The 109,915-nt window shown below is 42.5% G+C and carries 99 protein-coding genes and 3 tRNA genes; 51 read left to right on the forward strand and 51 right to left on the reverse strand.

From position 1 onward, the window contains the following. Positions 1–130: 130 nt before the first annotated feature. The 12 genes from arsB to VMW78_02635 all read left to right on the forward strand — a co-directional run bounded on the left by arsB (position 131) and on the right by VMW78_02635 (position 11,700). Positions 131–1,216, forward strand: a complete 1,086-nt coding sequence (arsB, locus tag VMW78_02580; protein ID HUV49896.1) for an ACR3 family arsenite efflux transporter — start codon at positions 131–133, stop codon at positions 1,214–1,216. Between the two features lie 30 nt (positions 1,217–1,246). Next, positions 1,247–1,852, forward strand: a complete 606-nt coding sequence (arsM, locus tag VMW78_02585) for an arsenite methyltransferase (GenBank protein ID HUV49897.1) — start codon at positions 1,247–1,249, stop codon at positions 1,850–1,852. A 27-nt stretch (positions 1,853–1,879) separates the two neighbouring features. After that, positions 1,880–2,026 (forward strand): hypothetical protein, encoded by a 147-nt coding sequence (locus tag VMW78_02590; GenBank protein ID HUV49898.1) that lies wholly within the window; start codon positions 1,880–1,882, stop codon positions 2,024–2,026. 65 nt (positions 2,027–2,091) lie between these two features. Continuing rightward, complete coding sequence (locus VMW78_02595; protein HUV49899.1) at positions 2,092–2,388, forward strand: NfeD family protein; 297 nt, start codon at positions 2,092–2,094, stop codon at positions 2,386–2,388. 280 nt (positions 2,389–2,668) lie between these two features. Next, a complete protein-coding gene (locus VMW78_02600) occupies positions 2,669–3,538 on the forward strand; it encodes a BRO family protein (protein HUV49900.1) in 870 nt (289 codons plus the stop codon). Between the two features lie 277 nt (positions 3,539–3,815). After that, entirely contained in the window at positions 3,816–4,661 is an 846-nt protein-coding gene (locus VMW78_02605) for a Bro-N domain-containing protein (protein ID HUV49901.1), read from the forward strand. 560 nt (positions 4,662–5,221) lie between these two features. Beyond that, positions 5,222–5,719: a rhodanese-like domain-containing protein gene (locus tag VMW78_02610; GenBank protein HUV49902.1), complete on the forward strand. Its 498-nt coding sequence runs from the start codon at positions 5,222–5,224 to the stop codon at positions 5,717–5,719. Positions 5,720–5,724: 5 nt separating this feature from the next. After that, entirely contained in the window at positions 5,725–6,180 is a 456-nt protein-coding gene (locus VMW78_02615; protein ID HUV49903.1) for a MauE/DoxX family redox-associated membrane protein, read from the forward strand. A 204-nt stretch (positions 6,181–6,384) separates the two neighbouring features. Further along, positions 6,385–7,107, forward strand: a complete 723-nt coding sequence (locus VMW78_02620; protein HUV49904.1) for a DUF1573 domain-containing protein — start codon at positions 6,385–6,387, stop codon at positions 7,105–7,107. A gap of 249 nt (positions 7,108–7,356) precedes the next feature. Next, positions 7,357–8,247, forward strand: coding sequence for a LysR family transcriptional regulator (locus VMW78_02625; GenBank protein ID HUV49905.1), 891 nt, complete (start codon positions 7,357–7,359; stop codon positions 8,245–8,247). Between the two features lie 383 nt (positions 8,248–8,630). Next, the gene (locus VMW78_02630; GenBank protein HUV49906.1) at positions 8,631–10,988 is read left to right on the forward strand and encodes a molybdopterin-dependent oxidoreductase; all 2,358 of its coding nucleotides are present in this window, start codon (positions 8,631–8,633) and stop codon (positions 10,986–10,988) included. 16 nt (positions 10,989–11,004) lie between these two features. Further along, positions 11,005–11,700 carry a 4Fe-4S dicluster domain-containing protein gene (locus VMW78_02635; GenBank protein HUV49907.1) on the forward strand — a complete coding sequence of 232 codons (696 nt, stop codon included), beginning with the start codon at positions 11,005–11,007 and terminating at the stop codon, positions 11,698–11,700. 247 nt (positions 11,701–11,947) lie between these two features. Here the strand turns inward: VMW78_02635 and VMW78_02640 are convergent, their stop codons facing one another. The 4 genes from VMW78_02640 to hisF form a co-directional block, all read right to left on the reverse strand. Beyond that, entirely contained in the window at positions 11,948–12,301 is a 354-nt protein-coding gene (locus VMW78_02640) for a hypothetical protein (GenBank protein HUV49908.1), read from the reverse strand. A gap of 108 nt (positions 12,302–12,409) precedes the next feature. Beyond that, positions 12,410–13,567: an alanine racemase gene (alr, locus tag VMW78_02645; protein ID HUV49909.1), complete on the reverse strand. Its 1,158-nt coding sequence runs from the start codon at positions 13,565–13,567 to the stop codon at positions 12,410–12,412. A gap of 36 nt (positions 13,568–13,603) precedes the next feature. Then, on the reverse strand, positions 13,604–14,344 hold the full coding sequence (gene truA, locus VMW78_02650) for a tRNA pseudouridine(38-40) synthase TruA (GenBank protein ID HUV49910.1): 741 nt from the start codon (positions 14,342–14,344) through the stop codon (positions 13,604–13,606). A 2-nt stretch (positions 14,345–14,346) separates the two neighbouring features. Continuing rightward, positions 14,347–15,114, reverse strand: a complete 768-nt coding sequence (hisF, locus tag VMW78_02655; GenBank protein HUV49911.1) for an imidazole glycerol phosphate synthase subunit HisF — start codon at positions 15,112–15,114, stop codon at positions 14,347–14,349. A gap of 306 nt (positions 15,115–15,420) precedes the next feature. On the opposite strand from hisF, the gene VMW78_02660 reads away from it, so the two are divergent. Together VMW78_02660 and VMW78_02665 are read left to right on the forward strand one after the other, a co-directional pair. Next, positions 15,421–15,508: transfer RNA gene (locus VMW78_02660), tRNA-Ser, on the forward strand. Between the two features lie 130 nt (positions 15,509–15,638). Next, a tRNA-Ser gene (locus VMW78_02665) sits at positions 15,639–15,731 on the forward strand. 154 nt (positions 15,732–15,885) lie between these two features. Here VMW78_02665 and sat read toward each other — a convergent pair. The 6 genes from sat to aprB all read right to left on the reverse strand — a co-directional run bounded on the left by sat (position 15,886) and on the right by aprB (position 24,841). Next, entirely contained in the window at positions 15,886–17,169 is a 1,284-nt protein-coding gene (sat, locus tag VMW78_02670) for a sulfate adenylyltransferase (GenBank protein HUV49912.1), read from the reverse strand. Positions 17,170–17,254: 85 nt separating this feature from the next. Further along, positions 17,255–18,385: a quinone-interacting membrane-bound oxidoreductase complex subunit QmoC gene (qmoC, locus tag VMW78_02675; protein ID HUV49913.1), complete on the reverse strand. Its 1,131-nt coding sequence runs from the start codon at positions 18,383–18,385 to the stop codon at positions 17,255–17,257. A 91-nt stretch (positions 18,386–18,476) separates the two neighbouring features. After that, on the reverse strand, positions 18,477–20,816 hold the full coding sequence (locus VMW78_02680) for an FAD-dependent oxidoreductase (GenBank protein HUV49914.1): 2,340 nt from the start codon (positions 20,814–20,816) through the stop codon (positions 18,477–18,479). 10 nt (positions 20,817–20,826) lie between these two features. Next, complete coding sequence (locus VMW78_02685) at positions 20,827–22,104, reverse strand: CoB--CoM heterodisulfide reductase iron-sulfur subunit A family protein (protein HUV49915.1); 1,278 nt, start codon at positions 22,102–22,104, stop codon at positions 20,827–20,829. Between the two features lie 248 nt (positions 22,105–22,352). After that, entirely contained in the window at positions 22,353–24,332 is a 1,980-nt protein-coding gene (gene aprA, locus VMW78_02690; protein ID HUV49916.1) for an adenylyl-sulfate reductase subunit alpha, read from the reverse strand. 77 nt (positions 24,333–24,409) lie between these two features. Then, positions 24,410–24,841, reverse strand: coding sequence for an adenylyl-sulfate reductase subunit beta (gene aprB / locus VMW78_02695; protein HUV49917.1), 432 nt, complete (start codon positions 24,839–24,841; stop codon positions 24,410–24,412). 466 nt (positions 24,842–25,307) lie between these two features. Between aprB and VMW78_02700 the strand changes: the two genes are divergently transcribed. Continuing rightward, complete coding sequence (locus VMW78_02700; protein ID HUV49918.1) at positions 25,308–26,054, forward strand: YkgJ family cysteine cluster protein; 747 nt, start codon at positions 25,308–25,310, stop codon at positions 26,052–26,054. Between the two features lie 96 nt (positions 26,055–26,150). Then, the gene (locus tag VMW78_02705) at positions 26,151–26,966 is read left to right on the forward strand and encodes an SDR family oxidoreductase (GenBank protein ID HUV49919.1); all 816 of its coding nucleotides are present in this window, start codon (positions 26,151–26,153) and stop codon (positions 26,964–26,966) included. Positions 26,967–26,989: 23 nt separating this feature from the next. Here VMW78_02705 and VMW78_02710 read toward each other — a convergent pair whose 3' ends face one another. The 8 genes from VMW78_02710 to VMW78_02745 form a co-directional block, all read right to left on the reverse strand. Beyond that, positions 26,990–27,772: a YkgJ family cysteine cluster protein gene (locus tag VMW78_02710; protein ID HUV49920.1), complete on the reverse strand. Its 783-nt coding sequence runs from the start codon at positions 27,770–27,772 to the stop codon at positions 26,990–26,992. A 283-nt stretch (positions 27,773–28,055) separates the two neighbouring features. After that, positions 28,056–28,568 (reverse strand): hypothetical protein, encoded by a 513-nt coding sequence (locus VMW78_02715; GenBank protein ID HUV49921.1) that lies wholly within the window; start codon positions 28,566–28,568, stop codon positions 28,056–28,058. Positions 28,569–28,701: 133 nt separating this feature from the next. Then, a complete protein-coding gene (locus tag VMW78_02720) occupies positions 28,702–29,757 on the reverse strand; it encodes a deoxyguanosinetriphosphate triphosphohydrolase (protein HUV49922.1) in 1,056 nt (351 codons plus the stop codon). 487 nt (positions 29,758–30,244) lie between these two features. Then, positions 30,245–31,240 (reverse strand): radical SAM protein, encoded by a 996-nt coding sequence (locus VMW78_02725; GenBank protein ID HUV49923.1) that lies wholly within the window; start codon positions 31,238–31,240, stop codon positions 30,245–30,247. A gap of 419 nt (positions 31,241–31,659) precedes the next feature. After that, positions 31,660–31,734, reverse strand: a tRNA-Glu gene (locus VMW78_02730). A 90-nt stretch (positions 31,735–31,824) separates the two neighbouring features. Continuing rightward, positions 31,825–32,037: a PLDc N-terminal domain-containing protein gene (locus VMW78_02735; protein HUV49924.1), complete on the reverse strand. Its 213-nt coding sequence runs from the start codon at positions 32,035–32,037 to the stop codon at positions 31,825–31,827. Positions 32,038–32,045: 8 nt separating this feature from the next. Next, entirely contained in the window at positions 32,046–32,936 is an 891-nt protein-coding gene (locus VMW78_02740; GenBank protein HUV49925.1) for a lytic murein transglycosylase, read from the reverse strand. Between the two features lie 69 nt (positions 32,937–33,005). Next, on the reverse strand, positions 33,006–33,818 hold the full coding sequence (locus VMW78_02745; GenBank protein ID HUV49926.1) for a histidinol-phosphatase: 813 nt from the start codon (positions 33,816–33,818) through the stop codon (positions 33,006–33,008). A gap of 232 nt (positions 33,819–34,050) precedes the next feature. On the opposite strand from VMW78_02745, the gene radA reads away from it, so the two are divergent. The 3 genes from radA to VMW78_02760 are packed head-to-tail and all read left to right on the forward strand — an operon-like array spanning position 34,051 to position 36,812. Continuing rightward, on the forward strand, positions 34,051–35,418 hold the full coding sequence (radA, locus tag VMW78_02750) for a DNA repair protein RadA (protein ID HUV49927.1): 1,368 nt from the start codon (positions 34,051–34,053) through the stop codon (positions 35,416–35,418). 17 nt (positions 35,419–35,435) lie between these two features. Then, positions 35,436–36,065, forward strand: coding sequence for an RlmE family RNA methyltransferase (locus VMW78_02755; protein HUV49928.1), 630 nt, complete (start codon positions 35,436–35,438; stop codon positions 36,063–36,065). A 9-nt stretch (positions 36,066–36,074) separates the two neighbouring features. Beyond that, entirely contained in the window at positions 36,075–36,812 is a 738-nt protein-coding gene (locus tag VMW78_02760; protein ID HUV49929.1) for a YebC/PmpR family DNA-binding transcriptional regulator, read from the forward strand. Here the strand turns inward: VMW78_02760 and nadA are convergent. Continuing rightward, a complete protein-coding gene (gene nadA, locus VMW78_02765; GenBank protein ID HUV49930.1) occupies positions 36,804–37,700 on the reverse strand; it encodes a quinolinate synthase NadA in 897 nt (298 codons plus the stop codon). The genes VMW78_02760 and nadA overlap by 9 nt on opposite strands. 19 nt (positions 37,701–37,719) lie before the next feature. Then, positions 37,720–38,400: an outer membrane lipoprotein carrier protein LolA gene (locus tag VMW78_02770; protein ID HUV49931.1), complete on the reverse strand. Its 681-nt coding sequence runs from the start codon at positions 38,398–38,400 to the stop codon at positions 37,720–37,722. A 352-nt stretch (positions 38,401–38,752) separates the two neighbouring features. Here VMW78_02770 and VMW78_02775 point away from each other — a divergent pair, with 352 nt between their 5' ends. From VMW78_02775 to VMW78_02790, 4 genes are all read left to right on the forward strand, one after another. Continuing rightward, positions 38,753–39,025, forward strand: coding sequence for an HPr family phosphocarrier protein (locus tag VMW78_02775; protein ID HUV49932.1), 273 nt, complete (start codon positions 38,753–38,755; stop codon positions 39,023–39,025). A 6-nt stretch (positions 39,026–39,031) separates the two neighbouring features. Then, positions 39,032–40,801 (forward strand): phosphoenolpyruvate--protein phosphotransferase, encoded by a 1,770-nt coding sequence (ptsP, locus tag VMW78_02780; GenBank protein ID HUV49933.1) that lies wholly within the window; start codon positions 39,032–39,034, stop codon positions 40,799–40,801. A gap of 93 nt (positions 40,802–40,894) precedes the next feature. Beyond that, positions 40,895–41,350 (forward strand): SsrA-binding protein SmpB, encoded by a 456-nt coding sequence (gene smpB / locus VMW78_02785; GenBank protein HUV49934.1) that lies wholly within the window; start codon positions 40,895–40,897, stop codon positions 41,348–41,350. 112 nt (positions 41,351–41,462) lie between these two features. Further along, a complete protein-coding gene (locus tag VMW78_02790; GenBank protein HUV49935.1) occupies positions 41,463–41,663 on the forward strand; it encodes a cold shock domain-containing protein in 201 nt (66 codons plus the stop codon). A 62-nt stretch (positions 41,664–41,725) separates the two neighbouring features. On the opposite strand, the gene VMW78_02795 is transcribed toward VMW78_02790, so the two are convergent. Continuing rightward, the gene (locus VMW78_02795) at positions 41,726–42,232 is read right to left on the reverse strand and encodes an HNH endonuclease (GenBank protein ID HUV49936.1); all 507 of its coding nucleotides are present in this window, start codon (positions 42,230–42,232) and stop codon (positions 41,726–41,728) included. Positions 42,233–42,501: 269 nt separating this feature from the next. On the opposite strand from VMW78_02795, the gene VMW78_02800 reads away from it, so the two are divergent. Both VMW78_02800 and VMW78_02805 read left to right on the forward strand, forming a co-directional pair. Further along, complete coding sequence (locus tag VMW78_02800; GenBank protein HUV49937.1) at positions 42,502–43,326, forward strand: purine-nucleoside phosphorylase; 825 nt, start codon at positions 42,502–42,504, stop codon at positions 43,324–43,326. Next, complete coding sequence (locus VMW78_02805) at positions 43,323–44,099, forward strand: TatD family hydrolase (GenBank protein ID HUV49938.1); 777 nt, start codon at positions 43,323–43,325, stop codon at positions 44,097–44,099. Before VMW78_02800 ends, VMW78_02805 begins: the two co-directional genes overlap by 4 nt. A 19-nt stretch (positions 44,100–44,118) precedes the next feature. On the opposite strand, the gene VMW78_02810 is transcribed toward VMW78_02805, so the two are convergent. Continuing rightward, the gene (locus VMW78_02810; protein HUV49939.1) at positions 44,119–45,447 is read right to left on the reverse strand and encodes an amidohydrolase; all 1,329 of its coding nucleotides are present in this window, start codon (positions 45,445–45,447) and stop codon (positions 44,119–44,121) included. A gap of 362 nt (positions 45,448–45,809) precedes the next feature. Between VMW78_02810 and VMW78_02815 the strand changes: the two genes are divergently transcribed. Continuing rightward, entirely contained in the window at positions 45,810–47,906 is a 2,097-nt protein-coding gene (locus VMW78_02815; GenBank protein HUV49940.1) for a 6-phosphofructokinase, read from the forward strand. A 29-nt stretch (positions 47,907–47,935) separates the two neighbouring features. Here VMW78_02815 and VMW78_02820 read toward each other — a convergent pair whose 3' ends face one another. The 12 genes from VMW78_02820 to tkt all read right to left on the reverse strand — a co-directional run bounded on the left by VMW78_02820 (position 47,936) and on the right by tkt (position 59,991). Next, complete coding sequence (locus tag VMW78_02820; protein ID HUV49941.1) at positions 47,936–48,847, reverse strand: diguanylate cyclase; 912 nt, start codon at positions 48,845–48,847, stop codon at positions 47,936–47,938. Between the two features lie 74 nt (positions 48,848–48,921). Next, positions 48,922–49,965 carry a chemotaxis response regulator protein-glutamate methylesterase gene (locus tag VMW78_02825; GenBank protein HUV49942.1) on the reverse strand — a complete coding sequence of 348 codons (1,044 nt, stop codon included), beginning with the start codon at positions 49,963–49,965 and terminating at the stop codon, positions 48,922–48,924. 3 nt (positions 49,966–49,968) lie between these two features. Next, on the reverse strand, positions 49,969–50,559 hold the full coding sequence (locus VMW78_02830) for a chemotaxis protein CheD (GenBank protein ID HUV49943.1): 591 nt from the start codon (positions 50,557–50,559) through the stop codon (positions 49,969–49,971). Positions 50,560–50,563: 4 nt separating this feature from the next. Next, complete coding sequence (locus VMW78_02835; GenBank protein ID HUV49944.1) at positions 50,564–51,409, reverse strand: CheR family methyltransferase; 846 nt, start codon at positions 51,407–51,409, stop codon at positions 50,564–50,566. Between the two features lie 4 nt (positions 51,410–51,413). Continuing rightward, positions 51,414–51,863 carry a chemotaxis protein CheW gene (locus VMW78_02840; protein ID HUV49945.1) on the reverse strand — a complete coding sequence of 150 codons (450 nt, stop codon included), beginning with the start codon at positions 51,861–51,863 and terminating at the stop codon, positions 51,414–51,416. Beyond that, a complete protein-coding gene (locus VMW78_02845) occupies positions 51,863–54,166 on the reverse strand; it encodes a methyl-accepting chemotaxis protein (GenBank protein ID HUV49946.1) in 2,304 nt (767 codons plus the stop codon). Before VMW78_02845 ends, VMW78_02840 begins: the two co-directional genes overlap by 1 nt. Positions 54,167–54,182: 16 nt before the next feature. Beyond that, complete coding sequence (locus VMW78_02850; protein ID HUV49947.1) at positions 54,183–54,644, reverse strand: cytochrome c family protein; 462 nt, start codon at positions 54,642–54,644, stop codon at positions 54,183–54,185. Further along, positions 54,641–56,770, reverse strand: coding sequence for a chemotaxis protein CheA (locus VMW78_02855; protein HUV49948.1), 2,130 nt, complete (start codon positions 56,768–56,770; stop codon positions 54,641–54,643). The genes VMW78_02850 and VMW78_02855 overlap by 4 nt, the downstream gene beginning before the upstream one ends. Then, the gene (locus VMW78_02860) at positions 56,763–57,152 is read right to left on the reverse strand and encodes a response regulator (protein ID HUV49949.1); all 390 of its coding nucleotides are present in this window, start codon (positions 57,150–57,152) and stop codon (positions 56,763–56,765) included. Before VMW78_02860 ends, VMW78_02855 begins: the two co-directional genes overlap by 8 nt. Positions 57,153–57,166: 14 nt before the next feature. Further along, positions 57,167–57,463, reverse strand: coding sequence for an STAS domain-containing protein (locus tag VMW78_02865; GenBank protein HUV49950.1), 297 nt, complete (start codon positions 57,461–57,463; stop codon positions 57,167–57,169). Between the two features lie 114 nt (positions 57,464–57,577). Beyond that, entirely contained in the window at positions 57,578–57,859 is a 282-nt protein-coding gene (locus tag VMW78_02870) for a TMEM165/GDT1 family protein (protein ID HUV49951.1), read from the reverse strand. 107 nt (positions 57,860–57,966) lie between these two features. Further along, positions 57,967–59,991 carry a transketolase gene (gene tkt, locus VMW78_02875; protein HUV49952.1) on the reverse strand — a complete coding sequence of 675 codons (2,025 nt, stop codon included), beginning with the start codon at positions 59,989–59,991 and terminating at the stop codon, positions 57,967–57,969. A gap of 244 nt (positions 59,992–60,235) precedes the next feature. On the opposite strand from tkt, the gene VMW78_02880 reads away from it, so the two are divergent. Beyond that, positions 60,236–61,216 carry a calcium/sodium antiporter gene (locus VMW78_02880; protein ID HUV49953.1) on the forward strand — a complete coding sequence of 327 codons (981 nt, stop codon included), beginning with the start codon at positions 60,236–60,238 and terminating at the stop codon, positions 61,214–61,216. 43 nt (positions 61,217–61,259) lie between these two features. Here VMW78_02880 and VMW78_02885 read toward each other — a convergent pair whose 3' ends face one another. Beyond that, entirely contained in the window at positions 61,260–63,881 is a 2,622-nt protein-coding gene (locus VMW78_02885) for a PEP/pyruvate-binding domain-containing protein (GenBank protein HUV49954.1), read from the reverse strand. A 397-nt stretch (positions 63,882–64,278) separates the two neighbouring features. Between VMW78_02885 and VMW78_02890 the strand changes: the two genes are divergently transcribed. The 7 genes from VMW78_02890 (at position 64,279) to VMW78_02920 (ending at position 71,754) form a co-directional block, all read left to right on the forward strand. Continuing rightward, a complete protein-coding gene (locus VMW78_02890; GenBank protein HUV49955.1) occupies positions 64,279–64,707 on the forward strand; it encodes a response regulator in 429 nt (142 codons plus the stop codon). Between the two features lie 370 nt (positions 64,708–65,077). After that, a complete protein-coding gene (locus tag VMW78_02895) occupies positions 65,078–65,521 on the forward strand; it encodes a universal stress protein (GenBank protein HUV49956.1) in 444 nt (147 codons plus the stop codon). Between the two features lie 40 nt (positions 65,522–65,561). Beyond that, positions 65,562–67,379, forward strand: coding sequence for an SLC13 family permease (locus VMW78_02900; protein ID HUV49957.1), 1,818 nt, complete (start codon positions 65,562–65,564; stop codon positions 67,377–67,379). Between the two features lie 56 nt (positions 67,380–67,435). Beyond that, positions 67,436–68,266: a cytidylate kinase-like family protein gene (locus VMW78_02905; GenBank protein ID HUV49958.1), complete on the forward strand. Its 831-nt coding sequence runs from the start codon at positions 67,436–67,438 to the stop codon at positions 68,264–68,266. Between the two features lie 30 nt (positions 68,267–68,296). Further along, positions 68,297–68,698, forward strand: coding sequence for a response regulator (locus VMW78_02910; protein HUV49959.1), 402 nt, complete (start codon positions 68,297–68,299; stop codon positions 68,696–68,698). 129 nt (positions 68,699–68,827) lie between these two features. Beyond that, the gene (locus VMW78_02915; GenBank protein HUV49960.1) at positions 68,828–70,339 is read left to right on the forward strand and encodes an ATP-binding protein; all 1,512 of its coding nucleotides are present in this window, start codon (positions 68,828–68,830) and stop codon (positions 70,337–70,339) included. A 38-nt stretch (positions 70,340–70,377) separates the two neighbouring features. Continuing rightward, entirely contained in the window at positions 70,378–71,754 is a 1,377-nt protein-coding gene (locus VMW78_02920; protein ID HUV49961.1) for a sigma-54 dependent transcriptional regulator, read from the forward strand. A 57-nt stretch (positions 71,755–71,811) separates the two neighbouring features. On the opposite strand, the gene VMW78_02925 is transcribed toward VMW78_02920, so the two are convergent. From VMW78_02925 to VMW78_02940, 4 genes are all read right to left on the reverse strand, one after another. Beyond that, on the reverse strand, positions 71,812–72,498 hold the full coding sequence (locus VMW78_02925) for a hypothetical protein (protein HUV49962.1): 687 nt from the start codon (positions 72,496–72,498) through the stop codon (positions 71,812–71,814). A gap of 2 nt (positions 72,499–72,500) precedes the next feature. Further along, positions 72,501–73,787 carry a sulfite exporter TauE/SafE family protein gene (locus VMW78_02930; GenBank protein HUV49963.1) on the reverse strand — a complete coding sequence of 429 codons (1,287 nt, stop codon included), beginning with the start codon at positions 73,785–73,787 and terminating at the stop codon, positions 72,501–72,503. 181 nt (positions 73,788–73,968) lie between these two features. After that, on the reverse strand, positions 73,969–74,238 hold the full coding sequence (locus tag VMW78_02935) for a CBS domain-containing protein (GenBank protein ID HUV49964.1): 270 nt from the start codon (positions 74,236–74,238) through the stop codon (positions 73,969–73,971). Between the two features lie 298 nt (positions 74,239–74,536). Continuing rightward, positions 74,537–75,928: a sigma-54 dependent transcriptional regulator gene (locus VMW78_02940; GenBank protein HUV49965.1), complete on the reverse strand. Its 1,392-nt coding sequence runs from the start codon at positions 75,926–75,928 to the stop codon at positions 74,537–74,539. 270 nt (positions 75,929–76,198) lie between these two features. Between VMW78_02940 and VMW78_02945 the strand changes: the two genes are divergently transcribed. The 10 genes from VMW78_02945 to VMW78_02990 all read left to right on the forward strand — a co-directional run bounded on the left by VMW78_02945 (position 76,199) and on the right by VMW78_02990 (position 84,576). After that, positions 76,199–76,363 (forward strand): hypothetical protein, encoded by a 165-nt coding sequence (locus VMW78_02945; protein ID HUV49966.1) that lies wholly within the window; start codon positions 76,199–76,201, stop codon positions 76,361–76,363. After that, positions 76,350–77,465, forward strand: coding sequence for an ATP-binding protein (locus VMW78_02950; protein ID HUV49967.1), 1,116 nt, complete (start codon positions 76,350–76,352; stop codon positions 77,463–77,465). The genes VMW78_02945 and VMW78_02950 overlap by 14 nt, the downstream gene beginning before the upstream one ends. Before the next feature lie 13 nt (positions 77,466–77,478). Beyond that, positions 77,479–78,846: a sigma-54 dependent transcriptional regulator gene (locus tag VMW78_02955; protein ID HUV49968.1), complete on the forward strand. Its 1,368-nt coding sequence runs from the start codon at positions 77,479–77,481 to the stop codon at positions 78,844–78,846. Beyond that, entirely contained in the window at positions 78,843–79,406 is a 564-nt protein-coding gene (locus VMW78_02960) for a response regulator (GenBank protein ID HUV49969.1), read from the forward strand. The genes VMW78_02955 and VMW78_02960 overlap by 4 nt, the downstream gene beginning before the upstream one ends. Positions 79,407–79,735: 329 nt before the next feature. Then, on the forward strand, positions 79,736–80,107 hold the full coding sequence (locus tag VMW78_02965; GenBank protein HUV49970.1) for a response regulator: 372 nt from the start codon (positions 79,736–79,738) through the stop codon (positions 80,105–80,107). Next, positions 80,107–80,622, forward strand: a complete 516-nt coding sequence (locus VMW78_02970; GenBank protein ID HUV49971.1) for a hypothetical protein — start codon at positions 80,107–80,109, stop codon at positions 80,620–80,622. Before VMW78_02965 ends, VMW78_02970 begins: the two co-directional genes overlap by 1 nt. A 173-nt stretch (positions 80,623–80,795) precedes the next feature. Further along, entirely contained in the window at positions 80,796–82,430 is a 1,635-nt protein-coding gene (locus VMW78_02975) for an SLC13 family permease (GenBank protein HUV49972.1), read from the forward strand. An 85-nt stretch (positions 82,431–82,515) separates the two neighbouring features. Further along, positions 82,516–83,499 (forward strand): hypothetical protein, encoded by a 984-nt coding sequence (locus tag VMW78_02980; protein ID HUV49973.1) that lies wholly within the window; start codon positions 82,516–82,518, stop codon positions 83,497–83,499. Positions 83,500–83,538: 39 nt separating this feature from the next. Continuing rightward, entirely contained in the window at positions 83,539–83,994 is a 456-nt protein-coding gene (locus VMW78_02985; GenBank protein ID HUV49974.1) for a response regulator, read from the forward strand. A gap of 75 nt (positions 83,995–84,069) precedes the next feature. Next, complete coding sequence (locus VMW78_02990; protein ID HUV49975.1) at positions 84,070–84,576, forward strand: CBS domain-containing protein; 507 nt, start codon at positions 84,070–84,072, stop codon at positions 84,574–84,576. Positions 84,577–84,650: 74 nt separating this feature from the next. On the opposite strand, the gene VMW78_02995 is transcribed toward VMW78_02990, so the two are convergent. The 7 genes from VMW78_02995 to VMW78_03025 form a co-directional block, all read right to left on the reverse strand. Beyond that, positions 84,651–85,073, reverse strand: a complete 423-nt coding sequence (locus VMW78_02995) for a response regulator (GenBank protein HUV49976.1) — start codon at positions 85,071–85,073, stop codon at positions 84,651–84,653. A gap of 149 nt (positions 85,074–85,222) precedes the next feature. After that, the gene (locus tag VMW78_03000; protein ID HUV49977.1) at positions 85,223–87,799 is read right to left on the reverse strand and encodes a PEP/pyruvate-binding domain-containing protein; all 2,577 of its coding nucleotides are present in this window, start codon (positions 87,797–87,799) and stop codon (positions 85,223–85,225) included. A 49-nt stretch (positions 87,800–87,848) separates the two neighbouring features. Next, positions 87,849–88,328, reverse strand: coding sequence for a CBS domain-containing protein (locus VMW78_03005; GenBank protein HUV49978.1), 480 nt, complete (start codon positions 88,326–88,328; stop codon positions 87,849–87,851). A gap of 22 nt (positions 88,329–88,350) precedes the next feature. Next, on the reverse strand, positions 88,351–89,511 hold the full coding sequence (locus VMW78_03010; GenBank protein HUV49979.1) for a hypothetical protein: 1,161 nt from the start codon (positions 89,509–89,511) through the stop codon (positions 88,351–88,353). Between the two features lie 234 nt (positions 89,512–89,745). Further along, positions 89,746–91,227: an SLC13 family permease gene (locus VMW78_03015; protein HUV49980.1), complete on the reverse strand. Its 1,482-nt coding sequence runs from the start codon at positions 91,225–91,227 to the stop codon at positions 89,746–89,748. Positions 91,228–91,287: 60 nt separating this feature from the next. Next, on the reverse strand, positions 91,288–91,812 hold the full coding sequence (locus VMW78_03020; protein ID HUV49981.1) for a CBS domain-containing protein: 525 nt from the start codon (positions 91,810–91,812) through the stop codon (positions 91,288–91,290). 210 nt (positions 91,813–92,022) lie between these two features. Next, positions 92,023–92,544: a CBS domain-containing protein gene (locus VMW78_03025; protein ID HUV49982.1), complete on the reverse strand. Its 522-nt coding sequence runs from the start codon at positions 92,542–92,544 to the stop codon at positions 92,023–92,025. A 368-nt stretch (positions 92,545–92,912) separates the two neighbouring features. Between VMW78_03025 and VMW78_03030 the strand changes: the two genes are divergently transcribed. The 7 genes from VMW78_03030 to VMW78_03060 all read left to right on the forward strand — a co-directional run bounded on the left by VMW78_03030 (position 92,913) and on the right by VMW78_03060 (position 103,179). Next, positions 92,913–93,950, forward strand: coding sequence for a sigma-54 dependent transcriptional regulator (locus VMW78_03030; GenBank protein ID HUV49983.1), 1,038 nt, complete (start codon positions 92,913–92,915; stop codon positions 93,948–93,950). 13 nt (positions 93,951–93,963) lie between these two features. Next, the gene (locus VMW78_03035; GenBank protein HUV49984.1) at positions 93,964–96,576 is read left to right on the forward strand and encodes a PEP/pyruvate-binding domain-containing protein; all 2,613 of its coding nucleotides are present in this window, start codon (positions 93,964–93,966) and stop codon (positions 96,574–96,576) included. A 250-nt stretch (positions 96,577–96,826) separates the two neighbouring features. Beyond that, the gene (locus VMW78_03040) at positions 96,827–98,509 is read left to right on the forward strand and encodes an ATP-binding protein (GenBank protein ID HUV49985.1); all 1,683 of its coding nucleotides are present in this window, start codon (positions 96,827–96,829) and stop codon (positions 98,507–98,509) included. A gap of 133 nt (positions 98,510–98,642) precedes the next feature. After that, positions 98,643–99,032 (forward strand): response regulator, encoded by a 390-nt coding sequence (locus tag VMW78_03045; protein ID HUV49986.1) that lies wholly within the window; start codon positions 98,643–98,645, stop codon positions 99,030–99,032. A gap of 269 nt (positions 99,033–99,301) precedes the next feature. Then, the gene (locus VMW78_03050) at positions 99,302–100,447 is read left to right on the forward strand and encodes an ATP-binding protein (GenBank protein ID HUV49987.1); all 1,146 of its coding nucleotides are present in this window, start codon (positions 99,302–99,304) and stop codon (positions 100,445–100,447) included. A 39-nt stretch (positions 100,448–100,486) separates the two neighbouring features. Next, the gene (locus VMW78_03055; protein ID HUV49988.1) at positions 100,487–102,715 is read left to right on the forward strand and encodes an ATP-binding protein; all 2,229 of its coding nucleotides are present in this window, start codon (positions 100,487–100,489) and stop codon (positions 102,713–102,715) included. Positions 102,716–102,765: 50 nt separating this feature from the next. Beyond that, positions 102,766–103,179, forward strand: a complete 414-nt coding sequence (locus VMW78_03060; GenBank protein HUV49989.1) for a response regulator — start codon at positions 102,766–102,768, stop codon at positions 103,177–103,179. A gap of 253 nt (positions 103,180–103,432) precedes the next feature. Here the strand turns inward: VMW78_03060 and VMW78_03065 are convergent, their stop codons facing one another. The 5 genes from VMW78_03065 to VMW78_03085 form a co-directional block, all read right to left on the reverse strand. Further along, complete coding sequence (locus VMW78_03065) at positions 103,433–103,681, reverse strand: response regulator (GenBank protein ID HUV49990.1); 249 nt, start codon at positions 103,679–103,681, stop codon at positions 103,433–103,435. A gap of 141 nt (positions 103,682–103,822) precedes the next feature. Next, the gene (locus tag VMW78_03070) at positions 103,823–105,148 is read right to left on the reverse strand and encodes an ATP-binding protein (protein HUV49991.1); all 1,326 of its coding nucleotides are present in this window, start codon (positions 105,146–105,148) and stop codon (positions 103,823–103,825) included. A 13-nt stretch (positions 105,149–105,161) separates the two neighbouring features. Further along, entirely contained in the window at positions 105,162–107,291 is a 2,130-nt protein-coding gene (locus VMW78_03075; protein HUV49992.1) for a DNA translocase FtsK 4TM domain-containing protein, read from the reverse strand. Positions 107,292–107,486: 195 nt separating this feature from the next. Beyond that, complete coding sequence (locus VMW78_03080; protein HUV49993.1) at positions 107,487–109,136, reverse strand: ribonuclease J; 1,650 nt, start codon at positions 109,134–109,136, stop codon at positions 107,487–107,489. Beyond that, a complete protein-coding gene (locus VMW78_03085; protein HUV49994.1) occupies positions 109,136–109,855 on the reverse strand; it encodes a lysophospholipid acyltransferase family protein in 720 nt (239 codons plus the stop codon). Before VMW78_03085 ends, VMW78_03080 begins: the two co-directional genes overlap by 1 nt. Positions 109,856–109,915: the final 60 nt, after the last annotated feature.

The raw sequence follows: 109,915 nt of genomic DNA on the forward strand, positions 1-109,915 counted from the left end.
CTCAAACAGCTTGCAATTTTTAACGCCAGGCTCGACCTGAATCTTTCTCCAAAATTGCTCAATGTCGCTCGCAAAATGACTTTTTACGAGTTCATCAATCTTAAACAGGTGGTTTTGGGGAGATAGAAGTATGTCGCAAATCAAACAGCTTTCTTTTTTAGACCGGTTTTTAACTTTCTGGATATTCCTGGCCATGTTCGTTGGAGTGCTCTGGGGGTATCTTTCCCCCGGCATACGGAATGTAATCAATTATTTTCAGATCGGCACCACGAATATTCCTATCGCAATAGGTCTGATTCTAATGATGTATCCGCCCCTTGCCAAGGTCAAATATGAGAAATTGGGGCAGGTTTTTCGCAATGTTAAAATACTGAGCCTCTCTTTGATCCAAAACTGGGTCATCGGCCCCATCTTGATGTTTCTTTTGGCAATCACCTTTCTCTCCGGCCACCAAGAATATATGGCAGGTCTGATTTTGATCGGTCTGGCCCGCTGCATTGCCATGGTCATTGTCTGGAACGAACTGGCCTCCGGAGACACGGAATACTGTGCCGGACTTGTGGCATTTAACTCTATTTTTCAGGTCATCTTCTTCTCTGTCTATGCCTATATATTCATTACCATTGTCCCTCAATGGCTGGGGCTTAAAGGCGCGGTGGTAGACATCTCCATCGGTCAGATTGCCGAGAGCGTTTTTATCTATCTGGGCATCCCCTTTTTAGGGGGTATGTTGACCAGGTTGATCGGGATCAAGACAAAGGGCCGTCAGTGGTATGACGAGACATTTATTCCCAGAATCAGCCCCATAACCCTTATTGCACTGCTCTTTACGATTCTTGTCATGTTCTCCCTTAAGGGCGAATACATTGTCCGGCTTCCTCTGGACGTGGTTCGGATTGCCATACCACTGTGCATCTATTTCGTGATTATGTTCTTTGTCTCCTTCTTTTTATCCATGAAGGCGGGAGCCACCTACGAGCAGTCAACAACACTGAGCTTTACCGCGGCATCCAACAACTTTGAACTTGCCATTGCCGTGGCCGTGGCTGTTTTCGGAATTGACTCGGGTCAGGCATTTGCTGCTGTAATCGGTCCTTTGGTGGAAGTGCCGGTTCTGATCAGTCTTGTAAATGTAGCCCTGTGGTTTAAGAAAAAATACTTTGTCTGTGCTGTTGAAACCTCAACCGGCATCTGCCATGTTATCTGCAAGCCATGACGGGAATAAGTGAAAGGATAAGGAGCGGATATGAAATTATTAAAAAACAAAATCAAGCAGATGATAAAGAAAAGTTATGCCGAAATAGCTCAACCCGACAAGTGTCGCTGTTGCGGTGACTCGTCAGATATTGCAAGCATATTAGATTTAAGTAAAAAACTCGATTATACAAAGGATGAACTCGCCATTGGCCTGGGAGATGCTAATCTTGGTCTCGGATGTGGAAATCCCTTGACCCTTGCGGATTTAAAACCCGGAGAAATCGTGCTTGATTTGGGAAGTGGAGCCGGATTTGACGCATTTCTGGCAGCAAAAAAAGTTGGAAAAGAGGGGAAGGTTATCGGCGTTGACATGACGCTGGAAATGATAAAAAAGGCAAAAAAGAATGCAGATAAGATGGGTGTAGGCAATGTCGAATTCCGATTAGGGGAGATCGAAGGGTTGCCTGTTCCTGATAATTCAGTTGATGTGGTTCTGTCAAACTGCGTTATCAATCTTTCACCAGATAAAAGGGCTGTTTTTGGAGAGATTTTCAGAGTGTTAAAGCCAGGGGGGAGGATCAGCATATCGGATGTTTTGCGTTCAGGAGAGATTCCAAAAGAAATCATAGATGATCCAAAAGCCTACACAGGGTGAGTATCCGGAGCTATCTCACCGGATGAGGTGAGACAGATTCTAAACAGGCTGGGGTTTGAATCAATAATTATAACAAAAAAGGGGAACAGCGAACAAATAATCAAGAGCTGGAATATCGGAGAGGGAACAGAACTCATGGTGTTTTCCGCATATATACAAGCCGGAAAACCATAAATACAGATAAACACTGGTGACAGGCGGCGCGGTCAAGCGTATCGGAACACTTGAAAGGAGGGCCTTTGAAAAACTTGATAATGATCCTGGCAATAGGATTTATCATCTTTGAGTTTATCGAGCATGTGATTTTCCCTCTGTTCTGGTATGTCAAAAACCGAAAGAAAAGATCAATCTGTGGCGTAACAGGTATGCTGGGAAAAGTGGCTAAAGTCAAACAGTGGCAAGCAAACGAAGGGCGGGTTTTTGTTAACGGGGAGCTGTGGAGGGCTATCAGCGATGTTCCTCTATCGACTGGTGATAAAGCGATTGTTCAAAATGTGGAAGGGCTAACATTAAGGGTGAAGCCTTTCAATGGCTGAATCCGGCACACTCAAAACATCCAACTCGTAGGACTATGGGACGTTCTTCAGATTATAAGTTTCTCATGCCTTTGTTTTTAACTCACAACATATTTAGGGAAGTTCGGGACGCTCCTTGATAAATTGATATGTCGATTAAATCTTGAGCGAGTACTGGGACGTTTAAGTAATCAACAGTTCAAGGCCCGTCCCATATGGCCCACAATATTAACCAAAATACTGTTTTTTAGGCATTAAATTTTTCAGCTATCTTTTAATACATTTAGGAGAAAAGCCAACAATGGCTGACAACACTTTGGCCGTTTTTGAAAACCATAAAATCCGGCGTCATTACGATGAAAAGATGGAAACCTGGTATTTTTCGGTGGTGGACATTATTCAGGTTCTGATACAGCAGCCGGATTATCAGGCGGCCCGAAACTACTGGAAAGTTTTAAAAAACCGCTTAAAAAAGGAAGGCAGTGAGTCGGTTACAAAATGTAACCGACTGAAAATGGAAGCCGCGGACGGAAAAAAATACCTGACCGATGTTGCTGATCCTGAAACCTTGTTACGGCTTATTCAGTCGGTTCCCAGCCCCAAGGCAGAACCGATAAAATTATGGCTGGCCAAGGTGGGATATGAGCGCATTCAGGATATGGGTGATCCCGCCCGTTCCCTTGACCGTGCCCGTGAATACTGGCAGCAGCACGGCAGGAGCGAAAAGTGGATTCAGCAGCGAATGATGGGGCAGGAAACCCGTAATAAACTCACGGATTACTGGCAAGGCCACGAAATAACCAAAGAAGACGAATTTGCTGCTCTCACCAACATCATTCATCAGGAATGGAGCGGTGTTTCAGTCAAAAAACATAAAAATATCAAAGGGCTCAAAACGCAAAATCTGCGCGACCACATGAGCGAAGCGGAGTTGATTTTTACGGCGCTTGCGGAACTTTCCACCCGGCAGATTGCCGAAAGCGTGGACGCTACCGGTATGGTTGAAAATGCGGACGCGGGGAAAAAAGGCGGTAAAATTGCGAAAAAAGCCAGGCTGGAATTGGAATCAAAAACAGGCAAAAGCGTCATCACATCCGAAAACTATCTTCCCCCGGCGAAAAAACAAAGACAGATAAAACAAAAACCGGACAAGAACGCGGACAAAAAATGATTGCAGCATCGCTCGGCAATAAAAAAGGGGTCAAGTCTGCCTTTGACCCATGAAAGACAATAAGAGACAAAAACCTTGGGAACAGAAGAGTTCCGAAGCTTAAAAATACGACAGAAAATTAAAAGACAGACAGAAAAATACAGGACATTATTAATAAGGTCAAAGGCAGACTCGATTTCTACTTATTAATTTTGAACAAGAGTCAATAGTAGACTTGACCCCTTACCTTTATTGATTGGGCGAAAAGTGAAAAGCTGGTTGTTTTGGAGATAGAAGAATGAAAAAAGAAAATTCCATAATTCTGTTTAATCAGAAAAAAGTCCGTCGTTATTGGGACGATAACAAGGAGCAATGGTATTTTTCCATTGTTGATGTGGTCGCGATCTTGACAGAAAGTCTCAATCCGCAAGCCTATTGGCGGAAGCTCAAGGAGCGGCTAAAAAAGGAGGGCAATGAAACCGTGACAAGTTGTCACGCTTTGAAAATGCAAGCAGCCGATGGTAAAATGCGATTCACAGATGTTGCGGATACAGAACAGCTTTTACGATTAATTCAATCCATCCCATCTCCCAAAGCTGAACCCTTTAAACTTTGGCTGGCAAAAGTCGGTTATGAACGCATTGAAGAAACCGAAGACCCGGAGTTAGCCTTTGAACGGGCAATGCAAACCTATCTGAAAAAAGGCTATTCCAAAGAATGGATAAACCAGCGCCTGAAAAGCATTGAAGTTAGGAAAGAACTCACCGATGAATGGCAGCAACGCGGAATAGAAGAGGGGCTGGAATATGCCATTCTAACCGATGAAATTACCAAAGCCTGGGCGGGTAAAAGTGTTAAGGAATACAAAAAATTCAAAAGACTGAAAAAGCAGAATCTCAAAGATAATATGACCAATCTTGAGTTGGTGCTAAACATGCTCGCTGAAGCCTCCACTACCGAAATATCCAAAAAGAAAAAGCCTAAATCCTTTCCTCAAAATAAAGAGGTCGCCAGGCAAGGCGGTCATGTTGCAGGAACAGCAAGAAAGGAAATTGAAGCTCAAACAGGGAAAAGCATTGTTAGCCCGGAAAATGCGGCAATTTTAAGGCTGGAGAATAAAAGAACTGATTTGGACAAAGAATGAAAAACTGTCGTTTTGGGTGGAGGGGTAAGAATGCAGTATTCCGTAGTTAAATACTCTAATGTATTGCGACACATTACGACATAGTATTGCGACATTTTGCGACAAGTATTGTGAAACAACGGCTGACTTGTCGAACTATTGTCGGGTGAAGAGTGAAATAGGCACCCATTAAAGGGCAGGATACATCGAAAAAATCGGGACCGGAATTAAGCGCATAGAAAACACCCATCCCTAATAAAGCTGTTTTATTGCCTTAAACAGATGTTTTTGTGGGCAAAAATACTGGTTTAGGGAGATTATTATACACGCATCCTGCCACAGGTTCGTAATAAAATCTTTCCAGGGGACAGTTCGGGACGTCCATTTGTAGACAAATGGGGTCTACTGTTGACCCATGGAAGACAATACAAGACGCAAACCTTAATAAAAGAAGAGTTTTGAAGCTTAAAAATACGACAGAAAATTAAAAGACAGATAAAAAAATACCCTATAACATTAATAAGGTCAAAGGCAGACTTGATCCCCTTTTCCTTGATGTTTTTTGCGGCAAAAAGACTATTATGAAGAAAACCGGTAACAGGATATCGGTAAAAACACTATGGCAAATATCAGTAATCCTCGCCATTGGTGCAGGACTGGGTCTGATCACCAACACTTTAAGGCCCGACAGCCTGCAACTAATCGGCGACTGGTCTGCTGAATCCAGAATAACTACAGCAACAGGAGAGGACCTGATTATATCACTTTCGGAAGCTGAAAAGCTGTTTACGGAAGATGCGGCAATATTCATTGATGCCCGTTCTAACGAAGATTTCAGAAATGGGCACATTGCAGGGGCGAAAAGCCTGCCCTGGCAGGATGTTGACCGGCTGTTTGTCGAGGTTATAAAAGATATTTCGCCGGACATGACTATAATTACCTATTGTGATGGAAAGACCTGTAAATCAAGCCATGATCTGGCGTTGTTCCTGTTAGACATTGGATTTAAACATGTCCGGGTGCTGGTAAACGGCTGGACAGTTTGGCGGGAACGTAGTCTGCCTGTTGAAGGAAGATGAAGAAAATGAGCTGGAATTGCCATCGTATTTTATTCCTTTTTTCCAGGTTGATATTGGGAGGTGTTTTCATTTATGCCTGTTTTGATAAAATTCTCCACCCCGCGGCATTTTCCAAAGCAGTCTATAATTACCAGATTTTGCCGGATGTTCTTATAAATCTAACAGCTATTGTGCTGCCGTGGCTGGAGCTTGTTTTAGGTGTTATTTTAATTATCGGCATCTGGATGCCGGGAGCGGTTGTAATGAGCAATCTTCTTTTAACAACGCTTATAGGTGCTTTGCTCTTTAATCTGGCGCGGGGGCTGGATATCAGTTGCGGGTGTTTTTTTAGTTCGGCTGCGGAAAGTTCGACTGACATTTGGACTGTGTTGCGGGATGGGTCACTTTTGGCCCTGGCTGTATATCTCCTGTTTATAATTTATTTTTCAAGAAACTGTGAAGTGTCGAAGTCAAACACATGATAACCAATCGTGATGACTTCGTAAAAAGTTGTCACTACGGTGAAAACCGGAGTCCATATTCTCTGCAACTGCTTGAAAAGACTGGATAGCGCTAATGCTTCACTACGTGCCCGGCTTTCGCCGGAATGACGGAAAATGGTATTTTTCGACTTTTTACGAGTTTGTCAATCATAACATTTTATTTTTTTAACAGGAAACCGAACAATGAAACTAAAGGTAATAATGGCTGTTTTATGCTCTTTGCTTTTATTTGCGATCCATTCTGATGCTGAAAATATTACCCAGGAAAAACCGGTTGCTTTTTTACCGGAGCAAATATTTGAATTTGAGCCGGTTGTAGAAGGAGCTGTGGTCATTCATGACTTCATTATTAAAAACAAAGGGACGGCGCCTCTTGTTATTTACAAGGCAACAGCTGGTTGAGGGTGTACTGCTGTCTCCAGTGCGGGACAGATCCCTCCGGGTAGTGAGGGGAAGATAACGGTTAAAATGCAGACCAGCGGGTATGGCGGGAAAAAAATCAGAAAAAATATCCATATTCAGACCAATGATAAAATTCACTCCGAACTTAGTGTAACAGTTACAGGCTGTGTTGAAAAATTTGCAGATATCAGACCGCAAAGAATAATGCTGAGAGGTTCAGCAGGGCAGCCGATAAAAGCACAGGTTGAAATTACCCCGGAAACTAAATACCCGTTTAAAATAATCAGCGTAATGGCAACACATGGGAAATACATCAAATTCAGCATAGCTGATGCAGAAAAATCGAATGCAGGAGGTTATGTATTGACCGTTGAAAATCTAAAAAAAGAAATCGGACGATATAATGATGTGATTTATCTAAAAACAGACAGCAAATTACGCCCGGCAATTCCGATCTATGTTATCGGCGATATTTTCAGCACGCCATTAGACAGGAAAAAGTAGCGTGTGCAAATGATTATGAATCCGGAGAAAGTTCAAATATGATGGCATCGTAAAAAGTCGAAAAGTTCTCTTTTCCGTCATTCCGGCGAAAGTCGGGCACGTAGTGAAGCATTAGCGCTATCCAGTAAATTCAATGCGTTCTGGATGCTGGATCAAGTCCGGCATGACGATTTCGAGACTTTTTACGAGACCATCAAATATAAAGCAGCTTGAGATGGCACAAGAAAGGGAAATAAGATGGAATTGAATATGTTTTCACTTAAGGTATTTTTGGCAGTTGCCGAAAAACAGAGCTTTTCCGGCGCTGCCAGGGATATGTTTTTGACGCAGCCGGCCATAAGTTCACAGGTTCAAAATCTTGAGAGCTATTTCCAGACGCCACTCGTGATTCGCTCACATTACGGCGCCATAGAATTGACCGATGCCGGCGAGATTGTTTGTCATTACGCCAACAAATTTGCAGCATTACGCGATAAGCTACTAAACGAAATTGAAAAACAAACCGGGAAATCCTTGACGCAATTGCGCCTGGGGGTATGTTTCATAGCAGGGGCGCACTTGATTCCAGAGACACTTATGGCATTTAAAAACAAGTATCCCTCTGTCAAGGTGTCACTCAAGGTTATCAAATGTGAAGAGATATTTCAGGAATTGTTGGCCGGATCTCTTGATGTCGGTATTACCGGCCTTTGGCTAAATAACAAGTTCCTTGTTAAGAAGAAGTTTGCCGAGGTGCCCTTGGCGATCATTGAGGCCTGCGATGCCCGGAAGCAATGCAAAAGAGTCGCTTCAATACGAGAATTGATCGGGACCCCATTAATCATGCGGGAAGAGGGCTCTGGGACGCGGAAATCTTTTCTGGAATTTCTAAGCAAACATAATGTAAAATTGAAAAGTTTTCAGTTCATAACCGTATCGGAGAGCGATGAAGCAATCAAGAGACTGGTGATGAGCGGAATGGGTTTCTCTATTTTGCCAGATTTTATTGTCAAAAATGAATTAAAAGATGGACGGTTATCTGAAATCCAGCTTAAGGAAGGAGCATTAAGTCAATCTTTTTTTGTGGTTTCTAAAAAACTGAGTGTAATCTCAATGATGCACCAAAATTTTATCGAATTTATATTAAAAAATAAGCGATAATGAAGCTGCCAGCCGCAACCTGAATCAGGCTTGCCCGAAGGTTAACTGCAAATAAAAATATTTATACCCCTATAATAATTTCTGATTTGATCTCTTCTCTGAAAGAATTTAGTCTCAAAAAGATTAATCTCAAATTTTAAATTTCAAAACACTCAATATTTTACAGCACTTATACTCAGTGAAGCGTCGGCGCTCAAATTTTCGTCTTCCTTAAAACAAAGCAGACAGGCAAAATAGAACCTTTTTCAAAGGGCACATATTATGTATTATTTCACTTCGTTATGAGAGGGGGTGCTGGAAGAAGCAAGGCTTGTCGTAGTTATTTGAAAAGGAAGCCAAAAGCTGATTTTTAATATCAACAAGAATATTAGGAGGTGTGGAATATGAATGAGGAAAACAAGGACACCCGAGAAGACACACAACCGGATGGCAACGGATTGTCAGAGGAGCGGCGGAAATTCATCAAAGCTATGGGGCTTTTCGGCTTAACTCTCGGTACGGCCTCCATTGCCGGAGGAATGACCGATCTTGCCGAGGCCAATACATTCCCTCCAATGCAAGGGAAGCTTGATTTTGATGAAACGGTTTATACTACCTGCGATATCTGCATGATCCGATGCCCGATGAAGGTCTACAAGAAGGGCGACAAGGCTGTATTCCTTGAGGGGAACCCTGCCGATCCCTTTAACAAAGGTTCTCTTTGTCCCAAGGGAAAGGCTGCATTGGGCTTTTTGAACAACCCGGATCGGCTCCTTTACCCCATGAAGAGAACCAATCCTGAAGAAAAAGGCTTTGGTGTGAATCCGGGTTGGGTGCGGATAAGCTGGGAGGAGGCCTACGACACTATAGTGAACAAGATCCTGGAGGCGACGGATAACGGAAAACACGGCGAGCGCTTCGCTCTATTCTCCCACGGCGCCTATGGCTGGTGTAAGAGACTGCTCAGCTCTTTGGGTTCCCCCAACATAGTTACCCACTACGACACCTGTTTTTCCCCATTTTTCGTTGGGAGGAAGGCATTGATCGGGGGGAATCTCTGGACCAACCTGGAAGGTGTTAAGTACATGTTAAGTTTTGGCTGGGACCAGCCTGATCGCTCCAAGAACCAACCCACCCAACAGGCGATGAAGGCCATCTCTAACGGGGCCAAGGTTACCTGTTTTAATCCCTTTCAGGGGGGGCTGGGATCCAAGACGGCAGACTGGATACCTATCAAGCCTGGAACAGATCCGGCAGTGGCCCTTGCAATGATCAATTACATCATCTCCAAGAACCGCTTTGATAAGAATTTCGTAAAAAGTAAGACAAATTTTTATGATCACGAAAAAGAGATCAGAAAACACTTTGCCAAATACACCCCGGAGTGGGCAGAGAAGATCAGCGAGGTGCCTGCCTCCACCATCGTCAGGATAGCCAAGGATTTCAGCAACCCGAAGAACTGGCCGGCCCTGGTGCCGAACCATAAAAGGGATGGCGCGGGCGGACCCAACTACACCAACAGCTACCAGATGGCCCATGCCATTATTATACTGAACACCCTTGTAGGAGCCATTGATCGTGATGGTGGAAAAGCGACCATGGCCTTTGGCTGGGCGCCTTCAGGAAAACTGGAGTTTGTTCAGGACCCGCCAAAGGGTGTAAAGGGCCTTATCAAGGAAAAAGGCTCCATTGACGGCAAGCACAAATTCCCCCTGGTCAGAGATCTCATCACCGATAGGGGCATCTTTTGCAATGTGGCCCAGAGGATCCTTGACAAGGACCCATATGAGTTGAAGATGGCGATCTTCCGCCGCTACGGAATCTTGAGTTTTCCCAATCCCAAGAAGATAGCTAAGGCGCTGTCCACCCTCGATTTTGTGGTCTTCATGGATTCCATGCCCAAGGAAATCATGTGGTTTGCCGACCTGGTGCTGCCGGAAAAGATGTTCCTGGAATCTGATTTTATTTCCTACAAGAAGGTCCCCACGCCCGGATATAAGCTGGTCTTTGCCGGCAACAAGGCACAGAAACCAGCAGGGGAGCAGAAGGGCTGGACAGGTGTCCTGCTGGAGTTAGCAAAGCGCCTCGATAAGAAACTGGGAACTGAGTATTTCAAACTCAAGAACGGCGAATGGGTGACTTCTAAGGCTGATAACGAGGCGATGCTTAAATCTATTGACATGACCTTTTCCGACCTTCTGAAGGCTCCAAACGGTATGTGGAAGAAGGAGGCTCCTTATAAGTCCAAGTCTGAATATAAGACCCCGTCGGGTAAGATCGAGATTTACGGAAACCTCTTTAAGCAACATGGCTACGACCCGCTTCCTTCCTGGTTGGAAAAGGCGGCAAAGCCTGATAGCAATTACCCCTTCTACATGCTTCTAAGGAGATTGCCGGGGCTCAAGCACAGTTCACCCATAACCTCTGATAATCCTTACAGCCTGGATGCCTTTCCTGAACACTATGCCTCGATTAACACCTCGTCAGCGAAGAAATTAGGGATCAATGAAGGTGATATGGTAGAGGTGAAATCCAAGCAAGGGGCCATCAAGCTCAAGGCAAGGCTTACCGAAAGGATAAGGCCCGATTGTGTGATGGTCCTTCATAATTACGGCCATACCGTCCCGCAGCTTACCTTTAACAAAGGACCAAGCGATGGTTATTTGATCCCTGACAGATCCGAGAATGACCCGCTGTGCAAAAAGGATTGGTCGGCAGGGGCCTGGATGAGTGATGTGTGCGTTGGCATCCGAAAAGTCTGATGAAAGGAGAGATGAGATGATGAATATAAATAGGAGAGAATTTGTTAAGAACCTCGGCATTGGAGGGATTGGGGCAGCGCTGCTGACAGGAACAAAATATGTCCACGCCGCAAAAGGAGGGGAATACGGTGTCCTTGTTGATGTGCGCAACTGTGTGAACTGTAAGGCCTGCCAGATCTCCTGCAAGATGTGGAACGGAAACGAGCCGGATCCCAATACTTACAAAAAGGGCTTTACCTCTTCCACCTGGTGTTGGGTCCAGGAAGTTGAGACGGGCAGCTTTCCCAAGGTGATATACCATACAGCGAAAAGACAGTGCATGCACTGTGAAGACCCTGCATGTGTTGCAGCGTGCCCTCAGGAAGGCAGGGCCATTCATAAGGAGCCCGATGGCATGGTTCTGATAAATCACGAAAATTGCATAAGATGTGAAGCGTGCACAGATGCCTGCCCGTTCGGCGGGGTGCCAAGGTTGGATGAGGAGACCAACTTGATGAAAAAGTGCACCTTCTGTGTGGACAGGGTACGCAAGGGCGTAGCTCCTGCCTGTGTGAGCACTTGCCCGGCCTCTGCCTTGAAGTTCGGGACATTAAAGGAAATCAGAACAATGGCCGGAAAGGCTAATAAACAGGGATATCCTGTTTATGGTATAGGGAAACAGGCTACTTCATGGGTTTACGTATATCCCAAGGGTGTGAAGGGATTTAAATAGAGTCATGGGCAATAAATAACAGACGCTCACAGTTATTTATTGCCCAAACATATTCTTTACCACAGGTCATCACCTCCTGATGCTTGGTTCACAATAAGTGAGCTGGTAAAGATCTCCGGGAGGGAGCCTAATAACCTGAATCCACCAAGGTGATGGCTCCCTTTTCTAATGAATAAATCTCATGCAAAGCAGCCCTGCCACAAGTTATGGCCGGGCTGCTTTACCTTCATGCTTCTATTATATGGCTTCACTTTGAGGGCGATTTGGTTTGAAAATTATCACAGATTCCGTCCTTATTTTCATCTACATAATTAGGTTTTGCAACCCCTGCTTTGTTGATCGGACATCTTCCATCGCTGAGACCTCTGCGAAAGCCTCTACCCCTGCCCTGGTTGCCGGCTCCAAAGTCACTGCCGGGCCTGGAACCGATATTATCACAAATTTCATCCCCGTTTTGATCCACATAATCAGGGCAATTTTGAGCTGCTTTATTTTTTGGACCACTTCCATCTCGGGCGCCTTTGCCATTTCCGGCATATGCAAAGGAAACAGCCGTCAGCACACATAAGCTCAAAACCGCCGCCTTAAATAATTTTTTCATTTTTCTATCCTCCTTTTACCGTTTTACCCGCCTTAGAGGGTTAAGTGCTTTAATAAATAAAAAAGGCGCGAAACTTGAGTTAAATTGTTACAAGATGATAAGATATTTCTATTGCAAATAAATCCTTGGGACACGATCACCTATCGTAGATATAATCTCGTAATTGATTGTATTGATGCTTGAAGCTATTTCATCAACCGTTATAGAAGCATCCCCCTGTTTGCCGAAAATTACCACCTCATCTTCAAGTAAAACCTCCGGGATATCCCCAACATCCAACATTGTCATATCCATGCATACGCGGCCAACAATAGGCGCTTTGCGACCGCAGACCAGCATATGGCCATTGGAAGACAGCAGGCGGTTAAATCCGTCCGCATACCCGATGGGAACAGTGGCAATGGTTGTCGGCTTTTGGGTTTCATATGTAATTCCATAACTGACCTTAAATCCGGCCGGAACCTTTTTTAGATGAATTATCCTTGCTTTAAGCTCCATGGCCGGCTTCAGATTAATCCGGCTTTTATCAACACTTTCAGATGTATATAAACCATAAATCGATATGCCGGTTCTGACCATATCAAGATGTGTTTCCGGCATATCTATCACTGCCGCGCTGTTTGCAGCATGTTTGACAGAAAATTCCATGCCAGCGCTTTTAAGCTGATCAATAAACCTCATAAATATTGCAAGCTGATTTTCAGTATAAGACCTGTCAGGGCTGTCGGAAAAGGCAAAGTGGGTATATATGCCGTCGATTTCAAGGTTTTTAAGGCGCGCAATTAATTCTACTTCATGCACAGCATTATCAACGTCCCGGCTTGATTGCGAAGTGCGGAAACAATCAGGCAGCAGGCCGAGTCTTCCCATTCCGGTGTCCACTTTAAGATGCACCCTGATCCTTTTACCAAATGAGTTTGCCGCAGAAGACAGGGCTTTAGCTGTTTTGTATGAATAGACGGTTTGTGTCAGATCAAACTCAACAAGCTCTTTAGCCAGACCAGGAGGAGTATAGCTGAAAACCAGAATCGGCGCATCAAAACCGGCCTTTCTGAGCTTAATGCCTTCGCTCGCTCTTGCCACACCCAGAGACCGGGCACCACTCTCCAATGCCGTACCCGCCACTTCGATAAGGCCATGGCCATATGCATTAGCCTTTACAACAGCCATAAGGCGAGAATCCGGGCTTGTTATTCGCCTCAATTCGCAAACATTATGCGCTATAGCCTTAAGATCAACCTCCGCCCATACAATAGGATGTTGCAAAAGCCGGCCTCCATGAAAATGTTTTTTATGAAACCATCAATATTTAACATTAATGAGAAACAGCCCGTGCGGAGGAGCGGTCGCTCCCGCACGGTTTCGATCCCTTGAAATCAGTATTGTTTTAAAATCATCCTGAGTGATTTTACCAAGCCCCACCTCCACAATAGTCCCGACAATATTACGCACCATATATCGCAGAAACCCGTTGGCCTCTATTTGAAAACACAGATTGTTTTGATCATATTGAACAAGAGTCGCATTTATTATGGTTCTTATCGTGTTTGACCTCGGGCTGCCCGACCCCTCAAACGCCTTGAAGTCATGGGTTCCCAACAGGCAGCTAATTGCCGGGTGCATGGCTTCCAAATTGAGTGTTTTGCGTATATGCCATACATAGCGCCGGCTGATGGCTGAATTAAGCCTTTGATTTAATATTTTGTAATGATATATTTTACTTTTTGCGTCATACCTTGCATGAAATTTATCATCAACCCGGCAGCATTCCTTTATTACAATATCATTTGGCACAAGGCTGTTCAGCCCTTTTTGAAAGATTTCAGGGCCAAAGTCTGTGTCGCAAAGAAAATTTGCCGTCTGGGCCAAAGCATGAACTCCGGCATCGGTCCTGCCTGAACCTGTCAGAGAAACCTTCCTGCCGGTCATGATATTAATTGCGTTTTCAATTACTCCTTGAATTGTGCGTCCGTTCTTTTGCCTTTGCCAGCCTTGATATTTGGTTCCATCATATTCAATTGTTAATTTAAAGTTGTTAAGCATTATTATTGCAAATTGACCTGTAAACCCTTTTTTTGCAGATACTCCTTGACCTCTCTTATGCTAAAGAGGCGATAATGAAACACAGACGCCGCTAATAAAATTTGTGCGCCACCCTGAACAACCCCTTCATAAAAATGCTCCAGCTTTCCTGCGCCACCCGAAGCGATCACCGGCAGATCTACAATATCTGAAATAGCCTTTGTAAATTCCAAATCATATCCAGCTTGAGTCCCGTCACCATCCATGCTGGTCGGCAGAATAACGCCGGCGCCAAGTTCCTGACACTGTTTGGCCCAGACCAAAGCATCTTTGCCTGTTGGCCTGGTTCCTCCAGAGACAACCAGTTCAAATCCGGACGGCATATCCTTGTTCCTTCTTGCATCGATAGCCACAGTTACCTTCTCTGAACCAAAGGCTTTTGCCGCCTGCCTGATCAGGTCAGGATTTTGGACAGCAGCGCTATTAATAGAAATTTTATCAGCGCCCGCTTCGAGGACCATTTCAATATCCTCCATGGAGGCAATACCACCGCCCATCGTCAAAGGGATAGTAATTACAGATGAAACACTTTTAACCCATTCCAGCCTACTCTTTCGATTTTCCAATGTTGCGGCTATATCCAGGATTGCCAGTTCATCAGCCCCTTCCTTTTCATAAAATGCCGCATTTTCTACTGGATCACCAGCATCTTTCAAATCCACAAAATGTATGCCCTTGACTATACGTCCGTCCTTCATGTCAAGGCATGGCATGATTTTTACCGGTTTCATAATATTTCCTTTTTTTTTAGTATGAGAGCTTTGCATAGCACCAGCATTGTCATTGCGAGCGAAGTGAAGCAATCTCACAACATGTTGACAATCCACAAGATTGCTTCGTCGCTTCACTCCTCGCAATGACCAAAAGGAGGCGTTTTACAACGGTTTGCTTGCTTCGTAAACATTTGGGCGGCTGTCACATCTTAGACATAAAATAATTATATTAGATGTTATATTACGTCAACTTTTATTCTGATTTTGGGCGGCCAATAAATATTGACCTGAAACAAGTAACATGCTATTTATCCACAAAATTAAGGAGGGATGGCCGAGTGGCTTAAGGCGGCGGTCTTGAAAACCGTTGAGCGTCAAAGCTCCGTGGGTTCAAATCCTACTCCCTCCGCCAAGAGATTTATCGTTGTTAAATCTCACAATTAGCTGGTAGCAATTGGCTTTTGGCAGAAAGGTTTTTTTACTAATATTATGCTACAAGCCAGAAGCTAAAAGCAAATTGTAACCCGCGTCAGCGGGTTCCCGGAGAGATGGCCGAGTCGGCTGAAGGCGCTCGCCTGCTAAGCGAGTGTGGGGCGAAAGCTCCACCCAGGGTTCGAATCCCTGTCTCTCCGCCAGTTTTACTTTTTGGGTTCCCGCTTTCACCTGCCTGTGCAAGCACGGCAGACAGGCGGAAATAACAAACCGAGTTGAAATATTGAAAGCAAAAAAAGGAGACAGCAAATGCTGCCTCCTTTTTTTATTAAGAATACTATTTATGTAATTTATTCATTATTTCATAGAAGTAGCAGCAGCATGGCTCTGCATCTTGATCTCAACCTTCTCGGTCAGGCCTGCATAGTACTCGCGGAGGATATCCAGTACCTCATTGCGACCAAAGTGATCGGGAATTTCACTGCCATCAGAGAGCATCTTGCGCAGCTTTGTTCCGGAAAGGACAACACGATCTTCCTTGCCGTGCGGGCAGGTTCTCAATGATGCCATGCCGTCGCACTTAAAGCAGTAGAATGTCCAGTCGATCTTTAACGGCTGACAAAGGAGTCTTTTCCCGGCATCTTTCGGCTGGGGAATCTCATCAAAGATATCCTGTGCATCAAACAGACCATAGAAGTCACCAACGCCGGCGTGATCGCGACCGATGATCATGCGGTTGACACCGTAGTTCTGTCTGAAGGTGGCGTGAAGCAGGGCTTCTCTCGGGCCTGCATAGCGCATGTCAAGTGGATACCCGCCCTGAAGGATATTCTCTTTAACAAAGTAACCGTCGATAAGCTTATTTATGCATTTGATGCGGGTTTCAGCCGGAATATCGCCAGCTTTCAGAGACCCGACGAGGGAGTGAATAAACACACCATCACATACTTCACAGGCAATCTTGGCCAAAAATTCATGAGATCGGTGCATCGGATTCCTGAGCTGAAGCGCTGCAACCTTGCTCCATCCCCTTTCATCAAAAATAGCGCGCGATTGTGCCGGGGTCATATAGGTTCCTGGAAACCTTTCCAGAAAATCACCTTCACTAAGCACCTTGACAGGACCTGCCAGGCTGTAATCCTTTTGATTCATGACCATGATAACGCCGGGATGATCTTTAGGAGCAATTTTCCAGAAGTTATCGCCCTGGGATTCTTCGCCTTTACCCTTGTAAACCTTTTCGCATTCCCATTTTTTATCAGCCTCGGTCATCTCATATTTTTCAGTGACCTTCATTGTGGCCATGATCTCTCCATCTTTATTCTGAAGAGCAATCTCATCCCCTTTGTTGATGCTGTCGGCATCCTCTTTAGAAGCAGACAGTGTTACAGGTACGGGCCAGAATGTGCCGTCTGTCAGCAAAAAGTTTTCGCAAACACTTTTCCAGTCAGCCTTGGTCATAAAACCGGTTAACGGGCTGAATCCGCCGATACCCATCATAATAAGATCGCCGTTTGCACGGCCTGAAATGGGAATGGTTTTTAATGTTTTAGCCTTTTTCTTCTCTGCCTCAAGTTCACTTCCTTTCAGCAAGCAACAGACTAACCCTTTTCCTCCATGTGGTGGTACTAATTTTGACATTGATTTAGTCTCCTTTTTTATTATTAACTCACGATTAAAATCAAAACACTTTCAACCTTTTTATTATTTCAAATATAATATATATTTATCTATTCACATAGTTACCGTATGCCATTGCAACTGTCCTGTAAACAAGATGAGCAAGCTTGGAAAATGGCAAAAACATAAACAGATGAAATATAAACATCAGATGTATGAAATATAGAGCATAAGAAAGACCACCTATTCCCGCCAGCCTTGTCATTTCGGTTAACAGGCCGGTGGCGCCAAGACCAAGAACAAGTATAAGCAGATACCAGTCCTTGTAGCTGGTCACCTGATCTGTTTTACCCATACGATTTTTTATCATCAATGCGCTGCCGATAACAAGGGCTATGCCGCTGACATTGGCAAGCCATTTAACCGGGTTCATTTGGGAATATGGACCGTGAATCTGAAAAACATAAAGCACGACAAAAAATATGTTTGTTACAATAAAAAGTCCAATAAATGAATAAAAGACCATAAGATGCGCTGTGGCACGGTCTTTGTTTTCGCCGCACTCAGAAAACTTGCTGTGCTTTAATATGGTCGGGATAACGCTTAAAAGCCCCTTTATAAGGCCTCCGATTTCCAGTTTCTTTTTGTCTGTTTTGCCTTCAAGCACTGCGTTTTCATGCATATTATTTACAAATCTTTTGAGCCCTATTCCGAAAACTATTGCAGCCCATGCAGCAAGCGGGACAAAAATCATGTCAACAAGCCATGAGGAAAAGAAATTTGAATGAACGATTTCATCTCCGCCCGGGGTAAAATCAAGCAGGCCTGTGATAAAGCCAAGAACTAAAAATATAACCACCGGAAGCCCCAGGAGCAGAGGCAGTTTTTTGGGATCATTTACAGCTTTTCCTATAAATTTCGGCATTGCATATTCCGAAATCGCATAAGAACGAACAGCTCCCAGCACATCACCTGGCTTTGCACCGCGCGGGCACATGGTGGTACAATCTCCGCAATTATGACACAGCCATATATCCATGCTTCCAATAAGTTTATCCTTCAAACCCCATGATGCGGCAATCATCTCTTTTCTTGGAAATGGCTTATTCTCCGGAGCAATCGGGCAGACCACCGAACAGGTTGCGCATTGGAAGCACTTCTTCAGTGTATCTCCTCCAAGCCCGACCACCTCTTTAACAAACTCTATATTGGGCTCAACCAGGTATCTCTCCGACATACTTTTACCTCCTATTAAATTAGTTTCGCTTTGCTTAGCAATTGGTCGAGTAGTCGATTAGTCAACCACTTGACCACTCGACCAATATTAGTTAGAATCCCTTGAACGGGTTTGGGCCAAGCGCCTCAACCATTTCCACAAAAGAATTAATCATTTCCGGGAGTTTGTCATATTCGTCAATAGCAACCTGGAACTGCGCTACGCGCTCCTCTTCCAGAGCCAGGCTGGCTAATGCCTCACCTATCTTTTTCATTCTTATATCTGCGAGTTCACTGCCTTTAACAAAGTGGCACTGGTAGTCATCGCCATGTTTGCAGCCCATCAGAAAAACACCATCCATTCCCTGGGAAAGGGCATCCTTGATCCATATCACATTAACAGACCCAAGGCATCTAACCGGAACAAACCGAACATGGGCAGAATAGCTAAGCCTGTTCAATCCGGCAATATCCAAGGCTGGATAAGCATCATTTTCACAAACCAGCCCGAGAAATCGAAATGGAGGTTCGTCAAAATCATCTGCAGAAGGAACGCCAATCGATCTGACCATGGATCCTATACTGTCGATATTATAATCGGCAAAACCGATTATACGCTCAGGACACGCTCCCATACAGGTGCCACACCGCCTGCACCGTGTCGGATTAGGCTTTGGAGTTCCTTTTTCATCATCATCAAGAGCGCCAAAAGGGCATTCCTGTGTACACCGTTTGCACTGAGTACACCTCTGAAAGAAAAAGTCCGGAAATGTCATATCTCCTGACCTTGGATGCACTGCAACGCCTCTGTTTACAGATTCCAGGCATTGAATTGCTTTCAGGGCGGCTCCGGCAGCATCTTCAATTGATTCTTCAATGGTCATGCTCTTTCGAACACCTCCGGCCGCATAAATGCCTGTTCTCTGGGTTTCATATGGAAAGCATATGAAATTCGAATCGCAATATCCATTAAAAAGGCCGATATCACGGAAAGCAGGCCCCTGCCTGTAAGCCATATTAACAATAGGATCGTCTACGGTAGCCGGAACCATGCCTGCCGCTAAAACAACCATATCAGCCTTAACCTGAATCTTTTCTCCCAGAAGGGTATTGTCCGCATTGACAATCAATCCGTCACCATTTTGAGATACACTGATAACACTGCCTTTGGTTAAAAAGATCCCTTCATCCTGCTGTATGCTTTTGTAAAAGTTCTCCTGTAATCCGGGCGTTCTCATATGCTGGTAAAAGATATATGCTTTGCCGTCCGGATAATCTTCACGAACATACTTTGCCTGTTTCAGCGACACAAGACTTGTAACCGCCCCGGCATAGTCAAAATCGCCGTCATCATCCCCCTTGTCCGGGCTTTGAACAAAGACAACCGACTTGGCTTCCCGCCCATCAGAGGGCCTTGTTATCTTGCCCTTTGCAGCCATTTCCTCAAACTGGTTATTGGTCACAACATCCGGCAATTTCCCGAATCCAAGATGAGAAAATTTATCACCTTCAAGCTTATCCGGTCTCCATCCGGCAGCAAGGATAACAGCTCCGAACAGCTCGCCGTTAGGATCAAGGGTCAAAATATCCTTTTTGCCCTTGTTATATTCCTTGTAAACTTCGGCCAACTTTTCAACATCAAGCTCTTTACCCTTTTCATCAACCTTCATTTCATCGGGCAAAGGAAAAGGCACATCAAACTCTATTGCCTCTCCTGGTTTTTTTAAAGTTACAGTAAATTCACCCGGCTGACCGGCTATACGTGCAACTACCGTATCTGTTTTAATCGTGATATTCGGATATGCTTCAGCCTCTTTGATCTTGGCGTTTATTATTGGTGGAATCAGGCTTTCATACGGATTTTCCATTGGAAGCTGAAGGCGCATTTTAGCGGCATATCCTCCAAGGGATGCCTCCTTTTCAACTATTGTTACATCATAACCGGTCCTGGCCGCATCTATTGCAGCAGATATTCCGGTTATGCCGCCGCCGATAACAAGGATCTTTCTGCTTATCGTATCAAGCTTAAACGGTTCAGGAAGATCAATTTTTTTAACCTTTACGATTCCCATCTTCAGATAATCTGCAGCCAGCATCTGAACATGATCGATGAACGCAGCATCATCCTTCTGCTCTTCCGCAGGAGCGGGATATTCCGATCTGGGATGAGACCATACCACCTGTTCTCTTAAATTGACCCTGTCAACAATACAGCCGTCAAATCTGAATACATCATAATTTACTCGTCGGGAACATCCGGCAACAACAAGAGTGTTAACCCCATCGTCTGCTATATCCTTTTTTAACAGATCAGCCCCTTCCTTTCCACAGAGAAAAGGATGGGTTTTAACACTCATGCCCTCTTTCTTGGGCACATCACACAATTTCTCTATATTAAGGGCGTCCCCGATTCCACAACCTGTGCATATATATACACCATACTTTTTATCCATGGATAACCTCCTACTTTCTCACCAGGGTTTGAATAGCCTTCAGGGCCATACCGGTTGCATTCTGGTTCGATGACACCACATCGGCCGGCTTGTTAGCACAGCCAGCAGCAAACATGCCACCTTTTTCAAAATCGTTAATAATAAAACCATCATCACTGTATTTAAGATCAGCCGGAAGCTTTACATTTTTAGCAGTTGGCTGCATGCCGGTAGCAAGAACAACCATATCAACTTCCTGCCTGATCTTTTCACCGGTCACGGCATTTTCGGCAACTACGGTGATGTTCCTGGAACCAGGATCTTCGCCGACCTCTGCAACCTTGCCTTTAATAAAAAAGACATTTTTATCCTCTTTGATCTGTTTGTAAAACTTTTCATACCTCTGGCCTGGAGACCTTACATCAATATAATATACATATATCTTGGCATCAGGATATTGCGCTCTTATATATGTAGTCTGTTTCAACGAAGCCATACAGCAGATATATGAACAATAGGGGAGATGATTCTCGTCCCTTGAACCCGCGCACTGGACAAAGGCAATACTTTCCGGAGCCTTGCTGTCTGATGGGCGGAGGATCTGCCCCTTTGTCGGGCCGTTTGGAGCTGCCAATCTTTCCATCATCATATTGGTAATTATGTTCTGATACTTGCCAAACCCCAGATTGTCTATCTTTGCAGCATCATACGGTTCCCATCCTGTAGCCCAGACAATGGCTCCCACATTCAGATTTATTGTCTTTGCCTCTGCATTAAGATCGATTGCATTGTATTTGCATGCCTCAACACATTTGTTACATTCCGATCCCTTGCATACAGAAGGATCTACAACATATCGCATGGGGAAAGACAGCTCAAAGGGTCTGTAAATTGCTTTTGTCTTATCTATGTTAAAATTAAACGCGCTGTTTCTTTCAACAGGGCACACACCCACGCATTCATTACATGCCGTACAATCCTCATTAACAAATCTTGGGCTTAATTTAACAGTTACATTATAATTGCCCGGTGTGCCTTCAACCTTTTCCACCTCTCCAAGAGTAAAGACTTTAATTCTTGGATTATCCTTTATTCTCTTGAAATTTATTTCAAGCCCACAGGTCGGAGGACAAAGCTTGGGAAAATATTGATTTAGCTGTGCCACCCTTCCACCCAAATAAGGATTTTTTTCAACCAGGAATACCTCATACCCTACTTCAGCGGCTTCGAGGGTAGTGGTTAATCCGCTTATCCCTCCTCCAACCACTAAAATGCTTCCACCAGCAAGGGCTGCTTTATCTTCTGTCATGCTATCCCTCCGCATATAAAAAAATTGATAAATCCGCAAAAAAGTCAGAAAAACACCTTTTTACGAAACGTGTCAAGTGTTAGGTGTTAGGTGTTAGGTTGAAGCGATTGTCTGTTTAATCATATACTTAGCACCTAACACTTAACACTTAACACTTAACACCTAAATATTAACTCTATTAAAAACCTCCAGGCATCTTGCGATACCTGGAGGTAGCTTATTCGACTATTGAGCGGTCGAATTTTCGATTAATCGGGAACAATCTTGATGCAATCCCTTTTCTTGCATTCCCATGTTCCAGCTTTTGGATCATACTTTGAATTAACAAAGCAGAACCAGTTCTTATCATCCTGTCCGGGATAATCAGCCTGATAGTAGAATCCAGGATAACGTGTCTCTTTACGGAACTGGATATGACGCAAATGGGATTCAACAGTCCAGATACGATGATAGATTTCCCAGCATCTCATCAGCTCGTGAAGATCTCCTGCAGCCAGCTTCTCACTGTCCTCGCGCATTGTCTTGAGCAGGTCCATAACAATTTCCAGACTCTTAGTGCTGGTCTGATAGTATGTGGCTGTGCCGGCTCCGTATTCGTGAGTAGCCTTCATTAGTCTCATCGCCATTCCGCTGGGCTTCACATAATTCGGGTTAATATCAACTGCTGTTGTATAGCCACAATGATCGAGGAATGTTCGCACCGGCTTATACACCAGGGCAACAAGTTCCTCTTTTTTCTGGCTCAGGGTCGGCTTAAAATCAGCATGATCTTTAGCGTATCTTGCCATAGCCTTGCCGGTAATACGTCCTTCAGCATGTGAGCCGGATGAGAACTTGTGGCCTGAACCGCCGACACCATCGCCTGCGGTGAAAAGACCGTTAACCGTTGTCATGCGGTTATAAATCTTGCCGTTGGCGGCTTTAACCTTGTATGAATCCGGCACCCAGTCAAAATCCGGCCCGGAAGCCCAGAGACCGCAGCAGCCGGAATGTGACCCTAACAGATACGGCTCAGTCGGCATAAGCTCGGAATTCAGCTTTTCAGGCTCGCAGTTTTGCGCACACCACAGATTGGCCTGCCCGCATGTCATATCGAGAAAGTCTTCCCATGCCTCTGACTCAAGATGTTTGAGCTCTTTCTTGTCCAGCTTAGCGCCAAGCGTTGCAAGAGCTGTAACAGTGTCCATCTGAATAGGCCCGCGGCCTTCCTTCATTTCAAACAGCATTAAATGGTTTCGCAGGCATGTCGGTGTAATGGCAGCTGTTCCATAAGGAGCATATTTCGCGAGCTCTGCCTTGGCCGCATCACTGGTCGTATAACTTTCCCCAAGGCCGTTGATTGCTTTAGCCTTAAACAGCAGGAACCATGCGCCCACAGGACCATAACCATCCTTAAAACGGGCCGGGGTGAAACGGTTTTCCATCATGGTAAGCTCTGCGCCAACCTTCATGCACATGGTGTATGTAGAACCGGCATTCCATACAGGATACCATGCACGGCCCTTTCCTTCGCCAACGCTTCGAGGCTGATAAATATTAACAGCGCCGCCGCAGGCTACCATCATGGTCTTGCACTTGATGATGTAAATCTTGTTTTCACGAACCGAAAAACCAACAGCACCTGCAATCTGGTTCTCTTTATTGGCATCAAGAAGAATCTCAACAATAAAACAACGTTCTAAAATGTTTTCTTCTCCAAGAGCTAACTTGGCGGCCTCAGCAACGATCCTCTTATAGGATTCACCGTTGATCATAGCCTGCCATTTACCTGTACGAACACATTTAGCGCCTGACTTTAATGTTCCCATAGCCTGGCCCTTTTTGCCGTCAAGGGTTTTCCCTTCCGCAGATTTCTTCCATATCGGGAGACCCCATTCCTCAAAAAGATGTACTGAATCGTCAACATGACAGCCCACATCAAAGATCAGGTCTTCACGAACAATGCCCATCAGGTCGTTACGTACCATACGGACATAGTCCTCGGGTGTATTATCGCCGATATAGGTGTTGATTGCGGACAAGCCCTGAGCAACAGCGCCGCTTCGTTCCATGGCAGCCTTGTCGCACAGTAAAACTGTCTGGCCTTCAGACATCCATTTCTTTATTTCAAAAGCAGTTCCGCAGGCAGCCATACCGCCGCCGACGATCAGGATGTCAACTTCCCGCTCTTCAACTTCCGGATCTCTTACGGCTTTGATTTCACCCAAAGGTTTATTTGGTATTGCCATATTATATCCTCCTTAAAAATATTTTATTCATGATTAATCATTTTACTGTGGATACAGATAAACAAGATAAAGACAGTCTATGCTTTGGGTTTTGGAATAACATAGCCGTCAGCTTCTTCAGTACAAAGCAGTTCACTTTCGAGATCCTTTCCCCTCATAGCCTTATAAGCATTTGCGGTTCCCTCTGGAGTAGTCCTGATGGGGAACTTGAAACGTTTGATAAGACCGTTTCTGAACTTACAGGTCCACATAACATCCTCAGTTCCCAGCATCGGCATTATGCTGCTTCCCATAGGCACAAAGTCGGAATAACCTCTAACCTCGATTGCCTGGGTAGGACAAATCTTTACGCATGAAAAACATTCCCAGCACTGATCAGGCTCCTGATTGTATGCCTTCATAGCATTAGGATCCAAAACCATCAGATCATTAGGACAAATGTACATGCAGGCTGTTTTATCCCCGCCCTTGCAACCATCACATTTCTCTTGGATTACAAAACTTGGCATTAATTATACCTCCTAATTTTGCGTTGTAAGAATTATTGTTGCGAAATTTCAGTCAATTTTTTTTAAACGTTTTTGCACCTCCCTTCAATAGCCGCTCAAAAATTAAGTCTTCAATCAGCTTAAATTAATATTATCACATAAATTTTCTTAACAAAAAATATAAACCATCGTCAGGTTGAAAAATTATAATATGTCCTGCAAAATCAATAAGATATTATACATATAAATAAACAAATCTAATATCATTTAGCCTTTTGCTTGTCAAGAACTTTTGGACAAACAAAGGGCTAAATTTTGCGGTTGATTACAGCCAAAAGCCCTATAAACAATATCTGGATAGCAATGTCTGTATGAACCCTATATATGGTATTTATATTCAAAATTTTATGTTGACATACTAAATAAAAATGCTACCTGATATTGTTTAATATTACCAAGATTTCTTAGAACAACTCATTGGATAAAAATGGCAGACCAAACAACCCTTCTTTTGTTAGATGATACTTTCAGATTCTCATGTTCTGAAGCTGTTTTATGTTTTAATAAATGTTGCCAAGATCTTAATCAGTTTTTAACCCCATATGATATCCTGCGTCTTAAAAATCGACTTGGCATCCCATCTGATCTTTTTCTGAAAAAATATACATCTGAGCACACAGGCCCTGACTCGGGGCTCCCAATTATTTCACTGAAATTTAATTATGCTTCACAATATAAATGTCCGTTTGTTACGCCTTCAGGATGCAGTGTTTACGAAGATAGGCCGTCATCATGCCGCACCTACCCTCTTGCCCGTATTCTTACCAGATCCAGGGAAACAGGCAATATGACCGAGCAATATATGCTGCTGAAAGAGCCTCACTGCCTTGGTTTTAATCATGGACAAACACACACTGTCCGTGAATGGATTGAAAATCAGGGCATTGCCGTATATAATAAGATGAACGATCTGCTTATGGATATCATCTGTTTGAAGAATCGTCTTATACCCGGAAGCAGTATGGACGACGAATCCCGGCGGATTTTTAATATGGCCTGTTATAACCTTGATACATTCAAATTCCACATGTTTCAAAAAGGGATTTTAAACGATCTTAATCTTGATATAGACACTCTGGATGCAGTGAAGACTGATGATGTTGCGCTTTTGAAACTGGGCCTGAACTGGATAAAACAGGTGCTTTTTAATAATAAATCAATGCCGTCAGCTTAGGCGATTTTATTAATCACCACGAAGAACACGAAGGATTTTTTATTTATCTTCGCACACTTCGTGATCTTTGTGGTAAAAATATGGAACAGATATCATATGGAACTTAATAACAAAGTAGCCATTGTTCTTGGAGCCATAAAAGGCATTGGTAAGGGGATCGGCCTTGCACTTGCAAATGAAGGGGTAAAGGTTGTCTTAAACTATTATGACTGGGAAAACAGTCTTGATGAATTAAAGAAAGATCTTGCAAAAACAGGCACAGATCATCTGATTATAAAGACAAATCTGCTTAATACCAATAAAATTCCAGGGTTTATCAGAAAAGCAGTGGACCATTTCGGGCGTCTGGACATTCTGATAAATAATATTGAACGCGGAGGATGGCCCATTGTCCACGGATCGTATGTGCAAGAGCAGTGGGACATGGAAATGGCTACTACGCTTCGTGCAAAATGGTGGGTCTTTGATTCAGCCCTTCCCTATCTTAAAGCATCAGGAAACGGGATTGTCATAAACCTTTCTTCCATTGCAGGAATTGTTGGGCGGTCGGGTCCTGCCGGTTATATATTCAACGACGGATATGCAGCGGCAAACAGGGCAGTATCACTTCTTACGGAAACATGGGCTCGAATCGGGGCGCCGCAGGTACGTGTTAATGAAATCATGCTGGGCATAGTTGAAACACGTCATGGGGATAAAACCAGAGGCTGGGGGCTGCTTTCAGAAAAGCAAAAACAATCGCTCATTGACCACACCCTGCTTGCACGAACCGGCGCTATTGATGATGTGGTTAAGGCTGTGAAATTTATAATTAAAGATGCTTCGTTTATGACGGGAAGCATAATTAAGCTTGATGGAGGCTATACGCTTGGAAGTGAAAAGGTTATGCCTATGCCAAAAGGGGTGGTATAGAATTTAGGTGTTAACACCTAACACTATCTTTGAGTGATATATTTAGTTTTAATCCCCCATATGTAAAGTTTTACCCACCTGAAACCCATCTTCATCAGTTCCACGTCATCTTTCTTGATTTTTTTAAGAATTTCCGATTTTACCTTGTATCTTTTAAGAAAGGTGCTGTTAAATACAAAATCGCGAAACCTGTCAATATTGTATGTGGCCATAAAGGCCATTTTCCCTCTGGGGCTGTCCGGCCCTTCGCCCTGCCAGGGATCGGTCTGGAACAGACTCTTTAACTCTGCCCACAGCGAAGTCATTTTGTTATATTCAACAGCATCCTGATCTACAGACCATGCTGCTGTTGTCCATTTTTTGCTTTCATGCTGTCCCATACAGAAATCCGGAGGCCTGAAAAAATAGACCGGCTTTGACCCTTTGTTTTTAGCATCAAACATAAGCCCCTGTTCAACAGGAAATGTGCGGCATGTATCAGGACGGTCAGGATAAACCAGGCAGCCTGATTCAGTCAAAAAGGGGCATGTCATGTCTGTATTGTCCGACATGCGAAGAAGCGCTTCCGGGAAAAAATTTGAATCCCGCAAAACAACATCTACATATTTATCAATGAATTCATCTGAAGTAATACCAAGACATTTTTTGAGCCTGATTACATCGTATGGATATAAAAAAAGATTTATATTGCGGCAGCATTTATTAAAGCAGGAAAGCTCAGGATGGCAATGAAACGAAAAGGTATCATTATTTTCAAGCCTTTTGCCGGACAATTTATCCAAATTATCAATATCAACATATTTCATATAGACTTTTTTGACAGGATTAACAGGATATTCAGGATTAAAACATCAAAACCTTTTTTTTGTTCACTTGAAACAAAATTTTGTTTATCCTGTCAGATTTTTTCAAAGCGCTAAAACATGACGGCTTCGTAAAAAGTCTCGAAATCGTCATGCCGGACTTGATCCGGCATCCAGAACGCATTGAATTTACTGGATTCCTCCCGGACCTGATCCGGGATCTACCGGAATGACGGGAAAGAGAACTTTTTGACTTTTTACGAGTTCATCAAAATATTACCATGATTTACAATATTAACATTTCCGCTACGGTCATTTTCAACTTTTGATTAATGCCTGCCGCATGTTTCAGCTTATTTTCCAGTTCAGCCATCTTTATATAAAAAGGTGTCCTGTCAAACCTGAAGTAGCTTTTTTCTCTGTTTTGTTCTGCAAAGACATCGCATCCCGGGCTATGAATTACATTTTGACCGCCCCTTTGAAGTTCGTGTGGAATGCCGTGTAATCTGCATATCATTGGACGATAATTATATAATATACACATGTCGTCAAAATTAAGTGGGCACATCAACCGCACCTTCATTCCTTTTTCGTCAGCCTCATCGGTTTTCCCACATACTTCAAGCGCCCTGTTTCTTGTTTCAATTTGCCGGTCCTGCCCAAGTGTATTGTATCCCTCTAAAATATAAAGGTATTCTAAAAGAGTATAATGATAAAAACGGGTGAGGCAGCAATTGTCGTGACAGCCCTGGCAATGAAATCCATAGTAACCGGCAGCCTCTTTGTATTTTTGATCCATTACCTCATAAATCACCTTTAACCTGTCTAAAAAAAGTGGGTATTTATTATATTGAGCTTTTACTTTTTTCAGCAACATAAACACCATATACTCAAAGACTCAAAAAAAATGGTTTCGTAAAAAATCGGATTCGTCAGACAATAGGCATGGGGAAAAAGATTTCCTCATAAAGATTTAGAGCATATCTGTCGGTCATGCTGGCAATAAAATCGCAAACTATCCTTTCTCTGGGCTGTTCGCTGTTGTAGCAGGCTAACATTTCCATTTCTTCAAGCTTTATTTTGAGTGTTTTTTCATTTCTTAAAAAATATGTGTAAAGGTCTGTTAATATCTTCTTTGCCTTAACAAATTCATTATGGACCTGTGGTGAACGATATACGTTCTCATAAAGGAACTCTCTTAATGTGGTCATGGCTGAAAACAGCTCATCGCTAATGAGTATGCATAACTCACCATTAACAACCTTGCTTGAATTAATAATATCCCTTATCATGGTATTGGCACGCTCTGAATGGCTCCTCCCGATAACCCTTAAACATGATTCAGGCACCTGTTTCGAGCTGATAACACCGCTGCGTATCGCATCATCAAGATCATGGTTTAAATATGCGATTATATCGGCAACCCGTAATATTCTCCCTTCAACGGTTGAAGCACAATCTTCCGGGTCATTGGAGAGAATCGACCCGTAACCCTTTGAATGCTTTAATATCCCGTCACGAACCTCGTAGGTCAAATTAAGACCCTTGCCGTTGTTTTCCAATACATCAACAACTCGAAGGCTCTGCTCATTGTGAGAAAAATCCTGCGAATAGATCTCTTTTAAAGCTGCTTCACCGCCATGTCCGAAAGGTGTATGCCCGAGGTCATGCCCAAGGGCGATGGCTTCGGCCAGATCTTCGTTCAACCGCATAGCCCTTGCTATTGTTCTTGAAATTTCCGCTACTTCCAGTGTATGTGTAAGGCGTGTTCTGTAATGATCGCCCAAAGGGGACAAAAAAACCTGGGTTTTGTGTTTTAACCGTCTGAAAGCATTTGAGTAAATAATGCGGTCTCTGTCCCGCTGAAAAACGGTGCGGATAGGGCAGGGTTTTTCTTTTTTCATCCTCCCCTTTGAATTGGAACTCAGGCAGCCATATGAAGGTATAAAGCTTTTTTCGCGTTTTTCAAAATCTTCCCGAATAGACATAATAATATACTTATATTAATTTTATGCGCCAAAATCAAGCCAAAGGTAACATTTTAATCTTATGTAACAAACTATCTGCAATCAAGCTCTAATTGTGATTAAATTTAAATCATAATTATTTCTTTACGGTTATGGCGGGTCCTTTTAAAATGATCAAAAATAGATTAAACTACTTGCATGGCGATCAGAAGAACCAGTCATGCGGTTTATGATACCAGATACCATTTGGTATGGGCTCCAAAATACCGTAAATTGGTATTGAGGGGAGATTTTCGTGAATTTGTTAAGCAATGTTTTCAAGAGATTGCCGTCGTGAAAGCGTTACGCAGCGGAGCGATCAACATCTCAGACACTATGCGTGAGTGGCAGCGCGAGCAAGAACTGCCCCAAGAATGTGTCTTCTGCAGATCGACATCTGATCCCAAGGTCACGGGGCGGCCCGAGTTTGATACTTTTGATGTCAACAAGAACAAAATTCACACACTCATTAGATGCTTATCTCCTCTTTCAGCAAACAGCATGCAATTTTATATTCAGGGGCTCCGTCTGCTTTATATTTTAAATTTTCAGGCTGTATAACCCTGTTCATTACACAACCTTCCGGGATCTTCAGCCCAAAAAAATCATTTTCATTGATCTTGCCTGTTTTCAGCAGTTTATTGTCCTTAAAAATCATGCTGTGCAAAGGATAGTCTTCACACAAAGGGCACCTGTATACCCTGCCGTTGGGGAATATAAAATAATTTTCTGCAACCTGGCCCGCGCATTCAAACTGTTCTTCAGGGCGCAAAAAAACTTTTGGGTATGCAACGGTTATGCCGAGATCGGCAATCTTTTCCGCTGAATCAGGAACTACGCTTAACCATTCGGATATGGGAATCCGTAGCCCCTTATCACTGGTTTTGGCGGGTTTGCCCCTGATGCCGAGTACCTGTATGAAAAACCTTTCTATCCCAAGATCTTTAATAAGCTGGGCCATCATGTTCAGCTCATGTATGTTTGCGCTGCTTACCGTATATATAAGGCTTGCGGCAAAACCTGCTGAAACAGCCTCTCTAATGCCGGCGATACATTGATCATACGATCCTTTGCCCCTGAGCATATCATTTGTCTGCCTGGTTGCGCCGTCAAGGCTGAAACTAAAATAATCCACCTCATTTGGCTTAACCTTTGAAAGGATATTATTAAACAGATACCCGTTTGTATCAACTGTAATGGAATTATAACCAAGCTTTTTTGCCTTTTTTATAGCAAGCCCTAAGTCCTTGTGTAATGTTGGCTCTCCGCCTAAAAATATGATATTTGCCTTGTTGCTTTTCCTCGCAAATGCCTCCATCCATGCCTCTATGGTTGCTATCTGAAGGATATTTGTTCCGTGCTGCTCGGGATTTATATAGCAGTGCCGGCACCTAAGGTTGCAATTTGTGAGAATATGGAAAAAAATATTTACCGAATTTTTTGAAAATGAAACCGTTTTTTTCATCTGCTTTTTTTCGTCTCCTGAAATTTCAAAGTACGAGTTTCGGGACATCCTATAATCCTTGAAGGATATCTCACCAGATGTTTTAAAGTTCGTACAGCTTGCCAACTGCGCAAACCATGATTCAGACAATTCTCATGCAGGTAGGTTTGCATATCACAAATTTTAAAGAGTTTCAATTTGTTATCTGAAGGGCGGTTTTTATTCTTTCGTCAATTTGAAGGATTCAGGATATTTTTCACACATTAAAACGTTGTGGTGGCGAAGGCCGGGTTACAGTATAGTACGCTGACAATAATTTTACCTGACAGGACAAATTGTTTAGATAATATCCCCTCTATATGAAAAAAATTAAGGATAGGATATTAGATTTGAATTTGTCGGCTAAGCGTTCTGCTTTTCTTCGGGGAACGGGTTTTTTGTGGTGATCCCAAGGGGAATTGAACCCCTGTTGCCGGCGTGAGAGGCCGATGTCCTAACCGCTAGACGATGGGACCATTTATTGAAGTGTCTCTTTGTGGTGATAAGTATTGAACTTAGACAATTTTGTCAAATATTATTTAAAAAGCATTTCCCAAAGATCTCTTTTATAGAATACCGGGTGTTTCCGACTTTTTCCCTTTTCTAAATCCAAAGATAAGATAGATAATAAAGCCGATAAAAGGGATGAATGCTATAACTCCCCAGAGAGCCTTCTTTTTTACAGAGCCGAAATCTTTCAGTGCGACATCGACAATTGCCCACATGGTCATTAAAAAAAAAGGTATGCTTATTCCAATGAATGCAATGGTTGTTTTCAAAACAGGTTTCAACCTTTCAAAAGTTTGGCGATTTTTAAAATAATATTTGCGTAATATTTGCTGTAATTATAGCTCAGCAGTATTTTATAAGCTTTTTCGTCGTCTATTCCGGCCCGCCAGCCATAATGTTGCAGGTAGCTTGCGATGCTTACTATGGCGTCGGTATGATTAAACAGGTCTACACAGCCGTCCCTGTTGCCGTCTTTTGCATGCGCAAGTATATTGCTGGGCATAAATTGAGAAATGCCGATTGCGCCTGCATATGATCCGGAAACAGACAACGGGTCGATCTTTTCCCTGCTTGAATATTTGAGAAAATCTTTTAGCTCAGAATATGCCCACGTTGATTTCTTTTCAGCCTTTTTATCAAACTCATCCCTTGTAAAAGAGATAAAAGAGGATGAATCTGAAATTTTGCTCCATAACATATTTTTTACATGCGGGTCTTTCAGGGATGCCATGGTTGAAAGAGTGTTTAATATGGATCTTCCCCCCAGACAGGTTCCGAGCCTGGTTTCGACCAGTATTATTGCAGTAATAATTTCTTTGTCTACAGAATATGTCTTTCCCGCACCATCAAAGGCTGCCATGTGTTTTTTAAGATATTGTTTTGCATTTTTAATCGACCCTTTTGAAAGAAACTGATCGTAATTTAATTCGCCTTCGCTGTGACTGAAAAAAAGGGAAACCCCTTTTGTGTCAAAATAGACCCCGTGCCTGGCATAGAGCGCATTGATTTTGTTTTTGTTAAAACCGTCTTCTATAAGCCTCTTTTGTAATGCATTAAAATAATCGGCTTTTTTATTTGCACCTGCCGGAGTCTGGGACGGCAAAAAAAGCTGCAAAGCCATAAGGCAAATAAAAATAAAACAGTTGCAACGGGTTATTTTAATACTCAAAATCAATTTCCAAATTAAGTAATTGGTAATAGTTCAGATTTGTGTCTTTGTGCTTTAATGGCTGAACCGTTACGTTTTTTTACGAATTGAAGATTCCAACTGAATCATTTTCCGCTTTCGCTTTGTAAATGTGGATAACCGCCTGTATCCTGCTGAAACCAGCATCGGCAGCACCCTGTCATAGTGTTGTCCCACGCTTTCCGGATTATGTGCATCTGATCCAACAGTAATGTTTATCCCTAATTCATGGCATTTATTAATAATTTCCATGGATGGAAATGTTTCATTGGCCGGATATTCATATCCGCTTGTATTTACCTCAACGGTTAAATCCTTGCTTTTTATTTTTGATAATATTTTATCAAATGTTTTATCAAAAGATATCGATGGGTTCCATCCGAATTTTTTCACAAGGTCGATGTGGCATACAACATCAAAATAGTTGTAATCCAGCATCTTTTCAAGTTGGGAAAAGTAAAGCCTGTATACATAATCGATATCCAGTTTGCCCTGTTTCCACTCGGACTTGCGTGTGACTATGTCCATCTTGCCGAGAAAATGCAATGAGCTTCCTATTACATCAAATGAATAGGTATCCACAATCTTTTGGAAAAAATCGGTATGTTCCTGAGTAAAATCCAGTTCAAGCCCGGCCTTAACTTTAATAACGCCGCTGTATTTATGCTTTAATTGTTGCACGATCTGAAAATATAAGGGAACTTCTTCCGGGCTCATTGAAAGTCTTTTTCCGTATTCGTGCATTGTAAGGTGATCCAGAAAGCATATCTCCTTTAAACCGATGGCAACGGCTTTTTGTATATATGCTTCCATGGGACCTTTGGCGTGGTTGCAAAGTTTTGTATGGACGTGATAATCGATCATTTCTTTATTATATGTGCGAGAGCATTTTTTGATTGAATTAAAATGGCATGGTATGTAATAAAATGTCAAACAATAATGATGGCGTCGCAAAAGTCCCATCTACTGCGTTGTAGTAATTTTTCAGATCCTCGACATACTATATGTATGCCTTCGGCCCTAAAAAATTACTACGCCTTGTATATGAACCTTTTTACTTAGCCATCTATAGTTAAATTCGTAGAAAGTCGAATTAATGAAAAAAAATGTAAAAACAGTCTTTTGTTGCCAGTCATGCGGATATCAGGCCCCTAAATGGCTTGGGAAATGCCCTGACTGCGGACAGTGGCAAACCTTTGTCGAAGAGGCTCAGGCCGCAGGGCCCGCCCGTAGAACAAAGTCAGGCATATCATATTCCGGTACTGTACCTGTTCCCATTGATTCTATTGAGCTTGAAAAAGAATACCGGCTTTTAACCGGCATTACGGAATTTGACCGTGTGCTGGGCGGAGGTCTTGTTCCCGGGACTCTTGTACTGATAGGAGGAGATCCTGGAATCGGCAAGTCCACACTTATGCTTCAGATTTTGCACGGCCTTGCAAACCAGGGTCATAAAACGCTTTATATTTCCGGTGAGGAATCGATCAGGCAGGTAAGGATACGCAGCGAGAGGCTTTCTACAGGATCACATAATTTACTGGTTGTTTCTGAAATAGATATTGAATCCATCCTGTCGATGATTGAATCTGTAAAACCTGATGTTCTTGTTATCGATTCTATCCAGACAATGTTCAGCCCGGATCTTACATCTGCTCCTGGCAGTGTGAGCCAGGTCAGAGAATCTACGGTTCGGCTTATGCATATGGCTAAAAAAACAGGGATTCCGATATTTCTTGTAGGGCATGTGACAAAGGACGGCGCAATAGCGGGACCAAGGCTTTTGGAACATATGGTTGATACGGTTCTTTACTTTGAAGGGGACAGGAACCATATATTCAGAATTTTACGGGCTGTAAAAAACAGGTTTGGATCAACCAACGAAATCGGCGTGTTTGAGATGAATGAGAAAGGGTTGGAGGAGGTTGCCAACCCTTCGGCGATATTTCTTTCCGAGCGTCCCAAGAATGTGCCGGGATCGGCGGTTACAGCAAGCATAGAAGGCACAAGGCCGATACTTGTTGAATTGCAGGCCCTTGCCAGCAGCACAAGCTTTGGAAATCCTCGAAGGACCATTCTCGGCCTTGACAGCAACAGGGTTGCATTGCTTGCAGCCGTGATAGAAAAAAAATTGGGCTTGCATTTAATGGGGCACGACATCTTTATGAATGTTGCCGGAGGGGTTAAGGTTGACGAGCCTGCAATCGACATGGGGATAGTTGCCTCCATTGCATCAAGCTTTTTAGACAGACCGATTCCCGACGCTACCATTGTTCTTGGCGAAGTTGGTTTGACAGGTGAAGTAAGAGCCATAGGTCATGTTGAAATCAGGGTTGTGGAAGCAAAAAAGATGGGCTTTAAAAGATGCATTGTGCCGGCAGGCAATCTTAAACGGATGAGCGGAATAAAGGGAATAGAGCTTATCGGAATATCATCGATATCAGAAGGGATTGAAGCATTATTTTAGGTGGCGTCATAAAAAACATGCAAAACTCAAAATCAAAACATAACAAGTGGGAAGATCATTATTCGCAGCAGGCAAAGAAGGAACAATTCCCAGCAAGATCTGTTTACAAGCTTAAAGAAATACAGCAAAAATATAAAATAATAAAAAAAGGGGACAGGATTCTTGATCTTGGATGTTTTCCAGGCTCCTGGCTGCTTTATGCAGCAGATTTGGCTGGGGAAAAGGGAGAGATAGTGGGAATCGACTTAAAACCTTTGTCAAAGTCGGTATTATTAAAACTTCCGGCCAATACCAGAACTTATGTCGGCGATATGCTGTCTGTTGATGGAAAAGATGAAAAGGATGAAAAGCTAAAAGCTGTGGGGAAAGATTTTAACATCGTAATGAGCGACATGGCGCCGGATACTACCGGCAATAAGAATGTTGATGCCGCAAGGTCTTTTAATCTCTGCCAGGCCGCCTTAAGGATCGCTAAAGATCTGTTGGTTGACGGAGGATCATTTATTTGCAAGATTTTCCAGGGAGAGGATTTTAAAGAATTTATAGATTCAGTTAAATTAAATTTTAATAAACACAAAATTTTTAAGCCGCAAAGCAGCAAAAAATCAAGCAAAGAAATATATATTATCGGATTTGAGAAAAAATAGGAGGAGAAAATGTCGGGACATAGCAAATGGTCTTCCATAAAGCATAAAAAAGGGGCTACAGATGCAAAGAGGGGTAAGGTTTTTACCAAACTCATCAAGGAAATTACCCTCTCTGCCCGCACAGGAGGGGGAGGGGACCCTTCCAGCAATCCCAGGCTGAGAACAGCTATTCTGGCGGCGAAAAGTGAAAATATGCCGAAAGATAATATTGAAAGAGCAATCAAAAAGGGGACCGGCGAACTTGAAGGTGTAAATTATGAAGAGTCAAATTATGAAGGATATGGACCTGGAGGAGCTGCCGTGCTGATTGAAGCGCTTACAGACAATAAAAACAGGGCAGTTGCCGACATCCGTCATATTTTCAATAAATGCGGCGGAAATCTCGGTGAAAATGGATGTGTGTCCTGGATGTTTAACAGCAAGGGATATATTGATGTTGAGAAGAAAGTGGTTGATGGGGACAAGCTGATGGAAACAGCCATTGAGGCTGGCGCAGAAGATGTGAGGGAAGATAATAATAGTTTTGAAATCATTACGGAACCGGATGATTTTGAAGCTGTAAAAACAGCTATGGATAATGCATCGATTCCTTATGTAGTGGCGGAAATCACCATGCTTCCACAGACAATGCTTGAACTTAAAGGAAAGGAGGCAGAGCAGATGATCAAATTGATGGAAACACTCGAAGATTGTGATGATGTGCAAAAGGTTTACACCAATGCCGATATTCCCGACGAATTAGTTTGACAGGTCTATCATTCTTTGAACCGCCTTTAATGCAGGCAGTCTGATATCCTCAGGCACCTTAACCTCTCCGTCCATGGTTTCAAGAGACCTTACAATATCATCAAGGGAAATTTTTTTCATGTCATCACACAGCATATTCTTTGAAGCCGGATAAAACTCTTTGCCTGGATTTGCCTTTTTTAATGGATAAAGCATCCCTATTTCCGTGCCCACAATAAAGGACAGGCTGTCAGACTCCCCAGCATATCTAATCATCCCTGAAGTGCTTGCAATAGCATCGGCAAGCTCAAGAACCTCCGGCCTGCATTCGGGATGTGCTATAAAAAGGGCGTCCGGATGCATCTTTTTTGCTTTTTGAACATCTTCAGGTGTAAGGCTGTCGTGGAACGGGCAGTATCCATCCCACAGATGTATTTTTTTATTTGTTTTCGAAGCTGTATATTGGGCCAGGTTCCGGTCAGGAACCATAAGTATCTCTTTTGCTTCCAGACTGTTTACAACCTCGACGGCATTTGCCGATGTGCAGCAGATGGTTGACATGGCCTTGACAGATACTGATGAATTTACATAGGTTACAACCGGCATGGGAGGAAGTCCGGCAAGTCTTGATTTAAGTTGTGCCGGCGTTACCATGTCGGCCATTGGACAGCCCGCGTCCTTGCGGGGTAAAAGAACCCTCTTTTCAGGAGACAGCACTGAAGCTGTCTCAGCCATAAAGGTCACGCCGCAAAAGAGGATAACCTCGGCATCGGTCATGGATGCCTTTATGCTGAGCTCAAGAGAATCTCCGCAAAGATCGGCAAGATCCTGAATTTCCGGCGGCTGATAATTGTGCGCCAGCATGATTGCTTTTCTTTTTTTCAGCAGACTTTTTATCTTTTCCTTCATCTTTAATACCACCTATCCGCTATTCGTCAAGTTGCAGGATATCAGCTCCTTCAGGAATTTCAAAATAAAACATTGAGTCATCGATATGTTTTTTAAACTCAATATTTTTAAGATAAATTTTTGTTTCATCATTATATGAATTATATGTCGTTATTTGAACAACATCAAAGGTATTTATTGAGATCGAGAGGTATATCAGGGAGATATCAAATGTTTTTTCTTTGGGTATAAGTTTTAAAATATAGTATTGGCCGGTTCTTTTATCATCCAGCGCAATATTAAATTTTTCCCTTATAATTTTCATATCTGAAAGAAAACCGCCCCCTTTGCCGCTTCCAAAAAAATAAGGGGATGTTCCGACCATAACCTGGTTGTCATCCTGCCTGTAAACCCACAATCTTTTGCCGTTTGTAATTATGAGCTGTTGGTCCGGCTTTTCATATTCCCACCTCATCATACCCGGGGCCTTGACAAAAAGATTTCCAGATGCGGTATCTGTAATGTCAATTGCCTTGATGGTCGACTCTTGAGAAAAATTTGCCGAAAACCCTTTTGCAGCATATCTGTTTTCGATCCTGTTAATGATTTCATCCAGCGACAGATTAAGCGGATGAGACCTGTCTTTGCATTCAGCCGCTTGCGGATTGAACAAAACAAAGACCAAACAACCGACTATAATTATTATCTTTAAATATTTCATATCTCTTTCCATAACAAATTAGGTCCGGCCATGCAACGCTCTTTAATCAAAACCTTTGACAACTAATTGACCTGGGTGTTTATGATTCTGGATTGACAAATATTTTGTATATTGATAAAATTTTATATATTGGTAATTAATCGGCGGCTTTATACAAGGTTTCTTTTGAGAATTTTAAGCCTCGAAATACTCAATATATTCGAATGGTTAATATTTTAGCCTTTCTTTAACTTAAATTCCGCTTTTAGCGGGAAGCATTTTTCAAAGGTTCCTTTTATAAAGTCGTTTTGTGTTTTATTTTGGCCTTTTTCAATTCCGTCTAATATCATAAAATATTTATCTGTGGTAAACCTTGTCACATACACTTTCAAAGGATGTGGTTGTTATCAATGAATTTGGCCTTCATGCAAGGTCTGCTGCAAAAATAGCAAAACTTGCACAAAATGCCAACTCAAAAGTGTGGCTTATAAGGGGAAAAGAACGGGTGGATGCATCAAGCATTATTGATATTCTTTCCCTTGGATGTTCAAAAGGATCAAAAATAACTTTAGCAATTGACAAAGAGTCGGACATTAATATCTTAAATGAAATTATTGACCTGGCAAAAAAGGGTTTTGGGGAATAAGTTTTTATGCTGGATACAAATGCAGTTGAGCTAATTTTAAATGGGATAGGGGCCTCTCCGGGCATATGTATAGGAAAGGCTTATTTGGTCGATAAAGAAGGGGTCAATGTCGTCAGGAAATATTTTATCGAAAAAGAGAACCTGCGGCGTGAGGTAAAGCGTTTCAAGGCCGCCGTAAAGAAAGCAAATGATGAACTCAGGGTAATTATTAAAAATTCCAATGAAGATTTGCGCCAGCAGAGTTATATTCTCGAGACCCATATCGTGATACTAAAGGACAAGATGCTGTATGGCAAAACAATTGAAACCATTGAAGATGAAGGGATAAATGCGGAATGGGCTCTGAAGAAGGTGGTGTCAAGCTTGAAATCGATGTTTCAAAATATGTCTGATCCTTATTTAAAGGAAAGGGCCGCAGACATCGTGCAGGTGTCCGACCGTGTAATGAAAAATCTGATCGGCGCGGAAGCGGTCAATATCGCTGATATTTGCAAGAGGGTCATACTTATCGCCCATGATCTTTCACCTGCTGAGACCAGCCAGATACAATTGGAAAAAATTAAAGGCTTTGTTACCAATCGTGGAGGAAAGTCATCACATACCGGTATAATCGCCCGGACTCTTGAAATACCGGCTATTTTAGGGCTTGATCAGGCAACAGGAATAATCCAAAACGATGATCTGGTTATAGTTGACGGCACTACCGGCACAGTAGTCGTTCATCCAACAGAAGAGACACTGCTCAAGTATGAAGAACGTAAAATCAAATATGCAGAATACAGAGTTGCCATTGCCAGGGAAAGCCATCTTATAGCTGAAACAACTGATGGATTTAAACTGCCTGTTATGGGCAATATTGAGCTGCCCGAGGAGGTGGTTTCCGTTATCGACCATGGTGGTGACGGTATCGGTCTGTACAGAACCGAATTTCAATATTTAAACAGTTCTGTTTTTCCAAGTGAAGAGGATCTGTTTGATAAATACATGGATGTGGTGGAGGTAATAGCGCCAAAGCCTGTGACTATCCGCACTCTTGATATAAACGGTGATAACGCGATAGCCCATTTTTCCAAGCATGATGAGGCCAATCCTGCTCTTGGGCTTCGCGCAATCAGGTATTGCCTGCAAAATCCTGAGGTTTTCAAGACTCAGATCAGAGCAATATTAAGGGTTGCCGCATATGGCAATGTCAGAATCCTGATCCCCATGATATCAAGCTATGATGAGGTCTGCGAAACAAAAAGGATTTTAAGCGAAGTTGCTGATTCCCTGGATAAAGAAGGAGCGGTCTTTAACAGAGATATTGAGGTTGGGATAATGATAGAGGTCCCTTCGGCTGTGACCATGGCGGATGTGCTGGCAGAAAATGTTGATTTTTTCAGCATAGGGACAAACGATCTTATTCAGTATTCACTGGCGATAGACAGGGGGAACAGCAGGGTCGCCTATCTTTATAATCCGCTTCATCCCGCTATTATACGTGCGATTAAACATGTTGCCGATGTGGCGCGTGAAAAAGGGATAAAGGTCTTTATGTGCGGTGAGATGGCCAGTGACCCGATCTACATGCCTATACTTTTAGGTTTGGGTTTGGATGAATTGAGCATGAACCCTCAATCAATACCTGCTGTAAAGAGCATGGTAAGATCGCTTAACATAGGGGAGGTCAAGCTCTTTATGCAGGATGTTCTTAAACAAACCTCGGCCACCGCTATAATGAAATTAGTGCAGGATAGATATGGCAGCATTCTTTATGATAAAATCTACCACGAATAGCATAATCTGGGTAACTGTTCACGGTTTACAGTTATCGGTTCACGGTTGAAAAAACTGTGAACTGTGAACCGACAACCGTGAACGGTTACTAATATGGAAAACAAACATAACAAAATAGTTACAGAAAACAGGAAGGCCAGGTATAATTATTATATTGAGGATACATACGAGGCAGGAATGGTTCTGCTTGGTACTGAAGTCAAATCGCTCAGACTTGGCCGGGCTAACTTGCAAGATTCATATGCCAAAATTATAGGTGACGAGGTTTTTGTTTGCCAAATGCATATTGGTCCCTATCCCTATGCCAGTTATGAAAATCATGAACCTTTAAGGCGCAGAAAACTGCTTTTGCATAAGCATGAGATTAAAAAGCTTTATGGTAAGGTAAATGAAATGGGTTTTTCCCTGATACCGCTAAAGGTTTATTTTAAAAACGGAAAAGTCAAAATAAGCTTAGCCCTTGCCAAAGGCAAACGCAAATATGACAAGCGTGAGACCATTAAAAAGCGTGATGAAAAAAGGGAGCTTGATAGGGGGGAAAAGGCTTGACAATTTTTGATAAACATGTTTTATTAAAAAAGGAAATTTATCTGCTTGGCAGGTCTCAAAGCGCTGGCCTGAGGCAAAGAACATTAACAGTTTTAAGAAGGAGATTAGTGTTTTGGCTAACGGAATTGTAAAATGGTTTAGTGATAAAAAGGGATTTGGTTTTATTGAGCAGGAAGAGGGTGGGGATATATTTGTTCACCACTCAGCTATCAACACGTCTGGCTTCAGAACTCTTTCTGAAGGCGACAAGGTAACTTTTGATGTGGAAGAAGGCGATCGAGGACCGTCCGCGAAGAACGTAACTAAGGTTTAGTTCTTAAATAAATGCATTGATCAAGGGCATCCCGTTTATTTAAAGCGGGATGCTTTTTTTATTTAATAGATCCCAAAATCTTTTAGTAGATCATTAATGCCGAGATTTCTGACTTTTAGCCTCAGGAATTCCGCAATAGTTGGTTGACAGGCCTTAATTTTGAGATACATATTAGCCTGTTTTGGTGTTTGGCCGCCTTTTTTATTGTTGCAGTGTTTACAGGAAGAAACGCAGTTCTCAAATGAAGTTTTACCGCCTATTGATTTAGGGATAATATGGTCAATTGTCAGTTTTTCTTTATCATTGCCGCAATAGGCGCATCTAAACCCGTCTCTTATAAGAATATTCTTTTTGCTGAAAGGCACTCTACTTCTATACAGGGTTCTAATAATCTTTACCAGCTTCATAACAGCAGGGATTTTTATTAAAGTTCCTTCAGCGGTTCTGACAATTTTTTTAGAATACTTTAATACTTGAACCTTGCTCTTTACCACAAGACACATCGCTCGTTTCCAGGTTATCACATTTAAAAATGAGTAATCTGCATTAAGCAAAACACATTGAACCATTTTGTCCCACCTTTCTGTAAAGGCTGTTATAAACAGATTGAGTGTTGTGTCTTTGCCGATAAAATATTGTATATATCAATCAATAGTCAACTAATTTTATTTGGTAATTGCTTAAGCGCCGATACTAAGGGTATAAAAATCAGTCAAGGCGATAAAGAGCCTGTACGCCACAGTAAGGGCCAAAATAAATTTGACTCCTTTACTGCCTTGACTTTGATAGAAATCAAGGGTGCGAAACCAGAAAATATAACTTATTGAGGTTTTTGAAAATGAAAAATTATAGAGAAAAAGCTATTGAAACAGCATCTTTTTTAAAAACACATATTAAGAAACCTTCTGAAATAGGAATTCTTACAGGGACCGGTCATGGAGAAAGCGCAGAATCGCTGGATATAGACGCCTCATTTGCATACAAAGATATTCCACATTTCCCGATTTCAACTGTTGAAAGCCATTTTGGAAGACTTCTCATAGGCAGTATGCATGGCAGGCAGATTATCGCCATGCAGGGACGGCTTCATCTCTATGAAGGATACTCTCCGGCTGATGTTATCTTTCCGATAAGGGTGATGCAGGAGCTCGGCGTTAAAACACTGATTCTTTCCAATGCATCCGGAGGCATAAACCCTCTGTTTAAAGCCGGCGATATTATGATTATCGTTGACCATCTTAATCTTACAGGCTCTAACCCTCTGATAGGGCGGAACGAAGAGACCTGGGGCATAAGGTTCCCTGACATGACACGGGCATACGATAAACAGCTTGTTTCAATCGCTGAGAAGGCCGGAAAAAACAATGGAATCTGTCTGCAAAAAGGTGTTTATGCCGGTCTGACAGGCCCAAGTCTCGAAACACCTGCTGAAGTGTGTTTTTTAAGAACTATAGGGGCAGAAGCCGTCGGCTTTTCAACTGTCCATGAGGTAATTTCGGCCGTACATGCCGGTATAAAGGTGCTGGGATTATCGATAATAACCAATGTTCATGATCCTGACAGTCCTGTTGAATCAACAATTGAAGAAATAATTGCCGTGGCAGAGAAATCTTCTTTAAAGCTTGCATCAATCGTAAGCAATGTAATTGAGAATCTAACATGAAACTATTTGACAGCCACTGCCATCTTAACGACAGGGCGTATGATAAAGATCTTGATGCAGTTATTAAACGCGCGCATGATGTCGGGGTGTCAGCATGTATGATTGTTGGAACAGACAAGGAAAGTTCCATTAAAGCCGTTGCGCTGGCAAAATCCATAAACAATATTTATGTCTCTGTCGGCATTCATCCTCACGAAGCAAAACACTGCTCTGAATCAACCTTAAAGTGCCTGATAAATCTTGCTGAAAACCCCAGAATTTGTGCATGGGGTGAGATAGGCCTTGATTTTAACCGTATGTATTCGCCACAAGATGATCAGGAAAAATGGTTTATAAGGCAGCTTGAGATTGCCGACAGATACAATCTTCCGGTTATCTTCCATGAAAGAGACAGCAAAGGCCGCCTGCTCGAAATAGTTAGGACTTATAACAAAAAGGGGAGAAAAGGGGTTGTGCACTGTTTTAGCGGAAACAGGGCGGAGCTTGAGCAGTATATTAATCTCGGCCTTTATATCGGCATAACAGGCGTTTTGACACTAAAAAAGCGTGGCGCTGATTTACGCAAGCTGGCGCCTATAATTCCTGTTGAACAGATTCTAATCGAGACAGATGCGCCATATCTAACACCTGCTCCGGAAAAAAATCGCACACAACGGAATGAGCCGGCATTTGTCAGGTCTATTCTGCTTAAACTGGCGGAAATAAGAAAGGAAGATCCGGAATATCTGGCATCCGCTACATGGGAAAACAGCTGCCGGCTGTTTAATATATAACTCAAGTTTCGCAGCCTTATCAACCGATCCCGAGGCTTTTTTTGATCCCGAGAGCAATCTTTTTTACCCTTTTTATAACTTCGGCTTCATTAATCGTTAAAAGGCATCTGTCTTTCATAACAATTTTTCCGTTTATAATAACTGTGGTTACATCAGATCCATTCACAGCATAAACAAGATGAGAATAGGGATTGTACATCGGGGTAAGGTGGGGTTTGTTCAAATCTATGGCAATGATATCCGCCTTCATCCCGGCTTTTAGAGAACCTGCAAGATTCTCCATTCCAAGGACCCGGGCTCCGTTACAGGTCGCCATATGTGTAACAGTATGCGCAGACATGACTGTTGGATCAAGACGTTCAACCTTCTCAAGCTTGGCCGCCGTGTCCATCTCCTGCAGCATGTCGAGATTATTATTGCTGGCGCATCCGTCGGTTCCAAGTCCAACGACAATGCCATGGTTTAACATGCTGGATACAGGAGCAACACCGGAAGCAAGCTTCATGTTGCTTTCAGGATTATGAACAACCTTGCATCCACTGTCTGCAAAGATTTTTATATCCTCTTCATCCATGCAAACGCAGTGAAAGGCGATAAAACGCTCATCAAGATAATTGATATCTTTCAGGAAATCAGTTGCCCTTTTGCCCAATTTTTTTCTTAACTCTTTTGCTTCTCCTTTGTTTTCCAGAAAATGGGTCGCAATCGGGACGTTGTACTGGTCAGCCAAAGCCTTGGCATCTATAAGAAGGGAAGAAGAGCATGTGTATAATGAGTGTGGCTCAACCACGATGTTGACCAGCGGATCATCCGCCCATTTTTCAATGAGCATTCTGGTATATTCCAAACCTTGGTCAGGTGTTTTAATGTTGGGAGACGGAAAATCAAAAAGAACCTCTCCAAGAAGGCATCGCATGCCGGCCTCTTTTGCGGCCTTTGCTGTTTCATCTTCAAAAATGTACATGTCACAGAAAGTCGTTGTTCCAGATTTGATCATTTCTGCGCATGCCAGCAGACTTCCCCAAAAGGCCAGTTCTACATTCACATTTTTAGCCTCAGCAGGAAATATGTAATTGTTCAACCAGTCCATGAGTTCAATGTCGTCGGCTATTCCCCTGAAGCAGGTCATTGCCGCATGTGTGTGGCTGTTAATAAGCCCCGGCATAATCAGATGATTTGTTGCATCTATGCTTTCTCTGGATATATACTTTGCCTTTATTTCCTCGGATTTGCCGACAGCAATGATATTTTCACCGTCAATTGCAACAGCGCTGTTTTCGATTACAGTTTCATTTTCATCCATCGTAAGCGCCAGTCCGTTGGATATGATAATATCAACTTCAGTCATTTTTTTGAAGTTCTCCTTTAGAGTTCTATCCGTATCGCAGGGAATTATGTCGTTTGCAAACATTTTTTATAACTCAATTATTTTTTTAATAGGTACATCTTTCCTGGCTTTTGCCAAATCAACCATAAAACCATGTCATGTTTTTTTCTTGACCTGCTCCTTAACGGGCTTTTGCCCGAATCCAAATTTGGTGAAAATCAGCAATCCAGCCAAAACCTGCATTTAACAAAATTAATAAGTTAAGTTCTTGCTATGATGCGATATAACATGGGGTACCCCATTTGATCTTGACATAAAGATTGATAGGCGGTTATTATAATACAGTTTTTTTATAAAACCATCTTTTTTGGAGAATCTTTACAATGGAAAAAGATTTCATGGATATTGAAGATTTACTGAAGAATCCAGAAGTGCAAAGTGCTACCGGTAATATAAGCCAGGAGTTAATTGAGAGAAGGAAATATGTTCCTTCCGTATGTAAAGCTCTGTCTCATAAATATACTGTGCTGGAGGATAATCCTTGTTTTAAATTTTCAATCAACAAGGAGGCCGGCAAACAGTTGCCGAACATTATAAACAACAAAGTGCAAAACATTATCGGCCTTGATTCCCTGGATGAATCTTTAAAACAGGAATATTGCAAACAGCGTAATATCGGAATCGTATTTTCAGGGGGGCCGGCTCCAGGAGGACATAATGTTATAGCAGGGCTTTTTGATGCCGCAAAAAAGGCCAATCCGGAAAATAAAATATACGGCTTCCTGCTTGGGCCGGATGGAATACTTGAAAATGAAGCTATTGAGCTGACGAAAAGCATCGTTGATTCTTACAGAAATCTGGGCGGTTTTACAATGATCAAGACCGGCCGGACAAAAATCGACACAAAAAAGAAGATGGCCCTTACAAATGAGACATGTAAAGATCTTAATCTGGATGCCATTGTAATAGTTGGAGGTGATGATTCAAACACAAATGCGGCATTTATGGCTCAGGAGATGTTTGACCACGGCCTCCAGGTTATCGGAGTTCCCAAAACAATTGACGGCGACATTCAGGTCAAAGATATAGACGGCAATATTTTATGTGCAATATCGTTCGGCTTTCATACCGCTGCAAGGGCTTTTGCCAACGAGATAAGCAACCTGTGCACGGATTGCAGTTCCGATGTCAAATACTGGCATATCTGCAAGGTAATGGGCAGGGTCGCAAGCCATCTGGCGCTTGAAGTGGCCCTGCAGACTCACGCCAACATAACCCTTATCGGTGAGGAGCTTGCCGACTACATAGACAAAAAACGGCTTGAAAAAGCAAAAAAAGAAAAAGTCGTGGATTACAGCGCTTATGGAATGACACTTCGGCATCTTTCCAGGTTGATTTGCGATGGTATAGTAAGAAGATCAGCTGTTGGAAAAAATTACGGCGTAATTGTAATACCGGAGGGGATTTTAGAATTTATTGATGAAATACAGGTGTTTATAATCAAATTAAATACAATTATCGCTGAATATAACAAAAAGCACGATATTGATTTTCATTCTGATTTTCCCATGCTCAGGGATAAACTTGAGTACCTGCGGAGACTGGCCAGGCGTTCACGTGAGGACAGCTCTTTTACTATATGGAATACACGTGATGATGATCTTTTCGATGATATCCCTGAATTTTTCCAGAGAGGGCTTCTTACGGAAAGAGACAGCCACGGCAATTTCCAGTTTTCTCTGGTTGAGACAGACAAGATCATAATGGAGCTGGTAACCGACTATCTGAATATTCTTAAAGAAAATGGAGTTTATAAGATAGGAATTGAAAGAGCATATTACACAGACATACTAAACAAGGAGGGGTTTAACCCTGATTTTTTCGGCCGTATCCTGTTTAGAAACTATGATGATAGCAGCATGTTTTTGCTGGTTAAGGAGTCTATAATATCTGTTAAAACCCTTAACAAGGTGCTTATAAATGAAGGGGCTATAACGGAAAACGAAAATATCCCGGGTTGTGTTGAAAAAATATTCAAAAAGTCGGTCCCAAAATTCAAAACCCAGGTCCACTTTTACGGTTATGACGGCAGAGGGAATGATCCGACCAGATTTGACTGTATTTATACATACAACCTTGGGCTGACCGTTTTCAGCCTTATAGCCAATGGCGCAACCGGCCAGATGGCGGCGATAAAGAACCTGGAAATGGATTTTTCCAGATGGGAGCCTATCGGGATTCCGATTGCGTCTCTGATGCACCTTGAAGAAAGAAAAGGGAAGCTGGTCTTAGTGCTTGAAAAAAGCGTGGTTGATGTAAACTCCACGGCATTTAAGGTTGTAAAGGCATTTGAAGAAAAATGGCTGGCAGCAGAACCTGGCGAAGATCACTATAGAAGACCGGGCCCCATACGTTTTACCGGCAAAAGTGAAGAGGACAGGCCTATAACACTTGTTTTGAATGCGCTCAGAGACCTTTGAACAATAGCAAAAGGTGTGTTTGAAACCCTTCAGAAAACTACGACCCGATTCCTTCCCTCTTCTTTTGCCCTGTACAGTGCCTTATCCGCGCATTTGATCAGGGTCTTGGCATCAGCGATCTCCGGGTGGGGAAAGCTGACAACTCCTACGCTGATGGTCACTGTCAGAACCGTATTTTGGCTGTCTGCCTGAAACTTATGCTGCGCTACAGCCTTCCTCAGCCGCTCTGCAAGCATAACGGCTTCCTTTGGTTCAGTATGATACATAAGCAGAGCAAACTCCTCTCCTCCATATCTGGCCGACAGATCACTATTCCGTATTAATTCACGGATTAAATCACCAAGTGTTTTAAGGACCATATCCCCGGTCTGGTGACCATAAGTATCGTTGAATTTTTTGAAATGATCTATATCAAACATCACGCATGAAAGAGATTCGTGGTAACGGGCGGCTTTTTGAAAATCCCTTGAGATAGTTTCTTGAAAATACCGGTGATTGTACAGGCCTGTCAGGCCATCACGATTAGCCATTTCTTTAAGCTGTCTATTTTTTTCTTTAAGGCTTTCGTGAAGCTCCCTGATCTGCAGGTGGATATTAACTCTGGCTATCAGCTCCCCTTCGTCAAAGGGCTTGGTAACATAGTCTGAGGCCCCCATCTCCAGCCCGCGCACCTTGTCCGCTGCTTCAGACTTGGAGGTGAGCATTATAACAGGTATCTCCGACGTGGCATCCCCTTTCTTGATTCGTTGACAAACCTCATATCCATCTATCCCTGGCAGGATCAGATCCAATAGAATCAAATCAGGATGTTGCTTTGCGGCTATTTCCAACCCTATAGTTCCATCCTCGGCCGAAAGGACCTGATGGCCTTTCTTGCTCAGGATAGTCTTTGCTACATGCAATATCAGTTTGCTGTCATCGATTATCAGAATGCTGGCCATACCTTAAGTCCTGTTTTGCTTTGCAATCGGTCGAGTAGTTAAGCACTTGACCATTTCCCTGCTCGACCACTCGACTACTTGACATTGTTGAGAAGAATAGCCGGGATATCTTCCGGAGAGGCAACTGCATCCACAATGCCCCGCTTAATGGCTGCTCGCGGCATCCCGAAAACAACACAGCTCGCCTCGTCCTGGGCAATAGTATAAGCCCCCGCCTTTTTCATTGCAACCAGTCCGTCAACCCCATCATTTCCCATTCCGGTCAATATTATGCCAACCGCATTTGGACCGGCGCTTTCCGCAACCGAGTGGAATAGCACATCTACCGAGTGGCTTACATTTATCAAGGGATGTTGTGTGGACGAGGTTTTGTCGAGCCGGATTATATAACCAGCTCCATCCCGGACCACTCGCATATGTCTTCCCCCGGGTACAATTAAGACTCTGCCCTGATTTACGCTGTCCATGTCACGTGCTTCCCGCACCTCAAAAGGGAGGAGGCTGTTGAGCCTCTGTGCAAAGGCCAGTGTGTATTGTGCTGCCATGTGTTGCGCAATCACAATACCCAGAGTCTGAAAAGAAATACCGCAAAGGAGCTTATTAATGGCCTGAGGTCCACCAATGGACGCTCCGATGGCAATGAGTTTGTGCGCAATTGAATGTGGTACTTTTTCGATCTTTATCGGCGTTTTACGCCACAAAAAAAGGGGTTTGACCTGAGCCTGCCTTGCAGCCCGGATCTTGTTGACTATTTCGTCGCGTAATGACGTAAAACCTTTTTCTACGTCCTGAGACGGTTTGGTTACAAAATCAACAGCCCCCGCTTCAAGAGCCTCCATGGTTCTCATGCTGTTCTTACGAGTATAAGAGCTGATCATGATCACCGGAATAGGGGAGTAGCTCATAAGGCGCTTTAAAAAGGTGATGCCGTCCATACGAGGCATTTCAATATCGAGAGTAATGACATCAGGCTTATGCTCAATGATTAAATCCTTGGCCTCAAACGGATCGGATGCAACTCCCACTATGTCTATATCGGGTTCTCCGGAAAGAATACGCCTAAGAATCAACTGCACTATAGGAGAGTCATCTACAATAAGTACGCGTATCGGTTTCATATACTAAAATAAAATAACGGACCCTGATGGCACAGCCCGTCTTTTGTGTAAGACCATGCCCTTATATGTCCTCTCCTTATCAAAAATTTTCTGATTTTTTTTCACATCGAACTGTTTCAACAAGACTTTTGCCGTGTCTGTAAAAAAGAGGATTTTTCTGCCGCAATATCCACCTAAATCTTCACTTTGTACAGGTATTCCCTCCAGTTCGAGGAACTTTTTTGCAAAATGGATATTTGATCCTGTTATATCACCGTCACTTCTTCGGAATTTTAGAACGTTTCCACCACCAAATATCTTGGCTATAAGATTCTCTCTCCTTGTCCCGTATTTAATGAATTCTCCGATGAGAAGCTCCATTGCATACATGCCATATCGCCCCAATTTTGATGTAAGGATTTCATCCCGATGGATCATGCCGGGCAAAAGGTAGTGATTCATTCCCCCAATTTTTTTTTCAATATCGTAAATACAGACGGCAATGCATGACCCAAGAACCGTATAAAGGATTTCTCCATCTTTTGAAGCAAAATATTCTCCTGGGCCGAGAATAATCACCCTTTTTTTATACCTTTGGCTGTAAAATCGCCGCACAATCTTATCCTTTTTTACGATAGATCGCTCTTTCTATTAGTTCAAAGCGATCATCAATCCCTAAAAGCGACTCGGAAAGACCGAGACACAAGTATCCTTTTGGTTCAAGAAGGTGATAGAATTGATCTGTGACTTTTTTCTTTGTCGCAGAATCAAAGTATATCATTACATTGCGACAAAAAATCATATCTATGGGCCCTTTAAGCAGGTTTGCAGACATCAAAAGATTGAGTCGCCTGAAAATCAATCTTTCTTTCAAATTCTTTTTGATACAAAAGACATCCTCGCCGCCGCTCCTTTCCTTGCGAAAGTACTTTGCAAGATAAGTCGGCGGAATTTCGGCAACCTGATCGGCTCTATATTTCCCAAGGTAAGCGATCTTCAGAGAACAAGTATTTACATCAGTGGCCAGCATCTTGATATCCCAGGATATATCCACATTAGCCATTTCATAAACAAGCATTATCAGACTGTAAGGCTCCTGTCCGGTGGAACACCCGGAAGACCATATCCGGATACGTTTTTTTTCCATTTTTCGCCAAACTATCTCTGGAAGAATGCGCTTGTGTAAAAGCTCAAGTTGCTGCTTTCCTCTGAAAAAGTCGGTCTGGTCAATAGTAATGATGTTGATCAGATGCCGCAACTCTCTCGCCACTTCGGGTCTAAGGAGATAGTGGTAGTAATCAGAATAAGATGAAAAGCCAATATGTTGCAACCGGCGAGACAGCTTCAGGCCAAGCATCTGCCTCCTCCCTTGCCGGATGGAGATTCCCACCTCCTTCTTCACAAGGCTGCGGAACAGATTAAAATCTTTTTCGGATATTTCCGGGAGTATTTTATGCTGGGGCATGGTTCTAAGCCGAATCTACCAGTTCGAGCTCTTCAGGACTTAACAGACGATCTATGTCCAGGATAATTATCATTTCGTCTTGCTTTTTCCCGACCCCCTTTAGGTACTCCCGTCGGAGGTTCGATGGAAGGTTCTTTGTTGTTTGAAACTCTTCAGGGAGGATCTCCAGCACATCCAAAATTTCGTCAACTATGACGCCCATAATCCGCCCAGCAATTTCAACAACAATAATCACATGAAAACTTGTATATTCCTTTGCAGGAAGATTGAACTTTTCCCGTAGATCAAAAACAGGAATGACAGCTCCGCGTAAGTTGATGATCCCCTTGACAAACTCGTCCACTTGCGGCAGAGGGGTGACCTTCCGGTAGCTTAAGGTCTCTTTTATTTTTAATAGTTCAATCCCGAAAATCTGCTGATTTATTGAAAAGACAACGTATTGGGTTTTTGCCATCAGAATTCCTTAAATCCTCCTTCAAACTCTTTTTCCAACAAATCTTCATTCAGGTCATCTAAAGGTGGTTTGGTCAGCAGATCCTCATACAGCGGGGTGGGAAGAGCTTTAGACTCCCGGCGATTTTTGAGAGCCGGCAGCGGGTCCTTTTCAATTTTCAGATCCTCCTCCTTTTGCTCCTCCTTGTCTCCAAGGATAAATAGCCCGGTTATATTATGAAGCTGCTGTGTTTTTTCCGAAAGCTTTCGGGTCTCCTGCGAAATCTCTTCCACAAAATAGGCGTTCTTTTCGTTCACATTGCTCAGCTCCTGGGTCCCCTGGCTGATCTGTTCGATCCCCTTCGAGCTTTCCTCATTCCCCAGGGTGACCTCTCCCAATGCATCTGAGACCTGCATTGATGTTTGCACGATCTCGGTAAAACATTCTTTCAGTTTGTCCACCCACTGCCCGGTTGAGCTCACCTTGCTTATAATTTCCCGGACCAGTTTTTGAATATCCTTGGATGCAGCCCCGCTCCTTTTCGCAAGATTTCGTATTTCATTGGCTACGACCGCAAATCCGCGTCCTTGTTCTCCTGCACGAGCAGCCTCAACAGCCGCATTGATGGATAGCAGATTCGTCTGGAATGTGATTTCATTGATCAGATCCACCATCTCAACAATCTTCTGGCTCGCATTTGACATATCAACCATTGCATTAGCGGTCTTTTCCACCTCATTTGCCCCCTCCCGGGCCACCTTCACAGCATCTTTGGAAAGGGAATCCGCATGGCGGGTATTTGTCAAATTTCCAGCGGTGTTTGAGACAAGCTCCTCCAGAGTAGCGCTTATCTCCTCCATGGCTGATGCCTGCTGCTCGGTCCGCTTGGAAAGGTTCTGATTTCCCTCAGAGATATGCCTAACACCCTTGATTACCGGAATAATGTGATTCTTGACCTGGGAGATCAAATTCACTATACTGTCGAACGTCTCATTGATCTTTTTGGTCATCACATCCATGGCATCTTCTGTTCCGGAGAGAGTTCCGCGCATGGTAAGATCGCCCTTGGCTACCTGCTCGAGCATCTTGGAAAGGTCATCTACCTTTTTCTCCAGCTCCTGTTTGGCTTTGCCTTCCCGGAGATATGCCTCCTGAAGGCTCTTTTCCGCCTCCACTTCTGTAGTCAGATCGCGAATAATCTCAAACGCCCCCAGTACCTTTCCTGAAGAATCCTTCAGAATGGAAGCGATGGACATCGCCGGGATCTCATTTCCCTTCTTATCCGTCAGAGTCATGCGTGTGGCTTTCGCAACCTCACCGGTATCCATGGCCTTCTTTAAAGGACAATCCTTGCAGGCAGAGGTATGGAAGACTTCATAACATGGCTTCCCTATGGCCTTATCCGGCGACAGGCCGGCCATGCGCGCTGCGTTTTCGTTAATAAAAGTCATGTTCAGCTCCGGATCGACCATGAAAAACGGATCGACGATCCCAAGTTTCAGGCTGTTGGCATATTCCATCCGGTCGCGTATGCTCTTCACCATCTGGTTGAAGTTGCGGGACAGGCTCCCGATCGAGTCTCGATGGTTATCAACAGCTTCCACCGTAACATCTCCGGCAGCCACCAGGCTGGTTTTTTCTTTCAGCAGTTGAATTCGCCGCGAAACAAGCCTGGAAAAAAAGAAATTTATGAAGATCACAACTCCTATGAGGGCAGCCATAAAATAGACAATAAGTCTGTTTCTTGTATGATTGATGGCATCAAACACATTTTTGACAGGCTGTTTGATAACCATTACGCCGAGGACTTTTCTGCTGGCTCCATGACAGTGGTAACAGGCTGATTCATTAAGAATCGGCTTAATGGTTACCAGAAAAGGGGCTTTGTCCTCTGTTTCGGAAAATGATATTCCCGGAGCTTTGCCGGTTGCCAGCGCTTGGACCAAGGCATTGCGCGACTCGTTTCCATGGAGATACTTTTCCATGTTTCTGTCGACGCGTTCTTTTTCCGATGCATAGGATATGTTCTGGTGAAAGTCTGCGATGTAAACCTGAACGCCACCCATGCGCTCTTTTACGTCTTTCATCTGCTCTTTCACTGTCTTTTCGTCCCCAACTGACATGGGAAACCTGATGGCGCTGTAAACATTGTCCAGCATGTGATTTGAAAACTCAGACGCCTGGTTTATAGCGGTTTTTTTATGGAGTATAAGGCTTTGATAGAGACTGAGCCCCATAAAAACAGACACTACCATGATAGTTGCAACAAATATCTTGGTTCGCATCCGCATATTTTTAAAAAACTTATTGATAGTATTTCTCATTGATCTCCCCTCCAGTTCAATGGGAACCGGCATAGATTATCGGTTTGTAACGGAAAGCCCCCACTCTTTCCTTGGTATGGCACTTCTGGCAAACATCTATAGTCACGTTCCTTATGATTCGAGCCGGATCCTGCGTATCCATATGGAGTTTGCCGGGACCATGACAGACCTCGCATCCTGCGTTTTTGAGTTCAGGCGTCTGCTTTGGATCAGTAAAACCACCCGGTTCGCCGTAGGCGGTAGTATGGCAGCCATAGCATCCCCTGATTTCATCCTCGGTAAGACCCTTTTTCATCCTCTCTATGCTCTTAAAGGAACGGCTTTTTCTGGCATGACTCAGGAAGGACTCATATTGTACTTCGTGGCAGGACCTGCACGATGCAGACCCAACATAAGTATTTGTCTCCTGCTCCTGCGCTCCTACAGGCAAGGAAAAAAGAAAAACCAGCAAAATGCCGCGCCATTTCTTTATTTTCATACTGCACCCCCCGGCAATGAATGTTTGAAAAAAATTTCCTCAAGCCCAAGAAGGTCGAGGACAATGGCCGCAGAACCATCTCCCATGATAGTGGCGCCGCTCACTCCTTTGACGCTCTGATAGTTTGATTCAATGCTCTTGACTACCACCTGATAAGAAGCAAGCACTTCGTCAAAGAGGATTCCGAACTTTTGTTTTCCGGTATCAAGAAAGACCGTAGCCATCCCCGTGCGGTCGTTCTCCGGCGCAATCGTCCCGTAGATACGGCATAAACTCATAAGGGGAAGATACTCACCCCTGAACCGGTAGACCTTCTCATCCGCGCCAAAGGTTCGAATGCGTTCTGCATCAAACCTTCCTACTCCTATTATCCCCCAGAGAGGCACCAGATAAGATCTGTCCTGATCCCTTACGTGCAGAGCTTCGGTGAGGGCAAAGGTCAGAGGAAGAGCCAGAGTAAATACGGTTCCCTTTCCCTTTTTCGTCTCGATTTGTATTGACCCTCCAACCAGCTCAACCTGTGTCTTGACAACATCCATGCCAACCCCTCTTCCGGAGAGTTCGGTAACGCTTGATGCCGTAGAAAAACCAGGGTGGCAGATGATCTCCACAAGTCTGTCGTTGTCGAGCTTTTCACCTGCTTTATCGAGCCCCATTTCCAGAGCACGGCGGCGTATTTTTTCTATATTGAGACCGCGACCATCGTCATAAATTTGTATGAATATCTTTCCACCCTTCTGGTATGCCTTAAACTCGATTATTCCTTCTGCGGGTTTTCCTGCCGCCACCCGCTCTTCAGGTGGCTCTATACCATGATCCACACAGTTCCGAACCAGATGCTTTAATGGATCTGCTATATATTCGATTACCTCTTTATCCAGTTCCGTATCAATACCTGACAGAATAACCTTTATCAGCTTCTTTTGATCATAGGCGGCATCTCTAACAAGCCTCTGAAACCGGAGGAAAGTTCCTTTTAGAGAAAACATCCGGACGCCGGCTACCTGCTCCTGAAATTCACGATTCACCTTGAGCAGGTTTTCTATCTCTTGTTCGATTTTATTCCTGGAAAGATCCCCTTCTCTGATAACGAAACTCTGCACTCTGGAGAGATTAATTCCGATTTCCTCGGCAAGGTTGACCAGATGGTCTATCTTTTTCACATCTACCCGCACGCTTGTCTTTCTATAGGCAGAACGGCTTTCCTGCTGCAAAGAAATCATTTTCTGGACAGCTTCTTTATCAATTTTCCCCTCATCTACCAGAATCTCTCCAAGCTTCTTCTGCTTATCAAGAGCGCTTTTCAAATCTTCTTTGGTAATACCGCCGCTTTCGACAAGGGCTTCACCCAGAGGCATCTCTCCTAATTGGAGCTCGACTCCTCCTTCACTGTGGCGATCGGTTATCTCATCAATTACTATATTATGTTCATCTTTGACAAACATAAAGACATCTTTGACTTCCTGGATAGATGCGGTAGTCTTCAGAATGACTCGCCATGAAATATAAAGTTTATAAAAATCCATCCCTTTATAGTGGGGAAGTTCAGAAGTATCCGCCGCTACTTCCACACATTCTCCCAACTCTGTCAGGTTTAGCAGTAGAAGAAGAGGATCATGGCCGGAATTGAAAAGGTCCTTTCTAAACTTAAGATCGATATGATAATAATGCCAACTCTTGTCCTTGGCAGAATCAGGGACTGCTTCCCTGATCGTTTCCTCTTTCCCGGAACCCCCCTCTATACCCAAAAAACGGTTTAACTGGGCTTTGCGAGTATTTAAAACACCAGCATCAATATCTTCACTACCACCAGCACACCTGTCCACTATGGCGCGGATAAAATCAACATCCTCCAGAAGAAAGGAGATAAGCGGCCTGGTTATGGAAAGTTGATTATTTCTGATCCGGTCCAGAAGGTTTTCGATAAGGTGAACGTATCCGGAAAGAGTATTAAACCCTACCATGGCGGAACCACTCTTTAAAGTGTGAATTGCTCTAAAAAGTTCTTCCAGGTCGGGCCCGGGTCCGGGAGCAGTCTCTATGCGCAGCAGGCTCTCTTCTGATCTTTTGAGCAGGTCTTCTGTTTCAGCAAAAAAGACCTGCAATGTCTCTTCATGTTCATTCATCAGTAGTCCACACCAGTTTCTTTATTGCCCACAAAAATTTCTCGGGGCGGAAAGGCTTTGCCAGCCATCCGGCAGCCCCGGCAGCTCTTCCCTTTTCTATCATTGACTCTTCCGATTCCGTGGTAAAAACAAGTATGGGAAGAAAGCGAAAATCGCCTTTCTTGACCTCTTCTATGAAAGCAATACCATCCATTTGAGGCATATTGACGTCGGTGACAATCAGGGAAGGAATTTGCCCCTCTTCCTTCATGTTTGCCAGCTTTTCAAGAGCATCTTTCCCATTTTCAGCCTCTGTTACCTTATATCCGGCATTACTAAGGCAAAAGGAAACCGACGATCGAACAGTAGGAGAATCATCTACCACCAGGATAAGTTTTTCCATGTTCCTCCAATCAACTAATCTACCAGGGCTGTTTTGAGACCGCTTATTTCCAGAATCTTTTCCAGCTTAGGAGACAATCCCAGCAACCTCCATTCGGTCTCGGGTTTCAATGACCTCTTGAAGGCGATAAGGAGCTGCAACGACGCAGTGTCTGCAAATGTTACCCCTGACATACAAATGGAAATTTTCTTTGCGTGAGCAAGAGAAATATCAAGAAGAAGCTTGTTCAGGTAGTCAATGCCATGTATGGTCAACTCTCCTTTAAACTGAAAAACACCTTCGGCATCCTGGCTTACAGTAAACTGCGACATCTCTGTTTTTTAACCACCTTTTTTCAAGATCTTTTAACTATTCAAAAATAGAACAACAAAATAAAAATATCAAGGTTTTTCATAATAATTCTGACACAGGTACAAAGACACCATCTACACATTCCTGGCCGGAGACATTAAAAACCATATACCTGCGATAATAAAAAAAACTCCTGTTCCGATTTTGATATAATTATACGGAATAAACCGGCTGAAGACCGCGCCAAATACCACAGCGATAAGCGAAGTTGTCACAAGGGCGATCGCAGACCCTAGAAATACGGAAATCTTTGAATCATTGTCCGCAGAAAGACAAAATGTGGCAAACTGTGTTTTATCCCCCAGCTCTGCCAGAAATACCAGGCCGAATGTTGTCAGAATAAGCTTTAAATTCATAAGCTTCCTCCTTTTTAATCAAAAAATTCTTACCACAGAGCACGCTGAGATTTTCTATAAAAAAGAAACGTTTTCTCTGTGTTCTCCGTGGTGAAAATAGCTGGTTCTTACTTTAACAACTCGATTGCCTTTTTAACTATATTTTCAGACGTAAATCCGAACTTTCCCATAACTTTTCCACCGGGCGCTGAAACTCCAAAACCGGTTATGCCGATTATTTTCCCGCTGGTTCCGACATATCGTTCCCATCCCATCGGAATGCCGGCTTCAACGGCAATGCGCTTTTCCACATCCGGCAACAGGACTTTATCCTTATATTCCCGCGGCATTTTTTCAAAAAGTTCCCAGCTCGGCATATTGACCATCCTGACTGAAACGCCTTGATCCGCAAGAATTCCGGCCGCTGTTAGAGCTATATGAACCTCTGAGCCGCTGGCAATCAGGATCAAGTCTGGTTTGTCCTCTGAATCAGACCCCTTTGAATCATACAAGATATAGGCGCCGTTTGCAAGCCCCTCTGCCGGGCCATATTTTGATCTGTCTAATACAGGAAGCTTCTGGCGGCTCAGGATCAGGGCTACGGGACCATTAACACTCTTCATCGCAATACGCCATGCTTCTGCTGTGTCCACGGCATCTGCGGGACGGATTAAGGTCAGCCCTGGAATGGCCCTTAAACTCGCTATATGCTCAACCGGCTGGTGCGTTGGACCATCTTCGCCAACCGCAATACTGTCATGAGTAAAAACATATATTACAGGCAATTTCATCATGCTTGCAAGGCGTATTGAAGGACGCATATAATCCGCAAACACAAGGAAAGTGCCACCATACGGCCTCAAACCCTTATGAATCGCCATGCCGGACAGGATAGCCCCCATGGCATGCTCCCTGACGCCAAAACGGATATTCCTGCCGTCATACATATTTTTTTGAAAATCATGGGAAGATTTGATAATTGTATTGTTTGAAGGAGCGAGATCAGCGGATCCACCAATAAGAGAGGCAACCTTTTCTGCAATAGCATTGAGCGCCTTGCCGGATGCTGCGCGCGTTGCAACGGAGCCTTCGAAATGCGGCAGTTCCGCATCCCATCCATCCTTTAATGTGTTGCTTACAGCATCTGTCCATCTTTCTGCAAGATCAGGGTATCTATCTGTGTAGATCTCGAATCTTTCCTGCCATTTTGATTCTGCTTCCTTTCCCCGGGCAGTATATTTTTTGAATATATCAAGAACCTGCTCAGGAACGTAAAATGTATCTGATTCAGGAAAGCCCAGTCTTTGCTTTGTAAGCCTAACTTCATCTTCACCAAGGGGCGCTCCATGGGCATCTGACGAGTCCTGTTTGTTTGGGCTGCCAAATGCAATATGTGTGCTCAGCATAATCAGGGAGGGCTTATCAGTTTCCTGCTTTGACGCAACAAGAGCATTATAAATCGCATCCAGATCATTTCCATCCTCAACCTGATTCACATGCCAGTTGTATGCCTTGAATCTTTGGGCGACATCTTCCGTAAAGGATATATCCGTGCTTCCTTCGATAGAAATTTTGTTATCATCATAAATACAGATCAACCTGGAAAGACCGAGGTGGCCGGCAAGTGATGCGGCTTCAGATGTTATCCCCTCCATCATGTCCCCGTCGCCACACATTACAAATGTATGGTGATCCACAATCTCACAATCAGGGCGGTTATATGTTGCCGCAAGGTGTTGTTCAGCCATTGCCATGCCAACTGCATTGGCAAAACCCTGCCCCAGGGGACCGGTTGTTGTTTCAACGCCCGGAGTATGTCCGAATTCAGGATGCCCCGGGGTTTTGCTGCCCATTTGCCTGAAATTTTTTATATCATCCAGGCTCAGATCATAACCTGAAAGATATAGCAGGCTGTAAAGAAGCATTGATGCGTGACCTCCGGAAAGCACAAACCGGTCCCTGTCCAGCCAGTCGGGATTGTCTGAATTGTGTTTTAAAATCCGGGTCCAGAGCACATATGCTGCTGACGCAAGCCCCATCGGCGCGCCAGGATGGCCGGAATTGGCCTTTTGGATGGCGTCCATGGAAAGCGTGCGGATCGTATTTATGCAAAGTTCATCAAGTTTAGACCAGTTATCTATCCCTTTGTTCATGAATAGTTTCTCCTTATATAATCAGAATCAGATATTAGATATTGACAACTGAAAGCTAACACCTATTTAATTTTATATGCAAGTATTTTAATCATATATTTTGAAGTGTTAAACGGTCTAACCTGAATTAATTACTTATATTGTTTGTTAAATCTGAAACATTTGTTATATGGATAATTTATTGAAACTAAATTAATCTAAGTATCATTATTTGATGGGCTTATAAATGGAGATTTAAGGCACGATGCTTGCCTGGGCTTTATTTGTTATAGGATTGTTGATGCTTTACTATGGGGCGGAGTGGCTTGTAAAGGGGGCGTCCAGTCTCGCGCGAAGCCTTGGTTTAACGCCTATGGTTATAGGCTTGACGGTAGTTGCATTCGGCACTTCGGTACCAGAGCTCGTTGTAAGTGTTATTTCTTCTTTACAACAAAAAAGCATGATTGCTGTGGGAAACGTTGTGGGCAGCAATATTTGCAACATCGCTCTTGTTCTCGGGCTTGCAGCATTATTTATACCAATTAAAGGTAATAGCTCTGTTGTTAAGAGAGATATACCTATTATGCTCGGGATATCTTTATGCCTTTTGCTGATTTCTCTCAATTCTCAAATAGGAAGGCTTGAGGGAGCTACTATGGTGGGAGGAATCATCCTGTACACATGGTTTAACTATCGCTTTGCCGTGAAAGAAACAAAATATACGGCAAGCAAAGAAAACTATACCGCTGAGCTTGCAGGTGGTGAAATTGGATATATTTCCTCAAAGGCAAAACAGATCACACTTATTTTTGCAGGGATTGTATTTGTAGTATCAGGCGCGGAGATACTGATTGATTCAGCAGTAAAAATAATGCAAGTATTTAGTATAAGTGAAAAGTTTATCGGGTTAACGATAGTTGCTTTCGGGACTTCACTGCCTGAACTTGCCATTTCTGTTGTTGCCGCGATAAGAAAGGAGATGGATATCAGCCTTGGCAACATTTTTGGGAGTAACATTTTCAATATACTTGGAGTACTCGGGATTGCATCGCTGGTCAGGCCTATTTTGATTCCAGGCGGTTTTATTCAGAGCGGTTTACTAATTGATTACCTGGTCATGATATTTATCGGTTTTTTACCATGGCTGATGATGAGAAAGAAATGCATGCTTATGAAAAAGGATGGCGTTGTCCTTTTATCAGGATATGTCGGATACATCGCTTATCTGACAATTAAATCATTGTAACTCTAAGGCGAACAGGGCTGAATGCTCCCTAACAGCCTTCAGTCTATCCACGTGGTTGTGGGAACCAGGAGCTTATGTCTTTTAGCATTTTTTCCTTGTAATAAGCTGCTCTGGCAGGGTTGCCCATTATCATATCAAGCTGCCTTGTATGCATTGTAAGATATCCAAGTATCTTAAGACGTTTTATTAAAAAAGATTTATCATATCCCTCGATAGTTGCATTCATGTAATCTTCATGTATTTGTACCTGAAAATCATATTTGCCTAAAATTTCTTTTATAAGCTGCATTCTGCGAAGCTTTCTGGTAAGGTCCGCAGCCCCGCCCTTGAAACAGAATTTTATGTAATTTTCTCTGGACTCATCACTGATAAAAGTCTGTACAACCGAATAATGATAACCGAACCGGCAGCTTAGATTGCAAAAGTTTTTTGAAATAATGGCGCAGTCATTCTGAGAATAATTTGATTGATTTGATGGGGATAAATTACGATTCATGGTAGATTCGACCATTATGGACATCAATCCTTTAGTGTCAACAGGAGGCGGGCCCTCCCATTCTACAGCGGTTATTCCCTCCCATAGAGCAAGCATCGGGACAGATGCTATATTTTCAAGTATTACAGTATTTTTTTCCACTGCTCCTTTTAAACCATCTCCCAAATCAATAAGCATCCACTGGGTTGGGAGACCATTTGCAACCAGCCTTTTCCCTGTATTTATATTTCTGTTCTTTTTGCCATAATCAAACATTTCTTCTACGGCCTTTTCATGGCATAAGCGGGTAATGTCGTGATATGTGTGGCAGCCGTCAGGCGTAAAATTGCCGGCTTTTGGATCAGTAAGATTCAGCGGGGTGATATGCTTCAGCATTTTTTTCAAGGTTATATAAACAGGGCTTCCTTTAATTATACTGGTATGTTGCGCGCGGTTTGCTTTTAATAATGCCTCGGCTTTTTCTTCGTATACTTTCCGTGCAAAGGCATCAACCGTGATAATAGATTTATTTTTAATTTTGCTGGTTGCTTCAATGGTATCAAAGAGCGCCGGAATACCGAATTCTCTTGCAACGGTAGCCAGATGACCGGTAATTCCTCCACGATCTGTTACAATTGCGGCAGCTTTATTCAATATCGCCGCCCATTTAGGCAGGGATTTTTTTGCCACTAAAACAGAGCCTCTGGGAAATTTATAAATTTCTTCGTCCGAGTTCACGATAAATGCCGGCCCGCATGCTACGCCCGGGCTTGCTGTAATGCCCCCACTGATTATCACACGGTTATTAACCTTTATTTCTGAGTCATCTTTATATTTATTGTCTTCCTTTATTATCTGTTTCAGCGGACGGGTTTGCAGTATCTTTATCTGACTGTTTTTTTCTATAGTCCACTCGATATCTTGTGGCGTTTGAAAGTGCTTTTCAAGCATAACAGCCTGTTTTGCCAGAAATTGGGCCTGTAAATCCGTGATAGCCGGCAGGTTTTTTTCTGTATCAGGCATTTTGACGGTTTGGAGATTTTTGTTGGAAAAAGTTAAAGTTTCCTGATCTTTGGCATGAATCTCTTTTTTAACCACTTGAAATGGCTGCTTCCTGGAAACCACAAATAAATCAGGTGATGTGCTCCCCTCGACCACTGATTTGCCTAATCCTTTAACTGCATTGATGAATATTTGATTATTGTGGATGTTGCCTGGATCTCTTGAATACATAACTCCACTGGAAACAGCTTCAACCATTGCCACACAGCCAACGCACATGACAATGTCTTCATCGCTAAAGCCCTTATTGAAACGGTATGTAATAGCCCATGGAGAATATTTGCTGGCAAGAACTTTTTTATATGAGTTAATAAGTTCTTTAGAGCTTACATTCAGTTCTGTGTGATATTGACCTGCAAAGGATGCTTCCTGGCTGTCTTCGCCCAGGGCGCTGCTGCGCATTGATACTTTGACATCTTTTTCTGTTTTTTCTTCCAGGCACTGGTATTCCGCAAGTATTGCTTTTTCGAGTTCTAAAGGAACACTTGATTGCATTATAAGCTTTTCGATATTTGCGCTGGCATTTCCCAGCATTGTTATATCTTCAATATCAACTGATTGAAGCTGCTGGCTGATTTTTTTTTGGAGAGAACCATGATTCAGGAACAGATTATATGCAGAGGTTGTAATAACAAAACCATGCGGAACACTAAGGTGTTCCATGTCCATAATTTCGCCTAAATTCGCCATCTTACTGCCAGTGTGCTTTGCGCTGTCTTTATTTATATTTTCAATCGATATAACCAGTCTGCCTTCGTCTGCCTCTTCCTTTTTTTCTATTATTTGATTTATTTTATATTGAATATCGGCAAAAGCATGGTAGAGCGTTTCATAACGATTGTCGGAAAGCTCATTTATTTTTTCAATGAGTTTATATATATTTACTGAAATGGATATGCAGTTTGCACGAATGAATTCCATGCTGAATTTTTTGTTTCCCTGCAGTGCCAATTCCATTTCCGACATAATCTTAAGAATTGTATTATTGATGCTTAAAAGACTTTTGAAATTCCAGTACTTTGTTTTGAAGAGGGAGCGGATAACATCGTCGGGCGATTTTTCGGAAGTTGGGCCTTCCCCTTTTTTACCCGAAAAGATTTTTTTTATTGATTTCCTTAATCCAAACATCTTTACTCCAGACTTCAATTTAGCAGATTAATTTTTAGCATGTATATTGCATAGAATTGTAATCAAAAAATGTGCCAGATCGGATTCCCTTAAATTACAAATAGTTATATTTATACGGTATTTTGGGAGGCAATAAAGACGTTTCAAAACGAAACCTAATTCCTTAACGGTAATATTTTGAACTGCAATAGCGAGCGCGTTCCCCGTAGCTTGCTGCAGGGAATCTTCAATCATTCTAATGGCCAAAACAGTCAGGTTTTTTGATTAGAGTTTCAATATGAAACCAACGTTTCATATTGAAATATTAATGGTTGTTTGGAACCGCCATCTATCGACAGCATCAAAATTTTTTGATTGATAGCTGTGTTCTAAATGAATTTATAACAAGGAGTGGACAATGAAGCACAAGATATTGCTTGTTGATGATGAGGAGATAACGCTTAAATACCTTTCAAAATTCTTGATAAAAAAAGGTTTTGATATAAGTACGGCAATGAATGGCAGTGAAGCCTTGGAGAAGATTAAACAGCAGGATTTTATTACAGTATTGCTGGATGTTTTAATGCCGGGAATAGATGGCATAGAAACCCTCAGGGAAATAAAAAAAATCAAGCCGATTACAGAAGTAATAATGCTTACCGGCCATGCCTCGGTTCAGGTTGCCATTGAAGGCATGAGGCTGGGGGCATTTGATTATCTTATGAAGCCTTTTGATCGTGATGAACTTATTGAAAAGTTACGGTTGGCTTGTGAGAAAAGATTATTTAATGAAAAAGGTATAGATGCCGTCAATATACCGGAAATGACCTCGAACGAGCCAGAATGAATATAAATCCTTTTTCTTTTATTTGCCCTTTAGTTTCAATTTCAAAATGAAACATAGTCCCGAAATGAAACATATTTTCATATCATCTACTCTTGTTGGGCTTTAATATAAACAAATAGCTGCAACATGTCCTATGCGTTTCATATTGAAACGCTACCCACTGCTCTTTCCTGATCTTCAAAATATAACAATCCGTAATTATTGAATATAATTATTTGGCATATTTCTTGATTATAGTTTTTATTGAACCGCAAAAGCGAGCGCATTCCCCGCTGCTTGCGGCGGGGAGCTTCAATTGATCAAAAGGGACTGTGGTTCCCTTTAAGGCCTGGGCCATATAATTTATTTAATCAATGAGGGATAAAGTTAGTTGAACAAGATACTCGTACCTTTGGATAATTTTTCTGAGATATCGCTGAATGCGGCTCGTTACGCTGTTGAATTCGCCAAGAGAAGCGGCTCTAAGCCAATTTTTCTGTTCTTATCAAAAGATGATAAAGCAATGTCAGATTGTTTTGAGCCAGACATTCCTCAAGAAAAGGACAGAGAAAGAAAAATCAGGGGAAAAGTAGAGCTGCTTATAGACAAGAGTACTATGGAAGGAATCAACATTGAGCAGTACGAGTGCCGTGGTGAATATATAGAAAAGGTCTGCGAGTTCGTGCGGGATTTGAACATAGCCGAGATAGTGATTGCCGTTCCTGATAAACAGGATGAGTATTATCAGAAAATCAAAAAAAATATATCTTTACTGGCTCAGATGACATCTTGCCGTGTATTAACCGTAAAGGAAAAAGCAAAGAGATTTGAATGATTAGGTAGTTTAATCTGATTAAAAAGGAGATTGATTTTTTATGGAAGCGAATGTGTTAACAACAGAAATGATTTTGGTCATGATGATGATAGGAGTAGCGGTGTTCCTTTTTATTGTCGAATGGATTCGCGTTGATATGGTTGCTATACTAATGACGATTATGCTGCCTTTGCTTCATTTAGTTACACCTAAAGAAGCGTTTTCCGGTTTTAGCAGCAATGCAGTTATTTCTATCATTGCGGTTATTATCATAGGCGCTGGTCTGGACAAAACCGGACTCATAAACAGATTGGTTAAGCCGGTAATGAAATTGGCCGGCAACAGCGCGTCTCGGGTTGTTATTGCTATGGGAGCAACTGTAGCAGGAATTTCGAGTTTTATGCAGAACATCGGTGCTGCAGCTCTTTTCCTGCCTGCTGTCAGGCGTGTAAGCAAATCAATGAACATACCACTTCCACAGATGCTTATGCCCATCGGTTTTTGTGCAATTCTTGGCGGCACTGTAACTCTGGTGGGTTGCAGTCCGTTGATTCTTTTAAACGATTTGCTGGCTCCCTTTAATCTTAAGCCATTTGGCCTGTTTGATGTGACTCCTATTGGTTTGGCGTTAGTCGGGTCTGGAATCGGGTTCTTCATCTTTTTCGGACGGTTTGTGCTTCCTAAGGGAAAAATTGGAGATGGCGGTTCTGCTGATGAATCTATTAAGGGACTTGCAAGTTCTTACGAAAACATCGGCGATCCATTTGAGTTAAAAGTGCCTGGTGATTTTACCGATTTCAGAGATCCTTTGACGATTAAAGATTTAAGGGAAAAATATTTGGTAAATATTGTTGCGATTGCCGGAAGGGATGGTTTTAAGCTTCTTTCCGTTGATTCAGACATGGAGATAAGGTCTGATGTTGATATTGTTGCTTACGGACTGCGGAAAAATGTTGAGAAAATGGCCAAAGAACTTGGAATGCAGATTAAAGACTCTTTGGAATTATTCCAGAATGAAATGTCTCCAGCCATATCCGGAACCATTGAGGCCGTCGTTGCACCTCGTTCCGAGTTAATCGGCAAAACCCTGAGAAAGGCGCATTTCTGGGAACAGTTTCAGGTAAACCCATTGGCAATTTATCGTTCAGACAAGGCTTTTTATTCCGGGCTTTCAGATTTTAAACTGCAATCAGGTGATTCAATACTGCTTCAGGGTACTTGGGAACGGTTTAATATTTTACAGGAAAGACACAATTTTATTTTTACAACTCCGGTAAGTGAAGTTATTAAACCGCAAAAATCTTTAATAGCCGGTTTTTGGCTGGCAGTAGCCCTTGTAATGATAATTATATTTAAAATTCAGTTGTCGGTATGTCTTATGACCGGAGCCTTTGGAATGATTGTATGCCGGGTACTCACTATAGACGAGGCATACAAGTCTGTTGACTGGCGGACGATCTTCCTCCTTGCCGGACTTATTCCCTTGGGGATTGCAACCGAGAAAACAGGTACGGCGGCGTGGATTGCTCATACTATTCTTAATTTAATGGGCGATGTTTCTCCTGTTGTACTGTTGACAGCCATCGCAGTGCTTTCCACTTTTTTTACTCTCGTTATTTCAAATGTGGGCGCTACAGTACTTCTTGTGCCGCTTGTGGTTAATATGGCTCTAGCTGCGGGCATAGATCCCAGGATGGCTGCACTTGTGGTAGGCTTGGCGACTTCAAATTCGTTTATGCTGCCGACACATCAGGTTAATGCGCTTTATATGGGGCCAGGCAGATATAGAAGTGTAGATTTTATAAAGGCCGGCGGGATTATGACAGTATTATTTATAACAGTATTAATCGGCATGCTTTATTTATTTTACGGAGTTTAATCAGGTCGTGGAAAATATATAAAAAACTTTAAAATATATTTTAAGGAGGGGCAAAAGTGTCCATTATAACTATTACCGCAGGTTCTTACATCGGAAGGCAAATAGCTAAAAGTGCCGCCAAAAGATTGGATTACGAGTATATAGATAGTGAGAATATTTTATCACTGGTTTCTAAGGAATTCGGTGTTTCTGAACCAAAGCTTGTTCGAGCTTTTAAAGAAGCACCATCAGGCATTGGCATGTTTTCCAAGACTAAACCTGAATATATAATATTTATTGAGACTTTGATCGCAGAGTGTTTGTTAAAAAATAATATAGTGTATTATGGGGTCGTCGGACTTCCACTTATCCAAGAGGTTCCTCATGTTCTCAAGGTCCAGATTATTGCTAACCTGGAGGACAGGATAAAAAACAGAATGAAGCTGGATAATATATCTCAGGATAAGGCAAGTAAAGTGATTGAAAAGGAGGATGAAGAGCGGACAAAGTGGGCTGAAGCTGTTTATGATATAGACATTGCAAATTCGAACTTATATGATCTTGTAATAAACATAGGGCATATCAAGGGCGATGATATGGAAGCTGCTCTGGAGACCATTATCAGTACCGTAAAACACAAGAAATTTCAGCCAATGACATATTCATTAAGATGCATGAAAAATGTTGCAATGTCATGTCGTGTCAGGGCGACTCTGGCTGATATAGATTCAAAAATGCAGGTAAAATCCGATGAAGGAACTGTATATACATATACTAAAGCAATAAAGAAAAAGGCGCAGGATAAGGTATTAGAAATGAAACAAAAGGCCATGAGAATTGAAGGGGTCAAACACATTGAGGTTTTTATAGATTATGATTTATTTACAAAGGTTGCGCATGGGCAGTAATCTGCTCTAACATGTATGGAGGGTAAAAAAATGAAAGAAAAATTAGAAATTCTGCTATTGGATGATGAAGCTATAGTTGGGAACAGATTGGGGCCTGCGATTAAAAAAGCTGGTTATGGTGTAGAAGTATTTGATGATCCCCAAAAAGCTCTAAACAGGATCAATGAAAAGGAGTTTGATATTGTTGTTACTGATATAATGATGGCTGATGTGAACGGAATCCAGGTTTTAGAACAGGTGAAAAAAAAATCAGACAGAACCAAAGTTATTATTATTACAGGGTATGCGACGGTAGCTCTAGCCCGTGAAGCAATGGACAAAGGCGCTTTTGATATGATAGCCAAGCCATTCAGTCCTAACGATCTCCGTATCTTAATTGCAAAAGCAGCTGCTTCCCTTGGTTATAAAAAAGAAATTGTAGCAGAAGCATAATTAATTTTGGTAAAAAAAGGGGGGGATTTATTGCTTGAAAATTAATATCTAGCATGAGATAAAATATAATTTTGTTTGTTTTGAACAGGTTAGTGCCTTATATGTTAAATGCTCTGAGACCTAAAAACCATGCAGGAAAAAAAGATATTTCAAAAAAAGTTTGCTTTGACTACTGCTGACAGGGGGTTGCTTGAACGACCGCAATTTAGCTTTCGTTTGCACATGTCTCTGGTGTTCATTTTTTTTTCCTTATTTTCGATAGCAATTATTGTAGGTTCAGTTATAGCCATAAACAGGATACAGAAAAAACTGTACTTTGTTCAAGCCTCTGAAAGATACCTGTTTGAAATTGAACAGGCAAGGAGATGGGAAAAAAATTACTTTTTGTATGGCACTAATCTCGAAAATGCGATTCAATGCGCTTATAATGCAAAATCCCTTTTATCACAGAACTTGCAGAAATTAATAACTGTTTTATCTGCAGAACAGACAGAAACTATTGTTGAGCATCTTGATAGATACAGTAGTCTGTTGCAGGAACTTATGCTTTTGGAGAAAAACAGGATTGATAGTCGTGAAAAAAAGAGCAAAATTGAGACTTCCTTAAGAAAATATGGCGCTGAAATGGTTAAGGTAGCGGCTGCTCTGGTTTATAAGGAGCAGGATTCCATGAATGCAATGCTTCACCTTATCCAGAGAATACCCCTTTACAGCCTTGTAGTTGTTTTGTTAATAGGAGTATTCGTTGCACGTTTTCTTGTGCAAAGATTGATAAAACCGCTTAAACATCTAATTGAATGCACTCAGAGAATAGCAAAAGGAGATTTTTCACCGCTTAAACCAATTCGTAAGTACCGTGATGAGTTTACGACAGTGGAGGTGGCTATTAATCGTATGCTTAAGCAACTTAAATCACACGAAGCTGCGATGGTGGAATCACATAAACTTAGAGCAGTTGGAACTCTGACAGCCGGGGTTGCTCACGAATTAAACAACCCTCTTAACAATATAATGCTCACGGCACATGCAATGCTTGAGGATCATAAGGAGTTGTCAGAAGATGAACTACTTGAAATGCTAAACGATCTTATTGGCGAAGCCAACAGGTCCAGGAGTATAGTTCGCAATCTTCTGGATTTTGCAAGAGAAAGCGAATCTGTTTCTGAACCTCTTGATCTTGGAGCGTTGGTTAACGATACTATTAAGCTGGCGCTCAATCAGGTAAAAGTTTCCGGAGCAAAAATAGAAACTCAAATTCAGCCCAACCTACCCAAAATCCGCGGTGACACCCAGCAATTAAAGCAGGTATTTTTAAACTTAATCCTTAATGCATTAGATGCTGTTGACAAAAATGGAAAAATTATAATAAATGTTAAAGAATCTGAAATATCAGGATTCCTGGCCGTTCAGATAGAAGATAATGGATGTGGAATACCTGCCCATATTCTGCCTAATATATTTGATCCGTTTTTTACGACAAAAGGACCGGGTAAAGGTACAGGGCTTGGTCTTTCTGTTTCACATGGAATCATTATAATGCACGGTGGACAGATCAATCTTGAAACCGAAGAAGGAAAATATACAAGATTTACCGTAACTCTCCCTTCTAGAAATATTCCTGCGGATTTTAATAAAACCTGAGATAATAAAAGCAAATTGCTGTTGGAGGAAATTTATCGTTGAAAAAAAACGATGAAAACATATTGATGCGTATTGCGGTTATTGATGATGAGCCTCTGGTTTTGCAAAATTTGCAGAGAAAAATTGGTAAAAGTGGCTACCAGGTTGAAACCTTTATAAACCCCATCAAAGCAATCAAAAGAATGGAAAACCAGCCTTTTGACATTGTTCTAACCGATTTTCGCATGCCTGAAATGGATGGTATGCAGATTTTAGAGAAGATCAAGGAAAATTATCCCAAAACCGAAGTTATAATTATTACAGGCTATGCATCAATAGAAAAGGCGGTTGAAGCAGTTAAAAGAGGTGCTTTTTATTACCTTGAAAAACCTTTTACTCCTGAACAGGTTATGCTGATAATAAAGCGTGCTGCTGATAAAGTGCTTCTGGTCCATGAAAACAAGCGTCTTAAAGAGGATCTTCTTAAAAAAGATAATGTGAGAAAAATTATTGGTGTCAGTTCTCCTGTACGTGAGTTGATTAAAATTATTCAAAAGGTTTCCAAGGTGAACTGTAATGTTCTTATTCAGGGCGAAAGCGGAACAGGCAAGGAGTTAACTGCAATGGCCATACATTTTGGCAGCCCCAGAAAGGATAAACCTTATATCAGCTTTAATTGCGGCAGTTTTACAGAGGAGTTGATAGCCAATGAACTTTTTGGCCATGAAAAGGGGGCTTTTACAGGCGCAGAAAGCATTAAGGTTGGTTTGCTTGAGGCAGCTCAGGGCGGAACTGTTTTTCTTGATGAAATAGGGGAAATGCCTCTTTCCATGCAGGTAAAGCTGCTCAGGGTAATTCAGGAGAAAAAGCTGCTTAGAGTAGGTGGATCTCATCCGGTTGACCTTGATATAAGGGTGATATCAGCCACAAATAAAGATCTGGAAAACGAAATCAAGGCCGGACGGTTTAGAGAGGATCTTTATTTTCGTTTAAAGGTAGTCAAAATACGCGTTCCCTCACTCAGGGAAAGGAAAGAAGACATATCTCTGCTAATAGAGCATTTTATAGATAAATACAACAGGCTTTACAATAAAAGGATTAAAGGGTTCTCAAAACGAGCCAAAGAGGTCTTAATGAAATATTCTTTTCCAGGGAATGTCCGAGAACTTGAACACATGGTCTCAAGCGCCATTGCTCTGGGAGAAGGAGTCTGGATTGATGAAAACGAACTGCCTGAGGATCTTGACCACCTGGTAGTAGAGACAGTTGAAAACAGAGAGCTGCTTTCCCTTTATGAAGAAGAAAAAGCACATATAATCAGGGTGCTTGAGGCCACTAATTATAATAAGGCAAGGGCTTCAAAAATTCTTGATATCCCAAGAACAACTTTGTGGAGAAAGACAAAAAAATACGGTATCATGGAAACTTTGGGATAAGGGCGTAAATTGCAGGGCCCGATATGGCCCTGCAATTAAATATATATGTAAATTAATTTAATGTTCCAGTCTCAGTCCCCATCCTTCAAACATGAATAAAATGGAAAAACCATACCACAGCGTGTAAAACACATAGAAAACCAGAGAAAATATAACGATCCCCATTTTGTCGGTAATTTTTTGTGGTTCAATTGTATAGTAATTATAAGAAGTTTCAACAACCTTCTTTATAGCCAATGCAACGACCTTGGCTTCTTTAAACAGCTTCTGCTTTTTCAAGTTTTTATCTGCTGCCTTTAGAGCCGTCCACCAGTTATAAAGAGCCTGTCTCTCGTTGTAACCGTACTTGTCTGAGACTGTCGCTCCGTCATTATTATACATGCTGTCTGAATCTGTCAGACAGGCCGCAAGTATATTGCCAAGATCGCCGGATACATTTAGCTGGGCTCCTGATACGTCTGCTCTTGCGCCAGCTTTTGTAAGCAGCAGAGCTGTCTGTTGCGCCTGCTTTTCATCCGCCATTTTAAGGGTCATGTTTACAGTATTTCCTATAAATGTGTCTGTTTCTTTTTTTACCTTAGGAATATAGTATGCGGAACCTTTGGAGATTGAGTTATACAGAGAATCCAGATATTGCATGCCGTTCTGTCCATTAAAGACAGGTGAAAATATTATAAACAAGACAACAAAAAACGCCACAAATAATGCAGCACCGCCGTAAAATTCTTTTTTATGAGCAATCATGATTACACCCCCTCTCCCTTAAGTTTTGGAATGTTGACCAGAAACGTTCCGATTACCCAGACAGAAAACGCTCCTATTACAACGAAGAATGCCCAGACACCTATGCTTTCAAGTACGCTTGCGAGTCCTGGATTAATTTTGATAACATCCATTGCGTTAAGTTTTGCGGGCAGGGCAAAGACACGGTTAACGAAACCAGCCATGACAGCCATAGCATAAAAGCCTCTGATCGTGATTCCGGGAACGACCTTTGTTACCAATGCACCTATCTGGATTCCCAGAAGGGAGCCAAGGAGCATGCCCATAGCGAGTGTATAAAAGATAAAGCCGTAAATAGCATACTGGCTTATTGATGCATAACCTGCCGTGAAAACGATCTGGAAAATGTCGGTTCCAACGGTTGTCATGGATGAAACACCTAAGACATAGACAAATATGGGAAAGGTCAGAAAGCCGCCGCCAACGCCCATAATGCCTGCCGCAAGTCCGACAAGCGCGCCGCTGGCTACCAGGAATACCCATGAAATGCCTCTGCCTCCCTGTACAAGGTCAAAATCAAATTTAACCAAAGGAGGTATTTTTACGGCCTGAAGTTTTTTAGGAAGGCCGCCCAGATCAGCACCTTCGCTTTTTCCGCCATGTGCGCCCTCATCTGCCGCACCAGGAGCCTTTCTGGCCTTGAGAAAGTCAACCATAGAATAAATACCCAGAAAACCAAGCATACCTGAATAGACAGTCGTGATAAATGCATCGCTGAGTACCGGGTTGATTTCGTAAAGTACGCGGTTAAGAATTCCGCCGGCCGTGGCTCCTATGATGGCACCTATAAGGAAGACCATGGCCAAAGGCACTGATACGTTTCCTAACTTCCTGTGGATTACGCTTCCCATTATTGCCTTGGCAAAGATATGAAAGAGGTCGGTTCCAACTGCAAGGATACCTTTGATACCCGCGCTCATAAGGGCAGGCGCGATGATAAATCCACCGCCGGCTCCGATGCAGCCGGTAATCAGGCCCGCACCCATTCCAATAAGGATTGATACGACAAAGATACCTGTACTGTAAAAAGCCGGGCTGTAAGCCTTTTTGCCTCCAAGCAGTGCGGGAAGGGCTCCGCCGATTTGATCTGCAAAAGCAATACCACCCAGTATTGCAGGAATGGCAAGCAGGCCAAGAATAATAAGCCGCTTTTTGTCTCCAAGTATTGTATTGGAAACATCAAGCTCCCATTTTGCATGGGCCCTTGCGCCCATCATCATAAAACTGCCCAATTGTTTAAAGAAATTCATAGCAATATTTCTCCTTTTCCACTGATTTTATAATTATGTTCAATATTTGTTTGATTAAGACAAATATTGAACTTGTACATTTTGTTTAGAAATGAACCATCTGCAAGCTGTCTTATTGTATTTTATCCCCTCCCTTCCTTATTGTTTAAATTTGATAATGGTCATTAAAAAAATATGCCTATTACTTTATTATAATTTTACGTCCATGTCTGACAATAATTTTTGCTGCCCTTTTTTTCAGGTCACCTTCTAATCCGATTACTTTAAGCGCATCTTCCAATTTTATCATGCCGAGTATTTTATCTTTGCTTGTCACGGCAATGCAGTCGAGGTCGTTTTTAAGCATGACTTCAATTGCATCTGTAATCTTGTCCTCTACAGAAACAGATGGCCTTATGGAAAGATTTTCATCCATGAGGAGAGAAATATCCTTAACCTTTAGTTGTTCCATTATATTCCTTGTTGAAAGGGTCTCCTTCTTTGGGCCTTAGAGGATGAACTGTTACAAACTATTATTAAGTAGCAATACAGGTGCCAAAAAATCAGTCGGCGGGAATAAAATCTTAATTACCTGTAATAATTATTAATTGCTTATTGATTTTATTAATTGTGTTTGGGTTTTAAACTTTCTGTAAACAATCAGGTTGCAGTAATCGGTGTGCAGGAATGAAGATTATACAGATAGATTATGAAATACCAATAAGTTAGGATGGTGAAACAATCAGGTTACATCAATAAAATTTGGAAGGTTACTTAAATATTTCAGCGTTAATATTCTCTTCTTTTATGAGTCTGTGGAGATATTGTCTTTGCAGGTCAGCCTGCTCGGCAGCCTTGGAAATATTACCCTTATTTTGTTGAAGGATCCAATAAATATATCTGTTATGAAAAGCCTTTATAACTATTTCCTTTGCGTCTTTAAATGGAAGTGTATAAATATTGTGATCAAAAACAGGCGAAGTATGCACTACAGGTTCTTGTGGCAAGATATCTGAGATTTTAATAATATCGGATTGGCAGAGAAGTGCCCCGCGCTCAATACAGTTTCCCAGTTCCCTGATATTTCCAGGCCAGGTTTTAGACATTAGCGCCGACATTGCCTCGGGGGCAATAGTACTTATTTTATTATCGTTTAACGAATTGAATTTTTTGAGGAAATGATATGCTAAAGTTGGGATGTCTTCTTTTCTATCCCTTAAAGGGGGCATGTGTAGATTGATAACATTTAGCCTGTAGTAAAGATCTTCTCGAAATTGTTTTGCTTCTATCAGCTTTTTAAGATCCTGATTGGTTGCAACTACAAAACGGATATCTGCTTGTTTTGTTGTTAGACCTCCAACCGGCTTGTATTCCCCTTCCTGCAGGAGCCGAAGCAATTTGGCCTGCATGGCCATGTTCAGATCTCCTATTTCGTCCAAGAAAAGAGTGCCCTGGTCCGCCTCTTCAACAATTCCCCTTTTATCTTTCCATGCGCCCGTAAAGGAGCCTTTGACGTGACCAAAAAGTTCGCTTTCTATTATTTGTTCAGGCATGGCTGTACAGTTGACCGTTATAAAGGGCTTGTCTTTACGGTTGCTGTGATAATGAATAGCTTTTGCTGCCAGTTCTTTTCCTGTGCCGCTTTCTCCGGTTATAAGAATCGTAGCTGTTGATTCGGCTACCTGAACAATCGTTTTTGTAATTGACAAAAGAGAGGGGCTTGCGCCGATAATTGGAGGAAATTCTTTTATTTGCTTAAGAGAATTTCTCAGAGTTATATTTTCCTGGGCGAGCTTTTGCCATTCCATGGCCTTGTCAATTGTTATAAGTATCCGTTCTTTACGGAATGGCTTGGATATATAGTCAAAAGCGCCTTTTCTGGTTGCTTCTACAGCGGTTTCAATAGTGGCATATGCTGTCATAATTACCACAATAGCAGAGGGTTGAATATTTCTTGCCATATCAAGAATAGCTATCCCATCCATCTTTGGCATTTTCAAATCAGTTATTATGATATCAAATTGATGTTTTTTCAACAGTTCTATTACTTTCAAAGGATCATATTCTGTTTCAACAATATGGTTGGTTTTTTCTGTAAGTATTCTTTTTAAAAGGACAAGCATGTCTTTTTCATCGTCAACTATTAAAATTCTTCCATCCATAATTAGTCCTGTTTAATCCTAAGTGTAATTTTAAAAGTGGTTCCTTTTGGGTTATAGATGTATTGCTTTCGCAGGAAATCGTCCCCTCATATTTCGCTGCGATGCCGTGACTTACAGAAAGACCTAAGCCTGTGCCTTCCCCTTTTCCAGACAATTGTCAGAGCAACTCTGGTGAGTTTAAGTCGGTTTTGGAGATTAATTTGGGTCAGATATTAATAGTTCATCAAAAACTCTTTCCAAACTTATTGATTATAATCGCAAATGGTTTTAATGCAAGAAAAAGATCGATTCAGGAGAAAAATCGTTTTTTGTGGTGAGATTGCCGGTTTTGCCTGTTGCAAGGTTATGCCGGGGTGTTGTATAGTAATTTTAGCACTTGGATTCCAGCTTTTCGCCTGCAGACATGCAGGAAGATACGGAGATGCCATTGTTTAAGACCATGATTGAAGAGGCGCGCCTTTCCCTGTTGATCGTAGACAGCAAAGGCCGTATAATTTTCGCCAACAAATGGTTGGAAAAGCGTATCGGGTATGCCCGGCGGGAATTTTTGAAAAACAATCTGCAAAAATTTTGCGCGACTTATGAACAAAAGCGATATATTTTCTCATGTTTGCCTGATATCGAAAGGACGACCGAGGTTGATATTGATCTTCAGCAAAAAAATGGTGAGATATTCACGGCAAATGTTTCTTTTGCCCCCTTTGATTACCGGAAGACGCGGCATTTTCTTATAATTGTCAGGGACGTAACTGCCAGGCGGATCCGGGAAGCAAAAGCAAGGGAAGATGAGGAGCTATGCCGCAGGCTGCTTATAGAGCGAAATATGTTGCAGAATCAGCTTCATCGATCCAGCAAGGTTGCCTTCATGGGAGAGCTGGCAGCCGGTATTGCCCACGAAATCAACAATCCCCTTGGCATTATCCTCGGGTTTGTCCAGGATATTTTAGATGAGATTCCTTTGAAAGATCCTTTGATTGAACCGATCAAAATTATCGAAAAAGAGACAGCCCGGTGTGTAGACGTGGTAAAAAACCTTTTGGACTTTGCCAGGTTAAAGCCCCCTGAGAGGATTCCTGTAGACATAGTTGAACTTCTTGAATCTTCAATTGTATTGCTGACCCCCAGAATCAAGAAAAACAAGGTGAATATAAAAAAGGATTTTGAAACAAGACTCCCTCGTGTCAAGCTTGATCCACAGCTTATCCAGCAGGTTTTCCTTAATGTGATGATTAATGCTATTCAAGCAATGCCTGATGCGGGTGTTCTCGCTTTTGGTATCGGTCTTGTACACAAAGAGCGGTTGTCGGGACCCGGCGATTGGATACAGGTCAGCATATCAGATACAGGTAACGGGATATCTGAAAAGGCTCTTGATCGTGTTTTTGATCCCTTTTTTACTACCAAGGGGAGCAAGGGGACAGGGTTGGGGCTCTCTGTTTGTCAGCGTATCATGGAAGACCACAAGGGAAAAATTAAAATAGAGAATCAAAAGGGAGCAGGAACTATATGCAGCCTTTATTTTCCGATAAAAGATTGAGGTGGATACGGTGTTGGCGAAGATTTTAGTGGTGGATGATGAGCAGCACATGCTCAAGCTGTTTGAAAAAATTCTCACAAAACAGGGGCATGAGGTGCGAACCGCGGCCAGTGGAACCGAGGCGATCAGTCTATTGGAAAAGAATGACTTTGATCTGATATTTTCTGATCTTTTGATGCCTGACCTTGGCGGCATGGATCTGTTAAAGGAGGTAAAAGCCGGATATTCGGACATTCCTTTTATTGTAATCACGGCTTACGGCACTATCGAATCTGCGGTTGAGGCTATGAAGACAGGTGCATTCGACTATCTGACCAAGCCTTTCCGCAAAGATGATATTCTTCTGGTAACAGGCAAGGCCTTAAAATATTGCGAACTTCGTAATGAGGTCAAACGACTCCGCGAGAAGCTGAAAGACAAAGATGGAGTTAAAAAGATTATCGGAAAGAGCAACGCCATGCAGGATGTGTTGAAACTCATTGCCAGGGTGGCAGACAGCCAGGCGACAGTCCTGATCCAGGGAGAAAGCGGTACCGGTAAGGAGTTGATCGCCCGGCTTATCCACAACCTGAGCAGCCGGAGAGACAAACCTTTTATAGCTGTGGATTGCGGCGTTTTTCCTGAACATCTTTTGCAAAGCGAACTCTTCGGCCATGTCAAGGGATCATTTACCGGAGCGGTTAAAGATAAAAAAGGGTTGTTTATTGCGGCAGACAAGGGCACGCTTTTCTTAGATGAGATCGGGACAATCTCTCAGGCCATGCAGTTGAATCTGCTCCGGGTGCTTCAGGAAAAAGAGGTAAGACCGGTAGGCGGCATTGCCAGTATTGAAGGAGATGTGCGGGTGGTAGCAGCTACAAGCGTAGACCTTGAGCAAGCAATGCATGAGGGAGGTTTTCGAAAGGATCTTTACTACCGGCTGGCTGTGGTCACCGTGGATATGCCTCCCTTGAGAGAAAGAATGTCCGATATAACTGCGCTTGCATATCACTTTATGCTAAAATATGCTGCTATTTATGACAAAAAACTTTCCGATATCACGCCGGATGCCATGCGCGCCATCATGGAAAATTCATGGCCTGGAAATGTCAGAGAGCTTGAGAACGTCATGGAGCGTGCGGTACTTCTAAGCGCTGGTCCTTTTATTGATGAAGCTGCGCTTTCATTGCCTGTCAGACAAACAATGCCCTGTAAAACCAAGCAGTTGGAACCGTTTAAAACCTCAATCAAAGCCGCTGGCCGGGATGCGGAAAGGAAAGCCATATTAAAGGCATTGGAAGAGACAAGCGGCAATAAGACAATGGCTGCCAGGATTCTTGGAATAAGTCGAAGTTCATTATATAATAAAATATGCGCTTTTGGCATTGAGAAATCATTATGAAACAATCATTGCTTGTCCATGAATCTCCCTTAATCGTCCGTACGGTTACATCTTTTCTTGAAGGCGGCGGATATGAGGTTACATGCGTGGAAAACGGCAAGGCCGCCCTGCAAAACGTGACAGGGCTGAAATATGATATTCTTGTCACAGGCTTAAACATCCCGAAGATGAATGCCCTGGAATTGATAGAAAATGTCAGGCTTCGAAATAATTGTGTTCCCATTGTAATTTTGTCCAATACAAAAAGTGTTGAGACAGCGGTTGAGGCAATGCGGATAGGAGCGGACGATTTTGTCGCTGAAAAAACAGCGAATCTTGGGAAAGAGCTTATTTTTGTTATTGAAAGAGCCATACAATCGAAAAGAGCTGAAAGACGCCTGCAGATATATGAATCTAATCTTCCGATATGCATGCATTGCAAGAAAATACGTTATGAAAGGGAACACAATAAGTGTGCATGGGTTTCTATTGAAGAGTATCTCAACCAAAAAATGTCGGGAATAGATTTTTCTCATGGAATATGTCCTGAATGCATCAAAAGGTATTATCCTGATGCATAGCCGTTCACGTTCCGTGAACGCTTACCCTGATTCGGAGTAAAATGTTTTGATGAACGAAAATATATATAGACAGTGTCCAACTAAATGGACAGTGTCCATTATTCTAAACGAAAATACACTCTTCCTATATTAGTCCAGCGTGCCTCACCATTGATAATTAATTGTTAATACAATATGTTATCGTTTTGAATCGTTAGCCCTCCTCTTTGGTACACTTTCTGCTTTACAATAAATAATGAGTTTAAAAGTTGATGGTTTCGTAAAAAAGTCTGAAATGCCCTCTTTCTCTGCTGCGGGAGGACCAGGGTGGTGGTATATGGAAGAAGCTTATGGCGTATAAGATTCTGGTCGTGGATGATGAGGAGAACATGCAGGTGCTCTTAAAACGGGTGCTGGGCAAAGCGGGTTATGATGTTGAGTGCGCAGGCTCAGGAGCGGCAGTGCTTCGACTTGCCGCAGACAGGCCATTTGATCTGGCTATCGTCGATGTTTGCATGCCGGAGATGGACGGAATCGAGGTGCTGGCAAAGCTCAGGGCTATCAACAGGCAACTACCTGTGATTATGATATCAGCCTATCCTGCGTGGGGTAAAAAACAGACCGCAGAAAGCATGGGCTGCACGGGTTATTTGTCAAAGCCGGTGGACATGAACTACTTAAAGGAGCTTATTAAAAAGAACTTGGGGGATAAAGGGGAGTAATGACCGGATATCCTCTTCGGCCAGATAAACAGGCAACGGTGATATCAGTGGGGGGAGGTGATATGGTGGGAAATGTCGGGACAATGGAGATCAAATGTCTATCTCAAAAAACAGATAATACCCAGATGGGGTGTAATGTGTCGCAAAGGAGAATGTACAAAAGAAAACCTATGGGGATTACCCTTTTGGGGGGAATCATGCTTGTCAGCGGCATATTTTGTGTTTGTGCGGCTTTTTCCAAAATGCCGGTCAGATTTATAGGATTGGCACTTTCAGGGTGGCCGGCAATTATGATCCATTTGCTCCATGCCGGAATAAGTATTTATATATTTAATGGATTCTTAAGGTTAAAGAGACATGCGTGGAGCGTATATATAATATTTCTGGTTCTCGGGGTCGTCAATAATCTTATCGCGATCATATCGTCCGGTTCATTTGATCCGTTGGCGCCTATTACACTTATGTGTCTGTTCGGATATTATGTATATAGGAAAAGACAGCTCTTTGTTAATTAGGACTCAATTCAAAATAGATGGATTGGATCGACCAAAGACAGCATGAAGATAAGATGCAGGATGTTTAAGTTACTTTGACTTAAGCCTTTAATCCAGCCTCTTTTTTGAAGCATAAGGGTTTCATTAAGGATAAAAGTTAAGAAAATATAAACATATAAAGGAGGAAAACAAAAATGGAACATGGAGTAACAGCACCGGTAGAAAAGCACAAACCTTTTTCCGGGAAATGGTGGAAAGGGGCGCCCGGATTTCAGCCTGGTATCATACTGGGTTTAATCATCTTTTTTGTTACTGTGGCTTATGTGATACCCGTTCCGCAGAGCATGGTAAACCTCGTGCAGAAGGATAAAGTGCTGGGCGCCAAGTATAAGTCCGGAACAACCAACTTTGTTGATTCTTTCAACAGTCTTATGAAAAAAAAGGGCGCAGACAGATACACGCCGGAAGAGGTGGCCTGGAAGCTGAAGTTGTGCGTGGCCATGCTCTTTACCATCGCCTTTCTCTGGGGTACGGAGGCGATCTCCCTGGCATGTACGGATATCCTGATCGGTCTTGTTCTGTATATCTGGCTTATTCTGCCTATCAATGAGATATCAAAAGCCTACATGAAGGATGCGGTATTTTTTATCCTGGGCGTGCTTATCCTGGCCGCAGCAGTCGGGGTAACAGGGCTTGACAGGAGGATAGGTAATATTCTCCTGGGTAAGATAAAGGGGCTCAAGGGTTATTGTTTTATCTTTTTTCCTGTTTTAGCCGTAATTGCGGGCTTTCTTTCAGAACACGCGCTGGTTGCACTTATGTGTCCGATCCTGTGCATGGTATATCTGGCCGGGGAAAAAGCAGGCTGTAACAAGAAAGAGCTTCATGCCCTTGCCTGCTGCCTGTTTTTGGGGCTGTGTTTTGCCGGAAACGTGGGCGGATCAGGATCGCCTGCTGTTGGAGGCCGATCAGCTATAATGATCGGTTATTTCTCAACCTATGGCCTGCCCATGGATTTTCTCACATGGATGATGTACGGCCTGCCTGTGGTGCCGCCTCTTGCTCTTGCCTGCGCCTTCTGGGTATATTTTGCCATGGCCAGAAAGACCGGGCCTGCGCTTAAGATGGACCTGGGTCATATAATGAAAAAGGGTGTTGAGGGTATGGGGCCTATTAGAGGAAAAGAGCTTACCATGGCCGTTTTGTTTGGAGCACAGGTTGTTTTATGGATGGTTTTTAGCGGGAAGTTCGGCCTTGGCGGTACGAGCATGTTTATAGTCTTTTGGATCCTGGTCACAGGCCTGATGACATGGGAAGATGTTCAGAAGAGGGTGCGCTTTGATGTTGTAGCACTTTATGCCGGAGCGTGCGCCATGGGTGTTGCCCTGAATAATACAGGCGCGGGTGTGTGGCTGGCCCAGACATTTGTAGGAATACTGCCGGAGTATTTCCACAAAGGCATGGGTATTGTACTTGCCGCAAGTCTTATCACCACAATTATTACCAACTTCATGAGTGACGGCGCAGCAGTCGGCGCTCTGGGGCCTGTGGTTCTGCCTATGGCCGCTATCGGCGGTGTGCATCTGTGGAAGGTGGGACTTGCCTGTTCATTCGGGTCTTCTTATGCCCACGGCATGATCGTAGGTACTGTAAATAACGCTATAGCTTATGGTATGGCCAAACATCCGGAAACAGGCGAGCAGCTCCTCACCCCGTTTGACTTTATCAAGTACGGAGTGCCGTTTGTTTTCATATCCATACTTATCCTCTGGGTGGTATGCTTTTTCGGGTACTGGCAGCTCCTGCCGTGGCCTGCAATAGCACCATAAACATACTTTGGGGGGCAATAGAGGCCCTTTGCAAAAAGGGCCTCTATCTTAATAAAAGAAACATCGACCTTAAACAAGGATTGAGATGTCAGGAAGTATAATAAAAAAAACAGCAGGTGTTATCCGGTCAAGGCGCAATGCCGGGTATTCCGCGTGGATAGTCCAGTGTCTGACAGGGCTGTGTTTCCTTTTGACGGCGCTTGTTCCCTCCACACTTTATGGTGCAGGAGGCAGCCTGTATGCGGATGACAGCGCTCACTTTTCTTTGGCCATGCCATCCGGTGTTCAAGAGATTTCGCAGGATTGGCTGGAAAAGAGTTTGTTTGATCCAAAGCATCTCAAATGGTGTAAGGATGCCGTAGAAAAGTATGACAAGACGTTTGTGTATTTAGATGATACAGCCCAAACAGCAAAAGGCCTTGTTCTTTTTGGCGTAAGGACATACAAACATGAGAAAAAGCGCTTTAAGGTCTTTACTGATCGCCTTGAAACAGATGATTTTTTTGATCCTGGTGTGATTAAGGATTTCATAGCGCAGATAGAAAAAAGACTCGTTGAAAAAGGTGCAAAAGATGTTACCGTAGGCACTCCGGTCCTGAATAAAGATAGAAATGATTTCAGTTTTACCTGCAACTATCTACTTTTCGGGGAACATGAGGCAAAAGAATTCCACTGGGTGTTTATGGGACGGACTCACCTGGTCTATCTTGATATTAATCTTTATGCAGCAGATGACGTAGCCGTATATCAGAGTCTGATTGAAGATATTGCTGCTTCTTTCAAGTTTGAACAAGGCTTTGAAGCAAAGGGTTCATATGTTGATGCATTTGCAGATAAGATCGAAGCATATAACCTGTTTGGAATCAGTCTCTCTGAACTTGGAAGGTCGATGTTAGCTGTTTCCATGATCATATTTATTTTAAATTTTCTTTTAAATCTAATACTTGGCCGTGTCACCAATCCAAGTAAAAAGCCTAATGCAATAACGGAATTTTGTCAAAGAAATAAGATGTGGGCAAGGCTTGCAACTGTTCCTGTAGGTATATTCTTATACCTGGCACACTGTTAGGGACTTTTGCTGAACAGAATATAATAAGGAGGGATAACAATGAAAGAGTTTAGGGTGTTGGTAGTTGATGATGAGGATGATTTTCGCGAAACATTTATAAAACGTCTTCAAAAGAGAGAACTTAATGTTACCGGTGCGGAAAGCGGGGAAAAGGCACTGGAGATTCTGGATAAACTACTTTTTGATGTGGTAATACTGGATGTTAAAATGCCGGGTATGGGCGGTGTGAAAACTCTTCAGGAAATGAAAAGAATAAGGCCGCTCATGGAGGTGATTATGCTCACCGGCCACTCAACCGTAGAAACGGCCATTGATGGACTGAAATTAGGCGCTTTTGATTACATAATGAAACCCGCAGATTTTGATGAGTTGCTGGAGAAGATGACACAGGCCTATGAAAAGAAAAAGGCCCATGAAATGAAAATTCAGGAAAGCAGGATCCGTGAGCTGGAAGGCCATCCCGGACGGGTCTTTGAACAGGTCAAGGAGAAATAGACTCCTTACGCTCCAGATATCCTGGCTGCGTTTTTTAAGTTGAGGCAAACACTTCAAAAAAAACGGAGGGTTATTATGACAAGTAGTGGAGAAAGAAAAGTAAGGGATCTGATGATCCCGCTTGAAGATTACGATAGCATCTCATCGAATAAGTCTGTCAGGGATGCTTTTGAACTTATGGCTAAAACAGGGCATCACGCGATTCTGGTTCTGGACGAAAACAATGAGCCGATAGGACAACTGTCGCATAGAGACGCTCTGATGGCGATGGTACCTAAATATACCCCGACTGGGCGTAGCGATTCCTGGTTAACCCCTGAATCATTTAAAAACTATCCTGTCTTTCATTACGATGGTGAGTTCTCAGGACAATGTAAGGCACAATTGAAAAAAACAGTCAAAGAGGTTATGTCTTCATTTCCGGTTAGCATAGATGAAAGTGCCCCCCTGTCCGAGGCCGTTCACGCCATGGTGACCGAAAATATAGGCCGGATGCCGGTGGTGTCGGGCGACAAGGTCCTGGGGATGATCAGGCTCATAGAGATCTTTGATGAGATGAAAAAGGTTGTTTTGGCCCAATAAATGTTGTGCAAGGACGAGGGTCTGTCATGAAATATTACATTCATGACAGACCCTAAGGGCTTGGGGAAAAAGGGTTATGGAGTATTGGCAACTGTTTTTTCTTTTAGTCGGCGCAGCTCCTTTTTCATCTGTTGCCACTCTAATGCCCTATCAATAGCAATCAATATCTGTTCCTTACGAAAGGGCTTGGTGATGCAACCATAGGCGCCTTTACGTATAACCTCTTCTGCCGACTCAACAGAGCCATAAGCAGTGATGATGACTATGGGGATATATTTATCTATCTTTCTAATCTCAGCGATGAGTCCCACACCATCCATACTTGGCATCTTGAGATCGGAAATCAGTAGATTATAATCTCCTGTTTTAATCAATTCAGGCACCTCTAAGGGATTGTTGGTGGTAGTAACTTTGTGCTTGGTCTTTTCCGAAATAATCATAGCAAGAAGCGCAAGCATATCAAGTTCATCGTCAACAACCAAAATTTGTGCAGCCATCCTTATCTCCTGTGTACGCAGAGTGCCTGAGTTTTAGTTATATCAGCGGAACGAGCCCTCGGGCCTGATTCAGTCTGGTATCAGTGTTTTTTTTCATGATATCACACACTATGCCGTGCTTTTTGTCTATTTTTGTAGATTAATAGAAGTTAGGCGTCCGGTTTGGTTTTCTCGTTATAATGTTTCTTGATGAATTCCTTGATATACCAGTCTACAACAGCATCATTAAATAGAGTCATATCCAATTGTTTGGTGAATGCGGTCAACCTGGCCATTACACCCAGTTTTTTCTCAATACTGGTTCTGTCATAATTGGTTACCCTGCCATCCAGTACATCGCCGGTCCTATCAACGTGAAAGTCTATCTTTTCTAAAATCTCCTTTATGAGCCGAGTCCTTCTGGCACGTCTGTCATGGGATGCCCCGCCACCTTTAAACAAGAAACGGATATAGTTATCATTGATGCGTTCACCTGCATACGCCTCGATGGTCTGCAGGTGATAACCGAGCCTGACACTGAAGTTCATGTATTCCCTGGATATTACAGCAAAGCTGGGCTCCGACAATGACCTTTCGGAGTTGGGTTGCATAGTGGTACTGGCAATTACACTGAGCAGGCCTTTTACATTTACAGGTGGGGGGCCCGGCCATTCTATGGCCATCATCCCTTTTAGGAGAGCCTTCATGGGGATGCAGGCAATATTATCGACTGTAATATTGTCTGAAGCCTTTTCCACACCACCGCCCAGGTCTATCACACGCACATCAAGGGGAAGCTTGACTACCAGTTTCACTGCCCCGCCCTTTCTTCGATGTGCACCTTCACCGAGCTTGAACATCTCATTCATCGCCATTTCATGGGCAAACCGGGTTATGTCATGAAAGGTTTCACAATATTGTGGACTAAACTTCTCATCCTCAGGACAGATAAGGTTCAGAGGGACTATGCTCTGCAAAACAGCTCTTAACATCTCAAAAACAGCGGTATCCTTAAAAGGGTTATCGCTTTTTCCCGCCTCAATAAGTTGCTCTATACGCCCCTCATAAATAGTTCCATTAATCGCATCAACGGTGATTTCCTGGCCGACTTTCAAGGTCTTCATGGCTATCTCGGTATTAAGAATGGTGGGCACACCATACTCTCTGGCAATTGCTGCCAGATGGCCTATAGGGCTTCCTACATCCGCAATAATAGCGCCGGCCTTATTCATGGCAGTCACAAATCTTGGAGAGGTGTGTCTGGCTACGAGAACAGCCCCTTCCGGGAAGCTCTTTAATTCTTCATCGTTGGTGACAAAATATACCTTTCCGGCGCCGACACCCTTGCAGGCAATTTGCCCCTTATTGATCAAAATCTTATGGCCCGGTAAAGATCTGGGAACAGGCCTGCTCCGTTTTTCAGCTATAATCCGAAGTGGTCTTGCCTGCAAAATCAGAAGGTTATCATTCAAATCAAGCGCCCACTCTATATCCTGTGGCTTCCCATAGTGTTTCTCAAGTACCAGGGCATATCCGGCAAGGGTGGTTACTTGTTCATCGGTCAGACACGGCATTCGTCTTATATAATCCGGCACCCTGACATCTATTGCGCCCTCTTCAAGGCCGCATATGAGCATAAACGGCTGCGCGGGTTGGTTTTTTTCCAAAATGGGCATGGGAATATCCCTTGAGACTACATAAGTATGTGGTTTTACTATACCATCAACAACATATTTCCCCAGGCCCCAAACCCCATTGATTATGATCCCCAGCTTGCCTTCATCCGTGGGATCACGCGAGTACACAACCCCGCTTGCCTTGGCATCAATCATTTCAACCACTCCAACGGCCATAACCATATTTTCTATGTGGAAGCCTTTACTTCTACAATAGAATATAGCCCTTGAGGTAAACAGGCTGGCGATAATCTCAACATATGCTGAGACTACGTTCTCCGGCGCAACGTTAAGAGCGGTCTTGTACTGCCCTGCAAAGGTAAATTGGGCATCCTCATGGATGGCGCTGCTCCTGACGGATGCATAGAATCCGCCGGCCCTGTGCCCCGCCTTTCTCTTTAGTTCCAAAGCTGCATCTAATATGCTTTTTTCTAAATCAGCTGGGACTCTGGCATTCAGAACCAGGTTTTGCGCAGCCTTGCTTGCCCTGGTGAGCTCTACCAAACTATCTATACCTACCGAAGAAATATTAATCTTATCTCCCAACTCATTATAATCCATAAATCTCTTGAAGGCATGGGAGCTTATACAAAAGCCCTCAGGGACCGGGAGATTAAGCCTGTTTTTGATTTCCCCTAAATTGGCGTTCTTGCCACCTACACTGCGTACCATATCTTTTGTTACATCTTCAAAAGGTATAGTGAAATCCGTTACCGGAATCTCGATCTTTTTGATAAGGGTATCTTTGATTACAGCGTTAATTTTTTCAAATGCATCATAGAGACCACGATATTCTCCGTTTGAGAGGCTATTGAGATTTTCTATGACACTCTGAACTTTTTCTACCAGGATATCACACCTGGAATTAACATAATGCATGTCAAAGATATAATCCCCTGAGAGTTTTTCTTCCATATCTGCCTGTGTCTCCAAGATGGAGTTGTTATCGGCGAGGAGTTTCTGAAAGCAATCGTATCTCTCTTTGAATGACATTTTATCAGGAGGAGATGCTTTGGGAATGTCGACTTTTTTAAACTTGATCTTTTTGAATATGCTTAATAACCTACGCACTTGACCCCTCAAATCCTCTTTACAGGGAAGATGCTTGAGCAGCTATACTTCAAAACTTGAGAATAAACGCTGCAATCTCATGAAATATATCATGCATTTTCACTACCCCTACCACATTTTTCGACTCCTTAACCGGCAGCAGATCTATATCGTGTTTAAGCATGAGATGGGCTGCTTTCAGGACATGATCTTCGATATCTACAATGATGTTAAATGGAGTAATAAAATCCTTTATCGGTTTTTTAAACTGATCAAGCTTATGGGTTGATATAAGCTTTTCCCATTCATCATAAACTTTTTCCGGAGAAAGTTTTGAGAACCCCGGATGGATATCTCTCAAAATTTTTTTCTGGTCTAAAACACCAATGAGTCTATAAGACTCATCAAAAACCAAAATAGTGTCATGGCCTGTCTCATAAGAAAAATTCAGCAGAACAATAGCCTCTTCCAGGGTGGCCCAATACGGCATATGTGGGTAATCTGTGATGGAAACTACAAAATTTTTTAGTTTTTTAATTTCAGACATCATTAAATCTCGTTTTCTGTGTTGGCTAAAACTTAATTTCTTTGTTTCCCTTGTCATTGCATTCAAGAATCCGATCTATAGAGACTCTTTCCATTGCAAGGGGATAAGCGGCCAGAAGTTTGTTGATCTCAGACGGACCCATAATGAGTCCCTCTCTTTGGTCATCGCGTTTAAAAAAAGCGTATTGTGGATAATAAACATTGGAATAAGGATAAGGCCGCCCTTCAAAATACAAATCGACAGTCAAACCGGATACACCGAAAATTCCTTTAGTCTCTACGTCCGGAATTGCATGGATGGCATCCACGAACCGGTTGAACTCTATCTGGGTTTGCACATTGGCAACTGTAACCATTGGATGATAGTCCAAACTGGAAACGATTTTGTGCATCAGAGGATGTAATCGCCCGGTAATGTCATCCGGAACTGGATCGGGGGAGACCCATTGGAATTTGAAATAGTCCCCTGTCAGGTCATCTCCTATCGGCGTGGGCTCATCTGTTATATCTTTGTTTTTAGCTCTGAGAGCACATAGTAGATCCGGATGAATCTTAAAGATAACCAAGTGTGGACTTTCTGTCATTATAATACCTTCTGTTTGCACATCCCCCTTTGTTTTTATTAAAGAGGAATTCAGGCACAACCGGACAGAGGAGTGCTCAACAAAACTCTGAGTTCCAAGAAATCGGTGCGGAATCTTAAGAAAAACCTCGCCATCTTTTTTAAAAACCTTGATGTTGGTTTTAGCATATTCATACTCTTTGAGGTAGGGCTCCATGACAGCAGCTAATTTGCCGCAGCAGGCAGCGCTACTCCCCCCCTCTTTTTCGCGGTAAATCCTACCCCATGACTTTGTCTGATGGTCGTACCCGGTATGGCTTCCCATCACATAAACCAGATTCTCAGCGTGATGTGAGGCTGGAGCGATAGCGCCGGTGTCGAGTTCAGCTCCCAACTTTCCTCCGACAAAAGGGTGTGTCCCGAAAGCGCTTATACAATAAAGGCTTTTCAGCCCTTGGCTTTCATCCGGACACTCAACCTTGACAGCCATGGTCCTGGCCATATCAAATTTACAATAATTTATTGCCGCCTCTTTTAGTTTGCCAAAGAATGTGAGTAAATTGTACTGACTGAACATTGTAGTCTGGTAGTCGGGGATAATTTCTGCACTATTTATGTAATCCATATACTCCTCCAGCATAAATTAAAAATGATGAATAGCCAGACATCCTTTATAACAAGATAAAAGTGGATTGCACCTTTCATTTTAGTCTTTTTGCGTTTTTTATTAGTTTGATTGGTTCCATTAGTTAACAAATCCAACCAATTAAAACTAACGGAACCAATTAAACTGAACGTACAAGCTATCCGGCTTATAACCGGCTTCCAAAAGTCCAAACTACTTTCATCACTTCACTCACTACGGTATGGGCACACTGATCGGCATCCCCATAATAGGCCAGATCACCGCCACGCACAGGGCAACACATGCCATCAGAAGAATGCTGGCAGGAATTCCATACATAAAGAACTCGCCCGTGGTAAACTGCTTTGAATCATAGGCAATAGCGTTAGGAGCTGCACCAACCAGCAGAAGGAAAGGCATGCCGGCTGTGACCAGTGACGAAAAAAGCACCACCTCACCGGACACGCCAAGGTACGGTGCAATAACCAGAGCCACCGGAAGAGAGATGGCAATGGCAGCCACGTTCATGATAAAGTTTGTCATAATCATAACAAAAAAAGCGATACTAAGAACAAACACAAAACCTGATGATTTCTGGAACATAACCAGCCAGTTTACAGCCAGCCATTTAGCCGCACCTGTTTCCCATAGGCAAAAACCAATGCTCATGGCCCCGCCGAAAAGCAGGATAATATTCCAGGGTATCTCTTCCAGATCCTTTTGATCAAGAATCTTTGAAAGGAAGAATATGACGGTCGCAAGCAACATAATCGCAGTCTTGTGATATACCTTCAATGCTGGAATAAAGGACCGCAAGCCAAGAGCGATAACCACTGAAGCGACAATGACTATGGCGATAACCTCACCTTTATTCATCCCCCCCATTTCTCTACATAGTTGTTTAGCTTTTTCCTTAAGACCAGGTATGCTCTTTTTCTCGGGTTTCAAAAAGATCATGAAAAATCCCCACAGGGCAAAAACCATAAGCCACCCGGGAACCATCATGTAATAGGTTAATTGAAAAAAGGTGATATCCTTTCCCATGATATCGTTAAAGAAGCCGACAGCCACAGCACCGCGTGCCGCGCCTAAAAGGGTAACGATGCTTGCTGCTCCTGCCACATAGGCCATACCTATAAAAAGCCCCTTGCCGAACTTGGTCTGTTTGTCGCCTTCTCCATATAGTGCATTAATAGACATAAGCAAAGGAAATACCGTAGCAGCCACTGCTGTGTGGGCCATGATATGGCAAAGAACTGCCGTTACAAGAAAACAGCCCAGATAGATCATACTGGTCTTTTCTCCCACGATAGAAAGCATTTTATATGCCATGCGCTTGGTAAGGCCCGTTTTTGTAAAGACCATGCCGATAACAACCGAGCCAAAGATAAACCCTACCGAGGGGTCCATGAAATTGCTAAAAGCTACTTTGGCCGGTCTGATCAGAAACAGGGTCTGCAGCACCCCTATCATAATACTGGTCACACCGATCGGTACTACCTCAAATACCCACCATGTGCCTGCCAACATAAATACAGCAAGAGCTCCTTTAGCTGCTTTGTCCAGCGGGAAGTGGGCGCCCAGGGGATCAACCGCATCCGGCCATGGCGAAGAATAATAGATAATTAGAAACAGGACAATCCCTATTCCCATAAAAAGCAGGCGCTTCCAGTCTAATGCAGGCTTCTCAGGAGAAATCAAAATCTCATCAGGCATCTCCGGGAGGCCAGGCCCTGTAGCAATCGCTTTTTTCTTTTCAACCATCTTACACCTCCCTTACTCTACCACAATTTTGGTTAGCTCATTAAAAACGTCGCTCATGCGCAGGACGCCTCTTACTATCTCACCCTCCATCACCGGGATCAGGTCAACGTCAGCCTGAATCATGATAAATGCCGCCTTTGCAATAGAATCATTCACGTCAATCTTAGCTTCGATCGGAATCATGACCTCACTCACCGGCTTTTTTGCCTCCTCTTTGCATCCTTCGGAAAAGGTCCCTTCAACAAGAGCCGCAAGTCCTGCGTAATCGGCGTGTTGCAGACCCTGGTAAGCCGACTTTTCATCCCTTCTAAGAAATCTCGGCTCAATGCCGGTGAGAAGTTTCTTGAGTGTCAGGACGCCGAGGAGTTGATACTTTTCATCAAACACCAGAACCATGCGATGTATTCCCATGCCCGATTTCTCATCATAAGTACTGCGAATCAGGAAAATAGCTTCCCTCACACTCAGCCAATACGGAATGTGCGGATACTCGGTTATATCAACCATTAAATCTCTAACCTTCTTGGCATTCGACATGCCACACCTCCTTTAATAAATTGTTTTGTGTAAATCCAAACAACGCACTAATCCACTTGTAAAATCAGCACATTGAGACCTCTAAATGTAAATTCTCAATAAGTTGGGGTAAATCATATTTTGCGACTATTCCATGGATTCCCACCCGACTGCCTGTGCAGGCACGGCAGGCGAGTTGGAATGGCAGAAAGGAAGGGTTTTGCAAAGGTCTTATGTTTTGCTTTCTTCCTTTGATCTGCTCTGTATTCCTAATGCCAGTCCGGCAATATAGGCTGAAATTTCATGGATGTGAATCATTCCCACTACGTCATCCCTGTTCACCACGGGGAGAAAATCAATGTGGTATTTGTTAAACAGAAAAACTGCTTCCATAAGCATGTTGCTTTCCCGAATACAAGCCACGACCGGAACCATGATCTCTCGAACACGCTTCTTGAGCCCTTCCATACATTCTGCTTCAAGCTGCCCCTCCCAGAATACAGGGCCGCTTTTTTGTGCGCCTTTTAAAAAATGGGCTGATAATCCAAAGACAAGCTCAGAGGGTGTAACAAAGCCTTTGATAAACTGCTTTTGGTACTGTTCCTCTCCCACGACAAAAAGGCACGGATGTGTACCCTCTTTCCTTGCCTTGTCCATAAGCTTCATAGCCTCCCGGACTGTTTTGTTCTCTTTGATGTAAGAATAGTGGTCCAAGGAACGCATAAAATCTTTAACGAGCTTTTCTGGAGGCATAGTCTGTTTTCCCCGATCTTTTACCATACAAAGCAAGAAATATACCAGTTCCCAAGAGACACCTCGTTTTTAATAACTTATTGTTATTTATTGCTTTTATTCCATGCAGGCACCTTGCAAGGAGCGACTCCTGATATATAATTTGGGCAAGTTGTTGCCGATAGAGGCAAAAGTTTGCCGTTTTAAAAATGAATCTGTTTGACACTCAGAGCCTATTCGTGATAATATCTTTTCGGCCATTGTTTTATCCAGCCCTTAGCCTGCGGTCTTGACTACCGGACAAATGGCTCAAAAAGTTGGTTGATAATTAAGGATAGACAGGCTTCTATAAGTCATAGGATATCCGAGATCTAAAGCTGCAAAGACCTGTGAAAATACAATCTCTATATATAAAACACCTTCAAAAATCGATCATGCAGGAGTTTATCCTGGGTTCTGATGTGATGCATTCCATCATGAAGGAGGTTGATCAAGTAGCAAAATACGATGTGAATGTGCTCATTATAGGAGAAAGCGGCACAGGCAAGGAACTGCTTGCCAAGATCATTCACCTGCAAAGCTCCAGGGCTGAAAATCCTTTTGTACCGGTTAACTGCGGTATTCTTTCCGGCCTGATGTTTGAGGACAAGCTTTTCGGGCATGAAAAGGGCTCCTTTACAGGGGCCATCCGTCGGGAAAAGGGCTGCCTTGAGCTGGCTGACAAAGGAACCCTGTTTCTCGATGAGGTCGCTGAAATACCACTGGAAAACCAGGTGGACTTTTTGCGGGTACTGGAAGATTTCCAATTTATACGGATCGGAGGAAATGAGCTGATTAAGGTTGACATCCGCCTTATCTCGGCAACCAATAAGGACCTCAAGACTGAGATGAGGCAGGGGTTGTTTCGCGATGATCTTTTTTACCGACTTCACCTGGTTCCTATATATATACCTCCTTTGAGAGAGAGAAAATCGGTTATCCCCAAGATGGTGGATCGCTTTCTAGATCAATTGGCAGCCAATTACAAAAGGCCCAAACCCACGATAAAATTAGAGGTCATCGATATTTTCTCTCGTTACAATTGGCCCGGCAATGTCAGGGAATTGAAAAATCTTGTGGAAAGAGTGTTCATTATCAATAATGACGATGTTATAAATATAGAACATCTCCCTTCCGACTTCTTGTGGCATTTTAGAGATCCTCCCAGGATGATGAACCTGGAAGAAGTTAAGCAATCGGCCGAAACAAAAGCCGTCCTGGATGCGCTCTACCGTGTGGGAGGCGACAGGAAACGAGCAGCCGGAATGCTGGCCATCAGCCCTCGAACGTTGAGACACAAGCTCAACAAATATAACTTAAAGGTGGACCGAAAGGGTAAGCCAATGACTGAGATCTCATCGGCCACCCTGAAGAAAGGTCTGTCGTAAAAACGGTTGGTTTATGTTTGGATTAAAACAGTTTTTCAAAAAACTACTGAAAGATGATCCCAAAAAAGTTAAACATAAGGTCGCAGTTGAAGACCTTCGGAATGCTTTTACAAACAGGTATTTGAATTTTAAGACCCTTCTAAGCACAAATAACAAGGTGTTGGAACTCATAACCGACATGGAACAGACATTTTCGGGAAGCCGCACTTTCGGAATGTCCTTTATTCGGGCGAACTGTACAGCAATTTCAGTCAATATATATAAGATCATCAGTTGCTTAAATGAAATAGCAAATGATAAATATAAAGAACTTCCAAGGGTACTTGAAGATATTCTTCTAAAAATTGACAGGGAGTTACAACAAAAAAAGTTAGAGACCGGGGGCGAATTAATCCTTTTGCTTGAGGGCATCGATAAAACAATGGCCGACCATGTTGGAGCCAAGATGGCAAATCTGGGCGAGGTTAAAAATGCTCTTGGTCTTCCTGTTCCCGAAGGTTTTGTCATTACGGCTGCGGCCCATGAGTGTTTCATGGAATATGGTGATCTGCAAGATGAGATTAACCGTCGGATTCAATTTCTTGAACCAACAAATATAGCCAGGCTTCATGAAACCAGTTCTGATATCCAGAATCTTATTATTACTGCACCCTGCCCCCCGGAAATTGAAGATGCCATTCTGAACGCCTACACTGACTTAATGGAAAAAGCAGGTCATGGCTTTCATGTTTCCATGCGCAGCAGTGCTCTCGGGGAGGATACCAGGGATGCCTCTTTTGCCGGGCAGTATCGGTCTGTACTCAACGTGAGCAGAGAAAATCTGATACTTTCCTACAAGGAGGTCCTTGCCGGCAAATATTCCGTTCCGGCTGTTTCCTATCGTTTAAACAAGGGATTTCGTGATGAAGATATTATTATGTGTGTCGGCTGCATGACTATGGTCGATGCCGAAGCCGGTGGCGTTATGTATTCGGCAGATCCCGGGAATATACGTCATGAGTGTATTATAATTAATGCTGCATGGGGGCTTGGCAAGTCGGTGGTAGATGGAAGTATGGCCCATGACCTGTTTGTTCTTTCCAAAAAAGATCCGAAAATTATTTTGAAAAGCGAAATCAGCGACAAAAAGCAGCAGCTTGTTTCCGGCGCTTTGGAAGGAATATGCCTTGCGAATATAACCGAAGAACAGGCCAATAAACCGGCAATTACCGATGAACAAGCTGCTTTGTTAGGCGAATTGGCCCTCCGTCTGGAAAAACATTTTGGCGCTCCACAGGATATTGAATGGGCTTTTGAACCGGATGGTTCTGTCTCGATTTTACAAAGCCGGCCGCTGATGGTACTTGACAAAGAACCGACAGGGATTAAGGATATTCCAGAACCAAAGGTTGACCTACCGGTGATTCTGACCGGCGGTGTAGCAGCCAGCCCTGGGGCTGCCAGCGGCCCGGCCTTTGTGGTTGAAACAGCTGTAGATATGCTACAGTTTCCCCCAGGGGCCGTGCTTGTAGCCAGAAATCCCCTTCCTAAATGGGCGGCACTCTTAAATAGCGCTGTTGCAGTCATCACAGACACAGGAGGTGTCACAGGTCATATGGCGGCCGTGGCTCGCGAATTCAAGGTTCCCGCCCTTTTTGGAACTTCAACCGCCACGGAGTATATCCGTAATGGAGATCTCGTTACGGTCGATGCGACCGGCTGCGCAGTCTATGCAGGCAGGGCGGAGTCTCTCCTTGAAAAGGAGGCTGAAAAGACAAGTTTGATGAAGGGAAGTCCTGTTCATAACTCCCTGGGGAATGTCTTAAAATATATTGCGCCACTCAACCTTACCGATCCGGATGCATCGGATTTTACACCTGAAGGATGCCGGACTATACACGACATTATCCGCTTTGCTCACGAGATGTCCTTGTGTGAGCTTTTTGAGTTCAAAAAGGATGCTTCTTTCCCTGAGCATTTAGCCAGGAGGTTGGTTATTGATGTTCCTATGCAGTGGTGGGTTGTTGATCTGGGTGGTGGTTGTAGAGAAGGAACCGGGGGGGGGGGTACGATCGGGCTTGAAGATATAACCTCCGGTCCCATGCTGACATTGTGGAAGGGAATAACGGCTATTCCATGGAAAGGCCCACCGCCGATAGATACAAAAGGATTTTTTTCCGTCATGTATGGAGCGACGATGGACAGGAGTCTTGTTCCCGGCATACGTTCACGTTACGCTGACCGTAATTACTTTATAATATCCGGAAATTTTTGCCATCTCAGTTCGCGATTCGGTTTTCATTTTTCGACTGTGGAGGCTTTTTTCGGTGACAAGGTGGCGGAAAATTACATCTGTTTTAATTTTAACGGCGGCGGCGCCGATAACGTCCGCAGACAGCGAAGGGCCAACCTTATTAAGCTGATTCTGGAAAAATTCGATTTTTGGGTTCAGATCAAGGGCGACACAGTCTTTGCCCGGCTGGAGCGACAGGAAATACCTTTTTTGAAAGAAAGATTGAAGGTTCTCGGTCATCTTGTCATGCATACCAGGCAGTTGGATATGGTACTGTCTAACAGCGGAAGGGTGAACAAGTACGTGGAAAAAATACTAAAAGAAGTTTCTTCATTTGTGGATGTTTCCCAATAATGCAATAAAACGTTGTACTTAGCTCTCGATAGTTTTTAGAGGCATAATTTAAATTATCAATTCTATGAGCCAAAGTGCCTAAGATTAAGGAATTCTGCCATTTTATATAGGTTCTTTAATGCTATTAATGTACAAACGATACAAACTCTCTCTATCTTTGGATTATCAATCAGCACGCCGAAGGCGTACCACAACCTTAGGCACTTTAATATACTTTAGCTCACTTTAGGCACTTATAAGAGAATTACGCATGAATAAGGAAAAAGAATTACACCGATATTATACCGGCTTGCGCTCAAAGTTCATGGGTATCATTTTTTTCATAGCTTTTATTCCGTTAATACTTTTAGGCGGGACTACTTACCATTACTATAGCATCACGGTCAAGGAAAAGATCGGAAACGAATTAAAGCTTATAACGAAAAACAGAAAAGACACCATTGAGCTTTTTCTAAATGACAGGGCTAACAGCTTAAGTGTTCTGGCTTATACCCACCACTTTGACTACCTGGAAAAAAAAGAAAATCTGCACAATGTTTTTCAGTTATCAAAAATGGTTTCCAGTGCCTTTCAGGATATGGGTATAATTAACAGTGATGGTAAACAGGTTGCTTATATCGGGCCATATCAATTAACGGGTAAACAATACAGTTCGGCAGAGTGGTTTCAGGAAGTCATGAAAAAAGATGTCTATATCAGTAATGTCTTTCTTGGTTTTAGAAACATTCCCCATTTCATCATTGCCGTAAAAAGGATAGAAGATGGAAAGCCTTGGATATTACGGGTGACCATAGACATAAACATGATAAATGGTTTTATGAGCACAGCCCTTTTGGGTAAAGGCGGCGGTGACGCATATATTCTGAGCCGGGAAGGTATCTATCAGATAATCGGCGGCGGCGACGACCTGATACTGACTAAATCCGATTTCAAAATGCCTTCCGTGTTTCGAGGTATAAAAGAAACGGAAAAGCGCCAGAAAGGCAAGTCTGTTCTTTGTGCCAGTACCTGGTTAAAGAACAACGATTGGCTGATGGTAATCGAACAGGATTTAAAACATGAGCTGGGCCCTATGGCTCATGTTAAAAATACCGTTCTTCTCATCTTTATCATCAGCTCCTTCATTATAATTATCAGCACCGTTTTTATTACCAAGCGGGTATTTGCAAGATTGGAAAAAATCGACATGGAAAAATTGCAACTTAGCGAACAGCTTGTTCGCTCTGACAGATTAGCGGCCATTGGTAAATTAGCGAGCGGCATCGCTCATGAGATCAACAATCCCCTGGCCGTTATTGCTGAAAAGGCCGGCTGGATGGGAGACTTGCTGATCGAAGAGGATATAAAGAATAGCCCCAATTACAGTGAGCTATTCAAGTCTACTCAGGATATCAAAAAGCATGTTCAGCGGGGGAAGAAAGTTATCAGTCGTCTCATGGGATTTGCCCGCAAGGAAGATGTGGCGCATGAAAATGTAGATATAAATTCTGTCCTGGATGAAACACATGATTTCTTGAACAAAAAGGCAATGTTTCAGAATATAGCCCTAATGAAAGAATTCCAGCCTGACTTGCCAAGCATAGTCACTGACGGAGCCCAATTACAACAGGTCTTCATCAACATCGTGAACAATGCTATAGATGCAATTAATAAAGATGGCGTGATACGTCTCATTACAAAGGGGCAGGACGGAGGCGTTCTCGTCTCTATCGCTGATACGGGGCATGGTATGACGGAAAAAATTCAAAAAAAGATATTTGATCCGTTTTTTACGACTAAGCCGGTCGGTAAGGGCACTGGTCTGGGACTTTCCACCAGTTACAGTATAGTTGAAAAATTAGGCGGCCGGCTTACGGTCGAAAGCAAAGTCGGCGCGGGAACAACATTTCATATTACATTGCCTCCAACTTGTATTCAGGACACGAAAGTCTAAGTTCAGAGGAATTAGTCGAGTAGTCGAGTGGGGAAATGGTATCAATGATAATAGTAAAAACGTGAAGCGATTAACCTTGAACGGTGAACCTCTGAACCTTGAACCGTAACAATAATATAAAGGAGATAGAAAAATGCAAGAAATTCGGATGCTGCTAGTCGATGACGAGGATGACTTTAGAACAACTCTTGCTAAGAGACTGAAATTAAGAAAGGTCAACATCACTGATGTGGCAAGCGGCAACGAAGCCATAGAGCTGGTAAAACAGAATTCTTTTGACGTGGCTGTTATAGACGTCAAGATGCCCGGAATTGATGGCATTGAAACATTGAAGCAAATCAAACAGATCCAGCCGGCCATAGAGATCGTTATGCTTACAGGTCATGCATCGATCGGGTCTGGAATGGAAGCCATGAAATTAGGCGCCTACGATTATGTAATGAAACCCTGTGATATCGACGAACTGCTTATCAAAACAGGAGAGGCTTACCAGCACAAGCTGCTCAAGGAAAAAGAAAAATAACGCCGGATCGTATTTTCAATATCAATGAATGCTTTGCTGAAAGGCATATCGGCTCACATGACAGCATACACGAAACAATTAGATATAACTCTTTTTAATGATGCCATGGTTGACTGGTATATTAAAGAGTTTTTAAATAAATATTATGTGGAGGAATAGGGGAGAGATAACTGTAAAAACATATTAATGAAGTGGGTCTGGTTAGTAAAACATTCAATTGAGTTGCAATAGATTAATTTTTCTAACAACTTTGATAGGTAAAACAAAAAATGAAGGAAATGAGTGTTGCTATTGTGGGTGAGGGCCGAAAGGACAACCCACCGGTAAACAAAAAATTTTTAGAGTCCATTATCAATGGGATCAGAGATCAGATTATGGTTGTTGATAAGGATTACAGAATAGAAGAAGTAAATGAGACGCTTTTAAACAGGGTTGGAAAGAAAAAAAAGGAGATTATAGGCAGGCATTGTTTTCAGGTTCTTCATGATGAGGATAAACCTTGTAATATTCCGAATCATACCTGTCCCGCGCAGGAAGCGCTCAATACAGGCGAACCATGCGAAGTGCTTCATACCCATTATGAGGGTCGTAAAGTTTCATATTTCAGAGTGATAGCCTATCCAATGCTGGATGAAAATGGAGTTGTTACAAGAGTGATTGAAATGGCCAGAGATATTACCAGGTGGAAAAAGAGCGGAGACCATCTCTATCATGTACAAAAATTGATATTTTTAGGCAAACTGGCATCCGGCCTTGCCCATGAACTCAATAATCCAGTAGGAGTAATACTGGGCTTTGCAGATCTTCTGTTAGAAAGGATGGAACCCGGGAGCAAGGATTTCGATATGCTCAAAACCATAGAAAGACAAGGGCTAAATTGTAAAAGAATTGTCGAAAATCTTTTAAGTTTTGCGAGACATCCTGACTCTACCGAATATTCTACTAACGTAACTGCAAGTATTGAAAAAGTGTTTTCATTGGTTGAAGATATATTGCTTACTGAAAATATTTCCATAGTTAAGAACTATGCAAAAGATCTTCCTAATGTAAGGGGGAATTCTATACATCTGCAGCAGGTATTTATCAATTTGATTACAAATGCTGTTTCATCCATGCAGGGAGGAGGCTGTTTGACCATTTGTACCAGACTCAACGACTCTGGTAATGGCGTAGAAATAGTTTTCAAAGATTCTGGATACGGTATTAAAAAAGAATACAGAGACAAGATATTTGATCCCTTTTTCACCACAAGAGATGTCGGCGACGGGACTGGATTGGGACTTTCGGCCAGTTACGGTATAGTGTCCAAGTATGACGGGGACATAACCTTTGAGACTATGACCGAAGAAGAAGACAAAGATAAAAAAGGCACAACTTTTACTGTTGTTTTACCGGTTGTTTCATTTGATGACTGATGATTTTTTTCATATCAAGGGTATTTTCTTGAGGATAAAGTGTTTAAAATAAAAGGATATTATAAAGAAAAATACTTTAATATAAGAAGGGCCATAGTCGTTGTAGGTGCTCTCATCATTGTGCTTCTTATGGTAGCCGTATATCTCGGCATAACCAGTTCCAGGCAGATGAAAGAGATTATCTGTGAGGATTTTAATCAGCAGCAGTTGGTATTAGCCAGGTATGCTGCAAGCAGAATGGAACATAGTCTTGATTATATTCAGCGTGAGCTTTCACTTTTAAACCTTTCTCCTTCAATTCAATATCTTGAGAAGGTTTCCTGGGCAAAGCGGATGAATATAACATTATCCGGTGTTAAGGAAGAAGGGGTGTTTGAAATAAAGCTAATAGACCGGAGCGGAAAGACAGCGTATATTGTTGATAATAGAGGGGCGTCACTTGTTATCCAGGGTGATTTTTCAAATGCGGATTATTTTAAATGGGCCATCAGGAAGGAAAGTAAAGATAGAATTTATTGCTGTGAAATCATGGGAGCGAGTCCGCAGTATCCTGATAAACTTGTCATGCTTTTGGCTACACCTACTTATGAGGAATCAGTTGACGAGGCGCATCCTGTACCCACGGGGCGTCTGTCCGGGGTGCTTATATTTGCTGTTGACATAACATATTTGGTCAAACAAGCTACTCAAGAAATAATAATGGGTAAAACCGGATATGCATGGGTTGTAGATAAAAGAGGTGTCTTCCTCTATCATCCCCAAAGAGCCTTTATCGGAGAGGATGCCTTTAAAATCCGTGAGATGAAAAAGCCCAAAATATCTTTTGCCAAAATTAATATGATTCAAAAAGAAAGAATGCTTAAAGGTAAGGAAGGCACAGGCCAGTATATCTCAGGATGGCACCGGGGTATAGAAATCGAGATGGAAAAGTTAATTGCATATACACCTGTTTATTATCGCGGTGAATGGTCATGGTCTGTGGCTGTAGTATCACCCATGAGCGAGGTAGAGGGTGTTATTCATTCTGTATATATACGCCAGTTTTATATTCAGGGCACTATAATATTGGTCATTATTCTGGGTTGCATGTATGTGATCGGCTTTGAGAGGCGTTGGGCCAATGCCCTGGAAGAAGAGGTAAGGGAGAAAACAAAAAATCTGGCGGAGTTTTTAGAAGAGCTGAAAAAATCGGAGGAAAAATACAAAACCCTTGTTGAAAGCGCGCAGGACCTGATATTTACAGTTGATAAAAACGGGAAGTTCCTTTCAGTGAATAGATGCGCGGCAAATTTTTTTAAGGACAGCCAGGATAATTTGACAGGAAAAAACATGTACGATCTTTTTGACGAAGAAAGTGCAAAATTACAGATGGGTTTTGTTGAACAGGTATTTAAAAGCGGAAATAATATTAATGTAAAATATCCTGTTAAATCCGGCAACCGCGATTATTGGTTTACCAGCAACTTCGTTCCCCTTAAGGATGAATCCGGAAAAGTTTATGCCTCTTTGGGGATTTCAAGGGATATTACAGAACGTAGGAAACTGGAGGAAGAACAGATATATAATACAGAAAAATTGGCCTCACTTGGAAAACTGACTGCCGGCGTTGTCCATGAACTCAATCAGCCGATAGCGGTGATTTTAGGTTTTACAGATATTCTTTTAGAAAAAATAGAATCCAGCACCAAAAATCATGAGATTCTCGAAACAATAGAAAGGCAGGCTCAAAACTGCAAAAAAATTATCGAGAGCATTTTAGGCTTTGCCAGATATCCGGATAAAACCGAATATTCATCAAATGTAAACGAAAACCTTGAAAGAGTGCTTTCTGTGGTTGAGAATGTTTTGGTTACAGAAAAGATAATTTTAAAAAAGAATATTACCACAGACTTGCCCAAAGTTAGAGGAGATTCAGGCCATCTGCAGCAGGTTTTCATGAATTTAATCGCCAATGCTGTTGCTGCTATGCAAGGTGGAGGGACTTTGACTATTTCTACCGGATTGAATTCTTCGGGCAGTAAGGTAGAAGTTGTTTTTATAGATACAGGCCACGGTATTAAAAGAGAATACAGAGACAAAATACTAGATGCCTTTTTTACAACAAAAAAGAGAGGGGAAGGTACAGGACTGGGGCTTTCGGTCAGTTGTGGTATTGTGTCTAAGTATGGGGGAACCATAGATTTTGAGACAGTGGCTGAAGAAGAGGATAGGGAGAGGATGGGTACAACTTTTATAGTAACCTTGCCAGTTGTTCCCTCAGGGAAATAGTAGGACCTAAACTCAATCTAATTCAAGCATTTTTTTAAAAAGGAGGTATGATGGCCGCGAGAATTTTAATTGTAGATGATGAGCTGGACATGCTTGCTCTTCTCGCCATGATTATTTCAGAAAAGACAGAACACAAGGTAACTACCACCAATAATCCTTTGGAGGTAGTTCAATTTGTGAAAGAAAGAGAATATGATATAATTATAAGTGATCTAAAAATGCCAGGCATGGATGGCATAGAACTTATCGCTGAGATAAGAAAGATAGATCAATACATCCCGATACTGGTTATTACGGCTTATGGTTCTATTGAGTCAGCAGAAGAGGCAATAAACAAAGGAGCCTATGATTATATTACAAAACCCTTTCGCAAAGAACAGATATTGATTGCAATTGATAGAGCGCTGGAATGGAAGAAGATGAGGAAGGAAATTAGCGAGCTAAAGGAAGAAAAGAAGCAATAGTAAATTTTATTTAATTGCAGGGCCGACTAAATATGACCCTGCAATTAAATGTATATGATGTTAATGGCTTAATGTTCCAGCCTCAGGCCCCATCCTTCAAACATGAAAAGAACGGTAAAACCATACCACAGCGTGCAAACTACATAAAAGACTAGAAAAAATACAACAATCCCTATTTAAATTTGATAATAATTATTAAAAAATATGCTCATTGCTCAATTATAATTTTATGTCCATGTCTGATAATAATCTTTTATATTCCTTTTTTCTGCTGGAGGGACTTTTTCAGAGCTATATTTTCCTGTGTGAGCTTTTGCCATTCCATGGCCTTATCAATTGTCATAAGTATCCGTTCTTTACGGAACGGCTTGGATATATAGTCAAAAGCGCCTTTTCTGGTTGCTTCTATTGCAGCTTCAATGGTTGCATATGCTGTCATGATTACCACAACAGCGGAGGGTTGAATGTTTTTTACCATATCAAGGATAGCTATCCCATCCATCTTTGGCGTTTTCAAATCAGTTATTATAATATCAAATTACTGTTTTCTCAGCAGTTCTACTACCTTCAAAGGATCGTATTCTTTTTAAGAGGACAAGCATGTCTTTTTCATCATCAACTATTAAAATTTTTCCTTCCATAATCAGTCCTGTTTAATTCTGAGTGTAATGGTAAAAGTGGTTCCTTTTGAGTTATTATCTGAGCTGGCTGTATTGCTTTCACAGGAAATAGTTCCCTCGTACTTAGTTACAATGCCGTGACTTACAGATAGACCTAACCCCGTGCCTTCCCCTTCACTCTTTGTTGTAAAAAATGGATCAAAAATTTTATCCATGTATTCAAGCAAGATACCATGTCCATTATCGCGGACAATTACAAATACCTTTTCATTATCAGCATCAAGAACCGAACTTATCCACAAGATACCTCCATTTTTCATTGCAGCCGTTGCATTATTAACCAGGTTCAGTATTACCTGCTGCATTTGTCGTAAATCACCTTTAACTTCAGGAAGATCCGGCGCGAGGCTTAATCGAAGCTCAATGTCGTTCATGTCCAATGAGTGTTTAACCACATCCATGATATTTCTGATAGATTCATTGATATCACAGTGTTCGTAAAGGCCCTCTCCATGACGAGCAAATCTCAGCAGGTTTTCCACTACTGCCTTGCAATGAAGGCCGTGGTGTTCAATTGTTTTCAGGTCTTGATAACCCTGGCTGTTTTTTTCGCATTTTTCCAGGAGAAGATCGGTAAAACCCAGGATAATACCGAGAGGATTATTAATCTCGTGTGCAACCCCCGCGGCTAAGGTACCCATTGAGGCTAGTTTTTCGGTATTAACTAGCTGGTTTTCTAATTTTTTACTTTCAGTTATATCTTTGGCAATGCAAAGAACAGATCGCACATTCCCTTTTTCATCTTTATGAGGCATAAAATTGGCATTAAGCAAAACCTGATGTTTTCCTGTTGTTACCATAAAGTCATCACGGACGGTTTTACCGACCTGAAAAACATGCTTAATAATGCCAAGCTGTTTTTCGGCAACTTCTTTTGAAAAAAGGTTTGACAGAGGCTGACCAATAAATTGGGAAGGAGTCCCACCGAAAAAAGCAGCTGTAAAGGTATTTAATGATCGGAAATGGCCTGAGTCATCAACTGTAAAGATAAAATCTTCAGCACTCTCTACCAGGCTCCTGTACCTTTCATCGCATCGTTTGAGTTCTTTGGATTGTTCTGCAATCTGATTTTGAAGGATGCGGGAGTGCCATTGATCATAAAATAAAGCTCCGGCCATTCCTATCAGTAGAGCAACAATACCTGTGCCTTGAATCCAGAACAGGCTGTTAGCTCCGACACAGGTTTTTTGAATGCTCATCATAAGCGTTAAAATAAAACACAAAAAGGCTATAAACCAGGAAATAATTAAGGCGGTTTTGTTTAGTTTGAGTTTGTTTTCTAAATCCATTTGTAACTACTCATCATGGCATCTTATCATATCCACGAACAAGGACCTCCCTTGGCTTGACGCCGTCTGAAGGCCCGACGATTCCTTCCTTTTCCATCATTTCAATAATGCGGGCCGCTCTGTTATATCCTATGCGCAAATGACGCTGAATCATAGATATCGATGCCTGCTTTGTCTTTGTAATGAGGGCTACGGCATCATCATATCTTTCGTCGTATTCCTGATTATCTGATACTGCCTTTTCTTTGACAACCATTTCTATTATTGACTGATCATATTCAGGTTTTTTCTGGTTTTTCAAAAATTCCGTAATTTTTACAATCTCTCCCTCTGATATAAACGCCCCGTGGATACGCTGAATGCCGGCTGCTCCAGGAGGCACAAAAAGCATATCACCGTTTCCCAGTAAATTTTCAGCCCCGTTTGCATCAATTATAGTTCTTGAATCAGTCTTGGATGAAACCTGAAAAGAAAGACGGGTAGGAAAATTCGCCTTGATTATGCCGGTCAGTACATCCACCGAAGGCCTCTGAGTGGCAAGCAATAAATGAATCCCAGCTGCCCTGGCCATTTGTGCAAGTCGTGTCAATGCCACTTCAACATCCCGTGAAGCCACCATCATAAGATCTGCAAGCTCATCAATTATGATAATGATATACGGCATTTTTTTCAGGGAATCCCCTTCTGCTTTCCCACTTTCCTTTTCTACCTTCCTGTTATACTGATTTATGTTTCTTGCTTTTTTTTCGGAAAGCATTTCATATCGTTTTTCCATTTCATGCACAGCCCAGAATAGCGCATTAGTCGCTTTTTTGACATCTGTTACCACAGGAATAATAAGGTGCGGAATGCCATCATAACTTGAAAGTTCTATCCTTTTTGGATCAATCATGATGAATTTTACATCTTCAGGATTTGCCTTGTACAATATGCTGCAAATCATGGCATTTAAGCCCACGCTCTTGCCTGTTCCGGTTGCGCCCGCAATTAACAGATGCGGCATGCTGTGCAGATCTGACACAACAGGCTCGCCGATAATATCCTTCCCAAGGCAGATGGTCAGGTAAGACTTGGATTTTTCAAAAACAGAGGAGATAATAATGTCCTTAAATCCAACTATCTCTCTTGTGCTATTTGGAATCTCAATTCCGATTGCCGCCTTTCCGGGAATAGGGGCCACGATTCTGATGCTTGTCGCTCGAAGAGCAAGGGCCAGATCGTCTGTTAAGCTGACTATTTTATTGATCTTCACACCAGGCGCGGGCTCATATTCAAAGGTTGTAACAACAGGGCCTGGTAATATGGCAACAACTTTTCCTTTAACGCTAAAATCTTCAAGCTTTTTTTCAAGGAGTTTTGACTGCATTTGTAAATTTTCATCATCGGCGGAAATCGGGGGAGATTGAAGGTCGTCGAGCAAATTGACGGAAGGCAACTGAAACCCTGTTTCACTATGCATGAATTCAAATACTTCCTGTTTTGGCGCCGGGGTATTTTTAATATGCCTTGCTTCAGGTGTTTTGATTTGTATTTTTTTTTCTTTTTTTATTTTTGAAAGCTTTTTAGCCTTTAATTTTCGTTCTTTCCATATGATAATTAATGTTTTTATGCGGTTTGAAACAACAATGGCCACCCTCCAGCAGAGCCTTATAAAGTTAATTATGGAAAAACCGGTGGCGAGAATAAAACCGATTGTCCACACAAAGGTTAGTATAATAACAGCGCCTGTGGAATTGGCATATTTTACAAGAAATGATTTTAGCGGAATGCCGATTATGCCGCCTGATGAAAATTTACTTCCAAAAATGAGGTAATGGTTTTGCTGAAATGCCAGAAGACTCCCTGTTGTTATAACAAGCAGAATGCCGCCGACTATCGTTAAAACAACCGCTCTGCAGGGATGCTTGCAAAAGAAATGAATGCTCGCAAAAAGCAATAAAATCGGAAGCCAGAATGCTCCCAGCCCAAACAGACCTATAAAAACGCTTGCCAAATGGGATCCAAACACCCCAAAAAGGTTGTGAGTAGAGCCTAAAGCCTTTGCATTGTGAATCGAAGGGTCTGCCGGGCTGTAGGATAAAAGACTGCCCAGCATAAAAATAACCAGAAAAAACAGCAGGATTCCTATGATTTCTTTACGCATAAGTTTCTTTGTAACCGTTCACGGTTTTTTCTAATGAACCATGCAACGATTGAAGCATTTTGGATATGGATTTCAACTCTTGAATTAATTCTTTCGCATCTAAATCAGAAAATATATTAACCTCATTCTCCCCTGCCTTCTGTTTTTTTCAACCGTGAACCGATAACTGTAAACTGCAAACGGTTGCTTTTTTTATTATATTTCAATAATAAAGGGGAATATAATCGGATGTCTTTTTATTGTAAAATAGAAATACTCCTTTAGATCCCTTTGAATCCTCGATCGTATCTTATCGATCCGATCCGGCCCTTCAGGCTCCATTTCTTCTATGATTTCCAGGATAACACACTTGGCATCTTCCAGAAGATGCCCTGTTTCAGTTTCAAACACAAAACCACGGGAAACAATTTCAGGCCCGTATACCACAATCCCTGTTTCTTCGTCGAAGGCCATGGTTACAGCAACAATACCATCTTCTGACAGAATGCGTCTTTCCTTAAGTACGCTCCAGCCCACATCTCCGATGCCTTTACCGTCAATTAGCACGCGGCCTGTTAAAACTTTTTCTTGAACTCTTCCCCCATTTTCATCAAACTCAATTACCTGACCGTTTTCAGCAAAAAGGATCCTGTCCTTTGAAATACCAACCTGCTCAGCCAGCCGTGCATGAAGGATTAAATGCCTGAATTCCCCGTGAATCGGAACAAAATATTTCGGCTTAGTCAAATTGATCATCTGCTTTAATCCTTCTTGAAAAGCATGGCCTGACACGTGGATATCAGATATTTTCTCATAAATAACATCAGCCCCTCGTCTGTAAAGGCTGTTAATAATCTTAGCAATTGCTTTTTCGTTTCCTGGAATGAATTTTGATGAAAGAACAACCGTATCATTTCTCTTGATCGTTATCCGCATATGTCTGCCGTCGGCCATTCTGGAAAGGGCGGACATGGGTTCTCCCTGGCTTCCGGTGGTGATTATTACTATTTCATCATCAGGAAAGTCGTTAATCTGCTTAACATCGATTTCCGTTCCTTTAGGAACGCTAATATAACCAAAATCTTTTGCAATCCTTACATTTGTTTTAATGCTTCTTCCGTCAAAGATGACCTTTCTGCCTTTTGCCTTTGCAATATCGATCATCTGCTGTATCCTGGTAATGCTGGAGGCAAAAAGGGCGACAATTAATCGTCCGCTGCTCTGTTCAGTAATATTTGAAAGTGTCTCGCCCACCTTCTGGTCTGAGATAGGATGTCCCTCCCTTTCAACATTTGTTGAATCCGACATCAGCAGCAGAACACCCTCCTCGCCGCACTGGGCAAACCTGTTTACGTCGGTCATTAAGCCATCAATCGGGGTCTGAGAAATTTTAAAATCACCTGTATGGACAACAAGACCAAAAGGGGTTTTAATGGCAAGACCCACCCCACCCACAATGCTGTGACAGACACGGATAAACTCAATCTCAAAAACACCTAATCTAAGCTTTTCGCAAGGAGAAACTTCATGCAATGATGCGGCTGACAGGATGCCATGTCCTTTAAGTTTTTGTTTTACGATACCCAGAGTAAAGGGGGTCCCAAAAACAGGCACATTTATTTCCTTGAGCAGATAAGGCAAAGCACCGATATGATCTTCGTGCGCATGAGTTAAAACAATCCCTGAAAGCTTGTGCTTATGCTTTCTGATATAATCAAAATCAGGAATTACAATGTCAATGCCAAGCATATAGTCTTCAGGAAACATTAACCCCGCATCAACCACAAAAAGGCTATCACCATACTCAAAGGCCATCATATTCAGGCCGATTTCTCCCAGACCGCCCAGCGGTATTATCTTTAACATTACGACAAATCTCTTTTCCTGTTATAAAATGATTCACAGACGACATATCTGACTTTTTTCAGAAGATCATCCTTTGTCTTCATGGCATACTCTGCTGATTCAATCGGCTTCTTTAACTCCAGCACCACCTTTCCTGGTCTTACAAAAACCCTGTTTTTAAGCATAAGCGGCCATAAGCCATGAATAATAACCGGAACAATCGGCACGCGGGAATCAACAGCTAAAACAAAACCACCCTTTTTGAAGTGGCTGATATTTCCGTCAGAGCTGCGAGTGCCCTCTGGAAAAATTAAAACCGAAACTCCGTTTCGAATAATCCTTGCCGCATTTCTTAAGCTTTTAAATGCAGACTTGCGATTGGATCGGTCTATGCTTATCTGGCCTGCCTTTCCCATGGCATAGCCGAAAACAGGTATTTTGAAAAGTTCCGCCTTTGCAAGCCATCTAAACTGAACAGGAAGATGTGCCTGAAGAATTGGAATATCAAAGTTCCCCTGGTGGTTGGCCATGTATATGTAAGACTTGGAAGGATCTATGTTGGAAAGACCGATAACCTTAACCTTGATAAAGCTTGCAGCAAGTATAAATCGCGCCCATATTGCCGCAACCTTATTCGACATATCACTATTTTTTGTTATAAAAGAAACAATAATTGCCGAAATACTGAAAAAAATTGTTACAAGCACAACCCATATAGCAATTAACGGGGTTCGTATCATAGTGATATCAGTTGATCATGTTTTGATCTCAAGCTTCTCGAATATAGCATCAATAGTTTG

This window comes from Anaerolineae bacterium, assembly GCA_035529315.1.
Taxonomy (GTDB): Bacteria; Desulfobacterota; Desulfobacteria; order Desulfobacterales; family ETH-SRB1; genus Desulfaltia.

Bases quoted from the DNA above. Each gene is read 5' to 3' on its own strand.
- VMW78_02910 (HUV49959.1), top strand. From the start codon at position 68,297: ATGAAAGAAAAATTAGAAATTCTGCTATTGGATGATGAAGCTATAGTT.
- VMW78_02760 (HUV49929.1), top strand. From the start codon at position 36,075: ATGTCGGGACATAGCAAATGGTCTTCCATAAAGCATAAAAAAGGGGCT.
- VMW78_02985 (HUV49974.1), top strand. From the start codon at position 83,539: ATGAAAGAGTTTAGGGTGTTGGTAGTTGATGATGAGGATGATTTTCGC.
- VMW78_02720 (HUV49922.1), bottom strand. From the start codon at position 29,757: ATGTCTATTCGGGAAGATTTTGAAAAACGCGAAAAAAGCTTTATACCT.
- VMW78_02820 (HUV49941.1), bottom strand. From the start codon at position 48,847: ATGGCCAGCATTCTGATAATCGATGACAGCAAACTGATATTGCATGTA.
- VMW78_03010 (HUV49979.1), bottom strand. From the start codon at position 89,511: ATGGATTACATAAATAGTGCAGAAATTATCCCCGACTACCAGACTACA.
- VMW78_02625 (HUV49905.1), top strand. From the start codon at position 7,357: ATGTTTTCACTTAAGGTATTTTTGGCAGTTGCCGAAAAACAGAGCTTT.
- VMW78_02770 (HUV49931.1), bottom strand. From the start codon at position 38,400: ATGAAATATTTAAAGATAATAATTATAGTCGGTTGTTTGGTCTTTGTT.
- VMW78_03060 (HUV49989.1), top strand. From the start codon at position 102,766: ATGGCCGCGAGAATTTTAATTGTAGATGATGAGCTGGACATGCTTGCT.
- smpB (HUV49934.1), top strand. From the start codon at position 40,895: ATGGAAAACAAACATAACAAAATAGTTACAGAAAACAGGAAGGCCAGG.
- VMW78_02980 (HUV49973.1), top strand. From the start codon at position 82,516: ATGTCAGGAAGTATAATAAAAAAAACAGCAGGTGTTATCCGGTCAAGG.
- aprB (HUV49917.1), bottom strand. From the start codon at position 24,841: ATGCCAAGTTTTGTAATCCAAGAGAAATGTGATGGTTGCAAGGGCGGG.
- VMW78_02880 (HUV49953.1), top strand. From the start codon at position 60,236: ATGCTTGCCTGGGCTTTATTTGTTATAGGATTGTTGATGCTTTACTAT.
- qmoC (HUV49913.1), bottom strand. From the start codon at position 18,385: ATGTCGGAGAGATACCTGGTTGAGCCCAATATAGAGTTTGTTAAAGAG.
- VMW78_03015 (HUV49980.1), bottom strand. From the start codon at position 91,227: ATGCCTGATGAGATTTTGATTTCTCCTGAGAAGCCTGCATTAGACTGG.
- hisF (HUV49911.1), bottom strand. From the start codon at position 15,114: ATGAAACCGGTAAAAATCATGCCATGCCTTGACATGAAGGACGGACGT.
- VMW78_03025 (HUV49982.1), bottom strand. From the start codon at position 92,544: ATGCCTCCAGAAAAGCTCGTTAAAGATTTTATGCGTTCCTTGGACCAC.
- VMW78_02970 (HUV49971.1), top strand. From the start codon at position 80,107: ATGACCGGATATCCTCTTCGGCCAGATAAACAGGCAACGGTGATATCA.
- ptsP (HUV49933.1), top strand. From the start codon at position 39,032: ATGCTGGATACAAATGCAGTTGAGCTAATTTTAAATGGGATAGGGGCC.
- VMW78_02900 (HUV49957.1), top strand. From the start codon at position 65,562: ATGGAAGCGAATGTGTTAACAACAGAAATGATTTTGGTCATGATGATG.
- VMW78_02685 (HUV49915.1), bottom strand. From the start codon at position 22,104: ATGACAGAAGATAAAGCAGCCCTTGCTGGTGGAAGCATTTTAGTGGTT.
- VMW78_02640 (HUV49908.1), bottom strand. From the start codon at position 12,301: ATGAAAAAATTATTTAAGGCGGCGGTTTTGAGCTTATGTGTGCTGACG.
- VMW78_02635 (HUV49907.1), top strand. From the start codon at position 11,005: ATGATGAATATAAATAGGAGAGAATTTGTTAAGAACCTCGGCATTGGA.
- VMW78_02965 (HUV49970.1), top strand. From the start codon at position 79,736: ATGGCGTATAAGATTCTGGTCGTGGATGATGAGGAGAACATGCAGGTG.
- VMW78_02615 (HUV49903.1), top strand. From the start codon at position 5,725: ATGAGCTGGAATTGCCATCGTATTTTATTCCTTTTTTCCAGGTTGATA.
- VMW78_02860 (HUV49949.1), bottom strand. From the start codon at position 57,152: ATGGAAAAACTTATCCTGGTGGTAGATGATTCTCCTACTGTTCGATCG.
- VMW78_02850 (HUV49947.1), bottom strand. From the start codon at position 54,644: ATGAAAATAAAGAAATGGCGCGGCATTTTGCTGGTTTTTCTTTTTTCC.
- VMW78_03020 (HUV49981.1), bottom strand. From the start codon at position 91,812: ATGTCGAATGCCAAGAAGGTTAGAGATTTAATGGTTGATATAACCGAG.
- arsM (HUV49897.1), top strand. From the start codon at position 1,247: ATGAAATTATTAAAAAACAAAATCAAGCAGATGATAAAGAAAAGTTAT.
- VMW78_02960 (HUV49969.1), top strand. From the start codon at position 78,843: ATGAAACAATCATTGCTTGTCCATGAATCTCCCTTAATCGTCCGTACG.
- tkt (HUV49952.1), bottom strand. From the start codon at position 59,991: ATGAACAAAGGGATAGATAACTGGTCTAAACTTGATGAACTTTGCATA.
- VMW78_02990 (HUV49975.1), top strand. From the start codon at position 84,070: ATGACAAGTAGTGGAGAAAGAAAAGTAAGGGATCTGATGATCCCGCTT.
- VMW78_03045 (HUV49986.1), top strand. From the start codon at position 98,643: ATGCAAGAAATTCGGATGCTGCTAGTCGATGACGAGGATGACTTTAGA.
- VMW78_02835 (HUV49944.1), bottom strand. From the start codon at position 51,409: ATGCCCCAGCATAAAATACTCCCGGAAATATCCGAAAAAGATTTTAAT.
- VMW78_02805 (HUV49938.1), top strand. From the start codon at position 43,323: ATGAAACTATTTGACAGCCACTGCCATCTTAACGACAGGGCGTATGAT.
- VMW78_02605 (HUV49901.1), top strand. From the start codon at position 3,816: ATGAAAAAAGAAAATTCCATAATTCTGTTTAATCAGAAAAAAGTCCGT.
- VMW78_02975 (HUV49972.1), top strand. From the start codon at position 80,796: ATGGAACATGGAGTAACAGCACCGGTAGAAAAGCACAAACCTTTTTCC.
- VMW78_02755 (HUV49928.1), top strand. From the start codon at position 35,436: ATGCAAAACTCAAAATCAAAACATAACAAGTGGGAAGATCATTATTCG.
- VMW78_02885 (HUV49954.1), bottom strand. From the start codon at position 63,881: ATGTTTGGATTAAGGAAATCAATAAAAAAAATCTTTTCGGGTAAAAAA.
- VMW78_02630 (HUV49906.1), top strand. From the start codon at position 8,631: ATGAATGAGGAAAACAAGGACACCCGAGAAGACACACAACCGGATGGC.
- sat (HUV49912.1), bottom strand. From the start codon at position 17,169: ATGTCAAAATTAGTACCACCACATGGAGGAAAAGGGTTAGTCTGTTGC.
- aprA (HUV49916.1), bottom strand. From the start codon at position 24,332: ATGGCAATACCAAATAAACCTTTGGGTGAAATCAAAGCCGTAAGAGAT.
- VMW78_03085 (HUV49994.1), bottom strand. From the start codon at position 109,855: ATGATACGAACCCCGTTAATTGCTATATGGGTTGTGCTTGTAACAATT.
- VMW78_02700 (HUV49918.1), top strand. From the start codon at position 25,308: ATGGCAGACCAAACAACCCTTCTTTTGTTAGATGATACTTTCAGATTC.
- VMW78_03035 (HUV49984.1), top strand. From the start codon at position 93,964: ATGTTTGGATTAAAACAGTTTTTCAAAAAACTACTGAAAGATGATCCC.
- VMW78_03070 (HUV49991.1), bottom strand. From the start codon at position 105,148: ATGGATTTAGAAAACAAACTCAAACTAAACAAAACCGCCTTAATTATT.
- nadA (HUV49930.1), bottom strand. From the start codon at position 37,700: ATGAAGGAAAAGATAAAAAGTCTGCTGAAAAAAAGAAAAGCAATCATG.
- VMW78_02855 (HUV49948.1), bottom strand. From the start codon at position 56,770: ATGAATGAACATGAAGAGACATTGCAGGTCTTTTTTGCTGAAACAGAA.
- VMW78_02890 (HUV49955.1), top strand. From the start codon at position 64,279: ATGAAGCACAAGATATTGCTTGTTGATGATGAGGAGATAACGCTTAAA.
- VMW78_02950 (HUV49967.1), top strand. From the start codon at position 76,350: ATGCCATTGTTTAAGACCATGATTGAAGAGGCGCGCCTTTCCCTGTTG.
- VMW78_02840 (HUV49945.1), bottom strand. From the start codon at position 51,863: ATGGCAAAAACCCAATACGTTGTCTTTTCAATAAATCAGCAGATTTTC.
- VMW78_02745 (HUV49926.1), bottom strand. From the start codon at position 33,818: ATGATCGATTATCACGTCCATACAAAACTTTGCAACCACGCCAAAGGT.
- truA (HUV49910.1), bottom strand. From the start codon at position 14,344: ATGCTTAACAACTTTAAATTAACAATTGAATATGATGGAACCAAATAT.
- VMW78_02705 (HUV49919.1), top strand. From the start codon at position 26,151: ATGGAACTTAATAACAAAGTAGCCATTGTTCTTGGAGCCATAAAAGGC.
- VMW78_02795 (HUV49936.1), bottom strand. From the start codon at position 42,232: ATGGTTCAATGTGTTTTGCTTAATGCAGATTACTCATTTTTAAATGTG.
- arsB (HUV49896.1), top strand. From the start codon at position 131: ATGTCGCAAATCAAACAGCTTTCTTTTTTAGACCGGTTTTTAACTTTC.
- VMW78_02870 (HUV49951.1), bottom strand. From the start codon at position 57,859: ATGAATTTAAAGCTTATTCTGACAACATTCGGCCTGGTATTTCTGGCA.
- VMW78_02865 (HUV49950.1), bottom strand. From the start codon at position 57,463: ATGTCGCAGTTTACTGTAAGCCAGGATGCCGAAGGTGTTTTTCAGTTT.
- VMW78_02610 (HUV49902.1), top strand. From the start codon at position 5,222: ATGAAGAAAACCGGTAACAGGATATCGGTAAAAACACTATGGCAAATA.
- VMW78_03050 (HUV49987.1), top strand. From the start codon at position 99,302: ATGAAGGAAATGAGTGTTGCTATTGTGGGTGAGGGCCGAAAGGACAAC.
- VMW78_03005 (HUV49978.1), bottom strand. From the start codon at position 88,328: ATGATGTCTGAAATTAAAAAACTAAAAAATTTTGTAGTTTCCATCACA.
- VMW78_02825 (HUV49942.1), bottom strand. From the start codon at position 49,965: ATGAAACCGATACGCGTACTTATTGTAGATGACTCTCCTATAGTGCAG.
- VMW78_02940 (HUV49965.1), bottom strand. From the start codon at position 75,928: ATGGATGGAAGAATTTTAATAGTTGACGATGAAAAAGACATGCTTGTC.
- VMW78_02715 (HUV49921.1), bottom strand. From the start codon at position 28,568: ATGGATCAAAAATACAAAGAGGCTGCCGGTTACTATGGATTTCATTGC.
- VMW78_02810 (HUV49939.1), bottom strand. From the start codon at position 45,447: ATGACTGAAGTTGATATTATCATATCCAACGGACTGGCGCTTACGATG.
- VMW78_02925 (HUV49962.1), bottom strand. From the start codon at position 72,498: ATGATTGCTCATAAAAAAGAATTTTACGGCGGTGCTGCATTATTTGTG.
- VMW78_02800 (HUV49937.1), top strand. From the start codon at position 42,502: ATGAAAAATTATAGAGAAAAAGCTATTGAAACAGCATCTTTTTTAAAA.
- VMW78_03065 (HUV49990.1), bottom strand. From the start codon at position 103,681: ATGGATGGGATAGCTATCCTTGATATGGTAAAAAACATTCAACCCTCC.
- VMW78_02845 (HUV49946.1), bottom strand. From the start codon at position 54,166: ATGAGAAATACTATCAATAAGTTTTTTAAAAATATGCGGATGCGAACC.
- VMW78_02930 (HUV49963.1), bottom strand. From the start codon at position 73,787: ATGAATTTCTTTAAACAATTGGGCAGTTTTATGATGATGGGCGCAAGG.
- VMW78_02995 (HUV49976.1), bottom strand. From the start codon at position 85,073: ATGGCTGCACAAATTTTGGTTGTTGACGATGAACTTGATATGCTTGCG.
- radA (HUV49927.1), top strand. From the start codon at position 34,051: ATGAAAAAAAATGTAAAAACAGTCTTTTGTTGCCAGTCATGCGGATAT.
- VMW78_03040 (HUV49985.1), top strand. From the start codon at position 96,827: ATGAATAAGGAAAAAGAATTACACCGATATTATACCGGCTTGCGCTCA.
- VMW78_02710 (HUV49920.1), bottom strand. From the start codon at position 27,772: ATGAAATATGTTGATATTGATAATTTGGATAAATTGTCCGGCAAAAGG.
- VMW78_02815 (HUV49940.1), top strand. From the start codon at position 45,810: ATGGAAAAAGATTTCATGGATATTGAAGATTTACTGAAGAATCCAGAA.
- VMW78_02600 (HUV49900.1), top strand. From the start codon at position 2,669: ATGGCTGACAACACTTTGGCCGTTTTTGAAAACCATAAAATCCGGCGT.
- VMW78_02945 (HUV49966.1), top strand. From the start codon at position 76,199: ATGCAAGAAAAAGATCGATTCAGGAGAAAAATCGTTTTTTGTGGTGAG.
- VMW78_03080 (HUV49993.1), bottom strand. From the start codon at position 109,136: ATGTTAAAGATAATACCGCTGGGCGGTCTGGGAGAAATCGGCCTGAAT.
- VMW78_02915 (HUV49960.1), top strand. From the start codon at position 68,828: ATGCAGGAAAAAAAGATATTTCAAAAAAAGTTTGCTTTGACTACTGCT.
- VMW78_02935 (HUV49964.1), bottom strand. From the start codon at position 74,238: ATGGAACAACTAAAGGTTAAGGATATTTCTCTCCTCATGGATGAAAAT.
- VMW78_02725 (HUV49923.1), bottom strand. From the start codon at position 31,240: ATGAAAAAAACGGTTTCATTTTCAAAAAATTCGGTAAATATTTTTTTC.
- VMW78_02680 (HUV49914.1), bottom strand. From the start codon at position 20,816: ATGGATAAAAAGTATGGTGTATATATATGCACAGGTTGTGGAATCGGG.
- VMW78_03075 (HUV49992.1), bottom strand. From the start codon at position 107,291: ATGCGTAAAGAAATCATAGGAATCCTGCTGTTTTTTCTGGTTATTTTT.